A 92503-nucleotide genomic window follows, 5' to 3' on the forward strand; every position below is an offset into this window, starting at 1 on the left:
CCCCCACAACATTGCCCTAAACGGGCGCCAAGATTGAAGCGCTCAACTTTCAGCCCTTGCTCTCTTGTGTCTAGCATCTCTCTAGCCATTTTTGCGGCGACATGTTCGAGGTGACCGCCACCAATGGTGGCAATAATACGATCATGCGTGACTAGCATTTTCGTTCCGGCATCGCGAGGAACCGAGCCTTTATCTTCTAGTACGGTTACCATGACGCAAGACTCATGGTCTTTCTCAAGTTGTGCCAGTGCTTGAATCCAATTGTCTTTAAACATACCGTTCTCCTTAAATATCCCTCAACCCTTCAGTAGGCGGTCCCTTTTGAAAAGAGACCGCGTGGCGGCGGTGTTAGGCGCTGCGTTGGTAGCCCTTGGCTGAAGTGGAATTGTTTTTTAGCGGTGTGGTGACAGCCTGTACAGCCATGAGCACACGCTCTGGTGTTGCTGGCGTATCCAATTTAGGGATAGCACCATCTACGGCAACAGACGCAATCGCATCTTTTAATGCACTCCAAACCGACATTCCAAGCATAAATGGTGGCTCACCCACCGCTTTGGAGTTAAAGACGGTGTCTTCTGGATTGCTGCGGTTTTCTAGAAGCTCAGTCCTAAAGTCGATCGGCATGTCGGCAATAGCGGGGATTTTGTAACTCGCAGGCCCATTTGTCATCAGGCGACCTTGCTCATTCCAGACTAATTCTTCCGTGGTTAACCAGCCAGCGCCTTGTACAAAGCCACCTTCGATTTGTCCAATATCGATGGCGGGATTTAGCGATGCGCCGACATCGTGCAAAATATCCACCCTGAGGATTTTGTACTCACCAGTAAGCGTATCAATGATGACTTCAGAGCAGGATGCGCCGTAGGCGAAATAATAGAATGGACGACCGCGAGCCTTTTCGTGGTCATAGTAAATCTTCGGCGTGCGATAGAACCCAGTACTCGATAGAGAGATCTGGTTCATCCATGCCAGTTCAGCGAAGTTGGCAAAGGTCATGATCTTTTCACGAATTTGCACAAAGCCATTTTTGAAAATGACCTCTTCTGGTGTAACAGAAAAGTGAGCGGACGCAAAATCGATCAACCGCTGCTTGATGGTCATGGCTGCGTTTTGTGCGGCCTTACCGTTGAGGTCGGCGCCCGATGAAGCGGCGGTCGGCGAGGTGTTCGGCACCTTGTCGGTATTGGTTGCGGTGATTTGGATACGGTCAACATCAACTTGAAACTCCTGAGCAACGATTTGTGCAACTTTGATATTAAGACCCTGTCCCATTTCGGTACCACCGTGATTCAAGTGAATACTGCCATCGGTGTAAATATGGATTAGGGCGCCAGCTTGGTTTAGAAACGTCGCGGTAAAGGAAATACCGAATTTAACTGGGGTGATCGACAAGCCTTTTTTTAGGATAGGACTTTGCTGATTGAACTTGGCGATGGCTTTACGCCTTGCATGATAATCACTGCTTTGCTCAAGTTGTTCGGTGATTTCTGGCATGAAGTTATCTTCTACCGTTTGGTAGTAATGTGTGACATTGCGTCCTTCGTCGCCATAGTAATTCGCTTTACGAACCTCTAATGGATCTTTGTTTAGGTACCTGGCAATTTCGTCCATGATATGTTCAATCGTCATCATGCCTTGTGGACCACCAAAGCCTCGATAGGCGGTGTTTGACGCAGTATTGGTTTTACAGCGATGCCCGGTAATGGTTGTGTCACCAAGGTAGTAGGCGTTGTCAGAGTGAAACATAGCACGGTCAACAATAGAGCTAGAAAGATCAGGTGAGTAACCGCAGTTACCGGCAACAATAATTTCACTGCCTTGGATCACGCCATTGTCATCAAAGCCGACTTTATACTGGTTGTAAAAAGGGTGTCGCTTACCCGTCATCGTCATATCTTCGTTACGTAATAGACGCATCTTGGTGGGACGACCAGTCAAATGAGCAATGACAGCAGCCATGCAAGCCGGTGCTGCGGCTTGGGTTTCTTTACCACCAAAGCCTCCCCCCATGCGGCGCATATCAATGACGACTTTATGCATCGCTACTCCAAGCACCTCAGAAACCAGTTTTTGTACTTCTGTGGGGTTTTGTGTGGAGGTGTAAACAATCATGCCGCCATCTTCGGTTGGCATGACACTGCTGACTTGAGTCTCTAGGTAGAAGTGTTCTTGACCGCCAATATCAATATCACCTTCAATGACATGGGTCGCTTGGGCGATGGCCTTAGCGGAGTCGCCACGCTTTTGCTGATGACTTTCCGTGACAAAGTGTTTTTTCTCGAGCGCTTCTTTTACGTCTAGGATCGCAGGTAGGACTTCGTATTCAACAATAGCGGCGTGGGCCGCTTTTCGAGCGACTTCTAGGCTGCTGGCAGCAACGGCGATAACAGGTTGCCCATAGTATTCTACTTTACCGTCAGCAAGTAGCGGATCGCCGGGAAGAATGGCGCCGATGTCGAGTTGACCAGGGATGTCTTTTGATGTGATGGCAATTTCAACGCCCTCAAATTCATAACATGGAGAGACATCAATACGAGTGATAATGGCATGTGCCTGTGTGCTTAGTAGCGCATAGACGTGCAACTGATTGGGAAATTCTAAACGGTCATCAATGTAGACGGCTTCGCCAGTGACTTGTTTGGGTGCACTGTCATGTTTAACGCTTTTACCAACTCCCGTTTTGAGATCTTGTTTGACTAGCGCCACCATCTCTTCGTGAGTCAATGGGTTGTGATTCACATTAGACATAAGACGTTACCCTCGTTTCAATCTGATTGTTCTTGTTCGATTCTTCTATGTAGTAGCGCTTTAGCATGTTGCAAGCGGTCATTGAGCGATATTCTTGGCTGGCTCTAAAGTCGGAAAGAGGCTCAAACTCATCCGCTATAGCGGCCATGGCGTGTTCAATGGTTTGTTCGTTCCAAGGTTGTCCTACAAGATGTTGTTCACAGAGGTTGGCTCGCTTAGGTATGGCAGCCATACCACCAAAGGCAATGCGAGCATGAGTGACCGTACCGTTGTCAATTTTAAGATCAAAGGCGCCACAAACGGCTGAGATATCGTCATCTAATCGCTTGGATAATTTGTATGCACGAAAGCCCGATTGTGTTGGTTTAGGTATGAAGATTTTTTCGATAAATTCACTTGGCTTTTGAGCCGTGACTTTGTAACTGATGAAGTATTCTTCAATCGGTAATGTGCGGGTTTCGCTGCCACAGCGGAGCTGTACTTTGGCGTCTAGGGCAATTAATAGTGGCGGTGTATCGCCAATCGGAGAAGCGTTGGCGACGTTGCCACCAATCGTACCCTGATTTCGTACTTGCAAAGAGGCAAAGCGATGCAACAATTCACCAAAATCTGGGTAGTAGCGCTGCAACAGTTGATAAGCGTCGCTGATAGGGAGGTTTGCGCCGATGATTAAATCGTTTTCCGCGTCCTCGCACACTTTCATGTCTTCGACTAGATTGACGCTGATTAGTGTCTCTATTTCTCGGTGAAATTGTGTCACTTCCAACGCTAAATCTGTTCCTCCAGCAACCAATTTTGCCGTTGGGTGCGCTTGATATAGTTTCGCCAGCTCTTCGGTGGATTTAGGAGAAAAAGCGGTAAGGTGACCTGCTCGTAAACTGGCTTCGTTTTGTTGGATCTTTTCCAGTTTTTGAATGGTGATTCGAGAGAGTTCAGAAAACTGGTCAGTGAGTGGGGTGTCATCACATAGAGATAACGCGGCATCAACAATTGGGCGATAACCAGTACATCGACAAAGGTTGCCCGCGAGAGACTCCATGACATCCTGTTTATTGGCGTTAGGTTTGTTTTTCCCTAGCGCAAACATCGACATAATAAACCCAGGCGTGCAGTAACCACATTGTGAGCCATGAAAATCGACAATGGCTTGCTGTACAGGATGAAGAGAGCGATCTTTCGCTTGTAAATCTTCAACCGTGATGAGCTGCTTACCATGTAGAGCTGAAATAAAGGTCAGACAGGAATTAACCGAGCGGTAACTAAGCTCGCCGTCGACAAGTTCGCCCAGTACCACAGTACAAGCTCCGCAATCACCAGAACCACACCCTTCTTTGGTGCCATTTTTGTTTACCTGTGTTCTTAGGTAATTCAGTACTGTCATATTGGGAGACAGATTTTCTTCTTGTCTAATATCTTGATTGAGTAGGAAAGTAATCAAGAGACCTCCTTGTGTAAGACGTTTAGAGACTAATTATTTTTCTGACCTTTGGGTCAATAATTAGCCAAACTGACCGCCTGGTCAACTATTTTCTTACAAAATAGCAACATTATTTTAGGGTGGATTGTCTTTGATAATGAAAGGGTTGAGTTATGTGGTTGATATCTAAAAGGTTAGCTTATGTTTGATATGTTAACTGTTTGTTGTGTTGTGATGATCGGTAAAGAGTAAAACGAATTTAAATGGGGAGGTGGCTTGGGGAAGTTGCGCAGTGCCTCCTTTTACGGAGGCACTGCAAGCATTAGGATTTTGCTTTAAGGAGATCGGAGAACACGACATGCAAATCATTTGAGGTGGTGGCATTGTCGAGATTCAACTTGGAGCGTATATGGTCTAAATGCTCTTTCATTAAGCTTAGCGCTTGTTGTTCATTACCAGCTTCAATCGCGTCGAGAAGCCCTGTGTGTTCATCTAGAGAGCAGTTAGAGTGACTGCCAGTTTCATATTGCGCAATCAGTAGTGATGTTTGCGACACAAGGCTACGCTGGAAGGTTAACAGTGGCGCATTGTCTGCCATTTCAGCCAATTTGATGTGGAATTCGCCGGACAAACGCAGGCCCGAACCATAGTCATTCACAGCAAAGGCTTTGTTTTCTTTGGCAACGAGTTTTCGACATTCGGCGATTTGTGCTGGTGTTGCGTTGTTGACCGCTAGCTCAGTGATTGCTAGCTCCATCACTTCTCTCGCCTTAAAGATTTGTTTTGCTTCATCAACAGTAGGCGCTGAAACAATGGCACCTCGATTGGGGCGAATATCGACCACTTTTTCCAATGACAAACGTAGCAGAGCTCGACGAATGATCGTGCGGCTAACACCAAAAATTTCGCCTAAGGCTTCTTCGTTCAGCTTGGTTGCTGGTGGTAGGCGTTGTTCTAAAATGGCATCAAAGATATGGCAATAGACCACGTCATCTTGGGTTTGCCCCGCCACCTTGGTTTTAATGTTTGTGTTTACAGAGTTTTTCAGGCTTGCCATCAGGTAACAGTACTCGTTTACAAAATATGAACTAATAGAACAATAATACTTCACTTTGTATACAAGTATCTAGCTGAAACGAAAACTGTGATGAGTCGTGCAGAATTTATGAAGAACATCGTGTTAGCAACAAATCACAAAGGCGTGCATAGAATAAAGTAATCTAGCCGTCATGGATGACGGCTGATTATTTGAGCGTTATCTATCGGCGATATCTGAGTCCTCAGTGACCAAACTGTCGTCCAACACGTCATCTTGCTGGTAGTCGTCATCGTCATCGTCGTCGCGACTCGCTTCAGCTTCAACTGGCTTTTTACCGTTTAATGTGTGAAATCGTCGTCGATCGCGAGCTAAATGAATATACTTGACCCATGCTCTTTCGATCTTAGTTTCAGCCTGTCTTTCATCTTGCATGACCAGCAAAAAGTGTTGTTCGACTATGCTCTCAGGTGCTATCTCACCTTGTTCGAGTTGATTCATAGTCGCACCATAACGAATTAAAATCTCTTCTTCGGCTAACGTAAAGTCGCCAGATTTTGCAAAGCCACGGCGAAATTTGTTGTTGTCATAAAATGGCTTATTGCCAAGACGAAAATCTACATCAGACATAATAACCTCATGCAATCATGTTAACTGTTTGACACTGACCTAGTATAGAAAGTGTCGACGAAATTGCAGGTTTTTTAACCAGTATTTTCACCCCGATGAAACATAGATTTGCTAACATCTTGGCGAACCATTACTTTTCATTTTTATCGTTAAGAAAATATGATGCTGTGATGACATTTTTATGTTCGTCACGTTTTTATATTCACTTCCGAAAATGGCGAGTTTAGATGAGAAGGTGCGTTACACTTATTGTACTAATCACGATGACAATTATTGGCATGGTCGTGCAGTACAAGGGAGTTTAACAACAGATGGCGGTATCATTGAACGATTTATCGACTTACGAGTTCTTGACGAATGACTTCAACGGGCGTGAACCAAAGATGCAAGAAGGCATTCATCATCAACAAATAGAACAATTTCGACTGGCCCGCTTGTCTCGGGATAGTCGATTTGACGGTCAGTTTTTCGTTGCCGTGAAGACAACCGGCATATTTTGTCGTCCTATTTGTCCTGCTAATTTGCCTAAAGAAGAGAACGTTGAGTATTTTGTAAATGCTCCAATGGCATTACAGGCTGGTTACCGCCCTTGTCTGCGTTGTCGGCCGGATAGCGCCCCGAGCTCGTGGGCGTGGCAAGGCGTTGAAACGACCTTCCGGCGAGCAATCCATTTGATCGAGCAAGGCGCGTTGCAACAGAGTAGTGTCGAGCGCTTAGCTGCGAGGCTTGGTATAAGTAGCCGTTATTTAAGACAAGTATTTGAAAAGCACCTTGGTATGTCGCCAAAGCAATATGCGCAATATCAGCAACTCATGTTTGCAAAGCAGTTACTACACTGCAGTTCTATGAGCGTAACGGATATTGGTTTTGCTTGTGGTTTCAACAGTACTCGCCGATTTAATGATGCCTTTCAAAAGTTATTGAAGCTCAATCCAACGAATATGCGACGGCAGCAGCGTGTTGATGGGGCAAGTAACTCGTTGCTGCTTGCCTACCGCGGTGCTTATGACTGGCAACGGCTTCTGGCATTTTATCAATTTAGAGCCATTGATGGCATAGAGCGAGTGACTGAGCACTCTTATGAGCGATATATCGAACTGGATCGAACGTTAGGGTGGTTTAAAGTTTGGGCGGACTTCGAAGATAAAAAAACCGTTCGTGTCGAGTTTGATGTGGAAGATGCGAGGCAGTTGTATTCTATGGTCAGTAATATTAAACGTATGTTCGACCTCAATGCGGATCTGTCGGCGATTGAAAGTCATCTATCAAACGTCGATGCAAACCTCGTACGCCATAGTGGCATCCGTATCCCCGGGGTATGGTCAACATGGGAGGCGGGAGTTAGAGCGGTGCTGGGGCAGCAAGTTTCTGTGAAAGCGGCGATTGGACAAGTTAATTTACTCACTGATACAGTAAATAAAACTCAATCTGGGCAGAAGGTGTTTCCTGATCCATGTTCAGTTATCCAACATGATTTGAGCTTTTTGCGAATGCCTCAGAGCCGAAAAGACACATTATTGCGGTTAGCTACTGCCCTTAACGACGATGTAAATCTCGCCCCTGATTTGTGGGCTGAAATAAAAGGCATTGGCCCGTGGACGATGAACTATGCGAAGCTACGTGGCTTGTCTCAGCCAGACTTGTTACTAGCCACCGATCTTATTGTGAAAAAATACACAGACCTTCACCCTTCGTGTGTCGCGAGCCGAGTTTCACCGTGGGGAAGTTATGCCACTTTACATTGTTGGAGCCAACATTCATGACATTTTATGCGGTAGTAGACAGCCCATTGGGGCGAGTGACGATTCAGGCTACGGAGCAGGGGCTCACCGGGGTGTGGTTTGAGGAGCATACCACCCAGCCAGAACAGTTGGGGGAGTTGCAAGCGGACCATCCAATTTTATTACTTACAAAGCAACAGCTTAGTGAATATTTTTCTGGTGTTCGTAAGACTTTTGATATCCCACTTGCGGCAAAAGGAACCCCTTTTCAGATGCAGGTTTGGCAAGCGTTATGCGATATTCCTTATGGGCATTCAATGAGTTATCAAGAGTTGGCAGATTACATCGGTAACCCAAAAGCGGTGAGAGCCGTAGGCTCAGCAAATGGGAAAAACCCGATATCGGTGATTGTACCGTGCCATCGTGTCATTGGAAAAAGTGGTCAATTAACGGGCTATGCCGGTGGAGTGGCACGCAAAAAGGCTTTGCTGAATCTTGAAAATAGAGCATAGACTCAACGCTAGTGACCACAATGGCACCCTTGCTCTGTCAGCTTAAAGTTAATTTATTGCTTTGGGTTGTTAGGTGCACGCAATAACACGGTAGCATTTAGTGATAAGTTTCATATTTATTATTGTTAACGGTGGGTTTTTATCGATTTGCAATTGCGTGTGTTTGCATTTTGCGGATTTAATTGCATTATGCAAAAATTATATGAGTATAGTTTATTCACTTAATAGGAAAACCAAGCAATAACAGCAAAAAAAAGAAGATTTAAAACTTGGCACGCTATCTGCATGTATATAAGTGACCCTTATTAAGCCGAGGGTCACCTAGCCAACTGACGTTGTTAGTGAACACCTCTTGTTCACACATGTATATAGCCAGTCACCTTATTTTGTGGCTGGCTTTTTTTCTTTCTAAACACAGCGTTATTCTAAAATTATTTCGTGTTGGTCATCTGACTTGTCATAGCAGCTAGGTTTGCGTGGGCAACCTGCACCCCGTGAACAAATCAACCGCGCTTCATTATCAATACCTCGTTCAATCCAGTTAATATTAAGGATCTTTGAAATGGTGGTGAGATCCTTTTTGATGCTCCTAGGTATCGTTGCACTGCCGCCACTATTGACGCAAAGCCCTTTTAATTCGTTGGCGATATCCAACGCATTTCCTCCTTGCGCATCAATGGCTGGGTTGAGATCAATGCCTGCGCAAAGGACTCGATTATTGCCTGCCGGATCGGTCATATTGACGGATTCACAGCAGTAAATTCTTGGCTCACCATTGACATTTAGGATAGAGAGTTGCGCAGAAGAACCATTTCTCGGTTCAGAAAGGCGTCTAAATACTGCCCAATGTTGGCAAGGGTCGTTCACCATTCGCATGTTTCCCCATGGAAGCGGAATTCCGTTTCCGCGATACACCGCTTTTAACTTCCCAGGCCCGTAAGCGTCAAAGTAATGCCAGTGGGGGTAAGGTGATACTACTGTCATTCGGCGCATAGCAACAGACGGCGAGACACCAGCATGCTTATGGGCATCTATTTCATAGCCACATCGGTCTAGGAGTTGTCGAAATGGCACTTTTGGGCATAGTAGCGCTCCGGCAAAGAAGCTTGATTCAAAGTCTCGCCATGCTTGTAAAATATCTTGTGAGTTGAGCGCCGATGTTGACAGTGAGTTAGTGGAATCTTCCCAGCTATTATGATGACCGACGCTCAACACACTCTTTAACCCCTCTTCGCTATGTAATACTCGATGACCAATGTAAACCGCGAGATCGTATTTAAGCCGAGTAGGGTAGGCTTTTAAGATTTCATTGAGATAAATGGTACCTGGTGGTTCAAAAAAAGAGGTCACTAATTGTTTCGCGTTAATACCAAGCTCATCAACGACATCTTTTGGTGTGCGGTTGACCCACTGCACTCGTAGTCCTAGGTTTTTGGCGATGTCGATAAGGTCTTCGACAGAAAGGTTTAGACGCTTTAAGCCCACTTCTTCGGCAGCTCGTTCTAGGTCGGGAAAATGATTTTGTAAACTTTCTTGATGCGCACGAATGAGCAGGTGGGCGAATTGCCGTCCGGTGATCCCGGTCTGCGACAGCATTTCAGGAATGGCGATTTGCAAAATATCGTTAGAAAAAAGAAAGCTAGGCTCTAGCGCCATACCGCTTATTCCACCTCGATTGCCTCTAACAGGGGTTATTTCTTCTTGTTCGGGTTCACTATCAAGAAACCAAGCGGGATTCTTCTGAAAGACTTCTGCAATGACCTCGAGCATATCGATACTTGGCACTCGCTTACCTCGTTCTATCATCGAAAGGTAAGAAACAGATGGTGCGCACTCGGGGTTAACCCGAATACAACGAGTAGAAAGGTCTTCCATTGTTAAATGGTTACGTTTTCTGAGGTTTCGAACTTTAGTCCCCAAAAAGTGAGACTGTCTGATTAAGCTTTTTGACAACGGCATTTTGTAAAATTCACACTGTAAAATTTTTGTTGTGAAATTGTAGTAAAAAAAGCGCTAGTCTACATAGTAAGCAAGATCACAAAACGAATATTAATTTAAACACCTGTTTAGTGTATTTGCTCTATTTGAGACTAGCGGCAGTAAAAGGAAGAGATTATGAACATGCTGACATTCGATAAGACAGAACTACATAAAAACCATTCAACGTTTATCGCAGAAGCTGTGTTCGCCGTGGAAATGGTCAAAGCTGATGAGCAAATTGAAAAACAGAAGATGGCAAAACAGTTGCTGGACACGCTGTTTCCTTTGGATAATGGCTCCCACGAGGATGTGGTTAGCTACGAAATCGATTACAGACACGTGCAAGCCTATTTTAAAAATGGGCAGCATAGTGGGCTTAAGCGAGCAAAACAGTTTGTTGCTTATGTGGGAGACAAATGTTCACCGGAGTCGATTCTTTTTCGGGATGAAAGTGGCACTCATGTTGAAGTGATGATCGGCTGCCGAAAAGGGACGGGTCGTTTGGAACTGGTCGAGATTGATGATGTTCAATTAGAAACATGCACGACTTTTGGCCGAGGTGAACAGCTACATGCTTCGGGTATCAGACATTGGGTTAGCTTGGTTCAAGGTGACGAGGATGGTCGCCCAAGAGCGAGCGGCGAAGATAAAGAGTACACCGCAAAAAATGGTGATGATTATATGTTGGGGTTTAGCTATACCTACTAAGAAGTTACTGTGTCATGACTAACTAAGGTAGATTATTGCGTACCACATGGTGCGGCGAGCAATACGCAGTATGTATAGCAATAATGGACTAAACGATAGTGATGAAGAGTAAATTTGCCTCCCTGATTCAGGGAGGCTTTTTTATGTCCCGCAGAGAAATGGCGCTGGCTCCTGGTTTTATGTGTTTTTTATGCAATATATCTATTCTTGACTTCTCGTAGACTCGGTTCTCAACTAGTCTTAGGCTGTGTTAATTCAATGTGTTATCCATCATGCCAAACGCCCGTAACAATCAGAAAAAATGGTCTCTGCCACTTCATGTTCATATGACTGCCATGTTCGTAATATTGGTGGTGTTGGTTTGTGGGGTGCAAATTTGGATTACACAATCAAGCTTGAGCAAAGTGCTACTCAATGCCAACGAAAATTTGTTTGAGCGCATAACTAGCGAGACTCGCAGTAATATGTCGTATCACTTTGGCCCTGCTTTTAGCATTGTTGATGCCTATTCCGCTGGAGAACTGATTCGAGAGGCTGACCCTAGTAAGCGTTTTGCATTTGTACCAGAGCTAGTCTCCCAGCTTAGAGCCAATCGTCATCTATTCTCATTGAAAGCGGGATTTCCAGACGGGGAGTGGTTGGCGGTTGCTAGAGTACAAGATGATGATATTCGAAAAAAAATGCGTGTGGGTCCGAATGCTGAGTTTGCTGCGTTTAACTACAGCGTTGTGACTGAAGAGCTAGTGGTGAAAAGTTACAATAACCAATTGGTATTGCTTGAAACGAACATCATTGAAGATTTAAAGCTCGATCCTAGGAAGGGAGATTGGTTTCGTAACTCGGTGTTGACAATCTCTAAGGTGTCCAAACCTTACTACATGCCACTTTTGGGTCGTACAGGGATTACTTTGCATAGAAAAGCAACGAATGGCGCCGTGTTTGGCGCAGACATTCTGCTCGATCAAGTGTCTATGGTATTGCAAGATTCGGACGAAAGTCGCGATGCGTTAAGAGTACTGTATGACAATGATTATAATGTTTATGCGTATAGCCAACCTGAACTATTTCAAGTTAGAGACGCGCTAAGGCAAGCGACACTACTCAAGCTGACCGACATTGACCACCCATTAATTGCAAGTACTACCAATTTTTCAGCGTTTGGTGAACAAGCCAAAGAGATCATCTATAAAGGTGAGAAATGGGTGGTTAAAATCGATCGTCTAAAAGGGACCCGAGACCAATTGTTTAACTTGGCGATGGCAGTAAAATCGGATCAATTGCTTAAGGATGCAAACGCGGTCGCTCAGCGCTCCATTGTGGGTTCATTTTTTGCGTTATTATTGGTGCTACCTTGCATTTATTATATGTCGCAGTGGTTGGCAAAGCCTATACGACAAGCAACAAACAAAGCGAGAACGATTCAGCATTTTAAGTTTAATGATGGTACGCAAGAACGCTCCCGTGTTTCTGAAATAATTGCGATGTCGGACTCCTTAAATGCGATGCAATCAACAATTCAACGCTTTTTGTCACTGACTAACTCGATGGCCAAGGAAGATGACCTTGAACGGTTATTAGCACTGGTGTGTAGTGAGACGGCAAAAGCAACCCTAGCCAATAGTACTTATATCTATCTGCTAAACGATGATGAAACCTTGCTTGAGCCCAAATATGTTCATTTGAAAACTCGTGGCGAGCTAGATGTTTCTAAAGCACTACGATTATCGTTAAACGATCCTAATCTTGCAGAAGAACGCCATCAGTTTTTTAAGATGAAACAGGCGATTTATGTGCCTTCCGAAGAGGTGCTACCCTATATTACGCGCGAAAAAAATACCGATAACTTACTGTTTGTTCCGCTAATGGATAGACAGAAAAATGTAATTGGTGCCTTGGGTTTGGGTTTTGACAGAGCAAATGAACACTTAGTGCTTAAAGATAACTTAGAATACATTGAAGCTCTTGCCGCCTACGCTTCTGTGACTATTGAAACGCAAACGATGTTGTTAAGCCAGCGTGAGCTACTGGATTCGTTTATTCAGGTCATGGCCGAAGCGATCGATACTAAATCTCCTTATACAGGGAATCATTGCCAAAGAGTTCCGGTATTAACGGAGATGTTAACAAAAGCAGCTCAAGAGCAAGAAGATGGCCCATTTGCTTCTTTTTCTTTGACAAAAGAACAATGGGAAGAGCTACACATTGCGGCATGGTTGCACGATTGTGGAAAGGTAACGACGCCAGAGCATGTGATTGATAAGTCGACGAAACTTGACACCATTTACAATCGAATTCATGAGATTCGGATGCGGTTCGAAATTCTTAAACGTGATGCAGAACTGAGCTTGTATCACGCTAGACCCGAGAGTGCGTTATCGGAGGTAGAGCGGGCTTACTTAAATAAACAGCAGCAAGCCATTGACGAAGATTTTGCACTCATTGCGAAGGCTAATACGGGTGATGACTATCTTAGCGATAAAACGCTAAAGAAGATTGCAGAGATAGCTAAGCAAAGATGGACTGCAACGATTGACCCTAGATTAGGGTTATCGAGGGAGGAGCAGTCTCGTTATGCTGCTTCGGAATTTAAAGCGAATAGCGACGAGCCTGTACTGAAGGATGGCGTTGAGCATTTAATTGCTTGGGAGAAAGAACCCGAGCGGGAGCCTCGGTTTATATTAAAGGCGGGGGAATACCAAAATAACTTGGGCGAGCTATATAACCTATCGACAAGGAAGGGGACGCTAAATCCAGAAGAACGTTACATTATTAACAGTCATATGATTGCAACGTTGAGAATGTTAGAGCGCTTACCATTTCCCAAAGCGATGAAAAATGTCCCTTTGTTGGCAGGAAGTCACCATGAGCGAATGGATGGTACTGGCTATCCTTTAGGCTTGCGAGGGGAAGAGCTACCGTTGCCAGCACGAGCGATGGCGATAGCGGATGTGTTTGAGGCGTTGACGAGTCAAGATCGCCCCTATAAACAACCTAAAAGCTTGTCGGACACATTGTCGATTATGAGTTTGATGGTTAAAGATGGCCACCTTGATGGTGAACTGTTTGAACTTTTTTTGACCTCTGGCGTTTACTTACAATACGCACAGCGTTATGTCTCCACTAACCAAATTAGTGAAATCGATATCACCGATTATTTTGGTACGAATACAATGTGAGATGAATGAAGCTAACCTATTCTTACTATTATTATAATCGTAGATAGGAATGAAGATGACGAATAACCATAGAGGTGGGAGTTGGACGCAGTATCCTCTTCATATTCACATTTCGAGTTTGTTTTTGGTGGTTGTTCTCGCGGTGAGCGGCGTTCAAATTTGGTTAACACAGAATAGCTTAAGTGAGGTGTTGCTGGATGCCAATGAGCATCTGTTTGATCGTATTGCCAAAGAGACCCAAGCTAATCTTACGGTGCATTATCAACCCGCTTATACTACGGTGGAGGCCCTTTCAAAAGGGGAGTTATCGAGGTATGTGACTGCAAAAGAACGGGTGACGGCAATACCGGCGGTGGTCAGTATGCTTTCCTCTAGCCCTTATGTTTTGTCCTATTCTATTGTTTTTCCAAATGGTGATTTTTTCTCAGTCTATCGGCTCTATGATGACACGATGCGCCGTAAGCTGAAGGTTGAAGCAAATACAGCATTTGTCATATTTAATTATTCAAGTGATGCTGACAAACTGATGACGTATGAGTTAAATGATCAGCATCATTTGCTTGTTAGTGAGCAAAGGTCAGAGCTGTATTTAGATCCAAGAGAAGAAGCGTGGTATCAGCAGGCTCAGGTTGATACGTTGTTGTTGTCGAGCCCGTACTATTTCTCTTTAGTAGGAAAAATAGGCACAACGATAACTAAGCGTGCGACGAATGGTGCAGTCGTGTCTGCCGATTTAACGTTGGATAAAATATCAGATGTGTTGTCCGGCTCGGTCACGAGAGAGTCGTCATTTCGAGTTCTATTTGATGGGAAAAAACGGCTATATGCTTACAGTGATCCTGAGTTAATCCAAGTACAGGAAGAGGTAAGAAAGAGTGCCAATTTACATATTGGCGATATAGCGAACCCTATTGTCAAAGAAGCAGTTGAGACTGTTGGGCTTGCTTTGGAGCGTTCAATTGAATTTGAAGCGCAAGGTGAGCATTGGATTGGCCGTATTGAGGCGTCAACCGCAAAATCAGGGCATGATCTGTATTTGTTAATGGTGGTGAAATCAAGCGAGTTATTGGATAAATCACAGACTATTGCAAAAACGTCCGTGTATGCTTCCCTGATTATATTGCTTATTGCGTTGCCTCTGGTTTATATCATTGCACAGCAGATAGCTAAGCCGATAAAGAAAGCCACAGAAAGAGCGCGTAGAATTGAGCAGTTTGATTTTAAGTTAGGCGATGAAAGCAAATCACACATTAAAGAGATACATGACTTATCTCGTTCTTTATGCGCCATGCAGGTCACCATCTCAAATTTTTTAACGTTAACTCGCAATATTGCCAAAGAGCAGGATTTAGAGAAACTTTTAGAGCTGTTACATGCAGCAGCCTTAGACTCGTCAGAGGCGACTCAGGCCTATATCTACCTCTCTGATGCCAATATGCGCTTGAATCCTCACTGTATAATGAAGAAAAATGGCGATCTACTGCCCGTTGACTCTACCAAATTCATAGATATGGATGACCCTAAGTTCACCTCGTTTCGTGAAAAGTTCCTCGCGTCTGACTCAACACTCGTTTATGGGTATGACGACGCAAAAGCATATATTCAGGGCATCTCTGCACATGAGTCCTTTTTGTTTATCCCGTTGTTTGATAGGCGTAATCAATTACTAGGTGGCTTTGGCTTGACGATGGACTCACGGGTGGTAGATGAGCTTCTTACTTATAAACTGCCTTATATTAAGGCTCTAACGGAATACACATCAGTCGCAATTGAAACTAGCCAAATATTAGCGGACCAACAGGCGTTGATGCAGGCATTTATTGAGGTTATGGCAGGCGCTGTCGATACTAAGTCGCCATACACCGGGAATCATTGTCAGCGCGTCCCAGTACTTACCGAAATGCTGACACAAGCGGCTGTCGAGGCTAAAAGTGGGCCATTTTCTCAGTTTACGTTAAATGATGAACAGTGGCAGGAACTGCATTTAGCCGCTTGGTTGCATGATTGCGGGAAAATAACTACACCAGAATATGTAGTGGATAAGGCTACTAAGTTGGAAACCATTTATAACCGGATTCACGAGATTAGAACTCGCTTTGAAGTGTTAAAGCGCGATGCACATATTGCCATATTATCAGAAGCATTAGACGACTCGTTGGATACTCAGTCGCTACAGCGATTGGAAGATGAGTGGCAGAAGTTAGATGATGACTTTGCATTTATCGCACAAACGAATATTGGCGGTGAGTTCCTTGATGACGAATCGCTGGCGCGGATTCAAGCAATAGCGCAACGGCAGTGGAAGAAAAGTATCGATGAACGGTTAGGGTTGGCATGGGAAGAGCGCCGTCGGTACAGCGATTTGCCTTTTGATGGCCCAAGTGAAACGTCGGTATTGACCGATGATGATACTCATAACATACCTTGGAAAACGCCGCCTAAAACGGATGGACGTTTCAATTTGAAGCCGCCTACGTATCAAAATCAGTTAGGAGAAGTTTATAATCTCTCAGTGAGAAGAGGGACGTTAAATAATGAAGAGCGTTATATCATTAACAATCATATTGTTGAAACGATACGCATGCTCGAGAGTTTGCCATTCCCTAAATCTATGCGTCATGTGCCAATTATCGCTGGCGGGCATCATGAAAAGGTAGATGGTAGCGGTTACCCTTTAGGGCTTAAAGGGGAAGAGATGCCTATTACCGCCAAGGTGATGGCATTAGCGGATGTCTTTGAAGCGCTAACGAGTGCTGATAGACCCTATAAAAGCCCTAAAACGTTATCGGAATCGCTGCGTATTATGTCCTTTATGGTTAAAGACCGTCATTTAGACCGGGCGCTATTTCATTTATTTCTAGAATCTGGCGTTTACCAAGTCTTTGCTGAGCAGTTTTTACAGCCAAGCCAAATTGATGAGGTGAATATTGCCGATTATTTATTGGTAGGAAGCGATGAGTAGTAAGAAGAGGCGAATGGTAGGAAGCGACAAGTTGTAGATAGATACAAAAAGAAAACCGGTTCAGCGAAGTTGGTCGTTACGCTGAATCGGCTTGTATCGCAGTGAGAATATTACTTCAAAGGGGGAGTAAGTCTTTGGCCTAGTAGGGCATTACTCGGTTACGACCTGAGCGCTTGGCATCGTAGAGCTGTTTATCGGCTTTATCGACAAGCGTGTCATAGGTATCCCCTTCTACAAATTCGGCAACGCCAAATGAAGCGGTGACGTTACCCATTTTATTGCCGCTTTTGCGATCTTTGATCGCCATTTTTTCAATCGATAACCTTATGGTATCGGCCATTTGACGCGCAACTCGTAGCGATTTGTTTGGGACGATTAGAGCAAACTCTTCACCACCAAATCGGTAGGCGCTGATACCACCGCGACACGCTTGCTTAAGGCGTTGAGCGATCCCTTTTAGTATGGTGTCACCAAATAAGTGTCCTAGTTCGTCGTTAAATTTCTTGAAATGGTCGATATCGAGAAAGATAAGGCTCATGGGTTGCTTTGCATCACAGAACATCGTGAGATCTGCATCGAATGCGCCGCGATTGTATATTGACGTTAAGCTATCGAACATCGCATTACATTGTACTTTAGCCAGTTCGACTTTTAGGCGGCTAATCTCGTCGCTAGCGCTTTTCAGCTGATTGTGAATAAAGTCAGTTGAGTGTCTAATATCGTTTGCTTCATCGACCAACTCTTGGATTAATGGCATGACCTCATCCAAAGTTGGGTTGTTATTGGCTTCGATACTCGAACTTAGTCCATCAAAACTTTTAGTTAGCACTTTTGAAAAGTCCGACGTATCAGCAATGGCATCCGTCATTGAACTTGAAACCTCGGTGACTAATGCTTCCATATTTTGTTTAAGGTTGCTCAGATCTACCTCGGCCTTATTAGCAATATGCTCTCGATACAGTGTATTGGCATTAACCGGAGGAAGTACATCGTAGTCTTTGAGTAGAGCATCGACTTGTTCATTAAGTTCTGGGACGGTTTGATCAACGTAGGTATACCATAGCGCATAGTTAGCAGGCGTGGCTGGAACATGATGCTTAACCATGAGAGGAACTGCTTTTTTTAGGTTAGCCGCAGATTTTTGGAAATTGTTTTTTTTCATGGTTGTTAGGTAGTCCTTAACATATCAATATAGCGAATCGTTCGCCTGAGGCATATTTCGAGTGACCATTCGGTAAACGGTTTTTTGATTATCTAACGACTTGATAGCTTTGTCACTTTTGAAACCACAGTTTTTGAAATAAGATGCGATTTTTCTTGATTTTGTATAAATTCGCGGTGAACCATTGTGTATTTGAATGCTTTGGTGGTTAAAGTATTGTTAAGTAGCATAGGATCCGTGATTATAGATAAGCTAAACGTCGATTTTTAGTGGATTCGTGAATATTGTTGGAGCGAATTACTCAAGTAAGACCTTTATTCCAAAATAAAGTCCAACCATTTGCTTTCGGATTATCTATTATTGTAAGAGACACTGTTTATAAGGAGATGTTATGCAGTTAGGTATATACCAAGTTAATGCATTTACCAGTGAGCCATTTAAAGGCAACCCTGCGGGTGTTTGCATTACCGATACCCCATTACCTGCATCGTTAATGTTGTCCATTGCTAAAGAAATGGCAATATCTGAAACTGCATTTTTATCTTTATCTGATAACCGACTTCGCTGGTTTACACCGAAAGTTGAAGTCGCCCTGTGCGGTCATGGAACATTAGCCACCGTTAACGTCATGGATGAAATGAATCTGCTTGATGAGACGGGAAATTTTACCTTCCATACCTTATCGGGGGAACTCCATGCCCATAAAAGTGGCGAGCGAATATCTTTAGACTTCCCTTTATATAGTGCAAATCCACTGACTCATTATCCGCAAGATAAATGCCAGGCATTAGGGATAAAAGAGGACGATATCGTCTTCTGGGGGGCGTTTGAAGGTGGTAAAGATTTTGTAGTGTTAAAGCATGAAGAGCTATTACGGCAACTGAATCCTAACTTCCATCAGCTTATTACCTGCGAAGGTCGTGCTATGGCAGTAACGGCGCAGTCTAGTCGCCCTGATATTGATTTTATTGCCCGTTATTTTGCTCCTTGGGTTGGGGTGGATGAGGATCCCGTCACCGGTTCGGCGTACTGTGCGCTTGCCCCTTATTGGGCAGAACAACTGAATAAGTGTTCGTTGATTGGCTACCAAGCGTCAGAGCGTGGTGGTTATGTTGGCATGATGTTGAAAGGTGAGCGGATAGAGTTAACGGGACAGGCGGTGACGTTAATCAGAGGAACCATTAGTGTTTGATCAAATATGGAGACCAAGGCTAGTTGAATTTATACAGCAAGAAATGACCACAGACGTAGCGCATGATTTAGAGCATGTGTTACGCGTGGTAAAAACCGCGACGCAACTTGCTCTGGCAGAAGGGGCCAACGTAGATATTGTACTGCCAGCTGCCTACTTACATGACTGTTTTACCTATCCCAAAGATCATCCAGAGAGAAAGCAAAGTTCATTCATCGCTGCTAATAAAGCCTGCGACTTTCTTACGGCCATCGGCTACCCGGAGCATAATATCAGTGCGATCCATCATGCGATTGTTGCGCATAGTTATTCGGCTAATGTAGAGCCAACTTCCCTAGAGGCAAAAGTTGTTCAAGATGCGGATAGACTTGATGCTCTAGGCGCCGTTGGTGTCACGCGCTGTATTCAGGTGTCGGCAAGCTTAGGGCGAACATTATACTCAGTGAATGATCCGTTTTGTGCGGAAAGATCACCAGATGATAGCGAGTTTACAATCGACCATTTTTATACCAAATTGTTTTCGATTGCTAAAACGATGCGAACAGAGGCTGGACAGAATGAAGCGATGGTGAGAATGGAATTTATGCAGTCTTATTTAACGCAGTTAGAACGAGAAATATCATGATTGAACATCAAATCGAAAGAAAGCGCTTTGTGTACAGTAAAGACGGACAAGAGGGGGTGTTGGATTATAAATTGAATGGCAATAGCGTCAATTTTACTCATACTTTTGTTCCTGATGCTTTCCGTGGTCAAGGTGTTGCGAAACAATTGGTTGCCGAAGGGCTAAGTTGGGCAAAATCACAAGAGTATGAGATAGAAGCCGACTGTTGGTATGTCGCGAAAGCGCTTTCCTAGCGATTGGTTTGATTCATTGATGGGTAACTGTAACTGATAGCTAAGAGTAATTGGCAAGTAAGAATAATTGATAGGTAAGGATAAAAAAAGGGATGCCGGCTGAGTGGCATCCCTTTTGAGTTTTATCCTTGTTGGCTATCTCTTAACTTAGGCAACAACGATAAAGAATAGTGTGGTGGCAATAATACCAATCAGAGCGTAAGGGAACTGAGTGGTTGCGTGCTGCATGGATGTACAGCCAGAGCCCTGTGCAGACAGTACGGTAGAGTCACTAAAGAAACATGAGTGACTCCCCGCTGCAGAAGCTGAAAGCATTGCCGCTATCGTCAGGTGCAAGGGGACACCAATTTGGTTTGCCAGTGGCAAAATGATTGGCATCGCGACTGCAAAGGTTCCCCATGAAGATGCTGACGCAAAAACAAGTCCACCAGTAATCAAGAAGATAAGGGCAGGGAAGTACTGCGGCGACAAATATGGGCTTGCGGTTTCAATAACAAACTGTGTCAGACCAAGCGAGTCATTGACACTTTTCAACATGAAACCACCAATAACGGTTGCAAGTGGCAATAGCATGACCTTAATGCCGTCGTAAACCGCGTCAAATAGCTCATTCATCGTTACGAGTTTTTGGATGCCGTAAAAACAGATAGTAAAGATGATGGCAACAAATACCCCAGCAAGTAGATCTATCCCAAAGTACCAACTTGCCCCCACAAGGACGACCATCGGTAACAAGAAGTTGATCAATCCCATCGTTGGATTGGAGTGGGCTTTGATGTCAGCACCAAAATCGATATCGGTCGCACCATCCGGTTTCACTTGACCTGCTTTGGCACGGGCTTCCGCTACTTTCATTGCGCCTAAGTCTGGCATTTTTCCCATTGCGACTAAAAACACAATGATCAACGTTACCCAGCCGTAAGCCATATAAGGAATGGCTTCGATGTAGGCGGCAATACCTTTACCTGGTTCAGCCACGCCATTGGCTTCAAGCAGTGAGCTAAAGAAGATTGCCCAGGTGGAAATAGGCACCAAAATACAGATGGGAGCCGCAGTGGAGTCCACCATATAGGCAAGTTTCTCACGAGAGACTTGGTAGCCATCAGTGATTTTTTTCATCGATGATGAGATGGCAATTGCATTGAGGTAGTCATCAATAAAGATCAAAATGCCGAGAAAAAAGGTCATCAAAAGTGATTGGTTGCGGCTTTTAACTTTATTAACCAGCATATCACTGAAGCTAAGGATACTGCCGCCTTTTTCGAGCACCGCAATTAATCCGCCCATTAAGCCACAGACCAAAATGATCCAAGCAATGGTTTCATTCATCATGACATCCATAGAGATGCCAACAATTTGTTCAACGGCTTCAGTAGGGTTAATCAGTAAGACACCGGCAATGGTGCCACTAAATAGTGCTTCGACGGTTCGGTGCGTTGTTAAGGCGAAGACCAAAACTAAACTAGTGGGTAATAAACTCATCCAGCCATAACTTTCCCCTGGAATATGATTCAGTCCAATGGTGGTAAAAGTAATGAACAGGAACACGATACTAAGGCTTACCGCCACGTGTTTACTGCTGAGTTTAAACGACGCATCCAGCGCCTTGGTTTGGGTAGTCATAGAAACAAATTCCTTCTGTTATGCCGAGTGTAACATCCAGTCGATTTCTAGCGGCGTGATGATGCGCTCAAATTCGATGAGTTCACTTTGTTTGCAAGCAAGGTAGAGATCGATGAAGTCCTTAGAGAAATACTCACCTAATTCACTGTTTTCGAGTTGAGTTAGGGCATCGGACATGCGCGTAGGCAAGTCGATAGCGGTATCGCTCAGAGCAGGAGGACATTGATCTTGGTTATAGTTATTACTCGCAAGTACTGCAGAGAGCACAACGGCAGCGAGGATGTAAGGGTTTACGTCGGCGCCGGCAATGCGGTGCTCTATGCGACGGTTTTTGCCGTCACTGATTGGAATACGAAGTGCAACGCCTCGGTGGTTTTCACCCCAATCGGCTTTGGTTGGAACATAGGCTCCTGGAACAAAGCGACGGTATGAGTTGACGTTAGGACACAGCAGTGCCATCGAGTCAGAAATATGGGACAGCATTGCGGTAAGGGTTTGATAAAAAAGTGGACTTGCAGTGTCGTCTGGCAGAGAAAACAGGTTATTGCCTTTATCGTCAACCAGACTGATGTGCATATGTTGTCCATTGCCCGCTTCTTCTAGGAATGGTTTCGCCATGAACGTGGCATCAAAGCCGTGCTTATGAGCGACTTGTTTTATAAGTCGTTTTGAAAAGATGATTTCATCGCAAACACGTAGTACATCTTGGGAGTGATTGAAGTTAATTTCAAATTGACCCGGAGCCGATTCAGACAGTGCTCCTGCGGTATTCAATCCTTGTTGCGCTGCGGCGTTGTTTAAATCCGCAAGGAAATCAGCATAATCATCAAGCCCATCAACGTCGTACACTTCAGTATCGCGTTCGCGACGATTTTTGGTTGGGTTAATAGCGGTTTGCAATTCACCGTTTTCACCACGCACTTTGTCTATTAAGTAAAATTCAAGCTCAAGTGCCACGACAGGAAATTGATTGTTGCTGTGAAGTTGATTAAGCATGCGATCGATAATATTGCGGATGAAAAGGTGATGGGGTGTTTTGCCGTCATCTTCCATCATACTGAGTAATATTTGTCCGGTTTGCTCTTTTGCAGTGGGTAATAGGCTACCTAGGACAGGAAAGCATAGATTGTCCGGTTCACCAAGGTCTTCGCCCAAACCAGCAGATTCAACCACGGCGCCTTTTGTATCCAGCGTGATGGTTGAAAGGGGGAGCGCAACGCCTTTCGCGAGTTTCTCCAGTGCATTAACTGGAATTCGCTTACCTCTTGGGGTTCCGTTTAGGTCGGTAAATATAAGGTCAACGTATTCAATTTCAGGCCACTTTTGGCGAAAATTTTTAACTTCCTGTAGATATGCTTCCATCTTTACTACTCCTGATAGCCCGGTGTAATCAGTGACACTTAGGCTTGATTTAACAATTTCACTACAAAAACCACGTTAATAATATGGTTAATAGCCAAATTACACATTAACTATTTGATTTTTATTGGTATTTGTTAGGTCTTATTTGTTTGGTGCTTGTTTATTTGTTAACTAATTTGTAACAGTTGATCGCCTTTTGCTCAATATTTCGAACGAAATTAGTGTTTTTTTTAACCAAAATAGGGACGGCAATCACATTTTGGCATCTATTTCGAACACGGGTGTTGATAATTTTGTACGTCGCTTGTAGTGTTTTTGTTAAATAAATCGAACGTGGATGTGACAATGTCTGAAATAAGAAAACCAATGATCGGACTCGTAAGTTGTAGAAAGTCGCTGGCCGGTTACCAGATACAAGCACTGAATGAGTTTTATCTTCAGGCAATCAGAGACTTTGGAGGAACACCTCTTATTCTTCCTTCTTCGATTGAAGCCTCTGAACTTGATCGAGTGCTCAGTGTTTGCGATGGGTTGGTGTTTCCTGGCAGTCACTCTAATGTTGCGCCTCACCGCTATAACGGCACACATGAAGAAGCGAAAAAAGATGAAGACCGAGATGAGCTAGCGATTACGTTAATACGTCAAGCCATTGATAAAAACATACCGTGTTTAGGGATCTGTCGTGGTTTTCAAGAAATGAATGTGGCGCTGGGAGGCTCGCTTGATCCTGCTGTGCATGAATCTGGCTACAATGATCACCGTGAAAACCCCGTTGAGGAATTTGACGAAAAATATGCACCTGCTCATCCCGTTATGGTTGAGGCTGGTGGCGTTATTTCAAAATGGTTACAGCAAGAACAATGGCAAGACACGTCATCATTTGAAGTGAACACATTGCACAACCAAGGAGTGAAAACGCTGGCAAGTGCACTACGAGTTGAGGCCAAAGCACCAGATGGTTTAGTTGAAGCATTCAGTTTACCTGGGCAAAAATACTTTGTTGGCGTGCAGTGGCACCCAGAATGGCAAGCAAAAACCAATCATTTCTCACAAATTTTATTTAAAGAATTTATTATGTCCGCTTCAGATTGATTTAAGGACTGAATAATGGACAACCAGCAAATTGGTAAAAATATTGCGCAATTAAGAAAAGAGCGTGGATGGTCACAACGAGAGTTGGCGGAAAAGGCGGGCATTACACACAGCGCAATTTCCTCGATCGAGAATGGTAAGGTCAGTCCATCGGTGAGTTCGTTGCAAAAAATAGTGAACGAATTTTCATTGTCACTTTCCGAGTTTTTTACCTTAGAGCAGCAGAGTGACAAAAAAGTAAAAGTGCTGGTGAAGAATGATGAGTTAATTGAAATTGGCAGCAAGTTAGTTTCAATGAAACTAGTCAGCAATGGCAGTAATAAACAAGAAATTGGATTCCTGATTGAAGAATATGCACCGCATAGCACAACAGGGTCGGCCAATATTAAACATGAAGGTGAGGAAGTCGGCACCGTTTTAGACGGTGAAGTTGAGCTGGAATACGATGGCGAAACTTATCTGATTAAAGCGGGTGAGTCTTATGTTATTGATACCACGATTCCTCACAAATTTACTAACCACTCCGATAAGGCATGCAGAATGATTAGTGCCCACACGCCTAAAGCATTCTAGCGCCTTGAGGTAAGCAAGGAGCGCGTATGAAAACGCAAGAGCAATGGATTGAATTTAAAGACGCATTAGCGATAGAGCAGCGAGCTTTCTTAAATGGAGAGTATCGTGATGCAATACAAGGTGAAACGCTAGAGGTCGTCAATCCAGCGACAGATGAAATCATAGCGACTATTCCTCGCTGTCAATCTGGCGATGTGGATCTTGCGGTTAAGTACGCGAGGCAAGCGTTTATCGAAGGTGAATGGAGCCAGAGTGCGCCTTCACATCGTAAAGCGGTGCTAATGAGATTTGCCGCGCTCATTGATGCCAATACAGAAGAACTAGCCATGTTAGAGACACTGGATACGGGTAAGCCGATATCGCACAGTGTGTCGACTGATATTCCAGGGTCTGCCCAGTCCATTCGTTGGTACGCAGAAGCGATTGATAAAGTGTACGGAGAGGTCGCTCCGACTGAAAAAAATGTCCATGCGTTTGTTTCCCATCAAGCTATTGGCGTTGTGGCGGCGGTAGTCCCTTGGAACTTCCCGCTTTGGCTCGGAAGCTGGAAACTAGGTCCGGCATTAGCAGCAGGCAATAGCGTCATTCTTAAACCTTCCGAGAAGTCTTCGCTGAGTGCAATTTTCCTTGGGAAATTAGCCAACGAAGCAGGGATCCCAAGCGGCGTATTCCAAGTCGTCACAGGGTTTGGTCATGAAGCCGGTGAAGCGCTAGCAAGACATGATGATGTTGATTGTATTGCATTTACTGGCTCGACTCGTGTTGCAGGGCATTTGATGATCAGCTCTGGTGAAACCAACCTCAAGCGAGTGTGGGCAGAAGCGGGCGGCAAAAACGCCAATATTGTATTTGAAGATTATCAAGACCTTGATAAAGCGGCTGCAGAAACGGCGGCAGGATGTTTCTATAACCAAGGCGAAGTGTGTGTTGCTGCCACTCGGTTGTTAGTTCATGAAAGCATTAAAGATATTTTTATTGATAAAGTGATGTCGGCAGCACAGCGTTTTATGCCAAAAGATCCTATGGATCCCACCTCATCCATGGGGGCATTGATTGACCGTGAGCACAAAGAAAAAGTGCTAGGTTATGTACAACTGGCTCAAGACGAAGGAGCAGTAGTCCGCTGTGGTGGTGATGTGGCAGGTGTCGGTGCTTTTGTTGAGCCCATCATCATTGATCAAGTGGATAACAAAATGCGCGTGGCACAAGAAGAGATATTTGGTCCTGTGCTGTGTGTGATTTCATTCAAAACCGAGCAAGAAGCCATTCAAATTGCCAATGACTCTAAATACGGACTGGGTGCCGCACTTTGGAGTGACAACCTAAATCGAGTTCACCGCGTGGCTAAGCAGCTAGAAGCTGGTTCTGTATGGGTGAACAACTACAACGAGGGCGATATGACCGTCCCATTCGGTGGCTTTAAAATGAGCGGAAACGGACGAGATAAATCGATCCACGCCATTGAAAAGTTTACTGAAACCAAAACGACGTGGATACGTCTCCAACCTTAGGCCAGTAGCGCTTAGTACCGTCATGCTTAGCCCTATAGGGATAGAACAAGCCGTGGCAACAACAAGGAATTGAATAATGAATAAACATACAGATTCATACTACGCGGACTCAATCTTAAATGTAAGTGAGTACCCACAACTGCGTGACAATATCGAGTGCGACGTATGTGTCGTTGGTGCTGGATTTTCAGGTTTGTCGTCGGCGCTACATTTAGCAGAAAAAGGCTTTAAGGTTGTTATTTTAGAAAACGCAAAAGTGGGTTTTGGCGCATCGGGTCGTAACGGTGGACAAATCGTTAATAGCTACAGCCGCGACGTTGATGTGATTGAAAGTCGCTATAGTGAAAAACAAGCGAAAGCACTTTGCGATATGATTTTTGAAGGCGGCAGCATTATTCGTGGCTTAATCGATAAGCACAATATTGATTGCGACTTTAAACAAGGTGGCATGTTTACCGCTTTAAACTCTAAACAAATGAAAGGCTTAGAAGAGCACAAAAAGCATTGGGAACGCTATGGCAACGACCAATTAAGTTTGTTAGATGCCGGTGAAGTAGAGACGGCGGTTGGCACAAAAGCCTACAAAGGTGCGCTACTTGATATGAGTGGTGGTCACATCCACCCACTTAAACTTGCTCTAGGTGAAGCCGCGGCAGTAACGGCTTTGGGTGGTCGAATTTTCGAACAGTCAGGGGTAACAAGAATAGAGAAAGGCGCTAACCCAGTTGCCTATACTGAGCACGGTAGCGTGAAAGCCAAGTACATGGTGTTAGCAGGCAATGCTTATTTAGGTGGCTTGGCGCCAAATATTAGTAACAAAGCTATCCCTTGTGGCACTCAGGTTGTGGCGACGGAGCCGTTGACAGAAGCACAGTTACAACAGGTTTTACCATCAGATTACTGTGTGGAAGATTGTAATTATCTATTGGATTATTTCCGCTTAAGTGCTGACAAACGTTTGCTGTTTGGTGGTGGCGTGGTGTATGGCGCTCGTGACCCTGAAAATATTGAATCACTACTGCGCCCTAAAATGGAGAAGATTTTTCCACAATTGAAAGGGATTGGTATTGATTATAAGTGGACGGGTAATTTCCTACTGACGTATTCGCGTATGCCTCAATTTGGCGCCTTCGCTGACAATATCTATTACTTGCAAGGATACAGTGGTCACGGTGTTACGTGTACGCACCTAGCGGGTAAGCTATTGGCCGAAGCCTTGGCTGGTCATGCTGAGCGTTTTGATGCATTCGCACAACTGACTCATATCGCCTTCCCTGGTGGACGTCATTTTGCCATTCCAATGACGGCAATGGGTGCGGCGTACTACAACTTACGAGACAAATTAGCCATTTAATTACGCAATAACGAAATTAGTCCAACATTATGAACGACGAATGATGGCAAAACCATAATCACCGTTCAATAACGTGAAACAAGAAAAAAGAAGCGCCTGCTATGACGGGCGCTCATCAGCCAAAATCAACGATAAGATAAAGGAAGATTTCATGAGTAGAGTAGTTAAATTCGCCGCGCTTCAATTGTCCAAAACGTGGGACCTTGAAGCCAATATGACCAAAATCAAAGGCGCTATCCGCGAAGCGGCGGCAAACGGCGCTAATGTGGTTGTCCCCCAAGAGCTGTTCGCTGCCCCTTACTTTTGTAAGAAGCAAGAATCCAAATACTTTGAACTCGCGGAAGAGTTTGATACCAGCCCTTTGATTCATACCATGAGTGAACTGGCAAAAGAGTTAAACGTTGTGATTCCGGTGAGCTATTTTGAGAAGGCAGGTAATACGTTTTTTAACTCACTTGTCATGATTGATGCTGATGGCACGATCTTGGAAAACTATCGCAAATCACACATCCCAGATGGTCCAGGTTATAGCGAAAAATACTACTTCAGCCCGGGTGATACTGGTTTTAAAGTTTGGAAAACCAAATTTGGTACGTTTGGCGCGGGTATTTGTTGGGATCAATGGTTTCCTGAATTGGCGCGTAGCCTTGCACTAAATGGTGCAGAAGCGATTTTCTACCCAACGGCGATTGGTTCTGAACCACAAGATTTAACGCTTGATTCTCGTGATCACTGGCAGCGTACGATGCAAGGTCACTCTGCGGCTAACTTGGTACCCGTCGTTGCGGCCAACCGTGTTGGCGTGGAAGTGGACGACGGCATTGAGACCACCTTTTATGGATCATCGTTTATTACTGATCATACGGGTGGAAAACTGGCCGAAGCGCCACGAGAAGGCGAGACTATCGTGTATGCGGAAATCGATCTGCAGGCGACCACAAAAGCTCGTCATGCATGGGGCTTGTTCCGCGATCGTCGTCCTGATTTATATCAAGACGTGATGAGCATGGCGATATAGCGAGGTCACTATGAGACTCACAACAACACCAAAACAAGACGGGTTTTCTTTTCCAGCAGAATTTGAGCCAGTGAGAGAAGTGTGGTTAGCGTGGCCAGAGCGAAAAGACAATTGGCGTAATGATGCCATTCCTGCTCAGCAAACATTTGCCAATGTCGCGAACGCCATTGCAGATGTGGTACAGGTGACAGTGGCTGTGGCATCTGGACATTATGAACGTGCCCGCGCTTTACTGCATAGCTCAATTAAGCTAGTGGAAATGGATTATAACGACTCTTGGATGCGTGATATTGGACCAACGGTTGTTGTGAATGCTCTGGGTGAGCGCCGTGGCGTGAGTTGGAAGTTCAACGCGTGGGGCGGCGAGTTTAACGGCCTTTATGATGATTGGCGTGCAGATGATCAAGTGGCAGAGTCGGTGTGTGACGTTGCCGGTATGGATCATTATCGAGCGCCGATCGTGTTAGAGGGAGGATCCATTCATACTGATGGAGAAGGCACACTCTATACCACGGAAGAGTGCTTGCTTAGCCCCGGTCGTAACCCACAGTTAGAGCGCGCGGAAATCGAGCACAGCTTGTGTGAGTATTTAGGCGCCGAGAAAATTGTTTGGTTACCGAAAGGTCTTTATAACGATGAAACCGACGGTCATGTTGATAACCTAATTCATGTTATTGGACCGGCGAAGGTGGTACTGAGTTGGACAGATGACCCATTTGATCCACAATTTAAACTTTCTCGTGAAGCTTATACCGCGCTAGCTAGCCAACAAGATGCGAAAGGGCGAACTATCGAGGTCATCAAGATCCCTGTACCGGGCCCCTTGTATTACACACAAGAAGAAGCGGAAGGGATTGAATCAAGTGACGGTATGGTGCGTCAAGAGGGCGAACGCTTAAGTGCCTCGTATGCGAACTTTCTCATGGTCAATGACCACGTGTTTCTTCCATTGCTTGATGAACAATTTGATCGCGTGGCAATAGAAATATTAGAACAAGCACTACCCGGTTTTGACATCGTGGGTATCCCAACCAGAGAAGTACTACTGGGTGGTGGCAATATCCATTGTATAACACAGCAGATCCCTGCTTAATAATTTAGGTGTTTTCCGAATGCGCGTAGAGCCCAAGGAAGACGAAAAGAAGGTAAATTACCATGCAGCAAATACAGAATAAAAGCTTACTCTCTTTTATGACTTCTGCGGCTGAGCAGACGGTCACCGTAACTAACCCAGCAACAGGGGAGCAGGTAGGTCAAGCGCCAGTATCGAATGAAGCGGCATTAATGGACAGCATTGAACGTGCTCATATTGCCCAAAAAGAGTGGGCAAAACTGCCAGCTAAAACTCGCGCTGGCATGCTTAATCGTTGGTATCAATTGCTCCTTGAAAATAAAGATGATCTAGCGCGTATCATGACGTTAGAACAAGGTAAGCCATTAGCGGAAGCGGCGGGTGAAGTGCTTTATGGTGCCAGTTTTATTGAATGGTTTGCTGAGGAAGCGAAACGTACGTACGGCGAATCTATTCCGGGGCCTACAGCGGATAAGCGCTTAGTCACGATTAAGCAACCTATCGGCGTGGCTTGTGCAATTACGCCTTGGAATTTTCCTATTGCGATGATCACCCGTAAAGCGGGCCCAGCACTCGCGGCAGGCTGTAGTTTTATTGTTAAACCGTCTGATTCGACGCCGTTGTCGGCATTCGCCGTTGTTGAGCTGGCTTATCAAGCGGGTATTCCTCGTGATGTGCTGCAAGTCGTTCTAGGTGAAAGTTCTCGCAAGATAGGTGCGATTTTCACATCCCACCCTCTCATTCGAAAATTGTCATTTACTGGTTCTACTCAAGTGGGCAGCGTGTTGATGGCGCAAAGCGCCAAAGACATTAAACGCACGTCAATGGAGCTTGGTGGTAACGCCCCGTTTATCGTTTTTGAGGATGCGGATATCGATGCTGCGGTTCAAGGCGCAATGGCATCAAAATTTAGAAACGCAGGGCAGACGTGTGTGTGTGCTAACCGATTTTACGTACACGACGCAGTATGCGATGAGTTTGTGACTAAATTTGATGCCGCCGTTCAACAGCTCAAAATCGGCAATGGTTTGGATGAAGGGGTCAATATTGGTCCGGTTATTAACGAATCAGCGAAGCAAGGCATTCAAGCTCTGATTGACCGTGCAATTGAGCAAGGCGCAACACCGACAACAGAAATTAAGGCGATGGATGGGCTCTTTATGCAGCCTGTTATTTTGAAAGATGTCACGCACAATATGGACATCATTCAAGAAGAAATCTTCGGCCCTGTCGCGCCAGTGGTGCGTTTTGAAACTGACGAAGAATTGATTGAAATGGCTAACGATACGATTTACGGCTTAGCATCGTATTTCTATAGCCAAAATATCCACCGTGTTTGGAAGGTAGCAGAAGCTCTAGAGTACGGCATGGTAGGCATCAATGAAGGCATTATATCAACAGAAGTCGCGCCATTTGGTGGCGTGAAACAATCGGGTATTGGACGTGAAGGCGCAAAACAAGGGATAGACGAATATATGGACGTTAAATACCTATGTTTTGGTGGCAATTAAGAAGGAATTAACAATGAAAAACCAACAACTACACCAAAGAAGAAGCCAAGTCATTGCTCAGGGTATGGGCGCGCTCTATCCCCTTTACGTTGAGAAAGCTGACAATGCCTTTGTTTGGGATGTCGACGGCAATAAATACATCGATTTTGCCGCGGGTATTGCCGTGACCAATACGGGCCATTCCAATAAGCGTATTTCAGAAGCGGTGAAAGCGCAGATTGATAATTTTTCACATACTTGTGCCATGGTTACGCCTTACGAATCGTTTGTCGAGCTAGCGGAAAAGCTCACTGATATCGCGCCTGGCGATACACCGAAGAAAGCCATTTTCCTGACAACGGGTGCTGAAGCGGTAGAAAACGCAGTAAAAGTGGCGCGCGCACATACGGGCCGTAGTGGTGTCATTGCTTTTAAAGGCGGGTTCCACGGTCGCACCAATATGACGATGGGATTAACCGGTAAAGTTGCGCCTTACAAAGCGGGTTTTGGACCGTTTCCGAATGAAATTTTCCATGCTCCGTACCCAAATGCCTATCATGGCATTTCAACCGAGCAGAGCTTGCAAGCGATACACGATCTCTTTGCTTGCGATATTGAACCAAGCCGAGTAGCGGCCATCATTTTTGAGCCAGTACAGGGCGAAGGTGGCTTCTATCAAGCGCCTGCAGAGTTTGCTCAGGCATTACGTCAATTGTGTGATGACCACGGTATCATGCTCATTGCCGACGAAATTCAGACCGGTTTTGCACGTACTGGTAAAATGTTCGCAACAGAATATTTAGGTATTGAACCAGATATGATGACAATGGCGAAAGGCATTGCTGGTGGTTTCCCAATTTCTGCCGTAGTGGGTAAAGCGCAGGTTATGGACTCTGCATTACCGGGTGGTCTTGGCGGTACTTACGCCGGCTCCCCGCTTGGCTGTGTTGCTGGATTAGAAGTGCTTAAGATTGTTGAAGAAGAGCAGCTTTGCGCGAAAGCGCAGGGCATTGGTGAGATAGTGAATGCGCGTATTAATAAGCTGAAAGAAACCGTGCCAGCAATTGGTGAGGTTCGTACTATCGGCGCGATGATGGCGATTGAGTTTACCGATCCGTTGACCGGGCTTCCTGGTCAAGATATTACCAAGGCCGTGATCAGTAAGGCACAAGAGAATGGATTGATCTTGTTATCTTGTGGGGTGAAAGCGAATGTGATTCGTTTGCTGCCACCGTTAACGATTGAATCTGAGGTATTAGCGGATGGTCTAGATAGACTTGAAGCCATCATCCAAGAAGTGGCGAAATAATTCACCATTTAACCTGAGTTCCAATAAGCGGTGTGTCATTTTGAGACTAAATGAGCATACCGTGGTAAAGCGAGCCCCCTCGATTCGAGCCCGAGGGGGCTTTTTTATTGTAGCGATTAAGTACCGTCAATTTTCTTTAACGCTATTAGCGCTCCCTTATTATATCGGAAGGTATGAACTTTACATGTTTCGTTTCGTAACTGAGACAAACAGCCTTTCATGTAATAAAAATGAGACATTTAGGCGTATATGTGAAATTTACCGCGTACTAATTTGCCTATTATCTTCCGTTGTGAAATAATTTGCTTAGTTAATAAGTTTTGAAGTGAAACTAATGCGAAAGCGAAATACCCAAGTAAGGCGTCATTCAATTGCACAGCTGGTGAAAGAGAAAGGACAAGTCAGTGTAGAAGAGCTGTCTGCGCTATTTGATACCTCAGAAGTGACGATTCGAAAGGATCTGACTTCTTTAGAGAATAATGGCCAGCTCTTAAGACGGTATGGCGGTGCCGTGGCGCTGCCACAAGAAGCGGTTGATGAAGTTCTGAATCACTCTATTGAAGATATCGCGGATAAAGAAGGCATCGCTAAAGCTGCCGTTGACTTGATTCGAGATCACAACCGCATTGTCATTGATTGCGGCAGTACGACCGGCGCACTGGTTTCCTGTTTAGGAAGTAAAAAAGGTTTGGTCATTATGACTAATTCGCTCGCCTTAGCGAATGCTGTTAATGAACTAGAAAACGAATCGACACTATTGATGACCGGGGGAACTTGGGACAGCCACTCTGATTCATTTCAAGGCAAAGTAGCTGAATCGGTACTACGATCGTATGACTTTGACCAATTGTTTATTGGAGCAGATGGCGTTGATCTTACTCGAGGTACGACGACATTCAATGAGCTTACAGGGTTAAGTAACGTGATGGCAGAAGTCGCTCGTGAAGTCATTGTTATGATTGAGTCTGAAAAAATTGGTCGAAAGATACCGAACTTGGAACTTGCTTGGGATGCCATAGATGTCTTGGTGACAGATAGCGGCTTATCACTTCAACAAAAACAACAAATAGAATCAAACGGCGTCAAGGTAATCTGCGCCTAATTCAAATTTCTCCTCCTAGATAATGACTTGCTTGCGTTCATAGGAGGAAAAGATAATAAATGGAGAAATGCTATGTGTGGAATCGTAGGTGCGGTAGCGCAACGTGATGTCGCTGAAATTTTGGTTGAAGGTCTTCGTCGCCTTGAGTATCGCGGCTATGACTCAGCGGGTGTTGCTGTGGTCAACGAAAGCGCAGAACTGACGCGAGTTCGTCGATTAGGTAAAGTACAAGAGCTTGCTGATGCGGTAAATACACAACATGTGATTGGCGGTACAGGTATCGCTCATACGCGTTGGGCAACACATGGTGAGCCTTCAGAAGCGAATGCGCATCCACACGTCTCTGGTGATATTGCCGTTGTGCATAATGGTATTATTGAGAACCATGAAGAGCTACGTAGCGTGCTGAAAGAGCGTGGTTATGTATTTCACTCTCAAACGGATACTGAAGTTATCGCTCACCTTGTTGAGTGGGAACGCCGTACATCCGAAACTTTAGTTGAAGCTTTGCAAAAAACCGCTGCTCAGCTGGATGGTGCATACGGTACCGTGGTTGTCGATCGTAAAGATCCAAGCCGCATTGTCGCTGCGCGTTCAGGTAGCCCAATTGTTATTGGCTTTGGTGTCGGTGAAAACTTTCTGGCTTCTGACCAACTTGCGCTACTGAGTGTGACTCGTCGTTTCATGTATCTTGAAGAAGGTGATGTGGCTGAGATTACTCGCCGAGAAGTGAACGTAATTGATGCTGCTGGTAACCCAGTAGAGCGTGAAATAGCGGAGTCGAATACCGAGCATGATGCCGGTGATAAAGGTCAATATCGTCACTTCATGCAAAAAGAGATCTTTGAACAGCCCCGAGCTTTGCTCAACACAATGGAAGGTCGTATTACCGACACTGCGGTAGTACCAGAAAGTATTGGTGTTAATGCTGTTGAAATTTTAAATAAAGTTGACCACGTACAAATTATTGCTTGTGGGACATCTTATAACGCAGGGATGGTTGCTCGTTATTGGTTTGAATCGTTAGCAGGCGTGAGCTGCGATGTGGAGATAGCCTCTGAATTTCGCTACCGAGATTTCGTCGTTCGCCCAAATAGCCTCTTAGTGACGCTATCTCAATCGGGTGAAACCGCGGACACACTAGCAGCGCTGCGTCTTGCAAAAGAAAAAGGCTATATGGCGGCGATGACTATTTGTAATGTCGCAGGTTCATCTTTGGTTCGTGAGTCAGATTTCGCCTTTATGACGCGAGCTGGGACCGAAATTGGTGTGGCTTCAACCAAAGCTTTTACAACTCAGCTCGCTGCACTCCTGATGATGGTGGTATCTATAGGCCGTTTACAAGGGCGTATGACTGCAGAACGTGAAACCGAAATTGTAAAATCGTTGCATCAATTGCCTGCGAATATCGAAAAAGCTTTGGCTTTTGATCAAGAAATCGAAGCTCTGGCACCTGATTTTGCTGATAAACACCATACTTTGTTCCTTGGTCGTGGTGAGTTCTCACCTATCGCGATGGAGGCGTCGTTGAAGCTAAAAGAGATCTCATACATCCACGCGGAAGCTTATGCAGCAGGTGAACTAAAACACGGACCTTTGGCACTGATTGACGCAGACATGCCAGTCGTTGTCGTCGCGCCAACCAATGATCTGTTAGAAAAGCTAAAATCCAATATTGAAGAAGTACGTGCTCGTGGTGGTTTGTTATATGTATTCGCAGACGAGAACGCAGGCTTTGAAGGCGATGAAAACATGAAAATCATCAAAATGCCGCGAGTAGACGATATCATTGCACCAATCTATTACACCATACCGATGCAGTTGTTGTCTTACCATGTCGCGCTTATCAAAGGGACCGACGTCGACCAGCCACGCAACCTTGCGAAAGCGGTGACGGTTGAGTAAGTATCTTGCGTTTAGGTGCTTGGTTGTTAAAGAAGAATAATCACGCACAAAGAGCAATATCATAAAAGCGGCGCAGATATAATCAGCGCCGATTTTTTTATGGTGAAACCTCCCTATGTTCCGGCGATACCATCGTCTATATGGTGTTATTCCATTCGGGGGACCTCAACGGTGGTTGGAATCAAAACTGCGTTTATTTCTAGTTAAAACGGTAGAGCTTGCTCTGTCACGGTTTTGTTTTTCCTAGCGTATCGTTATCTCTTCTGTCGCTAGGTGAGCAGGTGGTTATCGGAGTACGGTTTGTTAAATTTAATTTTGGTGCTGGATATAAGAAGATGATTAGTCAATGTCACAGGTAATGATGTTTATAGGTGTTTCTGATTTAGTAAAACAGACGTAAACGCTGCGGGGTTGGTGTGGACCAATTTTGATATAGCCGGCTCGTAGCTCGTCTTCGCTGAAAGTGACAGAGCGAGACGTTGCGTGTTCGCCATCAAAGTAAGTGGCCTCAAAGGATTGGGCCATGGCATGAGCGACTCGATTTCGGGTATAGGCGGTGGAGAATGTAATGTTTGCGCAGCGCATCGTCGCTTGTTGAGTTACTACGATTTGCCCATTTTGTTTTTCTACCAAGCTTTCTTGAATGCTAGGCGTAATATCGACAGGTTGAAAAGCGTCAATACTGCAAGATGGTTTAGCTGTCGTGAGCGATGAAAACAGCGCTGTACTGGTTAGACCCAACGCTATTAAGAGGACTTTGAAATTCATAATATTGTTATCACTATTATTAAAAGTGTTGTTTTTATATACGATATGTAAGTTTAACATCGAGCACTTATGGAAAGGTGTAAGAGTATGTATGGGAGCCAACCAAAGGACAGAAACCAGAAGTATTTTAAGGTGTCTGTCCTTTTGTACTCGGTTGCTGTTTCGGGTTCAGAAGTGATGAGCGAGCTATTTGACGTAACGGTGTTGAACACCGCTTGGATGGATTCAACAGACCCATATACCGATGGCAATGGCGGTGGCGTCTCATTGGGCGGTGGCTCGGTAAGGTTATATTCATGGCTATCAATGGGTCTCTTTGCATAGTTACGTAGACGTAGCGCATGGACATAGGTATGACGACAATACTTTCCGCGAGACTGATTTATAGAAGGAATTGGCAGGGCGTCGCACATGCCAGCTTTAATAGTGCTACGCCTTTTTTCTCACTGTTAGTTGTCGATTGTAAAAGAGATAGGCATCGAAAAATATTTATTGAATATCTGTCATAAAACCGCTTGACAACCTCCGGGACTCTAGTATTATCCACCTCGCTCTGTTGTTCAGAGTTATTAATGATACATCAAGTAAAGCAATCCTCAGAATTCTTCGTAATAGTTGTTATCCTCAGCGGTTCCCTTAGCTTCATCGTCACATTCAATAATTCAAGCTTTCAGCGCATCGCGAAATCGCGATATTTTTCTAATGAATTTAACTTATAAGGGACACATTATGTCTACTAAAACAACTGGTATCGTAAAATGGTTTAACGAAGAGAAAGGTTTTGGTTTCCTAACTCAAGACAACGGCGGCGCAGACGTATTCGTACACTTCCGTGCTATCGCTTCTGAGGGTTTCAAAACTCTTGCTGAAGGCCAAAAAGTATCTTTCGAAGTTGAGCAAGGCCAAAAAGGTCTTCAAGCTGCTAACGTTGTAGCTATCTAATTTCGACGTTACCGCAAATGGCGATGGTCATTTGCGGTAATATCTACTTTTATTCTCTATACTGGAATTTCGAACACAGAAAATACGCAACACCTGCCTTTCACGCATGTCACACGGTTTATTCACTTCGCAATATCAATATAAATCTCAACACCATAATTTCTGTAAAATCAGCAATTTAACATATCTCATTCATGTGAGTGACGGTATCTTCATTGCAAAATAATATTAAGGATCTTCTATGTCTCGTTCAATGGGTCGTAAGCGCTTTTGGTTTCAACACTGTAAAAATAATAGCAACAGTAACAGCAATGCAAAAAAAGGTAATCAATGACAGTAAATTTTGTTTTATTTAAAAATCAACTCTCTTGGAGTGTGTTAATACACCAGCTTAACGGCGATATTTTATCGCGCCATGTTATGATGAAAGATAATATGGGTAATGTTGGTATAGACTTTTCCTATTGCGAGAAAACTCAGCAAGGAAGTATTACTAACAGTCTAAATGAATGTATTGGTCGTTTTTCTCTATCCTCTTAACGTCACACAATATCATTCTGCTTTTCGCTAAACTCTGAGTCATAAATTTTAGATACGTTGCACTAAAATACTTTTTGTATATGGCAATTACCCCATTATTCTTGCCATGTAGATTCAGAATTATCTTCTAAAATGACAGATTGCTCATTATCTTATGTATATGTTTAACCTAATAGCTAATAATAGAAAGGCAACCGTTTCGCTGCCTTTCTATAAATAAAATCATGGATGCGTGTTATTGTTGAGCGTCGAGATTCAATATTGTTATAGCATTGGCTACACTGGTCGCTAAAATGTCAATGGCTCCGGTTCGCAGTGCACCAACAATAGCTAAAGGTTTACTGGCTTCTGAAGCGATGGCGATAACTTGTGGGATTTTTTGATAATCGCTGATGGTAAGTCCAACGACTCGATTGCTCATTTTTGTATCCTGAACTCTCCCTTTTATATCGTAAAAATCATACCCTCCCACTTCTCCCACCACGCCTTGTTGAATCCTAGCTTCTACCATTTCTTGAACTGAGAACCACCCTAAGTTCACCATATAACTGCTTTCACTGAGATCACCAATACCCACCAAAGCGACATCTGCTTTTTTAGCTATATCCAATGTTTGCTGAACAGTTTCATCTTCCATTAGCGCTTGGCGTAGGTTTGGGTCCTTAATAAATGCTGGTGCATAGAGCGTTTCACTCACACCATCAAATGTTTTAGCAAAGCGACGTGATATGTGGTCGGCATTTAACATGCCCCCTCTTGGGTGAATGCCACCGATACTCGATACAAACGTACACTTTTTCGGATTCACAATGCCAATATGCTCAGATACGGCAGAGACATTTCGCCCTTGTCCTATTGAAACAACCATTCCATCCTTAAGAGTGGAAGAGAGATAAGTAGAGACAACACCGGCGAGTAAACTGCGTTGCTCATCTTCGGTCGGTTGGTCAAGGGCGATAAGAGCGCGCTTTAGGCCGAATCGTTCTTTTAATTGTTCTTCTAATTTGGCGCCAAATACTGGATGGTATTTAACTTTTATTTCAACAATGCCTTTGTCCCGAGCTCTTTTTAGCAGCCGTCCTATCGTGACCCTGGATTGCCCAAACCGTTTAGAAATTTCTTCCTGAGTCGCTCCATCTTGGTAATACGCAACAGCGATTTCAGTGAGTAGATTATTTTCTTCTGTTTGTTCAATATTTGATAAATCCATATTCCCTTACCGCGTTATTGGGCGCAAATTAAGTTTGCGACAATTTAGGCTGATTTGGCGTGTAATTCACTATTAAGTAATGAAAAATCATGCGTAGATCGGATTTTTCTGATTATACGGCTTTGCCCATGAATCAATAGTGTTTCTGTTGTTAGGTTTTGACTTCCGGCTTTTACTCCCTCTAGTAAGTCGCCTTTGGTGATACCCGTTGCTGAAAATATAACATTTTTTGAACGGGCCAGATCGTTTAGCTCGAGTTTAGTATTGGCGTTGACGTGCATTTCTACGCACCGTTGCTGCTCTATATGTGCGTGCAACTGATTTTCGGCTGATTGACCTTTAACTTGATCGCGAAAGAGTAGTTTGGCTTGCATGTCACCACCTAAGGCCTGCATGGCTGCAGCAGTAATCACGCCTTCTGGTGAACCGCCAATGCAGTACATCAAATCTATATCACTTTCTGGCATACAAGTTAGCAGAGAGGCAGCGACATCGCCGTCTGGAAAAGCGTACACCCGTACACCCAAAGATTGCACTTGTTTAATAATTTCGTTGTGTCTAGGCTTGGCTAATGTCGCCATGACCAACTCATTAATAGGTTTACTTAAGGACTGGGCGACACGAATTAAGTTCTCTTCTAGAGATAAGTCCAAATCAATGACCCCGCGAGATTTCGGTCCCACAACTAGCTTTTCCATATACATATCGGGTGCTTGCAATAAACTTCCTTGTTCACTTGCCGCAAGTACTGCGATGGCGTTTGATTGTCCCATTGCGGTCATTCGTGTTCCTTCTATTGGGTCAACGGCAATATCTATATTCGGACCGCCTTTTCCAAGCTCTTCTCCAATAAATAGCATAGGGGCATCATCGATTTCCCCTTCTCCAATGACAATTTTTCCATTGATAGCAGCATTGCTTAGTAATAGACGCATCGCCTCTACTGCAGATTGATCGGCTTGCTCTTTGTCACCACACCCTAGCCATTTATATCCAGCGAGCGCGGCAGCTTCAGTTACTTGGGAAAAAGTTAGAGATAGATCGGTATTCATAAAAGCTCCATATTAGTGGTTGTTGTTCATGTGTTCACTATGAGTACCATATGTACATTAATATAAATGCTGCAGTGCTCTCATTTATGAACTGAGTGACTAATTACTCAATTGAAATATAAATGAAACAATTATGTGCTCCCGTTTTATAAGATAGAGTTTTCACTCTAGACTATGAGTGAGTGGGTATGCTGTAAGTTATTGATTGTATTTGAGTTTGTGTTTTTTTGATGTGGATTTAGGCGAATAAGGTAAGAACAATTGTCATCCTTTAACGATAAAGCTAGGTTGTAGTTTGATCACATAAATGTTGCTGCCATGTAAATAAAGAGTGATTTACATCTCGTTTAATATAGAAACGCATGTAAATATTAGGGTTATAAGTGCATTATCATTTGTAACTTGTTTGGTCATATGTACATGGTAGGAGTAAGGAATGATAGCGATTGGATGTGATGATGCTGCCATTGAGCTGAAAGAGTGTCTTAAGGCACACATGCTCGAAAAGGGTATTGAAGTCGCTGATTATGGTGTTGATTCCGATAGTGAGGCGCTTTATCCCGACATTGCAAAAGCGGTCAGCGTGGCTGTTAGTGAGGGTAAACACCAAAGAGGGATCATTTTATGTGGTACCGGAATCGGCGTCTCAATAGTGGCGAATAAAGTTCCTGGTATTAGAGCAGCACTTTGTCACGACACATTCTCAGCTGAAAGGGCAAGAAAAAGTAATGACGCACAAATCATCACGATGGGTGCGCGAGTTATTGGCTCTGAGCTTGCGAAATCAATATTAGATACTTGGCTTGCAGCAGAGTTTGTTGATGGGCCGTCAACCCCCAAAGTTAATCGAATTAAGGAGATCGAAAAAGAGTTCATTTCATAGCGAAAGAGACAAACCAACCATCTGATTAATGGAATAACGTGGAAATTTAACATGAAAAATAAAACGCTAACTTATACCAGTATCGCAATTGCAGTAATGATGTCATCTGCCGTAGCAGCAAAAGATCTTAAAGTCGCGACTAGTGCACAACTCGGTTCGTTGCAATACAACACTACGCAGCATTTTGCGGATTATGCCAACGAGCAATTCAAGAAATCTGGTCTTGATTACAACCTAAAGTTCTTCGGTGCGGCTCAATTAGGAAAAGATAAAGATGTCCAACAAAAGCTAAAATTGGGCACCATTGATCTTGCATTATTGACGTCAACACTGCCAACTCATGTCCCTGAAATGGCGTTGTTTGAGTTACCTTTCCTCGTATCCGATCGTCAACATGTGGCAAAAATTGAACAGGATGTATTTTGGCCGTATATCGCACCAGCAGCAGAGAAAAAAGGCTATAAAGTGATAGGTTTTTGGGAAAATGGTTTCCGTAATATCACCAATGCACAACGTCCAATTAATACCCCTGCAGACTTAGAAGGTCTTAAGATTCGCACACCTAATAGTTCTTGGCGCGTAAAAATGTTTAAAAACTGGGGAGCAAACCCAACGCCAATGAGCTTCAGCGAAGTTTTCATTGGTTTGCAAACTGGTGTTATTGACGGTCAAGAAAACCCATATACCAATATTTATGCGGCTAAGCTACACGAAGTACAAGGCTACGTGAGTGTCACTAACCACGTGTATACCCCTGCGTACTTAACCGCTGGCGCTAGTCACTACAAAAAATTCCCTTCAGAAGTCCAAGAAATCCTAGAAGCTTCGGCGGTAGAAGCTCAGCAGTGGGGCTACAAAGAAGCGGCTCGACTGGAGAGTGAGCTTAAAGACAAGTTGGTCGCAGGTGGCATGAAGTTAAATGTGGCTAATCGAGATGCTTTTGTTAATGCCAGCCAACCTATTTACGATGACTTTGTTGAAAATGTAAATAACGGCTCTGCCATGTTAACTAAAGCAATGGCAAGCGCTAAGTAACGATATTGCCATGGCCGATGAGGTCATGGCTTTCTCAGGTGTTCTTACGAGGGATTATGATGTCTTTTCTAGCTGGCATAAATACCATTTCAAATGTACTAGAAAAAGTGCTTATCGCTATTTCACTAACGATATTGCTGTCTCTAAGTGCAATCATCATTGTTGCTGTTTTTTCTCGTTTTAGCGGTGCGTCTTTGTACTGGTATGACGAAGTGTCGGCGATTTTATTGGCCTGGTTAACATTCTATGGCTCGGCACTTTGTGCGCTAAAACGCTCCCACATGGGGTTTGGCGGACTCGTTGCAAGCTTATCGTTAGGGGTAAGAAAGCTGGTCTTCTTACTAAGTGAATTTATTGTCATTGCCTTCTTTGTGGTGATGGCGTGGGCAAGTTACTACCTTTTAGAAATTTTTGGTGATGAGACGCTGACTAGCTTGGAGTTTATTACCTTATCATTCGCGCAATCTGCTTTGCCAATCGGTGCTGTTCTTTTTGTGGTGGCGCAACTTTGCTCTTTTCCGAAAGCATGGGAAATGGTTTGCAAAGGCTCAACGCAAGAGGAAGAAGAAATTCAAGACGCAATTCGTGATGCTAAGAAAGATATGGCAGAAGTGATGGAGGTGGTGAAATGAGCGCACTAATTGTACTCGCTTGTCTAATCGGGTTAGTGATGATCAATGTGCCTATTGCGGTTGCAATTGGTTCTGTTGCCCTTGTTGGTATGGTCGCTACGTCAGGCATTGATGCGATTTATAATGCTGCACTGTCGATGTTCGAAGGTGGTTCTAAGTTTACGCTGCTGTCGATACCTTTATTTGTATTCGCAGGCGCGTTAATGAACACGGGTGGCATCTCGCTGAGACTCATTAACTTCGTTAGTGCGATTGTTGGTTTTGTCCGTGGCGGATTGTCAATGGTCAACGTTGGCGTATCGATGATTTTCGCAGAGATATCAGGCTCAGCGGTAGCGGACGTTGCCGCACTCGGCTCTATTTTAATACCAGCGATGAAAAAACGAGGTTATTCAGCTAGTTTCTCAGCGGCTGTCACTTCTTCATCGGCTTCTCTTGCCGTAATTATTCCTCCTTCTTTACCCATGATCATTTACGGTGCAATGGCAGATGTCTCGATCTCTCAGCTATTCGTAGCGGGGATTGTCTCAGGCCTACTTGGTGCTGCGGGTATGTTTGGCGTGTGTTACTACTATGCGGTGAAATATAACTTACCTCGCGAAAATGCCTTCAGTTTGCGTAAATTATGGATAGCGTTCAAAGATGCCTTCTGGGCGCTAACCCTACCTTTTGCCATTCTTGGCGGGATATTGTCTGGCTTTATGACCGCGACAGAAGCGGCAGGTATCGCGGTACTTTTAGCCTTGGTGATCAGTGTTTTCATTTACCGAGAAATGGATCTGAAACTGTTTTATAAAGCTGCGATGGAAGGAGTGACAGGGACCTCTGTTGTGATGTTACTTGTTGCGACATCGGCTGTTTTAGGGTTATTCCTAACCGAGCAAGAAGTGCCTCAGACTATGGCTGCCGGTATTCTGAGTATTTCAGAAAACAAGTACGTGGTACTGATGATGCTGAATGTCATGCTACTTATCGTCGGTATTTTTCTACACGGCGCCGCCGCTATCATACTAACGGTTCCAATCGTATTGCCACTTATTCATGAGTTGGGCATTGACCCTATTCATTTTGGCATCATGTTGGCATTGAATATCTCTATTGGGCAACAAACGCCTCCAGTCGCCAGTGTTCTTATTACGGCTTGTTCTATCGCTAAGCGTGATATTTGGCAAGTGACCAAGGTGAATGCGTTATTTATTGGCGTTCTGTTTATCGTGCTTCTGCTCGCGACCTACGTACCAGCTTTGTCTGTAGGGTTCGTGGATTACATTTATAACAAATAATTATCAAGGAATGAGAAAATGACGAAACCAACGATTGCTCTTGTATTAGGTGACCCATCGGGTATTGGCCCAGAAGTCGCGGCAAAAGTGCTTAATCAGCCGGCCAGCCGGTCATTAGCTAATATTTTGATCATTGCGGATGAATATGAGCTGCGAAAAGGCATGGACATTGCTCAAGCTTCCTTTGAATACGATGTTGTAGATACCTTCGAGCAGGCTGACTTTAAAACGGGTAAGCCTGTGCTCCTTCAGTTCAAATCATCCCACGTTGATAGCATTGAATATGGGAAAGCGACGCCGCAAGGTGGCACTTACGTTCTGGAAACATTGAAAATTGCCGTCGACCTAACGTTGGCGCATAAGACGCATGGAATCTGCTTTGCACCGTTAAATAAGCAAGCAATGAGTATGGCCGGGTTAGAGCACAGAGACGAACTTTCATGGTTTGCTGAACTGACGGACTTCCATGACTTTGGCTGTGAAATTAACGTCGTTGATGATATCTGGGCAGGTCGAGTGACCTCTCATATTCCATTTAAAAATGTGGTTGAAAACCTCTCTATAGACTCTGTTCTTAAAACCATCGAGTTGATGAACAACACCTTAAAATCGGCAGGTTTTGAGGAGCCGAGAATTGCCGTTCAGGCATTAAACCCTCACGGGGGCGAAGGTGGGCTCTTTGGCGATGAAGAAATTACGGTGATTACTCCCGCGATTGAAAAAGCCAAGGAAAAAGGCATTCAAGCATTTGGCCCTTTCCCCGGAGATACCACGATGTGGATTGTTGAAAAAGAGAAGATGAATTCGATTGTGTCTATGTATCACGACCAAGGTGCAACAGCCTTAAAAATGATGGGCTTTGATCGTGGTGTTACGGTTCAAGGTGGGATCCCATTGCCAATAGCGACCGCTAACCATGGCTCGGCATTTGATATCTATGGAAAAAACATTGCGTCAACTCCAGCGATGGAAAATGCGCTGAAGCTGACGGTGAAAATGGCCACTAGCTATCAAAACAACGCACAAAAATAAACCTGAAAGAACTGTTAAAAAATAAGTGGTGAACCCATGAGAAAACCAAAAAAACTGATTAATGAGCCGCTTAATGTGGCACAAGAACAATTTGAAGGTCTTCTGTCTGTCATGAGCGGAAAGTTGGAAGCACTTCCGGGTATTACAGCGGCAATTCGTACCGATCTTCCTTCGGATAAAGTGGCCATATTGACAGGCGGTGGTGCAGGTCATGAGCCTTTATTTGCTGGGTATGTGGGGCATGGTTTAGCGGATGCTGCCGCATTAGGTGATATTTTTGCTGCGCCTCCGCCTAACGTCATTTTGCAAACCACAGAAGCGGTAAATAACGGCAAAGGGGTTATCTATATATATGGCAATTACGCCGGAGATAATATGAACTTTGATATCGCCGCAGAGCTAGCAGACGACGATGATATTAAGACGCATACCATTCGAGTATGGGATGACGTGGCGTCAGCGCCGCTAGAAAAAATCACGGAAAGACGCGGCACGGCAGGGGATGTTTATGTATTGAAAATTGCTGGTGCCGCCTCTTTGTCATATAGCTTTGAAGACGTTGTGAAGGTCACGGAGCGCGCACGAGACAATACGCGCTCAATAGGTGTGGCGTTATCAGCAGGCTCGGTGCCGCAAACCAACACCTTTAATTTTGAATTACCAGATGATGAACTTGAGATTGGTATGGGGTTGCATGGTGAACCTGGTGTTGCAAGAGAAAAAATGTCATCGGCAGATGAGGTCGTGACGAAGTTAATCGATCAACTGTGTGATGACTTACCTTACCAAAAGGGTGATGAAGTCTGTTTACTTGTGAACAACTTGGGCTCATCGACTTATATGGAATTGTTAATCGCAAGCCGAAAAGCACACGCTTTGCTTGCTGAACGTGGTATTAGCGTTCACCACACATTAGTGGGTAATTACTGTACATCGCAGGAGATGTCTGGTTATTCACTGACAATGCTCAAATTGGATGAAGAAATTAAATCACTTTACGACCTACCTTGTGACTCTTTTGCGTTAAGGAATTAAGAAATGGATGCATTAACAACGAAAAACATGATGGCTTATGTAGCAGATAAAATGATCGCAAGTGAGCCGGTACTAACCAAATATGATCAAGCTATTGGTGACGGTGATCATGGCATCGGTATGGAGCGTGGCTTTAAAGCAGTTGCTGAATTATTGGCAAGTGATTATCAGCCTGAAGATGTCAGTAAATTATTACTCAAAATCGGTAGTACTATGATGGCATCGATGGGTGGTGCATCTGGCGCTATCTTTGGTACGTTGTATCGCTCGGGCGCGAAAGCTATTAAAGGCGCAACGATATTAGATACCCAGACGTTGTCGGCGTTTTTAACCGCGGGATTAGAAGGCGTTTATGAGCGTGGTGGTGCAAAGCCTGGTGACAAAACCATGATCGATGCCTTGGTCACGGCGGTGAAAACATCAGAGTCACTTTCTGGTGATTTAGCGGAACATCTCCCCGCGATTGCAGCATCAGCAAAGCAAGGCGTTGAGGCGACGAAAGATATGATCGCGACGACGGGTAAGGCGAAAACGTTAGGCGAGCGTTCTCTAGGCCACCCAGACCCTGGCGCCATGTCGATGGCCTTCATTCTTGAGTTTATGAGTGAATTTGCTTGTGAGCAGGTTCCGGCATGAAAAAAATATGGGTAGGGACAAGTTGGAAAATGAACAAGACCGGGGAGACCGCTCAGGCCTGGGCTAACACGGTCTCTGCGTCGGTTAAAAATTGCAGTGCTGGTGTTCAACCATTTGTTATTCCTCCTTTCCCTTATATCACTAATGTTGTGAGCGATTTCAGCGATACGAGGATGAAAGTGGGTGCGCAAAATATGTGCTGGCAAGATGAGGGCGCTTTTACCGGAGAGGTTTCGCCGTTAATGCTCAAAGATTGTGGCGCGACGCTAGTAGAAATTGGTCATTCTGAGCGAAGAGGCTTGTTTGGTGAATCGGATAAAACGGTGAACCAAAAAGTACGAGCGGCGTTAAAGCATGAACTGACACCGCTAGTGTGCGTAGGCGATAGTGCCGATGAAAAACAATGGGGTGTGTCGATTGAATCTGTTGTTAGACAGGTGAAAATCGCGTTGTTTCAAGTGCCGCGTGCCCAAATTAGCCAGGTCATTATTGCTTACGAGCCTATTTGGGCCATCGGTGAAAATGGCACCCCGGCGACCAATGAAGAAGCGGAAGGTGTTCACCAGGCAATTCGTGATGCGTTGAGTCACCAATATGGAGAACCAATCGCACAAACCATGACTTTGCTCTATGGAGGGAGTGTTAATTTGGGCAATGCGTCGGAATTGCTCGACCAGCCCAATATTGATGGCGTTTTTGTCGGGCGAACCGCATGGCAAGCCTCGGGGTACCTTGAACTGTTGTCTATTGCACAAAGTAAAGCTAACAGTACCGTGAAGGAGCCATGCTAGCTTATGGAGCAAGCCAAGTTAATGTCATGGATATTCCTTGGCTTCTTCATTGCTAAAGTGGTTCCGCAAGTGACTCAGGCGCGGGTTGATTGGATTCGAAGCTTTGCTTTTAGTTACCTCACCCCGAGCTTGTTTTTTTCATCTATTTACCGAGCTGATCTTAATTTACTGCCATCACTGAGCGTTATTGCCACTTATGGAGTTTGTGTCGGCACGCTCTTTTTTGGTTTACGCCATAGTCTGATGAAAAACAAGCTGAACACGGCCTCTTGCGCCAATATTAAAGCCATTTCAGCGATATACCCTAACGCGGTAGGGGTCGGCGTACCATTGATATTTACACTTTATGGCGCGGAAGCTGAACTCATTTTAATGGGTATAGTTGTCACCAACTTACTGGTTGTGCTTCCGTTATTTAATGTATTGATGATTCATTCTGGGGAGTCAGGCTTTTATAGTTATCGCAAGGTAGCCACAGATCCCATTCTTATCGCGATTGTTAGTGGACTATTGTTGAATTTGTGGGGGATGACGTTGAGCCCATGGGTAGTTAACGGTTTGTCGGCGGTGGGTTGGGTGGCCTTACCTGTTATTTTATGTGTACTTGGAGCCAGTCTAAGCTTCTACCAACTTAGATTGCTTGCCAAAGAAAAAGTGTTGTCACTGTTACTGGTTAAGATACTTTTTTTCCCACTTCTAGTATTACTCATTGCCAATTACGTGATTGGTTTGAGTGTATTAGAAACCCAAGTCTTGGTTCTTCTATCGAGTTTGCCCACGGGCATTAATGTATACCTTCTATCGGAAAGGTATCACGTCGCCAAACAAGCCACCGCAAGCGTGATTTTATTTACGACCCTATTCTCTCTGTTATCTCTTTTGGGCTGGGAACGAGTGGTTGGATATATTGTGACTTAAATAAAGGATTATAGTTATGAGTATTATAGAAAGGTTAGCCATAAATACGGCTATATTTGATGGGCATGATTTAAAAACGTCACTGAAGACAATTAGTAAACTTGGCGTCCAATATGTTGAATTTGCCTTTAATCAAGGGTACGTAGGGCAGCTTGATAGCGATATGTTTTCCAAAAATCATGCTCAGTATTTATTAACACTTATGGAAAAAGAATCGCTGAAATCAAATGCGTTGGGGTGCACGATGAACTTGGCGGCTCCAAACGCAATCGCAGAGTTTAAAATGCGGATTGATTTTGCGAACCATTTGGGTGTTCGTTTTCTCAATACTTGTGCTGGTCCTATCGCTGACCGTCAGGTTATTGTGGATAATTTGAAGATACTTGCGCCCTATGCGGAAGAGCTTGGGTGCGTCATTTGTATAGAAAATGGTGGCGATCTTAATTTTAATGCCTTTGCCACTGCGCACGATGGAATAAGAATCTTACAAGAAGTGGGGCACCCTGCTTTAGCGCTTAATTTTGACCCTGGCAATTCGGTATCGCTCGTACCGAACTTGAGTCCCAGTGAAGAAGCGAAAATAGCGATGCCATTTTGCCGCCATTTTCATGTTAAAGATGTACAAGTCCATGATGACAAGTTTACCTTTCCGGCATTGGGAGATGGCATTATTAACTTTACTCCGATTATCGAGTCATTAGCCATGAGGAAAATACCTTTTAGTATCGAGAAGCCGTTAAGAATGTACCGCCGCAAAGATTCATTCCCGATTCGAGGACGCTCGCCAGAAAGCATTCAAATTATCGCAGACACGTTAGAGCAGAGTGTATCTTTTATTAAAAATCTTGAAAATCAGTAGGGTGTAAGTGCGATGGCAATTAGCAATATAGAAGAAGTAATTGAAGATTACCGTCAAGGTAAAATGGTTATTTTGATGGATGATGAAGACCGTGAAAATGAAGGCGATATTATGATGGCGGCTGAAAAAATCACCGCTCAAGATGTCAACTTCATGGCCACCCACGGTCGTGGGCTTATTTGTTTAACTATGACCAAGCAGCGTTGCGACAGATTAAAGTTATTTCCGATGGTACAGAACCCGACAGAGCCGTGGGCAACGGCATTTACCGTTTCCATTGAAGCGGCGGAAGGGGTGACCACTGGAATTTCAGCAGAGGATCGCGCGGTCACCATACAAGCAGCGGTTAGTAAAGAGGCTAGACCGCAAGATTTGGTTCAACCAGGGCATATTTTCCCTCTTGCAGCGAAAGATGGTGGAGTTCTTGTGCGCGCTGGGCATACCGAAGCTGGGTGCGATTTAGCGAGGCTAGCAGGATTTGAAGCCTCTTCGGTTATCGTCGAGATTCTGAATGAAGACGGCACAATGGCGAGACGCCCTCAACTTGAAATTTTCGCAGAAAAGCATGGAATCAAACTGGGTACGATCGCGGACCTTATTGAATTTCGGAATAATACAGAAACGACCATTGAACGAATCGCCGAATGTCGATTACCGACTGAGTTTGGTGAGTTTAATATGGTGACGTATCGCGATACCGTGGACAATCAGGTTCACTTTGCGTTGCAAAGTGGCAGCGTGACAGAAGAGCCCACCAATGTACGCGTCCATGTACAGGATACGTTTCATGATGTGTTACTTTCTGCTCGTGAACCTCGCCATATTTGGCCGCTGCACAAAGCGATGCAAAAAATAGCAGAAGACGGTGGAGTGATGGTGATTCTTAGCCAACAAGAAAACCAAGAAGCTCAGATCAATAAAGTGAAGCATTTTGCCGCGCTTGATAAAGGTGAAGTTTCTCAGAACAGTAAGAAGCTAGATACCTCAAGGCGAGTCGGTGTTGGTTCGCAAATCCTATCGGATATAGGGGTGACCAGAATGAACTTGTTGTCGTCTTCTGATAAGAAATATCATTCTTTGTCGGGCTTTGGCTTGACCGTGGTCGATTACATTGAAAGTTAGCATTGGAGACTAGGTTTCTCCTCGTTTTTGGGTTATTGGAGCGAGTGTTTATTATTGGTTGACCTTCCCCTAAGGGTAACCTTTATACTCGCTTCGATTATGTTTCTTCAGGTGTGGTATGCGTCTTTCAAATGCTCGCAAAATTTGGCTAACTCTTTTGAGTCTGGTGGCACTCGTTGTTTCAACGTTTGTCTCAGGTATGCCTGCAATGAGCATGATGGGCGAGGTTGACATGATGTCTGGCTCAATGCCGTGTGAAATGATGCCAACTGGCGAAACGCATCATGCCGATCAGTCTTTAAAGCATCACACCTCAGCTTCAGCTTCAACTCCCTCAAAGCTTCATGTCGCATATTCTCATTCGAACGATGATCTGAGTTTATCGACTCAGAACGTCGATTGCTCTGATAGCAGCGATATGGCTCACACCTGCTGTACCACGGCGTGTGGAAACACACTTGGCTTGTCGCCTATTGCACTGATTACCAACGGCCATAGTTCGCGTTTTTCGAAAAGAAACAGTGAGCACTTCCTTCCTATATTCACCCGCATTGAATCATTAGAACGCCCACCGACCATTTAATCTGATCTGAATTTTCGTTGAACCCTTAGCTTAGCGCTATGGGTTGATTTAATCGTGCTTGTTTTTTAGCACGCAGATTGGAATTTATTGTGAATCAAAGCATTAATGTGGTTGCGCTTGCTGTGAGCGTAATTCTATTCGTGCCATCAACGGTGTATGCAAACTTACCCGTTGTGAGCAAGCAGCAGATACAACAACCTTCAGTCACGCTTTCTGAGCTCATAGAGTATGCGATTGCTAATGATGCGAATCGTATGCAGTACTATGCGCAATCGCAGTCAATGCGGGAGTCGGGTATTGCCAGTTCAACGCTTAAGGATCCCGTGCTCAAAGTGGGAGTCGGTGGCTTACCTACTGACAGTTTTGCATTGGATCAAGACCCTATGAGTAACGTTTCGGTAGGGCTGATGCAGCAATTTGGGCGAGGTTCAACGCTTGACTTGCAGAACCAAAAAGCTCAACAACAAGCCAATGGTGTCGAGTATCAAGTGGCTGTGCGAGAACTTGAGGTCGCGAACAGCCTATCTCAGCTTTGGTATGAACTGGGTTTTCAACAACAGTCAGAACGTGTGTTGCGAGAAAATCAGCAACTGATGCGGGAAATGGAGCGGTTTATTCAAACCAATTACGCCATTGGCAATAGTGAGTCACAGGATCTGATTCAAGCTCAGCTACAAGTCAGTAAATTAGATGACAAGCTGCAAGCAAATCGTCAAATGCAGGCGCGTATTATGTCTCAGTTTTCTGAATGGCTAGGGACAGCATGGCTTGCGCAGCAACCTCAAATTACCGCCGCCACTTCTTCCGATTGGTATGAGTTAGAGCGACAACTCTCTGTATCAAACCAGCGTGATTACTATCCATTACTCAATCGTCATCCGATGGCTCGTATTGCAGATGTTCAAATATCGGCCAGCGAGACTCAAGTTGCCATTGCGCAAGAGGCGTATAAACCACAATTTGGTGTCGAGGCGATGTACGCGCATCGTCGTGCCAATAATATGCGTGGTGAACCTGCACCGGATCTATTAAGTGCTTATGTCACCATGGACATCCCCTTATTTACTGGCAATCGCCAAGATAAAAATCACACCGCTGCCGAGTACCAAGTGGTGGCTTCGAAATCCAGCAAAGATGCGTTGCTTTCTCAGATGAATGCCAAAGTGAATGCGTTAATGATGGATAGGCAAAATCTCATGGAGCGTACAGAGCGCTATCGTCAGAATCTGTTGCCTCAAGCTCAGTCTAGGACCCAAGCCGTTGAACGTGGTTATCAGAATAATACCTCACAGTTTAGTGATGTGATTACTTCTGCCACGGATGAACTGGCGATGGAATTAGAGGCGCTGAGACTCGAAACAGACTTAAGTTTGGTCAATAGCAATTTGGCTTATTTCTTAGGTGGGTTCGCTTATCGCGTTGAGCAGCCCACGGTTAATAAACGATAGCGCCAATAAAGTACAAATTTTGAGAAGGTAATGGATATGAAAACGAGAAATATAGCGCTACTTGCTTTAGTTATTGGAGCAGGGGTAGGGGGTGTCGGTAGCCAGTATTTAATCGGGCACGATATGGCTCTGATGCTTGGCAGTCAAAATGGCACCAGTAGTAATGGTAGCGGTAATAGTAATAATAACGAGCCGTTATATTGGGTGGCGCCAATGGATCCGAATTATCAACGTGATCAACCGGGTAAGTCACCCATGGGCATGGATTTAATTCCCGTTTATGCGACGGATGCAAGCAGTGCTAACGACAAGGCGGGAACGGTTATTATTAATCCTGCCGTAGAAAATAATCTTGGGGTAAAAACAGAACAAGTAAAGCAAGAGAAGCTTTCCCCTCGTATCGAGACCGTCGGGTATATCGCTTTTGATGAAAGTCGCTTATGGCAAACCAATGTGCGTGTATCCGGTTGGGTGGAAAAGTTATACATCAATGCGGTTGGTGAGCGAGTCAATAAAGGGGACGTGTTGTTTAAGCTGTATTCACCTGAGTTGGTTAAAGCGCAGGAAGAGTTATTGAACGCTTATCGCACTGGACGAAAGACGTTAGTGACAGGCGCGACGGAACGTTTGCTGACTCTTGGGGTAGACAGGGCTCAAATCAACCAAGTGGTTAAGACTGGAAAGGCTTCTCAGACCATTGATATTAAAGCGTTCGGCAGTGGCATTGTTGCTAAATTAGACATTCGAGAAGGGGGGTATTTATCACCCGCGCAGCCGGTGATCAGCGCAGGCCCAATCGATGAAGTGTGGGTAGATGCGGAAGTCTTTGAGCGTCAGGCGCAATGGATTCACGCCGGGAGTGAAGCGGTAATGACGCTTGATGCCCTATCAGGTAAAGAATGGCGTGGAGCGGTTGACTATGTTTATCCCATTCTTGACCCTGCGACTCGCACCCTAAGAGTTCGCCTCAAATTTACCAACTCGGATTATCAGTTAAAGCCGAATATGTTTGCCAACATTGCGCTCCAGCCGACAAGCCAAGAGTCGGTACTCACGATCCCACGTTCTAGTGTCATTCGCTCTGGTGGAATGACGCGAGTGGTGCTGTCTGAAGGCGAAGGGAAATATCGCTCTGTACGAGTGGAGATTGGACGTGAAGCGAATGACAGGGTGGAAGTGTTAGCCGGGCTGACTTCTGCCGAGCGTGTGGTGACTTCTGCACAATTTATGCTGGATTCAGAATCCAGCCAAAGTGCAGATCTAGCGCGGATCAATGGTGTTGAAGCCGAGCCAGAAACGGCGTGGGCAAAAGGAGAAATTAGCAGTGTTATGTCGCAGCACGCCATGGTGACGATTAATCATCAGCCTGTTCCTCAGTGGAGTTGGCCCGGTATGACCATGGACTTTTCTGTACAAGAAAACGTGGATCTATCGAAGCTAAAAACAGGTCAGCAGATTGAGTTTGCAATGGAAAAGGGTACGTCAGGGCAGTATGTCGTGACGGAGATTAAGGTCAGCAGCGACGCACTGGCAGAGCAAGTCTGGGTTGATGGCACGATCACAATGTTAATGGCGGACTTTGGCATGGTGACGCTTAGTCATGATGCGGTGCCAGAGTGGAGCTGGGCGTCAGGAGAAATGAATTTCACAACCAATGGTGAAGTGGCGCTTAGCGATTTTTCTGAAGGGCAAAAGGTTCGCTTTTTAGTCAGTAAAAATGGTGCTGAATTTTTGCTTTCTGAACTGCAAAGTGGGGAGGGTGCATTATGATAGGCGCGATTATACGCTGGTCGATCAGTAACCGATTTTTAGTGTTGGTTGCCAGCTGCTTATTAACGTTAGCAGGGTTATACAGCGTTAAAAATACCCCGGTTGATGCGATTCCTGATTTATCCGATGTGCAGGTCATTATTAAAACCAGCTATCCCGGTCAAGCCCCTCAAGTGGTGGAAGATCAGGTTACCTACCCGTTAACGACGGCGATGCTGGCTGTGCCGGGCGCAGAGACCGTGCGAGGTTATTCTTTTTTTGGTGATTCTTACGTTTACATTATTTTTAACGATAAGACTGATATGTATTGGGCGCGTTCACGCGTTTTGGAGTATCTCAGCCAAGTTGCGCCGAACTTACCCTCACAAGCGAAACCCACTTTAGGGCCGGATGCGACGGGTGTGGGCTGGGTGTATAGCTATGTGCTGCAAGATAAAACCGGACAGCATGATCTCGCTGAGCTGCGAAGCCTTCAAGATTGGTTTTTGAAGTACGAATTACAGACCGTTGAAGGTGTCTCTGAAGTGGCGACCGTGGGTGGCATGGTGAAGCAGTATCAGGTGCAAATTGATCCCGCTAAACTTCGTGCTTATGACTTAACGTTACAACAAGTCAATATGGCGATCAGCAACGGTAACCAAGAAACGGGCGCGTCCGTTATCGAAGTCGGTGAAGCTGAACATATGGTTCGTACCACGGGCTACTTAACCAGTATTGAAGACATCAAAGCATTACCGCTCAAGGTCACAAGCAAAGGCACGCCATTACTTCTAGGGGACGTTGCCGATGTGAACCTTGGCCCACAAATGCGTCGAGGTATCTCTGAATTTAACGGTGAAGGCGAAGCCGTTGGCGGGGTTATCGTGATGCGCTTTGGCGAAAATGCCAGTCAGGTTATTGATAATGTAAAAAACAAACTACAGGCGCTACAAGGTGGGTTACCTGACGGAGTCGAAATTGTTGCTACCTATGACCGCTCAACGCTGATTAACGCAGCAGTAGACAACCTTTGGAAGAAGTTGGCTGAGGAATTTATCGTTGTCGCCGTGGTGTGCGCTTTGTTCCTATTTCATATTCGTTCGTCGCTTGTCATTGCCATCAGCTTGCCTATTGGGATCTTGTCGGCATTTATTGTCATGCATTGGCAGGGTATCAACGCCAACATTATGTCTCTAGGAGGGATTGCTATTGCCATTGGTGCGATGGTGGATGGGGCGATTGTTATGATTGAAAATGTGCATAAGCACATAGAGAAAACCCCGCTCACGGATAAAAACCGCTGGCAAGTGATTGGTAAAGCAGCGGAAGAAGTGGGCGCACCGCTTTTCTTCTCTTTATTAATTATTACTTTGAGCTTTGTGCCTGTATTTGCGTTGCAGGGACAAGAAGGCAAGATGTTCTCGCCCTTGGCGTATACCAAGTCCTACGCAATGGCCGCCGCCGCAGGCTTAGCGATTACGCTTGTGCCCGTACTCATGGGGTACTTTATTCGCGGCAACGTGTTACCAGAGAATAAGAACCCGGTAAATAGAGCGCTGGTGGCACTGTATCGACCGATGCTGAATCTCAGCCTGCGTTATCCAAAGTCTATGATTTTGGTCGCCGTTGCGCTGATGGGGTCGGCGTATTACCCCACAAGCCAACTAGGCAGTGAGTTCATACCGCCTTTGGATGAGGGCGATCTGATGTACATGCCAACCACCTATCCAGGGATATCTATCGGCAAAGCGCGCGAGTTATTGCAACAGACGAATAAGCTGATTAAAACCATTCCAGAAGTGAACACCGTTTGGGGGAAAATTGGTCGCGCTGAAACCGCAACGGATCCCGCACCGTTAACAATGATCGAAACCACGATTCAGCTAAAACCAAGAGATGAATGGCGAGAAGGCGTCACTACAGAATCGTTGCGTAAAGAGTTCGATGACTTGATTCAGTTCCCCGGTCTCACTAACGCTTGGGTCATGCCGATCAAAACGCGTATCGATATGTTGGCAACCGGTATTAAAACACCAATAGGGATCAAGATTGCCGGACCTGATTTATCGGTCATCGAGAAGATTGGTTCGGACATTGAGCCAATATTGAATCGTGTGCAAGGAACGGTTTCCGTTTATGCCGAGCGAGTGGCGGGTGGACGTTATGTCACGATCGATATTAAACGCTTAGCTGCCGCGCGCTATGGGCTGAATGTCAGTGATGTTCAGCAAGTCATTTCCACCGCAGTAGGGGGAATGAACGTCGGGGAAACCGTTGAAGGACTCGAGCGATACCCGATAAATGTACGCTATCCACAAGATTATCGAGACTCGGTGGTGAAGTTGCAAAATTTGCCATTAGTCACGCCAAACGGGGCACGAATTGCCTTAGCGGATGTTGCAGATATTCGTTATGAAGATGGGCCGCCGATGATTAAAACCGAGAATGCACGTCCCAACGGATGGGTGTTCGTGGATATTGCTGAACGAGATCTTGGTTCTTATGTCAGTGAAGCGCAGAGAGTGGTGAGCGAAGAACTCGAATTGCCTGCCGGTTATTCGTTGGCATGGTCTGGGCAGTATGAATATATGGAGCGCGCCAAAGAGCGGTTAAGTGTCGTCGTTCCCGTGACGCTGGCCATTATCATGTTGCTACTTTACTTAAGCTTTAGACGATTAGGGGAAGTGTTCATCATCATGGGTACATTGCCGCTGGCGATGGTGGGGGGATTATGGTTGATGCACTTTCTTGGCTATAACTTCTCAATTGCCGTTGGGGTGGGCTTTATTGCCTTAGCGGGCGTCGCGGTAGAAATTGGCGTCATCATGCTGGTGTATCTCAATCAGGCATGGCATGCCCGAAAACTATCCGCTCAAGAACAGCGAGCGCCATTGACCGCGGCGATGTTAACGGATGCGATTCAAGAAGGTGCAGGGCTACGTGTACGTCCGGTGATGATGACTGTGCTTACCGTGATCATTGGTCTTATTCCCATCATGTATGGTTCTGGAACAGGTTCTGAAGTCATGCAACGTATTGCGGCACCGATGATTGGTGGCATGGCGTCGGCGTTGCTACTGACACTATTAGTGCTACCCGCGATTTATCAGCTTTGGAAGTCGAAAGAAATCCAGCCTGAAATTATCGTGACATCTGACGAAATCGACTCGAAGTAACTAACTGATATTAATTGAAAAAGATGCCGCTTTGCTATCGGCTAGGCGGCAACATCACTATTATAAGGAACAGAACATGAAAAAATCACTACGCGCTTTAACTCACACTTTAACTATAACGATGACACTATTTTCGGCAAGCTCAATGGCTAATGAAATGGACCACTCCAAGATGAATCATGCGAAAATGGACCATAGCAACATGATGAACATGAAAGGTATGTCGGCGGTAGGTATGCCAGCTAAAGGTGCGAAGCCGGATAAAGTGGTTCATGTAGTATTAGGGGATGATATGAAAATCTCTTTCAAGCGAAGCGTTGATATTAAGCCTAATGACGTGGTGCAATTTGTCGTAATGAACACAGGTAAAGTTGAGCATCAATTCTCTATTGGCTCGGTGGCGGAGCAGCTTAAACAGCGCGAGATGATAAAATCGATGCCAGAGTCGCAAGACCTGCAAAAAATGGACAATGTTGTTTATGTGAAACCGGGTAAAGCAGGGCAGATACTGTGGCATTTTCACGGTGAAAAACAAGTAGAGTTTGCTTGTAATATCCCCGGCCATGCTGAAGACGGAATGACAAAAATCATAGAAGTATTGTAGTGCTGAGTTAGCTCTGAGTACGGAATGGCGCGATAGTGGTGAGAAATGTCCTATCGCGTCATTGTCCAGAGTTAACGTAACAAAGCGAGGTTAGCATTAATTGGTTATGTTAAGCTTGCCACGGATAATGGCATATCCACGATGCTTAAATGTCTACCTAAACCAATGAGGCGCGATGTGAAATCCTTTTTTCTGGCTGCAATGCTGATAGTGGCACCTATGTTGATAACGGCACCTAGGTTGATAGCGGCACCGAGTTATGCAGACTCTTTGTGTCAGTCGAATGAAGTGGATGTCACAGGCTGTGAACTGAGAAATGGAAAAACCGTCAGTTTTTGCGCTGATAGTGAAGGGCTAGTGACATACCGCTATGGCAAAGTAGCCAAGGTTGAACTGAGTGTCACAGAGCCTAGCATTGGAGCAATGAAGATAAGCAGTGAGTCCTATTCTCGAGGCGCGGCCTCCGAGTATCAAGCCGTAAATGGTCAATATTACTATGACTTTGTCGATGCATTATATGGAAGCAATGACGCGAATTATTTGCTATTAGAATTGGACCATCGTGGCGTGAATATTCCTTGGTTGAATGAAGGGAGTATGTCGCACCATACCATCAATAAGTCGTTAACCGTGTCCCATGAAACCAAAGGTGAATTGGTTTCGTTGCTGTGTGTTGAAGATAGCCATTTTTACGGAGAGCCTCATAAGCAAGCTGACTATATTCATATTATGAGAGAGGTCAGTGAAAAGTATCGTCATCATTTGCCAGATTCCATCCCTCAATGTCAGGACGAATCCGACTCTTGTATCGCCATTTATGAAGATTCCAAACAAGAATTTGTTTTGGTTTATTTTTTGCCGATTGAAAATAGTGCGTTTATAAACAACCGCGCTTATTTGATCAAAGCGGTAACAGGCGCTATCTCAGAAGTTTCATTGTCGCTTCTCACTGAGGTCAAAAAAGATGAAGCGCAGCCAATATTGTCATTGCCAAAGACGTTGCATTTAACGCTTGATAGGCAGCAAACAGTCGTGTCGATTGAAGCACGAAATGACTAAAGACTTCCCAGCTAAGTACTTATACCCACCTATGTTAGTCACACTGTATTAGCAAGAATATACACGCAATGTTCACTTTATTTACATGATGCCTTGACCTCAACTTAGCTTGAGGTTTTATGCTTACCCCAACAACAACGAAAAGGGGTAGGTTATGCAAAATAATTATGTAAAAGAACTCGCAACAAAGACTTTTCAGGAAGATATTGCCAAAGAGTATCATCGCGCCCAACGGCGTCCGTTTCACAGCCCTAGTTTTATTGCGGGTCTATTTGCCGCCGTGATTATGGTTAATTTATTTTGAACAAGGGTGATGGGAAATAGCGGAGTATGTACTGTCGTTGAAAGCTTGTCACTGAGGGAACTTTCTTAACGTGTAAATCAACTCTTTTTCTTGTTTAACAAGCTAAGCCAAACTAGTTTAATCTTTGAATGGATACAAACACAGAGGCTTAAAGAAACGATGAAAGGATTTCATATTCGGACAATGACCGAAAGTGAGTTAGACATAGCGGTCGCTTGGGCTGCTGCTGAGGGATGGAACCCAGGATTAAATGACGCTCAAAACTACTATTTAGCTGATCCGAAAGGATTCTTGGTTGGTGTGCTAGATGGTGAGCCCATCGCCTGTATTTCTGTCGTTAGGTATGAGGATAGTTTTGGCTTTCTTGGCTTCTACATCGTTAAGCCTGAGTATCGTGGCTTGGGTTATGGTTGGAAAATTTGGCAACATGGAATGGCTTACTTAGACGGGTGCAATATTGCTTTAGACGGTGTAGTCGATCAGCAAGATAACTATCAACGTTCTGGTTTTGGCTTGTCACATCGCAATATCCGTTATGAAGGTGTCACCCGAAAGTGCGACGATACCACTGATAAGGTCGTGGAAGTAAGCAGCGTAGATGAAGATGATTTAAATCATTACTTGGCGGCTTTTTTCCCTGCGATCAGAGCTGAATTTAATCATGCATGGTTTACTCAACCTAACAGTGTGGCCATCCTTTATCTTGATGGTAATGAAATTAAAGGTGTCGGTGTCATACGCTCATGTCATAGCGGATATAAGGTTGCACCTCTATTTGCAGATAATGCCGAAATCGCTAATGAGCTCTATAGAAGCCTTCTATCTCACGTTGAAGAGACCGCGCCTGTTTATCTAGATGTTCCAGAAAGTAATACAGCCGCGGTGACACTTGCTCATCGAAACCAAATGACGCCGTGTTTTGAAACGGCGCGCATGTATACGAAAACGTCACCAGATATTCAAATTGAGCGCACATATGGTGTCACGTCGTTTGAAATTGGTTAATCGGTACTAAATTAATCAGTGCTAAAGTAATAGCGGCCAAATTGATAGCGGCTAAATAGCGCTTTGCCTTCGATGGGAAAACAAAGCGCTGTTGGGCTATTTACGGATTTTGTTTGGCATTAATACTGGCGTAAGTATGTAGGAGTTCGGTGAGTATTTTCACCCAGCCAAAGGCTTCAGTGGGTGGGTCAATGAGTAATTTTTCAACGTGCTCACAATGCGTTTCTAGTGTAATAGCTTGTTCTAAGTTAAATGAAATGGCATAAAAGTGCCAAAGAACGAGTCGTGTCATTCGTTCACTATTTTGTTTAGCATTATCTGAATCATCAAACGCTTGCTGGATTTCACAAAGTGCTATGGCCGTCATACGCAGTGTCGCATCCAATCGTGCCGACATCATACGTTCTTCACTGTCGACTTCTTCCTGTTCAAAAGTGAACAGTTCACTCATGACTTCTTCTGGCACCATCTTACTGATCATTCGCATACTGAACTCTTCGAGTTCATGACGTGGCATGGTGACAAGGCAGTTAAAGGTGTAATCACGAAGCATAAATAAGTCGCTCTAGTTAGCTATTGAATCGAACTCGCATTCTAATCTCTATCGGTAAATTTACCAGTGTTGAAATGAAAGTCGCATAATTTCTTGCGTTTTCGCCGTTGCTTAGTTAATAAAGCAGAAGTAACAATGTATCTATAAGTCTCAGTTTGAGTTTTCATTAGTCGTAAATTGATACTTATTGTCACCTTGTGTTTTTTGTCCGCGGTTATACTTACTTCGAACTCAACAAAAGGTACTCATTATGAAAGCAATCACTAAGTCGGTTATCGCATTAAGTTTTTTAGCGGTAGGATCTGCTCAGGCATTAGAAATCACCAGCAATGATATTCAAGAAGGTCATCCAATGGCGAAGATGTTTGAATACTCAAGCTGGGGATGTGATGGAGGCAACTTGTCACCGCAGTTGATGTGGAAAGATGCACCAAAGGGAACCAAGAGCTTTGCGATTACAGCTTATGACCCAGACGCGCCAACGGGAAGTGGTTTTTGGCACTGGATCGCTTTTGATATTCCAGCCTCTGTTAGCGAATTGCCTCGCGGAGTCGATATTAAAAAATTAGGCGGTATGGAATCACGAATTGATTATGGCACAGTCGGTTTTGGTGGGGTTTGCCCTCCAGAAAAAGATGGCATGCACCGTTATCAATTTACCGTATGGGCACTGCCAACCGATACATTAAATTTACAAGAAAATACGCCGGCAGCGGTCGTGGGTTTCACGTTGAATAGTATGGCGCTCGATAAAGCGACGTTAACGGCAACATATACCCGATAATAGCGTATATCTACTAGAGTTTTGGAGTGGAATGAATGAGCAACCAATATCAAGTGTCGTTATTTCGTGCAGAGCAGCTGCAGCAATTACGCAATGTGCGGATTCATTCCCCGAGTATTATTCAGATCATATCAGGCAGTAAGCGCTTATTTTGGAAAGATTCCGCTGTGGATATTTCTCAATCTCAGATTTTGTTATGTGAGGCATCAGCATCACTGTGCTTTGAGAATCTTCCACAAAAAGGTCGGTTTTTATCTAGGATGTTTAGCTTTTATTGCCAACCGACAAACGCGATGCTTGAGCTGAGTGCCCAAAGCGCCAGTAAGGCAGAGACGCCCGCGATAGAAATGGATAGTGCATTGCGAGATACGCTCAATGCTCTATTTTCATTTGATCTGCATAGGATGAGCCAAACCACTCAGACATTTTGGGTGATGGGGCTGTTTCAACAACTCGCAGAGAAAGGGGTATTACATCAGTTATTTACTAATACTAGCGCGTTTAGTCAGCAGCTAAGCCACTATTTGTCTTATGAGCCGGGTGAGGAGCATGCATTGGAAACGGTCGCTGAACGTTTTGCGATGAGTCGCGCGACGTTAATTCGTAAGCTCAAGCAAGAAGGTACTCAGTATCGTGAAGTGTTAGCTGAAGTGCGATTTAGCCATGCATTGCAACTGATGCAAAATGGTCACGATAATGTTCTCAAATTAGCACAGCAGTGCGGCTATCAATCTGCTAGTCGATTTAGCCAGCGTTTTAAAGGCAAGTTTGGCGTGACACCTGCAGATTACATGAAGACGTTAGCTTCGAATGCCTCACCTTAAGAACACGTGAAATGGCAGATTTTTGCAGATGTGTGTGAAAATGTCGCTATGCAAGATAACGTTATATGGATAAAAAACGGCCCAGCAAGATTTGCTAGGCCGTTGTTATTAATCATGGAGGGAGTAACAAGTTAAGCGATGAACGCAGTTTGCTTCACTGCCCTTACCTAATTCTTACCCTTTTAAACGGGTATTTTTATTTGATTTGTTTTTAATCGCGCGAGCAAAACGAAGGCGACGCTCTGCCGAGCTCTGTTCGTCTGAATTGTTAGTACGGCCTTGGCGATCTTTATAAGCAGGTTTGCTTTGCATTTTCGTCAAAAGAGCATCACGGCTTGCCGGCTCGTAGCCTGCCAGTTGAACGCGCTTAATTCTTTGTTGAATCAGTTTTTCAACTTGAACAAGTGTCAGTTCTTCTTCGCGGCTTACAAATGAAACGGCATGGCCTTGTTGTCCTGCACGTCCCGTACGACCGATACGGTGTACGTAGTCTTCTGCAAGGAATGGCATGTCGTAGTTAACCACATGCGGTAAACCTTGAATGTCTAAACCGCGCGCGGCAACTTCGGTTGCTACCATCACGCGGGCTTTACCAGACTTAAATTCGTCTAGCGCACGTCGACGGGCGCTCTGTGCTTTATCGCCATGACAAAGTACCGCGTTGATGCCATCTAGCTTAAGCTCTTTTACCACTTCATTAGCGGTTTCTTTGTAGTTAACAAAGACCAGGACTTGCTGCCAGTTTTTTCTGCCAATCAATTCAGATAGTAGCTCGCGCTTACGGTCTTCATCGACCGGGTAAACAACGTGAGCAACTGTGTCTGCTGTTGAGTTTTCAGCATTAACAATAATACGCTTTGGTTTACGCAATAAATCTTGCGCCAACGAGTTCATTTGTGGCGATGACGTTGCAGAGAAAAGCATGGTTTGTGGGTGCTGAGCAATGCCATTCATGATGGTACGAATGGCACTAATAAAGCCCATGTCTAGCATGCGGTCGGCTTCATCAAAAACTAAAAACTCGAGGCTAGCAAAACTAATGTTACCCAGTTCAAGGTGCTCGATTAAGCGACCTGGTGTTGCAACAAGGACGTCTACGCCTGCGTTAAGCTTACGCTCTTGAGAGGACATTTTTGCCCCACCAAATACGGCGGCTACCGAGATATCTACGTACTTGGTGTAGTTCTCAATGTTATGTGCGATTTGGTCAACAAGTTCGCGAGTTGGTGCAAGAATCAGTGCGCGGACTTGTGAGCGGCGGCGTGATTGCGGATTTTCAACCATTTGCTGAATAATAGGCAAAGAAAATGCAGCGGTTTTACCTGTGCCAGTTTGTGCATGTGCAAGGATATCAGCACCACGACGAGCGTGTGGGATAGCCTGTTGTTGAACGGGAGTGAGCTTTTCATAACCACACTCAGTTAGTGCGCGCACAATATCAGCTGAAAAACCTTGTGATAAAAATGACATTCTTTGTTCCTAAAAGCAGTGGCTGTTATGGGTGCTTTTCAACACAAAAAGTAGCAAACAGCGGCTGACCAAAAATACGGTCGCTGATTATAGAGGAATAATCAGTGCCTGTGGTGACTAATTTTAGGTGTTGACGTAAATTTGTACAATGACAGGTGTCGGAAGGTAATAAAGTTTGTTCAGATACAATAAAGATAGATCGTTTTTGGCGGGATCAAGTCGGATGGGGGATACGCTAAAACACTTCTGCACCTTTATGAGCTTGGTGCGGGTATAATCGAATAGTAAAGCCTGTTGTATGACATACTTTTTCTAATATTGGGCTCGCAAAGTATGCAGTCATAGTTACTCATCCACTACAAATAGGAAATTTTCTTGATGCGAAAATCCGATAAGAAGATCGATAATCTGATTAGAGAAGTGTTAACCAAAGTTTGTGAAGATACCCTTAAAGGCTATGACGGTTTTGTTTGGGTGACTCATACGGTTAAATTCTCGTCCTTCCCACAGAGCTTAAAAATTATCTGCGTATTCGAAACGAATCTAGATAGAACCAATTTTTTAATGGGAGACGGCCAGCAGCATGTCTCAACAACCATCCAAAAGGCGTTCAGCCAGGCTGGGGTCCAACTAAAGAATGTAGAGAAGCAAATTAGTTACGATGCACAAGAAAAGTTCGAGAGTTGATATAAAGCCAGAAGGCTAATGTCTACCCTCTGAATCTGTGCGACGAATAAACTATTCTTGTGAGAATTACAGAACCCATCATTTCACCGATTCGATTTCAAGAATGCTTGTGGTGATTGTTTTCATTAAGTGATGACGACGCGTGCGGTTAAGTGAGCAAATTCACTAACAGTTTTCTGAGTTTCCCCTCATAATGCGCGCTCAGCTGTCGTAACGTCGATAAGCGACAGACGAATTGTCGTACGGTAGCGACGATGAATCGTGTCATCAATGGGTAACTAAGAATGCATTATATGAGTTTGCAATTGGATGCGGCAGCGCAAGCTATCGCCGGTGAATTGCTAGAAGGGTTAGAAAACGAAGAGGGTTGGATCAAAATGACCGCACGAATTGCGGCGCAAATTGACACCAAACTGAATGAAAATGGCTACGTGGGCACCGTTACTTGGTTTAGTGATGAAGACTATATCGAGAGCGATATTGTCTATTCCTAGAGAATCACTCCTAGCAAATTACATTCGGCTCACTTCATCGAATTGATGTCTTTTGTAGAGCACGACTTTTTGACTAGCGTTGGAAAGCCGTGCTCGTTGGTATCGAAACAGAGCGTTCCTGTTCCGAACCATTTTCATCGCTCCTTTTGAACCACTACTTTTCAACGGCTACGGTCTTACCAAGTCGGCTGCTTTCCATCGCTAGTTCAATAATTTTTATGGTCCAAATCGCGTCGTTCGCTTCAACAGGTGGGCGACCGTTATTGCGTATCGCCTCTGCCATAGTTGCAAAGTAGTGTTGGTAATTGCCTGGCTCAGTAACCACCGTGTTGATGGAGTCTGCGTGATACAGATTACCGTAATGCTCGACTGCTTCTTCTGTCCAATTTGGCTCTGATGGCGAAACACCCGCGATCAATCTTTCTTCTTGGGGATCGAGACCGAATTTTTCATAGCTACCTTTCGTACCTTTGACGCTAAAGCGATGATTTGGCGCAGCGCTAAAGAGATCTCCGTGTAACAGCGCGACGTGGGTGGGATAATGCAGTGTGACATTGAAGTAATCCACATTCGAAGAGCCTTCTCTTAGCATCAAGCATTGGGCGGTAATCGCGTCCGGCAAACCAAAAAGATCTAAAGATTGATCAATAAGGTGTGAACCTAAATCGAACAGAATGCCGCCACCATTTGTGGTCTGTTCACGCCAGCGTTGACGAACCTCAGGGCGAAAACGGTCGAAGTGAGATTCGAAGTGTTTAATGTCGCCAATCTTACCTTCTTCGATGAGCTTTTTGACGGTAAGGAAATCACCATCCCAACGGCGGTTATGATAAACACTGAGTACACGTTGCTGTTTCTCGGCTAGCGCAACGAGAGTCTCGCCATCTTCTACCTGAGTCACAAATGGCTTTTCGATGATGACGTGCTTGTTATTTTCTAGGGCCTTTTTCGCCAATGAAAAGTGCACGTCATTGGGTGCGGTGATAATCACCAAGTCAGCATCGCTGTGATTGAGCAGCTCATCGGCGGTGTGATAATGCGCCACGGTAGGCCAATCATTGGTGACGGACTCCGCTTGGCTGCTGCTAATCGCACACAGGTCAAATTCAGCCATGTTGCTGATAAATGGGATGTGGAAAGTTTTTGCTGAAAATCCGTAACCAATGACGGCGGTTTTGATAGGGGTAAAATCCATAGTGTTTAGCTCTTCGTCGAAGGGGTCGTAAGAATGATGTCGATATCGTGCTTGGCAAGCTGACTGGCAATGTTAGCGGGCGGGGCTTGATCGCAAACGATCACATCAACGTGCTCAAAGTTGCAAACTTGGAAAAAGTTTTGCTGGCCAAACTTGCTGCTATCACAAACTAAAATGGTCGTTTCAGCTTGTGCGATCATCGCTTGCTTCATCGAGGCTTCGGCTTCGCTGCTGGTGGAAACTCCATGTTCTGATAAGGCGCAAACCCCTATGAATGCTTTGTTAATTCGGTAGCTTTCTAATTGCTTAGTCGCATTACTGCCAAGAATGGCACGATGAAACACGTCAAACTCCCCACCCAAAATATGAACCCCAATCTTTTGCTCTGCATTGTGTATTGAGTCTGCGCCACGAGTGAGTGTTGATAAACAATCGACCGAATTGGTGACGACAGTAAGCGGGGCGCGTAGGTACGTTGCCATTGCAGTTACTGTCGTTCCCGTATCAAGCAGTACATAGTCATTCGCTTCAACTAGGCTGGCGGCGAGTTGGCCGATGTCCACTTTTGCCTGACTAATGGTTTTTTGCTGATAGGCTATTGCATATGGAGTGACCGGAGAAATTATCGCACCACCACGAATGCGTTGTATACCGGGTTGTTGAGCAAGCTTGACGAGGTCACGTCGAGCAGAATCCCGGGAGATCGCATATTGCTCGCAGAGATCATTAAGGGTAATTTTGCCTTTTTGATTGAGCAAGGTTTGCATTGCTAGTAATCGTTCATCTTGGGTCATAGCTTGTTGTGTCATAGCGTTTTGCGTCATCGTTATCGGTAGACTCATGTTCAAACCGTGCCATATGAGGCAGTTAACATGATTGTGTTTGTTAACGTAATGGAATTTGCTTAAGTGGTTTTGCGTGATTGTAAGGTATATTAAGTGGTTTTGCACGCGTTAGCTTAGTCATCGTACAATCTTTGCTGTTCAGTGGGGGGCTTCACGATAGAGACGGCCTTTCGGGAGTGGTGTTTTTGATAGCGAGAGGACGAGAGAGAACTTATTAATAAAGATGGATCTCAAGAGAATAGTCGCCTAAAATTATGGAGTTAGGTAAAGTATTTTCAAAAGCTAGCATCGATAGTCGATAGTCGATAGTTTATGTGCAATGTTGTATTCACACTCTTTTAGCCCCTCTAATTACTAGGTTTTCATAATCCGATGAAAAAATATGAGTTTATCGTTCAAGACGTTATCAGTAAGATCTGTCAGAATGTTATTACGATGAAATTGCCTTCAGAAAGAGAGCTTGCAGAAAGTTATGAGGTGTCTAGGTTTACCATAAGAAAAGCACTAGAAAAATTAGAATCTATCGGTATTGTTACCGTGAAGTCTGGTTCTGGTATATTTATTAATGGAGACATTAATAATAACCCCCTTGTGTATAACTCTATTACTGAAAATAGTTTCAAGAGTATGTCGTATAGTAAGCTGACATTGAACAAAAGAGTGATGGATTCAAATGAGAAACGTGTGTTTCTTTTGGACGATGACGATTATATATGGAATGTAAAGCGCTTAAGGCTCATTGATGGAAAAGTCATTCAAGTAGAAGAAGCGAGAATGCCGGTAAAACTATTTCCAAAAATGAATGATACGATTATAGAAAACTCTTTGCAAAAGCACGCACTCGACATAGGTTTAGATATTGAACAATATCTCACAACCTACCGTGCAGTAAATACTTCAAAAGAAGAAGCACAACTGCTAGATTGTAAGCGTGGTGCAGCGGCAATGAATATTACCAACCGTGGTTTTCTCTCGAATGGTGAAGTGTTTATTGTCAGTGATATTATAGATATAAATTATCAATGCACGTATCACACCCCATTTAATAGTAAAAACATTCAATATCGAGATAAAAAATAGCCGCAAAGCGGCTATTTTATTCATGGGTTAGAATAGTACCCACCCATTAAGGTGTATGAATACTGCCATCAGGTAAGCGGCTTTGTGTCCATTCATGTGGACGATATTCCACTGGATAGTCAGTAGCAGCTTGGCGGTTCATCTCAACACCAATACCAGGGACTTCAGAGGCATAAAGATACCCATTCTTGGGTTCTTGTGCATTTGGGAACACCGCATGGGTATTCTCTTTATATTCAACATGCTCTTGGATAGCGGCGTTGTGCAAATGAACGTTTAAGTGAGTATTTACTGCGGCACCAATCGGTGTCATATCAGGCGGGCAGTGCCATGCGATACGCACACCAAAGTGTTGACAGAAGTACCCTAGCTTTAGTGCCGGTGTGATACCACCAATTTGTGAAACATGGCAGCGGATAAAATCGATGCGACGATTAATAATGAGAGACTTCCATTCCTCGGGATTATTAAATAACTCACCCAGCCCAAGAGATACCGAGGTTTGGCTTCTTATATTATCTAACCACTCGGTTTGACTTGGCGGCAAGATATCTTCAATGAAGAATGGCTTGTATTGCTCAACATCTTTTGCAAATTGCACCGCTTGATTAGGGAATAGGCGCTCATGCACATCATGGAGAATGTGGAATTCATTACCATATTTCTCGCGAAGCGATTTAAACATGGTCAGCGTGTTATCCATATACTGGTCTTGGTCGTAATAGGATCCAGAAGTTGGGTTTTCTGTTGTATGGATATTTTCTGGCACACCACCGTAAAAACCAAGTTGGCAGCGAATATGTTTATAGCCTTGTTCAAGGAAACCATCAACGAGTTTGTAAATACCTTCCATTGAATCACTCGTGGCATGAGTATATACAGGAATAGCATCACGAGACTTACCACCAAATAATTGGTGTAAAGGCATATTAGCAAGTTTGGACTTAATATCCCAAAGTGCCATGTCAACGCCTGAAATAGCATTGTTAATAACTGGGCCATTACGCCAATAAGCATTAACCATCATCATTTGCCATAAATCTTCTATATTATTGGCGTTTTTCCCAATAAGCAGAGGCTTTAAGTATTCATCTACCATCGTTTTAACCGCGAGTGGGCGTTGTTGGAACGTCGCGCAGCCATAGCCAGTGACACCAGCATTGGTTTCAACAATGACAGTGACTAAATTATGCCTGTCTGGTTTGGTAATAATACATTCAATACCAGATATAATGGTTTCTTTCACAATGATGCTGCCTATATAAATTAACTGCTATTATCTAACCGCTAAAAACAGGTTTGATCAAGTAAAAAATAGCCTATTTTTTATTGGTTCATTATTAGTGGTAATAGTTAATGAAAAACAGACCAATTCTGGAAATATCATGAAATGTGCTAAATTCGATGTTGAAGTGTGATTGCTTTCTCACTTTTTCGAGTTGGATTTATAGGCCGTCTCCGTATTATACAAACAGACAAATTCATCATAAAATAAGAATTCGGACGATATATGCAAGCGAATGAACCTATGGATGCATTGGATCCAGCAAAGATAGCCTCATCTAAAAATATGAATATAAAAGAAAAAATAGGCCTGTTGGTTGATGCTCTTGGGGGTATTAACAATATTGCAGACTCGACGCATTGTATGACGCGTCTGCGATTCAAATTGAAAAATGAATCGCTTGCCGATGGCGAAGTGATAAAGAGTATTCATGGTATAAAAGGCGTGGTTTTTCAGGAAGGACAGACTCAAGTCATTGTTGGCGTTGAAGTAGAGCAGTGGTTTAAATCACTGCCTGCTAACACAGCATCTGACGATGATTCCATAGAAGCGATAGAAACGGCAAGTAAAGGCAAATTGTTCCAAGGTGCGATGCGCATCGTAGCGGGTATTTTTGGCCCCGTCGTCCCGGCGATTGCAGGTGCAGGTATGTTGATGGGTCTACTATCGGGACTGATTGCGACCAATGTTATTTCCGAAGATTCAGATACCGTATTCTTTTTCCGCTCTATCTCAGTCGCGGTATTCTTCTTCTTACCGATGCTGGTGTCATTTTCTGCTGCGAAGATGTTTCGAGTCAACGAATACATTGCGTTGGCAGTGGCAGCGGCGATGCTGTCACCAAAATTAGCAGATAAGGCAGCGGCGTTAAACGGCATTGGAGAGCTTGCTGAGCTAAAAGTTATGGGAGTTATCCCTGTTGAACTGCTCAATTATGGCGGTGCTATCGTTCCTGCGATACTTGCTGTTTGGTTGCTGTCTAAAGTGACGCCATTAGTCGATAGACTGATCCCATCTGTGGCAAAACCAGTGTTTACGCCGTTGTTTGCGTTTGCGATTACGTCGACGATTACTCTATCTGCTGTCGGACCTTTAGGTATTTGGTTAAGTAATGGTGCGGGTTGGGTAGTGGGTTCACTATTGGAAATCTCCCCAACGTTAACTGGCTTTGTATTTGGTATTACTCGCCCAATTACAATTGTGTTTGGTATTCATCACAGCATGACGCCGATCAGCTTGAACAACTTTGCGCTGTATAATAAAGATTTGCTAATGCCAATCATGTGTTTAGGCAATCTGGCGATTGCAGGGGCGACTATGGCGATTTGGCACAAGCAACGCAAGACCGTGTCTAAGGAAGAGTCATCAATTACAGTGAGTTCTGGCATTACGGCAATTCTTGGTATTACAGAGCCTGCGTTATTTGGTGTGTTAACGAAGTACACCAAAGCGATGCTGACAGCGAGCTTAGCGGCCGGTATCTTTGGTGCCATTTCTGTGACTATTGATACGCACCTTACTAGCTATATCTTGTCTTCAGTGTTTAGTTTGCCAGCGTATCTATCGGGTGGTACACAAAACTTTATTCAAGCGGTACTGGGTGTTTGCGGTGTGTTTGCTCTCTCGTTTGTCCTAACCTCGATGTTTGTTAAGTTAGATGACAAGTAAGCTTCTATAGTGACTGGCTGACAATAATAGCCGAGTTCGTGAGTATTCATACACAAAGAGCACGGCTATAAATAGAGACTAAGCCCGTTCATAAGTGAGCGGGCTTTTTTGTGTGTTATTTGATCGAGTCGCGATGCCGCGTTTTTCATCCGCCAGCTCATCAGTGTTGTTGGTATGCATGTATAGACTGTTTGAGGTTAAGCACAGAAAAGATGTGCGAGATCAATAGTTGACTATTTTACTATGGTATTGTGCGACTACTATTTAGCCAACATATTTAGCCAACATATTTAGCCAACAGATTTGGAATCAGACATGACATTATCAATTAAGAAAATTTTTCAAAAGAAAGACGCCCAAGCGACCCAAGAAAAGAAGCCTAGCTCATCGGAAAAGATGGCGGATAAGAATAATGCCGAGGGTAAAGGCAAGCATGATACCCCAACGGGTTGCTGTGGTTCATGCTCGTAACACAATCAAGATAGACCGTTCAAATTAGGGTTGATAAAGTGAATAGCGCTTTGGATCGGAGCTTATCAGAACCACGAGCGCTATCAATTGATGTTACAGAACAGTCATACTAGAAATTATGCGATTCAAGGCGGTAATGCCAATGATCATAATCTCAAAGGCCATCACTAAACAGGTAGCTAAGCCACTTCTCCAGCCCCTTTCACCGACTGTTCACTGTTTTCCACCAGTATTGCGGTTGCCGTTTGTTTAAGCAGTCCCCACTCTTGGTCGTCAACGCTAATACCATTATGCCACGCATTTTGTTGCGCTTGTGACAGTTCATTAGAATCGATATGCAGGCTGTAATCACGCGAAAGCGCTGTTACGTCAAAGTCTTGAACGGACAGCTCTATGATCATGCTATGGTTGCTATGGTTGCTATGGTTGCTATGGTTGCTATGGTTGCTATGGTTGCTATGGTTGCTATGGTTGTTGGTGTCTTGAATGTCTAGTGCATCTGATAAGAATAACTCGGGTGCCACACAACCGCGATTTAGGATATACATAGTATGTTTAGGACTGCTGCCATTGGTCCACCTTGCCATACAGGCTATACCTTTTGATGCTAGCTTGACTAATTCACTGTAAGCTAACCAGCGATTGTGACAATGATTCAGTTCGATAGTCATCGACTTTGAGCCGATCATTTTTTCAATGGCATAGTCCATTATAACTGGCAGGTGGCACGCTAAACTGCAATGGTGAAGATTTACGCTTATCCGTTGTGGCTGCGTGAGCGTAATATCAGCCGGGCGGTCTTGGTCATGACTAATATAGCGACTGGCGTTATTAAAGTGACGCACCCCGTGCAGTCCAACCATTTGTAGATCGGCAACCATGTTGGCAATGACGTCGGCTTCTCCGCATGAGCGACGCATACCAAGAAATGCCTTATTAACCGCAGCGACTAATTCATTATGAGAGACTAACATGATGCGTTTCCTCCTGATAACGGCTCGTTGCTTTGTAATGATTCGCTACTTGGTAGTAGCGGGAAAATCCAATTATCCTCGAAGGTATTGTTGTGTACTTCATCGAGTAAAGGGGCGCCTTGGAAAAAGGTGACGCGAACCCAACGGTCTGAACGCGGGTCAAACTTGGTCGCCCCAAATACCGCTAGCTTGCAGCGTAGTAGATGCATTGGCAATGCGTCTTTATGTAACACATTCATTTGAATATCGCCCATTTCTTTATGACCGAGCGTCCAAACACGTCTTGCAATCGCACGGTGCTGAGGATGCTGTACAAGAAACTCAGCCAGTGACAACTCGGACTCGTGTTGACGTAATGCGTGATAGAGGGTGTTAACTTGGCGCGCTACGTCCAGCGGCAGTTCTTTATCTTCGCCAAGCTCCTCTCCGCGAATGCCAAGTCTGGGCTCTTCTTTGTCTTGCGAGCGATACCAAAACCAATAGTGGTTCTCTGGTAGAGAAAAATCGATATCGACAGCCCATTGGTAGGCGCGTTCAATTGTCGTCTGCAGATCATGAACTTTTTTGCCACTAGGCAAGAACAAGGTTTCATCACTGTTCATCTGTTCTTGATAAGTATCGACCAATTCAGGGTAGATCTCCATTAAGCACGACAAAACGATCTCTTGGGCTTCTAGGCTCATGTCGGTGCAATGCTGAATAATCTCCCCCCATGATGAATGTTGCGTAATTAACACGGGTAGCTGACGCTGTAAGCGGTCTAGTTCAACCATGGCGCTGGCATTGGATTGGCGCTGCTGATCGTTAATAGTGATCACTTGCTGTAAGTGCAAGCGAGCTTTACTGAGCAACGCTTGAAGGGGAGATAATTGTTTGTCTTCCGCTGGATGATGTAATACCGCTGCCAGTGCTTGCTCTCGTGTGGTCATCCACTGGTCCACGATCGTTGGGTGGTTAATGAGATAAGGAGCCATACCTAACCCGGTGGCATTTCCAACGCCCAAATAACGCTGCAGTGATGGGGCTAGTGACGTGGCGTGTTCGCCTCCTTGTTGGGTGGCGAGGTAATTAACCCAGTCTAAGCTAAATTCACGTAGCAGATAAACGGCGCACATTTGGGCGCTAAATGACTGACTAAAATCGGGATTGTTCTCTAGTCGTTTAAAGTCTGCGATACCAAACTTACCATTACCATAAACGGCAGTCGTTCTAAGAATATAACCCACCTTGGCCAGTTCACTTGGGTTAGGTTGGTCACCTTTGGCAAGGTGACTGACGATGTGTTCGAACACACGCACACTTTTGTTGGCACGAGCGAGCACCAAAACGTTGTTGGGATTTCTGCCTGCTTCTTGTAAAGGGACATTTGCTCGAAGTTGCTCAAGGAGTCCAACATCAACCTCGCCATCGACTAACGCGAAAGTCACATCCCATCGCTCAGCGATGACGCGATCATTACGATCTTCATCGGCGATCTCATCGCAAAATACCACTAGATGATAAGTATGTGTAGGGGTCGTGAGCTTATAAGTCACATGACCAAACCCTTGCGGAGAAAGTTGCCAGTCGGCTTTGGATACCGTCCATTGTTGCTTGGCCATTTTACGAATGATCGTGCGAACAAAACTGATTCGGTTTTGATGCATTGCGCCTAATCTTGCCGGTGCCATGACGATGTCAGCAGAGCGTAGTGTAGGTTGGGTAGTCGTGTAAGTCGTAGGATGTGCATCCATGTTGCTCACCACCATTTTAATTATAGTATTGTTGATGTTCTAGTCGGAGCGAGATAACTCGCTCCGCTATGCCTGCCGTCTTCAGATGTATGTTCACCTGTTTGACGAGTGTCTTTCTTTTACTGCATCCACAGCGGCAGCGTTTTGGCTGCTGTGTAAATCTATAGTCCCTGTTCTTTTGCTAGTTTCATCGCGATTTGAGGAGCGTTCCACAGTGATGGCAGCAAGATGAGTGAAACGGGCACCGCGGTAATAACAATGAATGATTGCAACGCGGAGATGCCGCCGGAACCAAGGGAAATCAGGATTAATGCTGTTACCCCCATCATTACCCCCCAAAAGGTGCGAATAATCGCATTGGGTTCGGTTTCACCACTAATGACGACACTAATGGTGTAAGTCATCGAGTCGCCGGTCGTGACAATGAAGATAGTGGTGAGAATCAAAAATAGAATGGACGTTAGCATTGGAAACGGCAGCTGCTGAGTCATTGCCAGTAGCGCGCCAGGTAAATTAAAGCCTTCAAATGCTTTACTCACGCTACCAGGATCGGCGATTTCAAACGCTAAGCCCGAACCGCCGACAATGGTGAACCAAAAACACGTCACGAGAGGAGCAACGAGGCTGATGATAGAGACCAATTGACGAATGCTGCGACCTTTGGAAATACGAGCGATGAAAATTGCCATCATCGGGCCGTAGCCTAAGAACCAGCCCCAGAAAAACACGGTCCACCAACTTAACCACCCTTCATCACCACGATAGGTCGCCATAGGAAGGAAGTTATTGAGCATGCTTCCTACACCTTGAATATAGCCATTTACGATAAAATTGGTTGGCCCGAACATTAGGATGTAAATCATCAGCGCGACCGCTAAGATCACGTTATAACGACTCAGCATCTGCATACCACGATTCAATCCGCTGAGCGCTGACAAGGTATAGAGCACAATGGCAAAACTTACGATGATAAGTTGCGTAGTGAAACCATCTGGAATATCGAACAACGCATTAAGCGCATAACTTATTTGTAAGCCGAGAAAGCCGATAGGGCCAATGGTTCCAGCGGCAACCGCCACGATACAGCAGGCATCAATGAGGGCCCCTGTTTGGCCTTTGAGTGCACGCTCTCCCAGCACTGGGTAGAGTAAGATACGTGGTTTAAGAGGCAATCCTTTGTCGTAGTGTAAGTGCATCACCACTATGGACGTTAAGCTGCCCACAATTGCCCAAGCAAGGAATCCCCAATGCATGAATGATTGAGACAGGGCGTTAACCGCACCTTGATAGGAGCTTTCTTGCGCGCCATATAAAGGTGGTGGGCTAACATAGTGTGCGATAGGTTCTGCTGCTGCCCAAAATACGCCGCCTCCGGCAAGAAGGGTACAGAAGATAATCGCTACCCAGCGGAAGGTGTCCATTTCGGGTTTGTTTACTCCGCCAAGAATGACTTTGCCTGTTCGCCCTGCTGCAAGTGCAAGACCAATAAGAAAAGTCAGAAGTAGCAGCAGTTGCCAATAGGGGCCAAAGACATTTACTGACCAAGCAAAGCCGGTGTTAACGAGATTAGAGAGTAATTTGGCATCGTATAGAGCGATGGCAACAAAAAGACCGATAAAGCCGCCGCTGTACCAAAAGGCAGGGTTACTTAATCCAAGGTTTTCGTATGTACTTGCGTTATCAGTACTGGCTTGTTTGTCACCAGTGGAGGCAGCGGTCATCTCCGCTGGCTGCACTCTCGAAGCTTTGATACTTGTAGCTTTCACTTTATTGGTTAAATCTGACATGCTCTGACTCCAGAGGTTTCTTTGCGTGAATTTCGGGTTCACGACAAAGGATTGAGTTAACACCTACTTTGTTATTTTTGCTATTAAGCAGGCTGTTCCATGTTTGGGCTACGACTTTACGAAATAGGCTCTAATCCTTGTTGTAAGAAGGTAAACCAGTTCTCGCCCAGTATTTTTCCTGCCTCGGATTCGCTGAATCCATGGCGCATTAATCCGTTGTAAATGTTTTCCATTCCAGCGCTACCGCAAAACCATGGCAGCGCATCGGGCCATCCAGCGTTACTGGCTGATCCTTCCCCATAATCCATGGCTTTAGACCAACGCCCGTTGCGCATCCACTCTAGAACCTCTTGAGGTTGGTTTAGGCATAGATCGCTACCAATACCTAAGTGCTCGACCCCCACCATATCGGCGGTTTTTGCCACCATTTGGCAGAAATCTTCCAAGGAGCATTGGCTGCCATTTGGCAAATGAAAGGGGTATAAACTAAACCCAATTAATCCGCCTCGAGCGGTGAGCGCTTTGATCACGTTGTTGGATTTATTACGTAGTGCGTCAAACGCAAAGCTTGGGTTAGCATGGCTGATGCAAATGGGCCGTGAAGATAAGTCAATCGCTTCAAGCGTTGAACGCTCGGCGCTGTGTGACATATCCACTATCATGCCAACTCGGTTCATTTCTTCGATGGCTTGCTTGCCGAATCGCGTGACACCGCTGTCATGGCTTTCATAGCATCCCGTGGCTAATAGGCTTTGATTGTTGTAGGTGAGCTGCATGATCAGCAACCCTTGCTGACGCATGACCTCAATGAGACCAATTTCATCTTCAATGGGCGAACAGTTTTGCGCGCCAAAGAAGACCCCCACTTTCCCTTGAGCTTTCGCTGTTTCAACGTCGGCCATTGAGTGTACTGGCATAATGAGGTCAGCGTTTTGCTCAAACCTTAAGTTCCACTCGGCGAAGCGAGTGAGTGTTTCTCTGGCATTCTCGTGATAGACCATAGTGGCATGTACGGCAGTGATGCCACTGCGTTTTAGGGTTTGAAAATATTCTCGGTCCCAATTGCAGTACTGCAATCCATCTATAACAATCCGTTGTTGGTACATAGCCATTCCTCACGCTTACGGGTTCGTATCGGGTTTTCGATTGAAGTGGGAGCTTTGCTTTGGCCTTGCATAGCAAAGCTCCACGCACGTGTCTTAGTAAGGACGTTGGTATGCGGTTTTAACGACGGTATAAAACTCTTTCGCGTACTGGCCTTGTTCACGAGGTCCAAAGCTGGATTCTTTACGTCCCCCGAACGGTACGTGATAGTCCGTTCCCGCCGTTGGCAAGTTGACCATGACACAACCGGTTTGTGCTTGTTGTTTGAATAGTGCGCTGCTACGTAGACTCTGCGTGATGATGCCGCCAGTGAGTCCGAAACGCGTGTCGTTTGTGGTTGCGATGGCTTCATCAAGATCAGCAACGCGAATCACGCAGGCCATTGGTGCGAAGACTTCTTCTTGGTTAACATCCCAGTGGTTTTTCGTGTTGAGAAAGAGAGTGGGTGACATGTAGTGCCCATCATGCTTAAGGTTGAGCTTTTCTCCACCAAACGCGAGCTCTGCGCCACATTCGCGAGCTTTGTCTATCCACGCGAAATTGGCGTCCAGTTGATTGCCATCGACAACTGGCCCCATGAATACTCCTTCTTCAAGTGCGTGACCGACCTTAAGTTCGCTCATTCGCTTAATGAGTGCTTCGACGTAAGCATCGTGAATACCGTCCATCACCACAAGGCGTGAGGACGCGGTACACTTTTGTCCCGCACCAGAAAACGAACCTGCGATGGTTGCTTCGACGGCAATTTGGATATCGGCGTCGTCGGCGATGACTAAGGCGTTCTTACTGCCCATTTCTAATTGGCAGCGAACAAAATTAGGGGCCGTCGCAGCCGCAACTTTACGACCCGTTTCAACGGAACCAGTAAAACTAACGCCGTTGATATCAGGCGAGTTAATTAAGGTGTTACCTACCTTGCTGCCACTGCCAAGGACAAGGTTGAACGTCCCTGCGGGAATGCCTTGGCGGTGAATGATTTCGGTTAACGCCACGGCACTGGCTGGTGTGAGGTTAGCGGGTTTCCAAATAACACTGTTTCCGAATGCCAGCGCTGGGGCGATTTTCCATGCAGCCGTCGCGGTCGGGAAGTTCCAAGGTGAGATGATCGCAATGACACCCACAGCTTCTCGAGTCACTTCAACGGAGACGCCAGGGCGAACAGAGTCGGCACTGTCACCGATTTGTCTTAGCACTTCTGCTGCAAAATATTGGAAGAATTGACCCGCGCGATAAATCTCGCCGCGACCTTCCATAAATGGTTTCCCTTCTTCTTTAGAAAGCAGCGTGCCGAGTTCATCGCAGCGGGCAATGAGTTCATCACCAATGGCTTGCAATACCGCTTGCTTGCGTTCTATAGGGGTTTTCTCCCATTCTGGCTGCGCGTGCTTAGCAGCCGAGATGGCCTGCTCAACTTGCGCTTCGCTGGCTTGAGCGAACTGCCCCAAATTTTCACTGATATCTGAGGGGTTGATGTTGGCAATGGTATTGATTCCAGATTGCCATTCTCCAGCAATATAAAGTGCATTTTCAGTAGGAAGGGTAGCTAAAGTCATGATGGTGTCCTTGTCATGATGTGGTTGCATGTGAGTCTGGCAACGTCGGTAAAGGGTAAAAGTAACTCAATAATTAACACGGCTAGCCGTCAGTCAGCGGCATGCTTATGTCTGTGATTCTGATACGGCCGCATAGACAACGAATTCAACCAACATCTCTTCGCGCGCTAACCCGGCAACGACAACGGCGGCTCGGTTAGGGTAGGGGGCGTTGAAATGTTCGGCGTAAACGGCATTGACGGTTTTTAAATATTCTCGGTCGGTTACGTAAATCAAGACTTGCAGTACGGAATCGAGAGATTCTCCCGCGCACTCTAATGTATGGGCGAGGTTGGCAAAGGTTTGACGAGTTTGAGCCTCAATCCCCCCTTCAACGACGGCGCCCGTCGTATCAATCGGAATTTGAGCGGTATAAAGCGTACCATTATTGACAATAGCCCATTCAAGCGGTGCTTTTGAGGCGAAAAGTTCAGTCTTAACTGGGTGTTTTTTTGTTTGAATGTCCACGTTCATATCCAACCATGTAACGGTAATGTTTCGAGATGGTTAAATATTGCCTTCTGATATATGATAAATCTAACGGTAAATATTTTACATTTGATAATAAAAACTTATCACCTTACGTTAAGTAAGGTAAATAAAGGGCTGGCAAGGGATAGAGCATATGCAGATTAAGCTTCAGCAATTGAATCATTTTGTGATGGTGGTTGAAGAAGGGGGATTTCGAGCGGCTTCCCATCGAGCTAATCGTTCACAGGCGGCACTATCAACATCGATCAAAGAACTGGAAAGAATTCTAGGGCAGCCTTTGTTTGAATCGGGCAACAAATCAACACTCACGCCCTTTGGTGAAATATGTTTGCCAAAAGTACATAAATTCTTAAATGTCTATAAAGCGCTAGATAACGATCTCCGCGCGGCGGCGGCTGGGCAACAAGGTCGGGTGAGAATTGCCAGTGTCCCATCGGTTGCTGCGAAGTTAATCCCCAGTGTTTTAGGCGCATTTTGTGAAAGGTATCCGTTAGTTGAAGTGAGTTTAATTGATGACAATGCTGCTGGGGTTGAGGCTCGATTGCTTTCAGGGGAAGTGGATTTAGCATTGGGGAATAGCTCCAACTTGGAACAGGACACGATTGATTTTACCCCCTTGATATCGGATCAAATAGGCGTTGTTTGTTTGAAGGATAACCCTATCGCATCGCAACCCAATGGCATTGAGTGGCAAACGTTATTGAAGCAGCCATTTATTCGTAATGGAACTTGCACACTGTTAGATGCAACCCCGGCACGCGCTTTGAGTGAGCAAGCTTTGTACTCTGTCGAGAATATAACGTCTTTATTCTCGGTATTAGAACTGGGTATTGGTGTTACCACCTTGCCTAAGTTAGCGTTCCCAACGAACGAGACACGATTGGTTTGGATTCCGCTCATTGATCCGCCATTGGAGCGTCAAATTGGCATCTTTCGGTTAGCGGAGCGAACCATTTCGCCTCAAGCGCAAGCCTTCTATGACCTGTGTGTGGAGTACTTAAACTATAACGACTCGTGAAGAACGACTCGTGAAGGAGCAACGAGATCTTATGCCAACGAGTACGACATCGATTGAAAAATAGCGTTGCAGAGTCACGTTTCGCTCGAAGACATATGTTTGTCATGACCGATGGGTACTATCGGTGAGCAAAGATTGAGGAACAGGATAACTGTCATGCGATTAACGTTAGCTGAGCTCGTATTATTTCGATTCGTTTTGTGTCGATTAAGCCCAACACTATTCAACCGCCCCCGACCTTTAAGTGTTATCCAGTATGCAGTGGGGCTGCTGCTTGCGGTACTTTTCGTGATGACCGTGGGCTCATTGAGTATAGAGACATGGTTGTACCAGCATTATTCAATGCCTAGTTAAAAGTTAAAAGTTAAAAGTTAAAAGTTAAAAGCTAGAGGTTAAGAGCTAAGATGACCGTTTTCTTAATGAGTCTGGCATGATGTGGCTCTTTTCATGTAATTGTCATCTTTGAAGATTATTTTGATAGGCATAGTGAGGGAATACTATGTCATTTAACCTACACCTCAAGGCTATCGCGTTATTTGCGGTGGTATCTTGTGTCTATTTTTATACGATACGACCTCAAATTACGGTGAATACGCCGGAGTGGTTGGCTCAAACCCACTGTGTTGTAAGTGAATCGACAGGACAAGATTCGTTTCGAATCTATATTCCAACCGATTGGCGTGCGCAGCAATTGGCGACCGTGCTTTGTCAGGAACTGCTCAGGGGGACGCACTATCAAGACGTCATAATTTCGTGGAAATCGCGCGAGAGTTTGTCTGCTGACGAGTTGCTCCTGCAAGAGTTCGATTTAGTAATGAGTCGTCATAGAGAGCTTAATGGTTTGGTTCCGGATTATGCAACGCTTTACCATGAACTGCTTTCTTATCCTCAATACCCCATTTATCTGTATGCTCAGATGAGATTAGATTCGGTCACCCAGAGTGTATTTTACAAACGAACGGTAGGATTATTGCGCGACAAAAAGAGTCAGTCTGGACATTTAATTCCTCTATTGGCTTTGAAACAGCGCCAGATAGTGGTGCCTGCAGAGCAACTGCGTTGGTTTGATAACCGTGAACAAATGATCCGCGCTTTTTCTAATCGGGAAGTCGATTTTATTCCAGCGCTAGGCATTGAGTCTGGGTTAGCAAGCTGGCCAATGAAGCAACGAACCTTATTAAAAACGATGCCTTCACTCGGCAGTTGGTTTCTTGCGACAACGGTTGAATCATCGATTGGGTGTGTTATTCAGCGTTATTTCGTTAGTCAAGAGACGCATGGCTTGTTTTCTTCTTCGGCGGTTGATCGCGGTGAGTCATGTTAAGTCGCCGTTTATTTTTTTGTAATGCGGAACGTATTCTTTCCGCTAATCTCATTCCATATGCTAGCCGTGTTGACGCTGTGCAATGGTTAGGGTTCATTACCGCGGTGTGCTCTTTCCCATTATTTTGGCTTGTTGTGAATGTCATACTGGAAAAGAGCCTGGCTCAAGCATTGCAGCAGCAACTCCCGATACTTTTTCAGCAAGCTGCGGTGAACAGTTTTGATGCCCATGCATTGGTATTAAAAAGTGAAGCGAGCCTAAAAACAATGATTGAAGGCATTTCTTTTAACTATGGCTGGTTAGGGGCGGTGGTAAAGCACGTTAATGTTTTAGAGATATCTCTAACCTTAACAAATGAAGCGGTAGATGCAGATGTACACTTTATATTTGACCAGCGCCAATATGGCGTTCATTGGTCACTTGAGGTTGTTTGGGTGCACGCCAAACTGTTGGCACTGATATTACTTAACCCAGTTTTTGTCACGCTACTTATCCTATTGCTATGGCGCAGACATAAAGGAGAGCGTAGTCATACACGCTCTCCTTTGCAAAAGGGTAACGACGTAGTACTAACCTCAAGTTTAGAGCAGCCACAAACGCAGGCTATAGAAGTGCCACAAGCCCTAAATAAAGGTGATCAAGTACCTGACTTGGTCATGAATCCCTCGTACGAATTGCAGTTTGAGCCAACAACTCAGACCGTGGTGATTGACGGCCGGCGGATTGTCATGCCTAAAACGCCATTTTTCTATTATTTGTGGTACGCCCAGAGACAGCTAAATGGTTTGCCTCCTTTCGTTAACCCGTCGATGCATCATCCTGACATTCGTGCAGGTGAGGAGCTAGCCCAACTGATGCGTGAGTTTGGTGGTCATGCCCGAGCAATCAACGATCTTGAGCTACAGGGGCTTCGGGCGAAAACACTCGATCAAAATCGAAATAAGATTAAGGATGAACTGTTAAACCAACTTGGTAATTGTGCCGAGGATTTCTTATTTACGAAAACTAGAGACCAGAAAACTGGGCGATATCAGTATCAATTAAAATCAAGTAAGTTGGTGATAGTTGATAGTTAAAGCCCATTAAAACAACTGCTTACTAGTTTGAGATATCTATAAATTGTTAGAGTGATGCTTGAAACCAAACTGTCACATCATTTTCCTAATGTGGTCGGCGACATTAACCCTTTAGGAAAGGAATCAACATGAACACCAAGTTTGCAGCCCTGTCTTTAGCTATTGGTCTTGCTGCCACGTTTAATGCGAATGCACTTAATATTGTTCTTACTAATGATGACAGTTGGGCAACCAATAATATTCAAGTACTCCATGAGAAGCTTCAGCAAGCAGGGCATGACGTTATTATGTCTGCGCCTTGTACTGGGCAAAGTGGTAAAGGTGGCGCGGTACACTTCTTTGAAGCAGTAAACGTGAATCGAGATGAACTGGCCAATAATCAAGTTTGTATTGGTGACACGGATGAGAGCGTTGCATTCAAAGATTTTGTTGAGGGCACGCCAACCATGGCTGCGCTTTATGGGATTGATGTCTATGCTCAAGAGAAGTGGGGGCAGGCGCCAGATGTCGTCATTTCCGGACCCAATGAAGGGAATAATTTAGGCTATTTAACCAATAACTCGGGCACGTTGGGTGCAGCCAATGTTTCTATTGCGAAAGGAATACCAGCGATAGCGGTGAGCGCCGCTGATGGCGACGAAGAAAAAGCCCCTTATGTTGCTGCCATTGTCGTCGCCTTGCTAGAAGAGCTGGTGGCAAAACAACAAGCTGGAGCGCCTTTGTTGCCGCGTTACACCGGGCTGAATGTAAATACTCCGGTGGATCCGCAAAATCACCTTGGCTTTAAGCATACCAAAGTCGGGTGGAACCCTGGCAATGGAGGCTTGGTACTGAAGTTTGCTGGTGATATGTCTGAGAATGCAATGGCGATGGAGTTGGTGGCAGAAGGTATTATGGCCAATGTTCCTGGCATGACCAAAGAAGAAGCACTCGCAATGGCTAAACAGATGTACCTTGATAAAGGTGGTGTGGTGATTGATCTTGACCAAAACTACCCTGATCAAGCCGATGATAGTGAAGGTGTGGCGTTATCCAAAGGCTATGTAACCATTTCGACGATTGAAGCGAATGTCCAAGCTACCTCTGCTAAGTCAGAGTGGACCCGCTATCAATTACGTGAACTGTAAGTGGGGGCGGTATGTTTCGATTATTATTTGCTGTTTCTACACTGGCACTGCTTACTGCGTGTGATGATTCAGACTCAGGTTCTGGTGTCACGTCTCAAGGGGAATTTGTCGAGCAGTACCGAGGGACATACGTTGGCACACGACTCATAGACGGTTCAGCTGTGAGCTACGAGTTCACGGTAAATGATGGGCAATTCTATTTGACGAAACACTTGGACAACAACACGTCGGTGTTGTCTGTTGGCACTTACCACGATCAAAGCGGTGAAGTGACGTTTAGTGAACTTGATACGACGTGTTTACTTAACGATCAAACGCAGCAGTGTTATGTAGAAGGGATAGCGACCGCTATGGTGGGGAAAGCCCTTGATCCTGATGAGGTGAGTGTTTCGGATATGGAGGGTCGGTTCGAGAACCGATTGGGTTCTGTTATGACTTTAGTCCGTGGTGATAAACAGGTCTATGTTGAGCTTAGTGACTGCGCACAGTATGCAAACGTAGTAAGTGGAAACGAAATTCAGTTTCAACCCGGCGAGTGTTTCTCGGTAGCGACGATCAGTATGCTCCATAGCGAATCTTTGAACCAGCAAGGGGATACGATTTATGTCACGTCATCGAACCGCGATTTAGCGGGGTATTGGTTTAAGTGAAATAGAACCATCAGATGACAACTTAGCCCTGATGAACGGTGTTTGTCGGGGTTATTTTTATGTCAAAAGGATAAGTATAAATTTATGAATAGCGGATACGATTGGTTACATTTGTCCCTATTGTGTAGTAGCAAACTAAGTGATTTACTGTCGGCTCTTAATTACAGAGGAATACCCCATTAATGGACGACCCCTATAGTCGGCTGAACCAACCGATGCACTTCTTTTCTATGGAGTCATCACTATGCTAGATCTTTTCATGATGCCCGAGACCTGGGCCATATTTGCCACTCTATTTGCTCTTGAAATTATACTTGGCGTCGATAACGTCGTGTTTATTTCAGTGCTATGTGAACGCTTACCTCAACATCAAAGAGCACTGGCTCGAAACCTTGGTATCGCCTTGGCCGTAGCGGCTCGTATTGTGTTGGTATTTTCTATCTCATGGGTCATGTCACTCACTGAACCGGTATTGCAGTTTGAAACCGTACAGCTAAGTGGTAAAGATTTGATCATGATTGGTGGTGGCGCGTTCTTGTTAGCAAAAAGCGCGAAAGAGTTATGGGGTTGGTTAACTCATAGCGAAGTGGTGCATTCTACCCATGCTAGAACGGGACTCGCAGTCGTATTGCTACAGATTGTAGCGGTTGACGCGGTTTTCTCGATGGACTCGGTCATCACAGCCGTTGGTTTAACAAGTGAGGTGCCTATTATGGTCGCCGCGATACTTGCCTCCGCTGTCGTAATGGTGTTGACGGCTGAAAAAATTAACAGCGTTGTCACTCGATACCCTGGTTTTAAATTGCTTGCTTTACTGTTCTTAGTATTGCTAGGGGCATTGTTGATGGCAGAAGGTGCCGGTATTCACCTAAACAAAGGCTATGTGTACTTTGCGATGGCGTTTGGCTTGGTATTGGAGCTTTGCCATATTCAGTTAAAGAAAAAGCATCGTCGAGTGATTACTGCCATTCGTCCATTGCCTAACTGATACTGTAAGCGGCAACACAGAAAATGCTGGGCTAGTTGCAGAACTAGCTCAGTTAGTGCAATAACACGGTATATTTTTGTGGTGATGCAAATCACTAACGGAAGTGCCAGTCGCTAAATTCAGCAGCGCATGGAGTCTCGGCCGACCGAAGCGCTGATTTTTTTCTTCTTATTAATTGCTCTTCTTTTATTCTCAATGGCACGCATGCAACTTCGTGCTTACTCTTCACTTTTATTTGTTGTGTCTTCTCTTATTTCTCATCATTTGTTCAAGTTTGATTACCACTCATCTTTACGGCTATGCATGATGTTTGTGTACAGCTTTAATTAGTTAATGGTGACGATCACAAAGATAACGAAAGATTATCGAAATTAAACGAAAATATAAATTGCTTTTGATATATTGCATTTTAATTGTTGTCGATATTTTGTTTTCGGTGTGTTTCATTGTGTGGTTGGAGAACCTCTATGCAAGTTAACTATGCTCGCCTTGTGCGAAGTGCATTCCTAATTTTACCGTTCTTGTTTCTGAGTCAGAGTCATGCGAATCCGCTACGCTCTCAGATCCTTACGTTTGAAGAAACGACATTACCGAGTTGGGTGGAGGCAAATTCAGTTGAGCTTACATCAACTCGCGCGATTCTTGGTGATCAATCGCTGCTTTGGCGTTGGAATAATGGTGATACGTTAGATATTAACCATGCTTTTCAGCGCTTAACCGATCGTGAAGCCACCGATGCCTATGGGCGAAAAGCGACGCAAGCGCTGTCTTTTTGGATCTACAATGACACGGCGATTGACGCTGAGTTAACCGTTCGTTTATCCGATAGTCACCAGCAACCAGCCAGTATGACGGAGTTTCCTGTCCAGCTTAACTTTACCGGCTGGCGAGCTGTTGGCGTGTCGTTGAATTTAGACTTTACTCCAGAAGTGACACACAACTTTGCGAAAATTCAGCTAGTTGCTCCTAGCAATCTGCAGGGAGAACTCTACATTGATAGGGTGATGGTGTCGGTCGATGATGAGCGCTATCAATGGTCTGACTATCAAGTGCAAACGCGCTATGACATTCCTGAGATTGATTTTGGTCTGCCTGCCAACATTCCCAATGCCAGCCAAGCAGAAATCGAAGATGCCAATCGCATTAAAGAGGCATTGATCGAAGAGATAAAGGGTTACTCAGGCAATATGGAAGCGCTTGAGAGTAAGTTCGCGGACTTTAATGTCGAGATGGCGCCTGATGGCACGATGACTGGCCGTCATATTCTGACCGATAAGCAGCAGGTTATCTATCAGCACAATTACTTAAATCCTGAGGATAAGGCACTATTTGATGAGTATGCAATTTTAGGAGACTCAGATGGCGATGGCAATAAAATAGCGGGCTACGCCAAGTTAATGCTTGATATCGCTGCCGCTTACCATGAACCAAGCTTTGCTGGTAACCAAGCCCGCTTAGAAGAAATGTATGTGTTGCTAACCCGTCATTTAATTGATCAAGGTTTTGCCCAAGGTAGCTCAATGGTGACGACTCACCATTGGGGATACAGTGGTCGCTGGTGGTATAGCTCTGCGATTTTGATGGAAGACTCGCTTATTACCGCTAACCTGCTGTCGCCAACGTATGAAGCGCTACTATGGCTGTCACGTGAATTCAAAGAAAGCTTCGACATGGATCTTGATGTTGATAGCTCTAACTTAGATTACTTCAATACGTTGTCTATTCAGCATCTTGCATTGATTCTTCTGACACCAGAAGATGACGAGCGTGTTGCGTTATTGAAGCAATTTTCTCACTTCTTCTCCGGCGCAGTAGCACAAACACCACCCGGCTATCATGACGGTTTTCGTGATGATGGTACGGCGTGGCGCCATAACGGTCACTATCCTGGGTACGCTTTTGCCGCGTTTGAAAATGCAGCGATCGTGATGCACTTGCTCTCGGACACGCTTTACCATGTTCAGGATGATGCGTTAAATAAGTTGAAAAAAGTGATGGTCGCGGGCTGGCGTTATAGCAACCCTGCGGTGCCTATCGGGATCTCAGGTCGACACCCGTTCACGACGCTAAGCTCCACTCGTTATGCCTACGGCGTTGAAAGACTCGCTAAGACCTATAGTCCGCTCGATACAGAACTGGCGGCAATTTACCTGCAAATAAGCAACCAAACGGCGGCCGATAGCGTTGGGATTTTTGGTCAACGCATAGAGCCTGCAGCCATCCCACAAGGTAACTGGAGTTACAATGGTGGTGCGTTTATGGTTCACAGAAGTGGCGATAATTTGGCATTGGTTAAGGGGTACAATAAAGACGTTTGGTCGGCGGAGATCTATACCAATGATAACCGTTATGGTCGTTATCAAAGCCATGGTGGCGTACAGGTTGTTCCTTATGGTGAAAATGCCGACGCTGGACACGTAGAGGCGGGCTGGGATTGGAATAGAAACCCTGGTACGACAACAATCCATGTCGATTTTGATACGTTAGAGAGTCCAAGAACGTCAACCTTGATGCTGCGTTCTGATGAAGGCATTAGTGGCTCAACTTCTCTTGATGAGCAATATGGTGTGTTTGCTTTTAAACATAAAGCTCCCCAGCATTTAGCGAATTTTGAGCCAAGCTTTGTGGCGAATAAATTTGTGCTGTCTTCTCAAGGTAACCTGTACCTAACTGGCGATGGTATCAGTAACCAAGATGGCGCACACCCAACGGAAACGACGTTGTTTCAAGTGGCTTATTCAGACCGCTCAAATGGAATTTGGGTCAATGGCATGCATGAAAACCGCTCTCGATTTGAATACACCTTGAGTTCAGGGGATTGGATTATTGATGACAACAGTGTGGGATACTACCTCATTGATGCGCCGGAAGTGACCGTCAAACGTCAGAGCCAATCTTCTCGTCATAACAAAACTAAGCAAGCTACTTCGGGTGAGTTTACTACCGCTTGGATTAACCATGGCGTCGCACCGGATAATGCCAGTTATCAATATGTTGTGGTGATGAACGCGTCACCCTCTGCAATGACGCAACTGGCCTTACAGATGCAAACCGCGCCAATCTATGAGGTGGTAGAGCGCACCGATAGCGGTCAATTAATGGTATCGCACAGCAATGATTTGTATGGCTACAGCAACTTTACTGAGGGTGAATTTACCCAAGGGCCAGTACGTTACATTAGCACCGCAGCGCAAGTCTTGGTTAAAGAGCAGGCTAAACGTTTGTTAGTGAGTATTTCGTCAAGCGAATTAGCCATTCAAGCTGATGATAAGCCGACACCAGCAGTATCGATTGAGGTTGAGCTTGCTGGACACTGGAGAGCCGAAGAAGGGCATAACCCAGCGTTGTACATTCAAGGTGACAATACAATCGTACAAACCAGCAGCCAATTTGGACAAGCCACAGAATTAACCCTTTGTCCTGTCGAAGGTGATTGCGAAGATTCAGATTCTGGTGGTGGCGGGACGCCTCCAAGCGAAAGTAAGGGTGCGGGCAGTGTAGGTTTGTTGTCTTTTTCGATGTTGGTGTTACTTCTGCGACGCCGTTTTATTGGGTCAACAAAGTAAATGATAGAGTCATACGACATATCGAGCGCGTGAGGGGCGCGTAACGTATATTGGTAACCATGATGGTTAAAATGCGACTTTTCTAAAGTCGCATTTTTTTGTTTATGATTTTCAGCTTTACCCAAGAGGAGTAGGTGATTTGACTCATTAAGAAGTGCTACGTGAATCAAGTGTCGGGGACTAAATAACCAACGGTATCGATAAGTAACCAATTAATAAGCTGAGTAATAAACCAAGCAGAAGGTGTCAGAAGACAATATAGTTTGATCGATTCCAATAAAGTTTGTCACTTTTCCTCTGCCAGCCCGCTTGGCAGAGGAAAAATGAACCGACGATAGCAACACACCTTTGCCCCGAAACGAGTTATAGCCAAGGAATGAAGGTCGTTAACATGCCGTACACAACCCATTTGGCGCTGTACGGCATATCTATTGTCAATAGTATTACAATCTCATCTAGTTATTTTACAGCATACTCTTCGAAAATAGCCTTACCAATTTCATTAATTACTTTGTTACGTTCTGACATGGATAAGTTGGTTTGTGTCAGGTAAATACTAATGATTAATGGCTCGCGCTCATCATTCCAAATTGCAGCTGTAATACCACGCGAACCGTTAGCCCCTGCACCTGAACGATCTGCAATAGACCATCCTTCTGGCAAAATAGAACGGAGTAAAGAATCGGAAACAGTGTTCCCTTGCATCCATGCCTTAAGTTGTTTTTTTGAATTTTGAGCTAATACATCTTCGAATAAAATATGATGTAAGGTCTTATTCATCGCATTTGGTGCTGTAGTATCTCGTGGGTCATCAACTTTGGCTTGGTTTAGTTCAGGTTCAAAACGATCTAATTGAGTTACTTCATCTCCGGCCAAACGTAGAAAGTTAGTGACCCCCTGTGGCCCTCCGATGTGCTGTAAGACTATGTTAGCAGCAGTATTATCACTAGTTTTCATCGTAGCTTCGCAAGCATTTTCAATGGTGATTAAACTACCAACCATTTTTTCTGTGATTGGTGACCAAGCGATTAGCTCATCGGATTTTACTGGCGCTGTTTTGTCTATATCTAAGATGCCTCTATCAGAGTCTTGAAGCATTTTTGCACATGCTAAAGTCTTGAAAGTACTCATCATAGGGAACCTTTCATCCCCTTTATAGTGCCATTGTTGATCGTTGGAATCTAAAACTGATACACCTATGCGACCCGAGGTACTTTGTTCTATAGAATAAATCGAGTCGTTCAATGTTGAAGCGGTAGATAAAAAAGAAATGAACAAGCAGCTCAAAAGTAAGATTGATTTTTTCATGATAATCCGTTTGTTAATGTAATAAGGCTAAATTTACGGGGCGGGATAATACAGGCTGAAAGTAATAAATCAACCAGCAATTATATTAATTTTTTATGAAAGAAAGGTGTGCTTACAGAGTATTATTTTCCACTCTAATATAGGATAAAAAATGACCACGTGAATCTCATATGCTTAAGTTAGGTATAGATTGGGAATAACTCATTTCTGTCCAAAAACGTTTCAGAAATTGATCAATCTTTATTGTTATTTCCACCGTGTTTCTGGTAGTAATGCGTCTCAAAAGTGATCAGACTTTATCTTTTTATAGCCTACGAATCGCTTGAAGCGGCACATTTCCGATCAAAGTTTAATGTCCTCCGACAGAAGGCGTGGAAAGTTCTACGGAAGGATTATTGCAAAAGAAAAGCCAAGTCACCTAAATAGGCGACTTGGCTTTATTTTATGCTCCTCGAGGGGGAGCGCTTTGGGGATTAGAGTTTACCGACAGAGCGTAAATACTCGTCAATGGCGCAGTCGCCAGTATGGTTGTGATAGCCCGGCTCATGCGCTGCCCATTTAGGGTCGACATTGATTGCGAGTGCCTTAAAAGGATCGACGGTTTCGCGGCTGTAATCGGAGAACTTCTGGCGATACTCTGCCAGCAATTCAGCATGAGCTGCGTCGTTCGCGAGGTTACGTTTCTCACCAGGGTCATTGATTAAATCGTAAAGCTCTTCGTCTTTGTTTTCTTGATATACGGTGTATTTGTGCGTTTTAGTCCGCAACATACGAGCCGGTTCAATAATGGTTTCGCGGCTGGTATACCACTGTGAAACGACATTGTCGCGCCAGTCAGCGGGTTGCTCTCCACGAATCAGAGGCATCACACTACGGCCGTACAGACCAACAGGAATTTCGATGCCCGCGTAATCGCAAAGGGTTGGGACTAAATCACACAAAGAAAGTAATGCGTCGTTTTGCGCGTTTTCTGGAATGCCCGGGCCAGCCATAACAAATGGTACATTGGTGGTTTCTTCGTAGAAAAAGCTAAACTTGGTGACGTTTTTATGGCTAGTCATTGCGTCGCCATGGTCACTAAAGAATACCACTAACGTGTTGTCAGCCGCATCTGAGTTAGCCAGTGCATTCAGTACGTTGTGAATACAATCATCACCCATTTTAGTGTAGTGGTAATAGGCCGCTAAGTATTGTTGATAATTTAAATCACTCCAATGCGCCGCTTGGTGCATACGGTGGTGACGACAACACATATATTGAAGAGACAGCGGACCAATGCCTGGAATGTCGCCATGGGGGCCTGCAAATTCACCTACCCAGCCACAAATGTTGTGAGGGTTGTTGAAGTCCACTGCCATGACAAACGGTTTATCGTGTTTCTTGTTTAAAAATTCGATGCTCTTTTGTTCGGCATAGACGTCTTCGCGTGAGTCATAATCGACAGGGAAAGCATCGGGAGCGTCGAGCTCCATTTCAATTTGTTCAGCACATTCAAACCCACTCAGTGAGCCAAAGTCATGTTGTTTACCAAAGTGAACGCATTCATAGCCTTGTTCGGAGAACAACTTGCCAAGCGTTGGCATGGTGGTTGGAATATCAGGGCTGTTGTTGCCGTGCACACCATTTTGGTGTGGAAGGCGACCAGTCCAAAACGAGGCACGCGAAGGGCCACATAGTGGGTAAGCGGTAAAGGCTGAATTGAACCGCGTACCTTTATTTATTATCGAGTCGATTGCTGGGGTGTTTGCAACCGTATTACCATAGGCAGCAATGCCTTTTTTAGCCAACAATCTTATAAAGGACACACACTTAAAAAGAAATAAAAAGCACTCCCGTATTCGAAGTAGCAATTAACTGCATACTTTAGCTTTCTTCAATCTATTTTGGTGAAGCTGTCTAGTTTCTTAAGAGACGTTACTTACATTTAGGAATTAGGCGAACGACAGTACCCAGAATTTTCACTGGTCTATGGGTAGGAGTGGCGGTGAAAATGGGGGCTTATTCTAGTTGATAGATGTGCATCTTTCTATTATTTAGGGCGATCTTAGCTTGGGCTGTATGTGCGCGACAGCCAACGGCTGTCGAACGTGTCTTTTCTAATGCGGTACATATCGTTAACCAACTCTTTTGATTGACATTCAAACGCGCCAAAATAGCGGGTTGATTATCATCCATACTGGCTTTGTCTTCGCGAAATCGACGTGCAGTCCAGTCTACTAACTTAATGTA

General features: G+C 44.8%; 77 protein-coding genes and 2 pseudogenes (1 of these 79 running past the window's edge). 53 read left to right on the forward strand and 26 right to left on the reverse strand.

What is annotated here, in order from left to right; genetic code table 11:
* From xdhC to L4D05_RS16455, 5 genes are all read right to left on the reverse strand, one after another.
* Positions 1-275, reverse strand: the 5' portion of a protein-coding gene (xdhC, locus tag L4D05_RS16435) for a xanthine dehydrogenase accessory protein XdhC (protein ID WP_428794658.1). 637 nt of this gene lie to the left of the window's left edge; the window shows 275 of its 912 coding nt (coding positions 1-275); it begins with the start codon at positions 273-275; its stop codon lies off the left edge, out of view.
* A 73-nt stretch (positions 276-348) separates the two neighbouring features.
* Positions 349-2748, reverse strand: coding sequence for a xanthine dehydrogenase molybdopterin binding subunit (gene xdhB / locus L4D05_RS16440; RefSeq protein WP_428794659.1), 2400 nt, complete (start codon positions 2746-2748; stop codon positions 349-351).
* Positions 2741-4186 (reverse strand): xanthine dehydrogenase small subunit, encoded by a 1446-nt coding sequence (gene xdhA / locus L4D05_RS16445; RefSeq protein ID WP_428794660.1) that lies wholly within the window; start codon positions 4184-4186, stop codon positions 2741-2743. Before xdhA ends, xdhB begins: the two co-directional genes overlap by 8 nt.
* 301 nt (positions 4187-4487) lie before the next feature.
* Entirely contained in the window at positions 4488-5222 is a 735-nt protein-coding gene (locus tag L4D05_RS16450) for a GntR family transcriptional regulator (RefSeq protein WP_428752051.1), read from the reverse strand.
* A 198-nt stretch (positions 5223-5420) separates the two neighbouring features.
* Positions 5421-5831, reverse strand: coding sequence for a MaoP family protein (locus L4D05_RS16455; protein WP_428794661.1), 411 nt, complete (start codon positions 5829-5831; stop codon positions 5421-5423).
* A 383-nt stretch (positions 5832-6214) separates the two neighbouring features.
* On the opposite strand from L4D05_RS16455, the gene L4D05_RS16460 reads away from it, so the two are divergent.
* Entirely contained in the window at positions 6215-7594 is a 1380-nt protein-coding gene (locus L4D05_RS16460) for a DNA-3-methyladenine glycosylase 2 family protein (protein ID WP_428794713.1), read from the forward strand.
* Complete coding sequence (locus L4D05_RS16465) at positions 7591-8064, forward strand: methylated-DNA--[protein]-cysteine S-methyltransferase (RefSeq protein ID WP_428752049.1); 474 nt, start codon at positions 7591-7593, stop codon at positions 8062-8064. The genes L4D05_RS16460 and L4D05_RS16465 overlap by 4 nt, the downstream gene beginning before the upstream one ends.
* Positions 8065-8484: 420 nt before the next feature.
* On the opposite strand, the gene L4D05_RS16470 is transcribed toward L4D05_RS16465, so the two are convergent.
* Positions 8485-10023 carry a DUF3612 domain-containing protein gene (locus L4D05_RS16470; protein ID WP_428752048.1) on the reverse strand — a complete coding sequence of 513 codons (1539 nt, stop codon included), beginning with the start codon at positions 10021-10023 and terminating at the stop codon, positions 8485-8487.
* Between the two features lie 156 nt (positions 10024-10179).
* On the opposite strand from L4D05_RS16470, the gene L4D05_RS16475 reads away from it, so the two are divergent.
* From L4D05_RS16475 to L4D05_RS16485, 3 genes are all read left to right on the forward strand, one after another.
* Entirely contained in the window at positions 10180-10752 is a 573-nt protein-coding gene (locus L4D05_RS16475) for an aldolase/citrate lyase/malate synthase family protein (RefSeq protein WP_428752047.1), read from the forward strand.
* Positions 10753-11024: 272 nt separating this feature from the next.
* The gene (locus L4D05_RS16480; protein ID WP_428794662.1) at positions 11025-13928 is read left to right on the forward strand and encodes an HD-GYP domain-containing protein; all 2904 of its coding nucleotides are present in this window, start codon (positions 11025-11027) and stop codon (positions 13926-13928) included.
* Positions 13929-13983: 55 nt separating this feature from the next.
* Complete coding sequence (locus L4D05_RS16485; RefSeq protein ID WP_428794663.1) at positions 13984-16890, forward strand: HD domain-containing phosphohydrolase; 2907 nt, start codon at positions 13984-13986, stop codon at positions 16888-16890.
* A gap of 139 nt (positions 16891-17029) precedes the next feature.
* Here the strand turns inward: L4D05_RS16485 and L4D05_RS16490 are convergent, their stop codons facing one another.
* Entirely contained in the window at positions 17030-18052 is a 1023-nt protein-coding gene (locus tag L4D05_RS16490; RefSeq protein ID WP_428752044.1) for a GGDEF domain-containing protein, read from the reverse strand.
* Positions 18053-18443: 391 nt separating this feature from the next.
* Between L4D05_RS16490 and L4D05_RS16495 the strand changes: the two genes are divergently transcribed.
* The 3 genes from L4D05_RS16495 to L4D05_RS16505 are packed head-to-tail and all read left to right on the forward strand — an operon-like array spanning position 18444 to position 20102.
* Positions 18444-19244 (forward strand): PhzF family phenazine biosynthesis protein, encoded by an 801-nt coding sequence (locus L4D05_RS16495; RefSeq protein ID WP_428794664.1) that lies wholly within the window; start codon positions 18444-18446, stop codon positions 19242-19244.
* Positions 19245-19287: 43 nt separating this feature from the next.
* Positions 19288-19869: an HD domain-containing protein gene (locus L4D05_RS16500; RefSeq protein ID WP_428794714.1), complete on the forward strand. Its 582-nt coding sequence runs from the start codon at positions 19288-19290 to the stop codon at positions 19867-19869.
* On the forward strand, positions 19866-20102 hold the full coding sequence (locus L4D05_RS16505; protein ID WP_428752042.1) for a GNAT family N-acetyltransferase: 237 nt from the start codon (positions 19866-19868) through the stop codon (positions 20100-20102). Before L4D05_RS16500 ends, L4D05_RS16505 begins: the two co-directional genes overlap by 4 nt.
* A gap of 147 nt (positions 20103-20249) precedes the next feature.
* On the opposite strand, the gene L4D05_RS16510 is transcribed toward L4D05_RS16505, so the two are convergent.
* Positions 20250-21725, reverse strand: a complete 1476-nt coding sequence (locus tag L4D05_RS16510; RefSeq protein ID WP_428752041.1) for a Na+/H+ antiporter NhaC family protein — start codon at positions 21723-21725, stop codon at positions 20250-20252.
* Positions 21726-21743: 18 nt separating this feature from the next.
* Positions 21744-23087 carry a glutamine synthetase family protein gene (locus tag L4D05_RS16515; RefSeq protein ID WP_428752040.1) on the reverse strand — a complete coding sequence of 448 codons (1344 nt, stop codon included), beginning with the start codon at positions 23085-23087 and terminating at the stop codon, positions 21744-21746.
* 345 nt (positions 23088-23432) lie between these two features.
* Here L4D05_RS16515 and L4D05_RS16520 point away from each other — a divergent pair, with 345 nt between their 5' ends.
* From L4D05_RS16520 to glmS, 10 genes are all read left to right on the forward strand, one after another.
* Positions 23433-24179 carry a gamma-glutamyl-gamma-aminobutyrate hydrolase family protein gene (locus L4D05_RS16520; protein ID WP_428752039.1) on the forward strand — a complete coding sequence of 249 codons (747 nt, stop codon included), beginning with the start codon at positions 23433-23435 and terminating at the stop codon, positions 24177-24179.
* 15 nt (positions 24180-24194) lie between these two features.
* Entirely contained in the window at positions 24195-24752 is a 558-nt protein-coding gene (gene puuR, locus L4D05_RS16525) for an HTH-type transcriptional regulator PuuR (protein WP_428752038.1), read from the forward strand.
* A 26-nt stretch (positions 24753-24778) separates the two neighbouring features.
* Positions 24779-26263 (forward strand): aldehyde dehydrogenase, encoded by a 1485-nt coding sequence (locus L4D05_RS16530; protein ID WP_428794665.1) that lies wholly within the window; start codon positions 24779-24781, stop codon positions 26261-26263.
* Positions 26264-26339: 76 nt separating this feature from the next.
* Positions 26340-27617 (forward strand): NAD(P)/FAD-dependent oxidoreductase, encoded by a 1278-nt coding sequence (locus L4D05_RS16535; protein WP_428794666.1) that lies wholly within the window; start codon positions 26340-26342, stop codon positions 27615-27617.
* 151 nt (positions 27618-27768) lie between these two features.
* Entirely contained in the window at positions 27769-28635 is an 867-nt protein-coding gene (aguB, locus tag L4D05_RS16540) for an N-carbamoylputrescine amidase (RefSeq protein WP_428794667.1), read from the forward strand.
* A 10-nt stretch (positions 28636-28645) separates the two neighbouring features.
* Positions 28646-29728, forward strand: coding sequence for an agmatine deiminase (aguA, locus tag L4D05_RS16545; protein WP_428794668.1), 1083 nt, complete (start codon positions 28646-28648; stop codon positions 29726-29728).
* A gap of 62 nt (positions 29729-29790) precedes the next feature.
* Positions 29791-31218 (forward strand): NAD-dependent succinate-semialdehyde dehydrogenase, encoded by a 1428-nt coding sequence (locus tag L4D05_RS16550; RefSeq protein WP_428794669.1) that lies wholly within the window; start codon positions 29791-29793, stop codon positions 31216-31218.
* A 13-nt stretch (positions 31219-31231) separates the two neighbouring features.
* Positions 31232-32506 carry a 4-aminobutyrate--2-oxoglutarate transaminase gene (gabT, locus tag L4D05_RS16555; RefSeq protein ID WP_428794670.1) on the forward strand — a complete coding sequence of 425 codons (1275 nt, stop codon included), beginning with the start codon at positions 31232-31234 and terminating at the stop codon, positions 32504-32506.
* A gap of 334 nt (positions 32507-32840) precedes the next feature.
* Positions 32841-33608, forward strand: a complete 768-nt coding sequence (locus L4D05_RS16560) for a DeoR/GlpR family DNA-binding transcription regulator (RefSeq protein WP_265674298.1) — start codon at positions 32841-32843, stop codon at positions 33606-33608.
* A gap of 72 nt (positions 33609-33680) precedes the next feature.
* Positions 33681-35513 carry a glutamine--fructose-6-phosphate transaminase (isomerizing) gene (gene glmS / locus L4D05_RS16565; protein WP_428752031.1) on the forward strand — a complete coding sequence of 611 codons (1833 nt, stop codon included), beginning with the start codon at positions 33681-33683 and terminating at the stop codon, positions 35511-35513.
* A 339-nt stretch (positions 35514-35852) separates the two neighbouring features.
* On the opposite strand, the gene L4D05_RS16570 is transcribed toward glmS, so the two are convergent.
* The gene (locus L4D05_RS16570; protein WP_428794671.1) at positions 35853-36281 is read right to left on the reverse strand and encodes a hypothetical protein; all 429 of its coding nucleotides are present in this window, start codon (positions 36279-36281) and stop codon (positions 35853-35855) included.
* 87 nt (positions 36282-36368) lie between these two features.
* Between L4D05_RS16570 and L4D05_RS16575 the strand changes: the two genes are divergently transcribed.
* Both L4D05_RS16575 and cspE read left to right on the forward strand, forming a co-directional pair.
* Positions 36369-36605 (forward strand): hypothetical protein, encoded by a 237-nt coding sequence (locus tag L4D05_RS16575; protein ID WP_428794672.1) that lies wholly within the window; start codon positions 36369-36371, stop codon positions 36603-36605.
* Positions 36606-37010: 405 nt separating this feature from the next.
* Entirely contained in the window at positions 37011-37223 is a 213-nt protein-coding gene (gene cspE, locus L4D05_RS16580) for a transcription antiterminator/RNA stability regulator CspE (protein ID WP_250619120.1), read from the forward strand.
* Positions 37224-37998: 775 nt separating this feature from the next.
* On the opposite strand, the gene L4D05_RS16585 is transcribed toward cspE, so the two are convergent.
* Together L4D05_RS16585 and glpX are read right to left on the reverse strand one after the other, a co-directional pair.
* Positions 37999-38973 carry a sugar-binding transcriptional regulator gene (locus L4D05_RS16585; protein ID WP_428752027.1) on the reverse strand — a complete coding sequence of 325 codons (975 nt, stop codon included), beginning with the start codon at positions 38971-38973 and terminating at the stop codon, positions 37999-38001.
* Between the two features lie 44 nt (positions 38974-39017).
* Complete coding sequence (gene glpX, locus L4D05_RS16590; RefSeq protein WP_428794673.1) at positions 39018-40025, reverse strand: class II fructose-bisphosphatase; 1008 nt, start codon at positions 40023-40025, stop codon at positions 39018-39020.
* A 436-nt stretch (positions 40026-40461) separates the two neighbouring features.
* Between glpX and rpiB the strand changes: the two genes are divergently transcribed.
* The 19 genes from rpiB (at position 40462) to L4D05_RS16685 (ending at position 60179) form a co-directional block, all read left to right on the forward strand.
* A complete protein-coding gene (gene rpiB / locus L4D05_RS16595) occupies positions 40462-40908 on the forward strand; it encodes a ribose 5-phosphate isomerase B (RefSeq protein WP_428752025.1) in 447 nt (148 codons plus the stop codon).
* A gap of 51 nt (positions 40909-40959) precedes the next feature.
* A complete protein-coding gene (locus L4D05_RS16600; protein ID WP_428794674.1) occupies positions 40960-41943 on the forward strand; it encodes a TRAP transporter substrate-binding protein in 984 nt (327 codons plus the stop codon).
* A 56-nt stretch (positions 41944-41999) separates the two neighbouring features.
* On the forward strand, positions 42000-42575 hold the full coding sequence (locus tag L4D05_RS16605; RefSeq protein WP_265674280.1) for a TRAP transporter small permease: 576 nt from the start codon (positions 42000-42002) through the stop codon (positions 42573-42575).
* A complete protein-coding gene (locus L4D05_RS16610) occupies positions 42572-43858 on the forward strand; it encodes a TRAP transporter large permease (RefSeq protein ID WP_428752023.1) in 1287 nt (428 codons plus the stop codon). The genes L4D05_RS16605 and L4D05_RS16610 overlap by 4 nt, the downstream gene beginning before the upstream one ends.
* An 18-nt stretch (positions 43859-43876) precedes the next feature.
* Positions 43877-44890 carry a 4-hydroxythreonine-4-phosphate dehydrogenase PdxA gene (locus tag L4D05_RS16615; RefSeq protein ID WP_428794675.1) on the forward strand — a complete coding sequence of 338 codons (1014 nt, stop codon included), beginning with the start codon at positions 43877-43879 and terminating at the stop codon, positions 44888-44890.
* A gap of 36 nt (positions 44891-44926) precedes the next feature.
* Positions 44927-45925, forward strand: coding sequence for a dihydroxyacetone kinase subunit DhaK (locus L4D05_RS16620; RefSeq protein WP_265674277.1), 999 nt, complete (start codon positions 44927-44929; stop codon positions 45923-45925).
* A 3-nt stretch (positions 45926-45928) separates the two neighbouring features.
* Positions 45929-46561 carry a dihydroxyacetone kinase subunit DhaL gene (gene dhaL, locus L4D05_RS16625; protein ID WP_428794676.1) on the forward strand — a complete coding sequence of 211 codons (633 nt, stop codon included), beginning with the start codon at positions 45929-45931 and terminating at the stop codon, positions 46559-46561.
* Positions 46558-47352, forward strand: a complete 795-nt coding sequence (locus L4D05_RS16630; protein WP_428794677.1) for a triose-phosphate isomerase — start codon at positions 46558-46560, stop codon at positions 47350-47352. Before dhaL ends, L4D05_RS16630 begins: the two co-directional genes overlap by 4 nt.
* A gap of 3 nt (positions 47353-47355) precedes the next feature.
* On the forward strand, positions 47356-48270 hold the full coding sequence (locus L4D05_RS16635; RefSeq protein WP_428794678.1) for an AEC family transporter: 915 nt from the start codon (positions 47356-47358) through the stop codon (positions 48268-48270).
* Between the two features lie 16 nt (positions 48271-48286).
* Entirely contained in the window at positions 48287-49129 is an 843-nt protein-coding gene (locus L4D05_RS16640; RefSeq protein WP_428794679.1) for a sugar phosphate isomerase/epimerase family protein, read from the forward strand.
* Positions 49130-49141: 12 nt separating this feature from the next.
* Entirely contained in the window at positions 49142-50251 is a 1110-nt protein-coding gene (gene ribB / locus L4D05_RS16645) for a 3,4-dihydroxy-2-butanone-4-phosphate synthase (RefSeq protein ID WP_428794680.1), read from the forward strand.
* Positions 50252-50369: 118 nt separating this feature from the next.
* Entirely contained in the window at positions 50370-50834 is a 465-nt protein-coding gene (locus L4D05_RS16650) for a hypothetical protein (protein ID WP_428794681.1), read from the forward strand.
* A gap of 152 nt (positions 50835-50986) precedes the next feature.
* Positions 50987-52282, forward strand: a complete 1296-nt coding sequence (locus L4D05_RS16655; RefSeq protein ID WP_428794715.1) for a TolC family protein — start codon at positions 50987-50989, stop codon at positions 52280-52282.
* A 36-nt stretch (positions 52283-52318) separates the two neighbouring features.
* Positions 52319-54052 (forward strand): efflux RND transporter periplasmic adaptor subunit, encoded by a 1734-nt coding sequence (locus L4D05_RS16660; protein WP_428794682.1) that lies wholly within the window; start codon positions 52319-52321, stop codon positions 54050-54052.
* Positions 54049-57207 (forward strand): efflux RND transporter permease subunit, encoded by a 3159-nt coding sequence (locus L4D05_RS16665; protein WP_428794683.1) that lies wholly within the window; start codon positions 54049-54051, stop codon positions 57205-57207. Before L4D05_RS16660 ends, L4D05_RS16665 begins: the two co-directional genes overlap by 4 nt.
* 76 nt (positions 57208-57283) lie before the next feature.
* A complete protein-coding gene (gene copI, locus L4D05_RS16670; protein WP_428794684.1) occupies positions 57284-57811 on the forward strand; it encodes a copper-resistant cuproprotein CopI in 528 nt (175 codons plus the stop codon).
* Positions 57812-57988: 177 nt separating this feature from the next.
* Complete coding sequence (locus L4D05_RS16675) at positions 57989-58870, forward strand: hypothetical protein (protein WP_428794685.1); 882 nt, start codon at positions 57989-57991, stop codon at positions 58868-58870.
* A 154-nt stretch (positions 58871-59024) separates the two neighbouring features.
* Positions 59025-59174 (forward strand): hypothetical protein, encoded by a 150-nt coding sequence (locus tag L4D05_RS16680; protein ID WP_428794686.1) that lies wholly within the window; start codon positions 59025-59027, stop codon positions 59172-59174.
* Positions 59175-59333: 159 nt separating this feature from the next.
* A complete protein-coding gene (locus L4D05_RS16685) occupies positions 59334-60179 on the forward strand; it encodes a GNAT family N-acetyltransferase (RefSeq protein WP_428794687.1) in 846 nt (281 codons plus the stop codon).
* 100 nt (positions 60180-60279) lie between these two features.
* Here the strand turns inward: L4D05_RS16685 and L4D05_RS16690 are convergent, their stop codons facing one another.
* Positions 60280-60732 (reverse strand): exoribonuclease R, encoded by a 453-nt coding sequence (locus L4D05_RS16690; RefSeq protein WP_428794688.1) that lies wholly within the window; start codon positions 60730-60732, stop codon positions 60280-60282.
* A 250-nt stretch (positions 60733-60982) separates the two neighbouring features.
* Between L4D05_RS16690 and L4D05_RS16695 the strand changes: the two genes are divergently transcribed.
* Both L4D05_RS16695 and L4D05_RS16700 read left to right on the forward strand, forming a co-directional pair.
* A complete protein-coding gene (locus tag L4D05_RS16695; RefSeq protein WP_428794689.1) occupies positions 60983-61516 on the forward strand; it encodes a YbhB/YbcL family Raf kinase inhibitor-like protein in 534 nt (177 codons plus the stop codon).
* Between the two features lie 35 nt (positions 61517-61551).
* Positions 61552-62340: a helix-turn-helix transcriptional regulator gene (locus L4D05_RS16700; protein WP_428794690.1), complete on the forward strand. Its 789-nt coding sequence runs from the start codon at positions 61552-61554 to the stop codon at positions 62338-62340.
* 174 nt (positions 62341-62514) lie between these two features.
* On the opposite strand, the gene L4D05_RS16705 is transcribed toward L4D05_RS16700, so the two are convergent.
* Complete coding sequence (locus tag L4D05_RS16705) at positions 62515-63810, reverse strand: DEAD/DEAH box helicase (protein WP_428794691.1); 1296 nt, start codon at positions 63808-63810, stop codon at positions 62515-62517.
* 378 nt (positions 63811-64188) lie between these two features.
* On the opposite strand from L4D05_RS16705, the gene L4D05_RS16710 reads away from it, so the two are divergent.
* Positions 64189-64497, forward strand: coding sequence for a Fis family transcriptional regulator (locus L4D05_RS16710; RefSeq protein WP_428794692.1), 309 nt, complete (start codon positions 64189-64191; stop codon positions 64495-64497).
* 293 nt (positions 64498-64790) lie between these two features.
* Positions 64791-64991: a hypothetical protein gene (locus tag L4D05_RS16715; RefSeq protein WP_265674247.1), complete on the forward strand. Its 201-nt coding sequence runs from the start codon at positions 64791-64793 to the stop codon at positions 64989-64991.
* Positions 64992-65145: 154 nt separating this feature from the next.
* Here L4D05_RS16715 and L4D05_RS16720 read toward each other — a convergent pair whose 3' ends face one another.
* Both L4D05_RS16720 and L4D05_RS16725 read right to left on the reverse strand, forming a co-directional pair.
* Positions 65146-66186, reverse strand: coding sequence for an oxidoreductase (locus L4D05_RS16720; protein ID WP_428794693.1), 1041 nt, complete (start codon positions 66184-66186; stop codon positions 65146-65148).
* Positions 66187-66191: 5 nt separating this feature from the next.
* A complete protein-coding gene (locus L4D05_RS16725) occupies positions 66192-67028 on the reverse strand; it encodes a DeoR/GlpR family DNA-binding transcription regulator (RefSeq protein ID WP_428794694.1) in 837 nt (278 codons plus the stop codon).
* 375 nt (positions 67029-67403) lie between these two features.
* On the opposite strand from L4D05_RS16725, the gene L4D05_RS16730 reads away from it, so the two are divergent.
* Positions 67404-68111: a GntR family transcriptional regulator gene (locus L4D05_RS16730; protein WP_265674244.1), complete on the forward strand. Its 708-nt coding sequence runs from the start codon at positions 67404-67406 to the stop codon at positions 68109-68111.
* A gap of 46 nt (positions 68112-68157) precedes the next feature.
* On the opposite strand, the gene L4D05_RS16735 is transcribed toward L4D05_RS16730, so the two are convergent.
* Positions 68158-69357: an enolase C-terminal domain-like protein gene (locus tag L4D05_RS16735; protein WP_265674243.1), complete on the reverse strand. Its 1200-nt coding sequence runs from the start codon at positions 69355-69357 to the stop codon at positions 68158-68160.
* A 264-nt stretch (positions 69358-69621) separates the two neighbouring features.
* On the opposite strand from L4D05_RS16735, the gene L4D05_RS16740 reads away from it, so the two are divergent.
* Both L4D05_RS16740 and L4D05_RS16745 read left to right on the forward strand, forming a co-directional pair.
* Positions 69622-71064, forward strand: a complete 1443-nt coding sequence (locus L4D05_RS16740; RefSeq protein WP_265674242.1) for a PTS transporter subunit EIIC — start codon at positions 69622-69624, stop codon at positions 71062-71064.
* Between the two features lie 315 nt (positions 71065-71379).
* Complete coding sequence (locus L4D05_RS16745; protein ID WP_265674241.1) at positions 71380-71535, forward strand: CCGSCS motif protein; 156 nt, start codon at positions 71380-71382, stop codon at positions 71533-71535.
* 179 nt (positions 71536-71714) lie between these two features.
* Here L4D05_RS16745 and L4D05_RS16750 read toward each other — a convergent pair whose 3' ends face one another.
* The 6 genes and pseudogenes from L4D05_RS16750 to L4D05_RS16775 form a co-directional block, all read right to left on the reverse strand.
* Positions 71715-72509, reverse strand: coding sequence for a DUF3726 domain-containing protein (locus L4D05_RS16750; RefSeq protein WP_428794695.1), 795 nt, complete (start codon positions 72507-72509; stop codon positions 71715-71717).
* Entirely contained in the window at positions 72503-74242 is a 1740-nt protein-coding gene (locus tag L4D05_RS16755; RefSeq protein WP_428794696.1) for a hypothetical protein, read from the reverse strand. The genes L4D05_RS16750 and L4D05_RS16755 overlap by 7 nt, the downstream gene beginning before the upstream one ends.
* A gap of 161 nt (positions 74243-74403) precedes the next feature.
* A pseudogene (locus L4D05_RS16760) lies at positions 74404-75915 on the reverse strand (BCCT family transporter); the annotation flags it as partial.
* Positions 75916-76145: 230 nt separating this feature from the next.
* On the reverse strand, positions 76146-77135 hold the full coding sequence (locus L4D05_RS16765; RefSeq protein ID WP_265674237.1) for a membrane dipeptidase: 990 nt from the start codon (positions 77133-77135) through the stop codon (positions 76146-76148).
* 93 nt (positions 77136-77228) lie between these two features.
* The gene (locus L4D05_RS16770; protein ID WP_428794697.1) at positions 77229-78686 is read right to left on the reverse strand and encodes an aldehyde dehydrogenase family protein; all 1458 of its coding nucleotides are present in this window, start codon (positions 78684-78686) and stop codon (positions 77229-77231) included.
* 105 nt (positions 78687-78791) lie between these two features.
* Positions 78792-79193: a RidA family protein gene (locus L4D05_RS16775; RefSeq protein WP_428794698.1), complete on the reverse strand. Its 402-nt coding sequence runs from the start codon at positions 79191-79193 to the stop codon at positions 78792-78794.
* 157 nt (positions 79194-79350) lie between these two features.
* On the opposite strand from L4D05_RS16775, the gene L4D05_RS16780 reads away from it, so the two are divergent.
* The 7 genes from L4D05_RS16780 (at position 79351) to L4D05_RS16810 (ending at position 88966) form a co-directional block, all read left to right on the forward strand.
* Complete coding sequence (locus L4D05_RS16780; RefSeq protein WP_428794699.1) at positions 79351-80235, forward strand: LysR family transcriptional regulator; 885 nt, start codon at positions 79351-79353, stop codon at positions 80233-80235.
* Positions 80236-80734: 499 nt separating this feature from the next.
* On the forward strand, positions 80735-81559 hold the full coding sequence (locus tag L4D05_RS16785) for a hypothetical protein (protein ID WP_428794700.1): 825 nt from the start codon (positions 80735-80737) through the stop codon (positions 81557-81559).
* On the forward strand, positions 81553-82635 hold the full coding sequence (locus L4D05_RS16790) for a hypothetical protein (RefSeq protein WP_428794701.1): 1083 nt from the start codon (positions 81553-81555) through the stop codon (positions 82633-82635). Before L4D05_RS16785 ends, L4D05_RS16790 begins: the two co-directional genes overlap by 7 nt.
* Before the next feature lie 128 nt (positions 82636-82763).
* Positions 82764-83762: a 5'/3'-nucleotidase SurE gene (locus tag L4D05_RS16795; RefSeq protein ID WP_428794702.1), complete on the forward strand. Its 999-nt coding sequence runs from the start codon at positions 82764-82766 to the stop codon at positions 83760-83762.
* 11 nt (positions 83763-83773) lie between these two features.
* Positions 83774-84412 (forward strand): hypothetical protein, encoded by a 639-nt coding sequence (locus tag L4D05_RS16800; protein ID WP_428794703.1) that lies wholly within the window; start codon positions 83774-83776, stop codon positions 84410-84412.
* Between the two features lie 244 nt (positions 84413-84656).
* Positions 84657-85400, forward strand: a complete 744-nt coding sequence (locus L4D05_RS16805; protein WP_428794704.1) for a TerC family protein — start codon at positions 84657-84659, stop codon at positions 85398-85400.
* A 467-nt stretch (positions 85401-85867) separates the two neighbouring features.
* On the forward strand, positions 85868-88966 hold the full coding sequence (locus L4D05_RS16810) for a chondroitinase family polysaccharide lyase (RefSeq protein WP_428794705.1): 3099 nt from the start codon (positions 85868-85870) through the stop codon (positions 88964-88966).
* Positions 88967-89425: 459 nt separating this feature from the next.
* Here L4D05_RS16810 and blaGMA read toward each other — a convergent pair whose 3' ends face one another.
* From blaGMA to L4D05_RS16825, 3 genes and pseudogenes are all read right to left on the reverse strand, one after another.
* Positions 89426-90274: a GMA family class A beta-lactamase gene (gene blaGMA, locus L4D05_RS16815; protein ID WP_428794706.1), complete on the reverse strand. Its 849-nt coding sequence runs from the start codon at positions 90272-90274 to the stop codon at positions 89426-89428.
* A gap of 473 nt (positions 90275-90747) precedes the next feature.
* Complete coding sequence (locus L4D05_RS16820; RefSeq protein WP_428794707.1) at positions 90748-92079, reverse strand: sulfatase family protein; 1332 nt, start codon at positions 92077-92079, stop codon at positions 90748-90750.
* Between the two features lie 193 nt (positions 92080-92272).
* Positions 92273-92503: pseudogene (locus L4D05_RS16825) on the reverse strand (transposase); the annotation flags it as partial.

The sequence above is a fragment of the Vibrio nomapromontoriensis genome (assembly GCF_050337205.1).
GTDB classification, from domain to species: Bacteria; Pseudomonadota; Gammaproteobacteria; order Enterobacterales; family Vibrionaceae; genus Vibrio; species Vibrio nomapromontoriensis.

Bases quoted from the DNA above. Each gene is read 5' to 3' on its own strand.
- xdhB (WP_428794659.1), bottom strand. From the start codon at position 2,748: ATGTCTAATGTGAATCACAACCCATTGACTCACGAAGAGATGGTGGCG.
- L4D05_RS16450 (WP_428752051.1), bottom strand. From the start codon at position 5,222: ATGGCAAGCCTGAAAAACTCTGTAAACACAAACATTAAAACCAAGGTG.
- L4D05_RS16455 (WP_428794661.1), bottom strand. From the start codon at position 5,831: ATGTCTGATGTAGATTTTCGTCTTGGCAATAAGCCATTTTATGACAAC.
- L4D05_RS16460 (WP_428794713.1), top strand. From the start codon at position 6,215: ATGCAAGAAGGCATTCATCATCAACAAATAGAACAATTTCGACTGGCC.
- L4D05_RS16465 (WP_428752049.1), top strand. From the start codon at position 7,591: ATGACATTTTATGCGGTAGTAGACAGCCCATTGGGGCGAGTGACGATT.
- L4D05_RS16470 (WP_428752048.1), bottom strand. From the start codon at position 10,023: ATGCCGTTGTCAAAAAGCTTAATCAGACAGTCTCACTTTTTGGGGACT.
- L4D05_RS16475 (WP_428752047.1), top strand. From the start codon at position 10,180: ATGAACATGCTGACATTCGATAAGACAGAACTACATAAAAACCATTCA.
- L4D05_RS16480 (WP_428794662.1), top strand. From the start codon at position 11,025: ATGCCAAACGCCCGTAACAATCAGAAAAAATGGTCTCTGCCACTTCAT.
- L4D05_RS16485 (WP_428794663.1), top strand. From the start codon at position 13,984: ATGACGAATAACCATAGAGGTGGGAGTTGGACGCAGTATCCTCTTCAT.
- L4D05_RS16490 (WP_428752044.1), bottom strand. From the start codon at position 18,052: ATGAAAAAAAACAATTTCCAAAAATCTGCGGCTAACCTAAAAAAAGCA.
- L4D05_RS16495 (WP_428794664.1), top strand. From the start codon at position 18,444: ATGCAGTTAGGTATATACCAAGTTAATGCATTTACCAGTGAGCCATTT.
- L4D05_RS16500 (WP_428794714.1), top strand. From the start codon at position 19,288: ATGACCACAGACGTAGCGCATGATTTAGAGCATGTGTTACGCGTGGTA.
- L4D05_RS16505 (WP_428752042.1), top strand. From the start codon at position 19,866: ATGATTGAACATCAAATCGAAAGAAAGCGCTTTGTGTACAGTAAAGAC.
- L4D05_RS16510 (WP_428752041.1), bottom strand. From the start codon at position 21,725: ATGACTACCCAAACCAAGGCGCTGGATGCGTCGTTTAAACTCAGCAGT.
- L4D05_RS16515 (WP_428752040.1), bottom strand. From the start codon at position 23,087: ATGGAAGCATATCTACAGGAAGTTAAAAATTTTCGCCAAAAGTGGCCT.
- L4D05_RS16520 (WP_428752039.1), top strand. From the start codon at position 23,433: ATGTCTGAAATAAGAAAACCAATGATCGGACTCGTAAGTTGTAGAAAG.
- puuR (WP_428752038.1), top strand. From the start codon at position 24,195: ATGGACAACCAGCAAATTGGTAAAAATATTGCGCAATTAAGAAAAGAG.
- L4D05_RS16530 (WP_428794665.1), top strand. From the start codon at position 24,779: ATGAAAACGCAAGAGCAATGGATTGAATTTAAAGACGCATTAGCGATA.
- L4D05_RS16535 (WP_428794666.1), top strand. From the start codon at position 26,340: ATGAATAAACATACAGATTCATACTACGCGGACTCAATCTTAAATGTA.
- aguB (WP_428794667.1), top strand. From the start codon at position 27,769: ATGAGTAGAGTAGTTAAATTCGCCGCGCTTCAATTGTCCAAAACGTGG.
- aguA (WP_428794668.1), top strand. From the start codon at position 28,646: ATGAGACTCACAACAACACCAAAACAAGACGGGTTTTCTTTTCCAGCA.
- L4D05_RS16550 (WP_428794669.1), top strand. From the start codon at position 29,791: ATGCAGCAAATACAGAATAAAAGCTTACTCTCTTTTATGACTTCTGCG.
- gabT (WP_428794670.1), top strand. From the start codon at position 31,232: ATGAAAAACCAACAACTACACCAAAGAAGAAGCCAAGTCATTGCTCAG.
- L4D05_RS16560 (WP_265674298.1), top strand. From the start codon at position 32,841: ATGCGAAAGCGAAATACCCAAGTAAGGCGTCATTCAATTGCACAGCTG.
- glmS (WP_428752031.1), top strand. From the start codon at position 33,681: ATGTGTGGAATCGTAGGTGCGGTAGCGCAACGTGATGTCGCTGAAATT.
- L4D05_RS16570 (WP_428794671.1), bottom strand. From the start codon at position 36,281: ATGAATTTCAAAGTCCTCTTAATAGCGTTGGGTCTAACCAGTACAGCG.
- L4D05_RS16575 (WP_428794672.1), top strand. From the start codon at position 36,369: ATGTATGGGAGCCAACCAAAGGACAGAAACCAGAAGTATTTTAAGGTG.
- cspE (WP_250619120.1), top strand. From the start codon at position 37,011: ATGTCTACTAAAACAACTGGTATCGTAAAATGGTTTAACGAAGAGAAA.
- L4D05_RS16585 (WP_428752027.1), bottom strand. From the start codon at position 38,973: ATGGATTTATCAAATATTGAACAAACAGAAGAAAATAATCTACTCACT.
- glpX (WP_428794673.1), bottom strand. From the start codon at position 40,025: ATGAATACCGATCTATCTCTAACTTTTTCCCAAGTAACTGAAGCTGCC.
- rpiB (WP_428752025.1), top strand. From the start codon at position 40,462: ATGATAGCGATTGGATGTGATGATGCTGCCATTGAGCTGAAAGAGTGT.
- L4D05_RS16600 (WP_428794674.1), top strand. From the start codon at position 40,960: ATGAAAAATAAAACGCTAACTTATACCAGTATCGCAATTGCAGTAATG.
- L4D05_RS16605 (WP_265674280.1), top strand. From the start codon at position 42,000: ATGATGTCTTTTCTAGCTGGCATAAATACCATTTCAAATGTACTAGAA.
- L4D05_RS16610 (WP_428752023.1), top strand. From the start codon at position 42,572: ATGAGCGCACTAATTGTACTCGCTTGTCTAATCGGGTTAGTGATGATC.
- L4D05_RS16615 (WP_428794675.1), top strand. From the start codon at position 43,877: ATGACGAAACCAACGATTGCTCTTGTATTAGGTGACCCATCGGGTATT.
- L4D05_RS16620 (WP_265674277.1), top strand. From the start codon at position 44,927: ATGAGAAAACCAAAAAAACTGATTAATGAGCCGCTTAATGTGGCACAA.
- dhaL (WP_428794676.1), top strand. From the start codon at position 45,929: ATGGATGCATTAACAACGAAAAACATGATGGCTTATGTAGCAGATAAA.
- L4D05_RS16630 (WP_428794677.1), top strand. From the start codon at position 46,558: ATGAAAAAAATATGGGTAGGGACAAGTTGGAAAATGAACAAGACCGGG.
- L4D05_RS16635 (WP_428794678.1), top strand. From the start codon at position 47,356: ATGGAGCAAGCCAAGTTAATGTCATGGATATTCCTTGGCTTCTTCATT.
- L4D05_RS16640 (WP_428794679.1), top strand. From the start codon at position 48,287: ATGAGTATTATAGAAAGGTTAGCCATAAATACGGCTATATTTGATGGG.
- ribB (WP_428794680.1), top strand. From the start codon at position 49,142: ATGGCAATTAGCAATATAGAAGAAGTAATTGAAGATTACCGTCAAGGT.
- L4D05_RS16650 (WP_428794681.1), top strand. From the start codon at position 50,370: ATGCGTCTTTCAAATGCTCGCAAAATTTGGCTAACTCTTTTGAGTCTG.
- L4D05_RS16660 (WP_428794682.1), top strand. From the start codon at position 52,319: ATGAAAACGAGAAATATAGCGCTACTTGCTTTAGTTATTGGAGCAGGG.
- L4D05_RS16665 (WP_428794683.1), top strand. From the start codon at position 54,049: ATGATAGGCGCGATTATACGCTGGTCGATCAGTAACCGATTTTTAGTG.
- copI (WP_428794684.1), top strand. From the start codon at position 57,284: ATGAAAAAATCACTACGCGCTTTAACTCACACTTTAACTATAACGATG.
- L4D05_RS16680 (WP_428794686.1), top strand. From the start codon at position 59,025: ATGCAAAATAATTATGTAAAAGAACTCGCAACAAAGACTTTTCAGGAA.
- L4D05_RS16685 (WP_428794687.1), top strand. From the start codon at position 59,334: ATGAAAGGATTTCATATTCGGACAATGACCGAAAGTGAGTTAGACATA.
- L4D05_RS16690 (WP_428794688.1), bottom strand. From the start codon at position 60,732: ATGCTTCGTGATTACACCTTTAACTGCCTTGTCACCATGCCACGTCAT.
- L4D05_RS16695 (WP_428794689.1), top strand. From the start codon at position 60,983: ATGAAAGCAATCACTAAGTCGGTTATCGCATTAAGTTTTTTAGCGGTA.
- L4D05_RS16700 (WP_428794690.1), top strand. From the start codon at position 61,552: ATGAGCAACCAATATCAAGTGTCGTTATTTCGTGCAGAGCAGCTGCAG.
- L4D05_RS16705 (WP_428794691.1), bottom strand. From the start codon at position 63,810: ATGTCATTTTTATCACAAGGTTTTTCAGCTGATATTGTGCGCGCACTA.
- L4D05_RS16710 (WP_428794692.1), top strand. From the start codon at position 64,189: ATGCGAAAATCCGATAAGAAGATCGATAATCTGATTAGAGAAGTGTTA.
- L4D05_RS16715 (WP_265674247.1), top strand. From the start codon at position 64,791: ATGAGTTTGCAATTGGATGCGGCAGCGCAAGCTATCGCCGGTGAATTG.
- L4D05_RS16720 (WP_428794693.1), bottom strand. From the start codon at position 66,186: ATGGATTTTACCCCTATCAAAACCGCCGTCATTGGTTACGGATTTTCA.
- L4D05_RS16725 (WP_428794694.1), bottom strand. From the start codon at position 67,028: ATGAGTCTACCGATAACGATGACGCAAAACGCTATGACACAACAAGCT.
- L4D05_RS16730 (WP_265674244.1), top strand. From the start codon at position 67,404: ATGAAAAAATATGAGTTTATCGTTCAAGACGTTATCAGTAAGATCTGT.
- L4D05_RS16740 (WP_265674242.1), top strand. From the start codon at position 69,622: ATGCAAGCGAATGAACCTATGGATGCATTGGATCCAGCAAAGATAGCC.
- L4D05_RS16745 (WP_265674241.1), top strand. From the start codon at position 71,380: ATGACATTATCAATTAAGAAAATTTTTCAAAAGAAAGACGCCCAAGCG.
- L4D05_RS16750 (WP_428794695.1), bottom strand. From the start codon at position 72,509: ATGTTAGTCTCTCATAATGAATTAGTCGCTGCGGTTAATAAGGCATTT.
- L4D05_RS16755 (WP_428794696.1), bottom strand. From the start codon at position 74,242: ATGGATGCACATCCTACGACTTACACGACTACCCAACCTACACTACGC.
- L4D05_RS16765 (WP_265674237.1), bottom strand. From the start codon at position 77,135: ATGTACCAACAACGGATTGTTATAGATGGATTGCAGTACTGCAATTGG.
- L4D05_RS16770 (WP_428794697.1), bottom strand. From the start codon at position 78,686: ATGACTTTAGCTACCCTTCCTACTGAAAATGCACTTTATATTGCTGGA.
- L4D05_RS16780 (WP_428794699.1), top strand. From the start codon at position 79,351: ATGCAGATTAAGCTTCAGCAATTGAATCATTTTGTGATGGTGGTTGAA.
- L4D05_RS16785 (WP_428794700.1), top strand. From the start codon at position 80,735: ATGTCATTTAACCTACACCTCAAGGCTATCGCGTTATTTGCGGTGGTA.
- L4D05_RS16790 (WP_428794701.1), top strand. From the start codon at position 81,553: ATGTTAAGTCGCCGTTTATTTTTTTGTAATGCGGAACGTATTCTTTCC.
- L4D05_RS16795 (WP_428794702.1), top strand. From the start codon at position 82,764: ATGAACACCAAGTTTGCAGCCCTGTCTTTAGCTATTGGTCTTGCTGCC.
- L4D05_RS16800 (WP_428794703.1), top strand. From the start codon at position 83,774: ATGTTTCGATTATTATTTGCTGTTTCTACACTGGCACTGCTTACTGCG.
- L4D05_RS16805 (WP_428794704.1), top strand. From the start codon at position 84,657: ATGCTAGATCTTTTCATGATGCCCGAGACCTGGGCCATATTTGCCACT.
- L4D05_RS16810 (WP_428794705.1), top strand. From the start codon at position 85,868: ATGCAAGTTAACTATGCTCGCCTTGTGCGAAGTGCATTCCTAATTTTA.
- blaGMA (WP_428794706.1), bottom strand. From the start codon at position 90,274: ATGAAAAAATCAATCTTACTTTTGAGCTGCTTGTTCATTTCTTTTTTA.